This is a genomic window from Xylanivirga thermophila (assembly GCF_004138105.1).
GTDB lineage: Bacteria > Bacillota > Clostridia > Caldicoprobacterales > Xylanivirgaceae > Xylanivirga > Xylanivirga thermophila.
The window spans coordinates 1-115,343 of sequence record NZ_RXHQ01000001.1 but is presented as its reverse complement, the minus strand read 5'-3'; the positions used below and the strand labels follow the sequence as shown (position 1 = coordinate 115,343).

The window sequence follows — 115,343 nt, the reverse complement described above, 5'->3', positions numbered from 1 at the left end:
CCCATTCTTTGACAGGCGGAGGAGCAAGCTTCTTCCCCCTGCCCTTTGGCCTATCAGGCTGCGTAACTACACCTAATAATTCATGACCATCATCATAAATAGCATCTAGAGCACATATGGCAAAATCAGGTGTCCCCATAAATATTATTCTAAGCAACTACATCACTCCTCATGGCTTTTTGACATAGCCTTATCTATAAACAATATACCATCAAGATGATCAGTCTCATGACACATAGCCCTGGCCAGAAGACCAGTGCCTACCATTTCTATCTCTTCACCCTTACGATTTAATGCCCGCAATTTAACCTCATTAGGCCTCTTTACCCTGCCTGTTATCCCTGGTAAGCTTAGACAACCTTCATCCCCAATTTGGCTGCCTTTTGCATCTATGATTTCAGGATTTATAAGCTCTATTAAACCATCTCCCACATCGATTACAACTATACGCTTTAATATACCTACCTGCGGCGCTGCAAGTCCTACCCCATCGGCTTTGTACATGGTCTCAGCCATATCATCTAAAAGTGTAATTATCCTTTGATCTATTTTATCCACTTTTCTGGACTTTTTTCGTAATATCTCATCCCGCGGATGTTTTTTTATCTCTCTAAGAGCCATAATTAACATCTTCCTTCCTATAATATCCTTATCTATATATCAAATATTAAACTCTATTTCTACAAAAGACTGACAGGATAAAAATCTATAATTACATTTTGTTCTTTATTCCCAAACTCTTCAATACATCTGTCTACTAGACAATGATACACCCCATCAAACATGGCATCTGGCCTTATTTTAATGAGTACCTGCCATCTATATCTATTATCTATCTTATCAATAGGTGCTGGATTAGCACCTATTGATATAAGTCCATTTTTTAAAATTATATCATTATCTATATTTTTCACAAGCCATTCTGATATTCTATGACTTAACTCAATAGTATCCTTTTCCACATCCCCTATGATCAATATCTTAATTATATTGGAAAATGGGGGATATAGAAACTGCTCCCTTAAATTTATTTCTTTTTTATAAAATGCTTCATAATCGTGATGGGAGGCATACTCTATTGCATAGTGATTAGGTTCATACGACTGAACGATTACCTTACCTCCCCTATCTCCCCTGCCTGTGCGACCTGCTACCTGAGTAACCAATTGAAATGTCTTTTCAGCACTTTTATACTCTGGAAGATTCAAGGAAGTATCTGCCGTTATTACTCCCACTAGGGTAACGTTTGGAAAATCCAATCCCTTTGCAATCATCTGCGTTCCTAACAATATATCATATTCCCCTCGTCTAAATGCAGCTAATATCTTTTCATGGGCATCCTTTGTAGATGTAGTATCCATATCCATACGCACAGTACGGACATCTGGAAACATCTTTGATAGCTGTTCTTCCAATCTTTGGGTACCTACACCAAACTGCTTTATAAAATGGCTGCCACAGTTTGGACATACATATGGATACCTATATCTTCGTCCGCAGTAATGACATTTTAATATCCTACCATCTGCATGATAGGTAAGGGAAACATCACATCTTTTACATTTTGCCACCCATCCACAGGATCTACATGATACAAACTGGGCATACCCACGCCTATTTAAAAGCAATATAGCCTGCTCTCTCCTATCAAGCACCTCTTTTATGGATATATAAAGCGCCTGACTAAACATTGTGCGATTGCCCTTAATAAGCTCATCTCTCATGTCTACGACTTCCACCGGAGGCATCCGCCTCTTATCTACACGATTTTTCATCTCAACCAGGGTATATTCTCCCTTTGTCATATCGTAGTATTGCTCTATGGAAGGAGTGGCAGTTCCTATCACCAATACACTCTCCTCAAGATTACACCGTTCTTTAGCCACATCTACCGCATGGTATCTCGGACGGCCTTCTGATTTATAGCTGTCATCATGGGCCTCATCTATTATTATTATTCCCAAATTTTTAAATGGGGCAAATACCGCTGAGCGAACCCCCACCACCATATCTACTTCTCCATGAAGTATCCTTTTCCATTCAAAGGCACGTTCCCCATCGGAGAGACGGCTATGCAGCACTGCAACCCGATTTCCAAATCTCATCTTAAACCTACTTATGGTCTGGGGAGTAAGGGATATTTCAGGTACCAGTATTATGGCCTGTTTGCCTTTAGCAACTATATCCCCAACTGCCCTCATATATACCTCTGTTTTGCCGCTACCTGTAACACCATGTAGGAGTATATTAGATTTCCCCTTTGCTATGGTATTACGAATAATGTCCAATGCTTCTTTTTGCTCTACCGTTAATTCGGGCAATTCGCATTTTTGACCATGCATATCACTAAAATTTGCAATATCTGGCTGACCTTCATATATGTCTATAAGACCCCTCTTTACAAGTCCATTAAAACTAGATGCAGGTGCACCCGTATCACCTGATATTATATTCAATGGCAAATCCCCATCGTTTTTATATAGCACATCCAAAATATCTGCCATATATCTTGACCTTTTCCCCACTTGCTCCATATATGCATCCAGCCCATCTAGTATTTTAAGATGCACCATTTTGGGTCTATTAGGCCTTGTATTCTTTCGTATGCCCGGTGGTACAAATGCATTTATTGCATCTATAAGCATACAATGACATTTTTCCTTCATCCAGTAAATAAGAGGAATAGCCCGTTCAGATAGAACAGGCTCTTTGTCCAGTACCTTTATTATGGATTTTAGTCGATTATGAGGCAGTTGTGTGTAGTTTGATACTTTCAATACGTATGCCTTTATAGCTTTATTACTAATGCCAAAAGGCACTAAGACCCGTTTGCCTACCAAATAATCCCCCATCAGCTCTTCTGGCACTATATAATCAAAATGTCTATCAATGGAAGGATGAGCCTGATCCACTACTACCGATGCATATATATCTTTATCCACAACCGCCTTCCTCCCCATTATCATATAACCTAAATAAAAGGGTACTATGTACCCTTTTCTATTTGTCCAGCTTTCTATCTATTATTACATCCAATATACGTTGAGCTATAATCTCCTTTTTAGTTATAGACATTTCTAGTCTATCTCCATCGGCACAAAGGAGTATCCCTCCATTTGTATCTCCTGCAAATCCTGCTCCCGTCTTGGATACATCATTTACAAATATAAAATCGAGATTTTTCTCCTTAAGTTTCTTGTTTGCATATGCCTCTATATTTTCTGTCTCTGCTGCAAAGCCCACCAGTATCTGATTTTTTTTGCGTCTGCCCAATTCCTTCAATATATCGGGATTTTTAACAAACCTTATTACAAGGTCATCTGCATCCTTTTTTATCTTTTGACTGCTCACCATATCCGGTCTATAATCACCTACAGCAGCTGTCTTAAACACTATTTGACATTGGCCAAATAGCGACATAACCGCATCGTACATCTCATAGGCAGTCTCCACCCGGTATACATGCACACCAACTGGCGTTTTTATATTTGTAGGCCCTGTTATTAAATGTACCTCTGCACCGCGTTTTCTGCATGCATCTGCTATCGCATAGCCCATCCTACCAGATGAAGGATTACTTATAAATCTCACAGGATCAATATACTCCCTAGTAGGACCAGCTGTTACCAATACCTTTGTGCCTTTTAGATCATCCCTTTGGCGTAATAGTCCAACTACTTCAGCTACTATATCATCTACCTCCGCCAATCTACCTTCCCCTACATCACCACAAGCAAGTAGTCCCTTTGCAGGTGGTATAAACATATACCCACGTTTTTTTAAAGCCTCTATATTATCCTGTAGTATGGGATTTTTGTACATATTGGTATTCATGGCTGGTGCAAATACCACCTGCCCCCTTGTAGCCATAATAGTAGTAGATAAAAGGTCATCAGCTATGCCATGGCATACCTTGGAGATAATATTGGCTGTGGCGGGAGCTATCAGCATTATATCTGCCCATTTCGCCAGAGATATATGATCTATCTCATAGTTTTCAGTAGCATGCTTAAATGTATCATAATAGACGGGATAGCCGGATAGGGTCTGCAATGTAAGAGGCGATATAAATTGCTTGGCATTTTCAGTCATTATAACTTTTACATCTATTCCCTTTTTCTTAAGCCTGCTGATTATCTCTGCTCCCTTATAGGCTGCAATACCTCCGGTTATACCCAGTACTACATTCATTTTATTCCCTCTTTTGCACTTCTGTACTTTATCTTTTCCAAGTTTACTTCATGTACCGCAATAGTAACAGGTTTTGCAGATTCATCTTCCACATCAATTAGAGGTTTTTCTCCTGCAACCAGCTGCCTAGCCCTCTTTGCCACCTCTACTACTAAGGTATATCTGCTGTCCACCTTTTCCATTATCTCATTGAGCGGTGGATCTATCATCATATGACATCCCTCCACTAAAATTTTTATATATATCCTTATTCCTCTTTACTTTACATTTTTCCGCCGTAACTATGGATTCTATATATGATACGGCATTTCCCACCTCGTCATTTATTACCACATAATCATATTTATCGAGGAAACCAATCTCCTTGCTGGCATTTTCTAGACGTTTTTCTATTACATCAAGCGTCTCAGTACCTCTGCCTATTATACGCCTTTTCAGCTCTTCCATAGAAGGAGGTAGTATAAAAATAAATACTCCATCCCCAAAACTTTCCTTTACCTGAAGGGCGCCTTGAATATCTATCTCCAATATCACATCTCTGCCCATGTTCAGCTGCTCATAGACAAAATGTTTAGGTGTCCCATAATAATTATCTACAAATTTGGCATATTCTAAAAGCTCTCCATTTTTTATCATGTTCTCGAAGGTATCGTGGTCTTTAAAAAAGTAGTTTACGCCTTCCTTTTCACCCTTGCGTGGCAATCTGGTAGTAGCGGAAATGGACAGCATAACCTCATGATGTCTCTCTAAAAAAGCCTTACACACCGTTCCCTTGCCTGCACCAGATGGGCCTGAAATAACTATTAATAGTCCCTGCTGCTTCATTCCTTCCTCCTTATGGTAACTACTCCTCATCAAAACCCAGATGAGAATCCTTAGAATCTAGTCTATTAGCCACCGTCTCAGGCTGTACAGCCGATAATACCACATGATCACTGTCTGTTATTATAACTGCCCTAGTCCTTCTACCATAGGTGGCATCTATAAGCATACCCCTATCCCTTGCATCTTGTATAATTCGCTTTATCGGTGCTGATTCAGGACTAACTATTGCCACTAACCTGTTCGCTGAAACGATATTCCCAAAACCTATGTTTATCAATTTTATCCCCATAATCATCCTACCTTTCATGTAAAATTTAAATAGCCTATACTATTCGATATTCTGAATTTGCTCTCTTATTTTTTCCAACTCACTTTTCATCTCTACTACGTAATTTGTTATAACGAGGTCATTGGCCTTTGATCCTATCGTGTTAGTCTCCCTATTCATCTCTTGGACTAAAAAATCCAGTTTGCGACCTATGGGCGTATCTAAAACGAGCGTTTCCTTTAGCTGATTTATATGACTATCTAAACGTACCAACTCTTCTGTAATATTTGATCTGTCTGCAAAATACGCCACTTCAGTATTAAATCTTGCCTCGTCCAAATCAGGAGTTGCCTTTAATATCTCCGATAGACGTTGGCCTAATTTCTCTTTGTATTCCTCCACCACTAATGGCGCACGCTTTTCTATCTCCATTGTCATATCCAAAATCATATCAGCTCTCATGGATATATCCTGCTGAAGTCTATGCCCTTCATCCTTCCGCATAGTTTTTAATAATTCCAAGGCCTTCATAGTAGCCTGCTTTGCCATATCACCTATTAGCTCTTCATCTTCCGGTGCCTGATTAACGACTATTATATCATCTATGCCTAGTATATGAGACATCGCCATATCATTTCTTATATTATATTCCTGTTCCAATCGTTCAAATGATGCAAGGTAGCTTTTTAAAAGTGAATCATTTATATCCACTTGATAACCATCTTCTGAGGTATTTACATAATCAACAAACACCTCAACCCTGCCGCGGGATAGATTGGATTGTATCAAACTACGTACATTTTCTTCAACAAAAGATATATTCCTAGGTATACGCAAGTTTATATCTAAAAATCGATGATTAAGTGTTTTTATCTCCACACTAATCTCGCGCCCTTGCTCATTGATAATCCCTCTGCCAAATCCCGTCATACTTACAGCCATAAAATACCTTCCTCCATAATATATATCAAAATCACATAGATAAACAAAGCTTTCATTAGTATTATAGCACAAGCACTAAATTTTTAAAGCATTTTGTTAATTTTTTTCTGTATTTGACCTTTTTATGATAGCACTTTATATAGTTCATCGGATTTAGGAGGAGTTATTATGTATCTATCATTACCTATTATCATCCACTTTGTATCATCATCTATTACCTTGCCGATAACCGTACATAGTATACCTTTCTTTGACAATGCATCTATTATTAGCTCTGGATTATTAGAAACCATCAACATTGATCCACTCGATATAAGTCTTAGAGGATCTATATTCAGTATTTTGCATACCTCTCTGGTTTCATGAGCTACTGGTATATCATCTATATATACCTCTATTCCCTTGCCCATTGTCTCAGATAGTTCCCATAGCGCTCCTAATACACCACCTTCAGTCACATCATGCATACTTCGTGCCCCAAGACGGGCGGCAATGCGGGCTTCAGGAACTACACTTATACTTTCAAGACATCGCTTGGCCCTATGCAAAAACCCATCATCGAAACATTTTTTCAACATATCCTCCCGATCATGGGCTAAAATAGCAGTCCCCTCCAAACCTGCCATCTTGGTCATCAATATATAATCTCCAATCTTGGCATCGGACGGCTGCACAAATAAGTCCTTTGATACCCTGCCAATGGCTGTAACGGATATAAGTATGCGATTAACACTATCTGTTATTTCCGTATGACCACCTAATACATCTATATCCAATTCAATACAAGTTTCACTTATTTCATGAATTATATCCTCTATATCATCTATACTGCCTTCGGGAGGTGCTAATATGGTAATGGTAACACCTACCGTTTGTGCTCCAGTAGTAGCTATATCGTTACAAGATATATGCACTGCCAATTTACCTGCATTTGCATCAGCCGCTGTTATTGGATCTGTAGAAACCACACAATACTCATCACCCATATCTATTATTCCACAATCCCTGCCTATTCTAGGTCCTGCTACAACATCCTCCCTAATATTTTTAAATTGGGAAATTACATACTTTTCCAATTCCTCATTAGATAATTTTCCTATCTCCACAGTATGCCTCCATTAAATAAACAAAATAATCTTTAAATGTTATTTTAACATCATTTAGCGTAAATTTAAACCTTTATGCATAAAGATGATAATAGATAATAAAGGGAGGTAGAACCTAGATGATTCTGGATTTTGTATTATCCCATGTGATATCAATATTATTTCTGTCAGGTAATGGCATACCTATCAATCAAAGATACACATGTGAGTTTGCACACTCAAATGAAAATGGCAAACCTTTGGCAGCATTATACCCAAAGGCTATACCAATAGCCGATAACAACTTTGAATGGAAAAAACAAAAAGGGCTCCATGCACCCTGTATATATACTACCGGCCGTAGTATTACCCTGCTATCAAAAACATATTCTATACTATCGAATAATATATTGGATCAACTGCCCATAGAACAGGGCACAATCAATGATTTTAATAAACTGTCCAAGATACAACTGGCATATTGCATGGAGGTCATATACAAAGATCCTATTCCAGCCCATATAATTGCCTCAGTACTAGAAGGGTGTTTAAACGTAATAAAAACAAACCCCCATAGTACAGAATTAAATGAATGGGCAGAATATCTTTATGATAGGCTAAAAGTAGCATATCAGCCCGATAAGTATGACATTCCAATACTCTGTCAGATAGCCAAGACATTAACAATGTATAACAGTCAAAAAAATATGATATCACAGGATGAATTGGTAAGCAAAATAGCACTTGAGATAATAAGCTGCAAAAACAAATTTGGCCTGCTTGGGAAACACCCATATATTGATAGCACAGCACCTATCAGCGATCAATTTTTGGCCATAGACGCCCTCCTTAGCTGCTATCCCATTGTACAGCTAGATACTTTATATGAAGAGGCTTTTTATATCTTCAACAACCTATATAACATGGCATATAATCCGTTTATTGGATATTTCACTTTTGGAAGGGATAGGAGAATTCGATATACTGCCTTAGACCTTGAATCTATAATAAGGGGACTCAATACTGTATACACATGGACTGAAGGAGAGGAAGAAAGGCGGGAGATTGGAGAAATACTGGACAAAAATTATATTACTTTAATACTTGATACCTTTTTTGATCGTTTTAAAAATAAATATGATACGATGATATCGTATTATAAAAATGAAGATCATTTTGAGCAAATAGCTTTTTCAGGATCTGCTCCAGTATTTCCCTCTACTATCTTTTTAGAGTTTCCAGGTCCTGTGGTCAAATGGCCCATTGCAAAATACATTTGCATAGGTGATATATTGTCACTGTGCTCTACCATGCTTGACAATCTAGAAAATACTAATAATACATTAACCTCTGAATATCAATTTTTACTAGACCTAGTGATGCGCATACTTCACGCATAATTGAACAAATAAAAAAGGCTAATATTAGCCTTTTTTATTTGTTCAATTCTTCCTTGAGTATTTTATTTACCATTTGCGGGTTTGCCTTACCCTTTGTAGCCTTCATAGTCTGTCCTACCAAATAGCCCATAGCCTTTTTCTTACCTGCTTTATAATCCTCTATGGACTTTGGATTGTTTGATAATACATCTTTTACTATTTCCCTCAATGCACCTTCATCTGATATCTGTTTAAGACCTTTTTCATCAACTATGGTCTCTGCATCCTTTCCAGTATCAAACATCTCTTCAAATACCGTCTTACCGATGGATATGCTTATAACTCCCTTGTCCACCAATTTTATAAGATCTATAAGGCCCTCTGGGGTAATCTTTACTTCCGCCATCTCTATACCCCTGTCCTTTAATAGTCTCAATAGATCACCCATTACCCAGTTACTCACTGTCTTTGGGTTGTCATACAGTTTTACTGTTTCTTCAAAGAATCTTGCAACTTCCTTTGAGGATGTAAGTACCCCTGCATCATACTCTGGCAGGCCGTACTCATCTACATAACGCATCTTTTTATCATCTGGAAGTTCGGGCAATTCTCCTTTCAATTTTTCCACCCATGCCCTATCCATTATTATGGGAGGCAGATCTGCATCTGGGAAATATCTATAGTCATCCGCCTCTTCCTTTGATCGCATGGAAAAGCTCTTACCTAGAATATCATCCCATCTTCTAGTTTCTCTAATCACCTGACCGCCTTCCTCTAGTATGCTTATCTGTCTATCTATCTCATACTGTATAGCCCTATATGTGGCCCTAAATGAGTTTATATTCTTCATCTCGGTACGCACACCAAACTCAGTTGAACCTTCTGGCATTATGGACACGTTAACATCGCATCTTAGAGAACCTTCCTCCATTTTACAATCCGATACTTCTATATATTCAAGTATGGACTTTATCTTTTCAAGGAATATCCTCGCCTCTTCTGCTGAGCGCAAGTCAGGTTGTGATACTATCTCTATTAGGGGTACACCTGCCCTATTATAATCCACCATAGTACCCATATCCCATTGGTCATGAATAAGCTTTCCCGCATCCTCTTCAAGATGGATTTGCCTTATGCGTATCCTGCGAATTTCCCCATCCACATCTATATCCAAATATCCATCTTTACATAGGGCAAAATCATATTGGGAATCCTGATATGCCTTGGCTAAATCAGGGTAAAAATAGTGTTTCCTATCTATTTTACTATACTCTGAAATATTACAGTTTAATGCAAGTCCAGCCTTTACAGTATACTCCACCGCATTTTTATTGATCACAGGAAGTGTACCTGGCATCGCTATACAACCAGGACAACAATGGCTGTTCGAATCCCTTGTAAAATTTGCAGCACATCCACAAAATAACTTTGTATTGGTACTAAGCTCTGCATGCACTTCCAATCCTATTACCGATTCATAATTCATTATATATTACCCCCAGTTCACAGCAGGTTTCTTTATGTGATAATCAGTATTTTGTTCAAATGTATATGCCGCTTGAAGTAATTTATCCTCTTCAAATGCCTTTCCAATAAGTTGCATCCCTATAGGAAGACCCCTGCTGTCAAATCCACAGGGCATGGACATACCTGGTAATCCTGCTATATTTACAGGTATAGTATATACATCTGACAAATACATCTGTAGTGGATCAGTCTTTGCACCAAATGTAAATGCTGTAGTAGGACTTGTTGGTGAAAGTATAATATCATATTTCTTAAAAGCCTTGTCAAAATCCTCTTTTATAAGTGTCCTAACCTTTAGGGCCTTTAGATAATATGCATCATAATATCCAGAGCTAAGGGCATAGTTGCCAAGCATTATCCTGCGTTTTACTTCAGGGCCAAAGCCTTGCGTCCTAGTGTTTTTATACAAACTATCCAGGTCATCATACTCTGAAGCACGATATCCATATTTTACACCATCGTATCTGGCTAGGTTGGAACTTGCCTCAGCACAAGCAAGTATATAATAGACTGATAGTGCGTATTCAGTATGGGGAAGGGATATCTCCTCTATCTCTGCACCTAGACTTTCAAATGTAGCTATAGCCTTTTCAATTGCTTTTTTTATCTCGGGATCTAGGCCTTCACCAAAATACTCTTTAGGAACACCTATTTTCCATCCCTTTACATCATCCTTTAACGCCTTAGTGTAATCCGGATAATCAATATTTGCCGATGTAGCATCCATATGATCATGTCCAGTTATGGCGTTTAAGACTAATGCACAGTCTGTCACATCCTTTGTAAACGGTCCTATTTGATCTAGAGACGAAGCAAATGCTATCAATCCATATCTGGACACAGCACCATATGTAGGCTTAAACCCTACCAATCCACAGAAAGAAGCAGGCTGTCTAATAGAACCACCAGTATCCGAACCTAGGGAAAAGAAGGCCTGATCTGCTATGACCGATGCAGCAGAGCCACCACTTGATCCACCAGGAACCCTGGTTATATCCCATGGGTTACATGTCTTTTTAAATGCAGAATTTTCTGTAGATGAGCCCATGGCAAATTCATCCATATTAAGTTTCCCAAGCAGTATGCTCTTCTGTTCTTTTAAACGCTTTGCTACTGTAGCATCATAAGGAGGTACAAAATTCTCCAGCATTTTAGATGCACAGGTGGTCTTTATCCCCAATGTACACATGTTATCCTTCAATGCCATGGGAATACCGGCAAGTGGCGGGAGTTCACTTCCTTCATGTATAGCCTTGTCCACCTCTTTAGCCTGATTCAATGCTTCATCGAAGTTTAATGTTATAAATGCATTTATCTTGTTCTCTACCGCTTGTATACGATCAATTGTTGATTTAGTAAGTTCACTAGCACTTATTTCTTTTTTAGCAAGTAGATCTTTTGCTTCATGAATAGTCAATTTATAAAGTTCCATGCATATCCCTCCATTTCGTTCTCATTATTCTACTACCTTCGGTACTTTGAAACACCCATCCTGTGCATCAGGTGCATTTTCAAGCAATACATCCCTATCCATGCTGGGCTTTACCACATCTTCTCTAAATACATTTTGCATATGCAGCACATGGATGGTAGGTTGTATCCCATCTGTATCCAATTCAGAAAGTTTATCGGCATATTCAAGAATCTCACTGAGATCATGGGCTACCTTTTCTTTTTCATCATCATTTAGTATAAGCTGGGATAAGTTAGCCACGTGTTCGACTTCTTTTATAGAAACCTTCATATTATATATCTCATCCTTTCATAAACATATTCATTTATAAACTGGTTATAGCCAGCTGATATTCTACCACATTTTGTATAGCCATTCAAACAGTTGTCAAGCCCTATCCAATTCTTCCTTGAGTATTTTATTTACCATTTGCGGGTTTGCCTTACCCTTTGTAGCCTTCATAGTCTGTCCTACCAAATAGCCCATAGCCTTTTTCTTACCTGCTTTATAATCCTCTATGGACTTTGGATTGTTTGATAATACATCTTTTACTATTTCCCTCAATGCACCTTCATCTGATATCTGTTTAAGACCTTTTTCATCAACTATGGTCTCTGCATCCTTTCCAGTATCAAACATCTCTTCAAATACCGTCTTACCGATGGATATGCTTATAACTCCCTTGTCCACCAATTTTATAAGATCTATAAGGCCCTCTGGGGTAATCTTTACTTCCGCCATCTCTATACCCCTGTCCTTTAATAGTCTCAATAGATCACCCATTACCCAGTTACTCACTGTCTTTGGGTTGTCATACAGTTTTACTGTTTCTTCAAAGAATCTTGCAACTTCCTTTGAGGATGTAAGTACCCCTGCATCATACTCTGGCAGGCCGTACTCATCTACATAACGCATCTTTTTATCATCTGGAAGTTCGGGCAATTCTCCTTTCAATTTTTCCACCCATGCCCTATCTACCACTATAGGCACCAGATCAGGCTCAGGAAAATACCTATAGTCCTGGGCTTCTTCCTTTGTACGCATTGTATAACTTTTGCCTAAGGCATCATCCCATCTCCTAGTTTCTTGGCCTATGGTACCTCCTTCCCCTAACACCTGTATATGTCTTCGAGATTCATACTCCATAGCTCTATATGCCGCCCTAAATGAATTTAGATTTTTCATCTCGGTACGTATACCAAACTCCTTTTGTCCTCTGGGTCGTACTGATACATTAACATCGCATCTTAGAGAACCTTCCTCCATTTTACAATCCGATACTTCTATATATTCAAGTATGGATTTTACCTTTTCAAGAAATATCCTACCTTCTTCAGGTGAACGCATATCAGGTTCTGTTACTATCTCTATTAATGGTACTCCACATCGATTATAGTCTACAAATGATTCAGTTTCAGACTGATCATGAACAAGTTTTCCGGCATCTTCCTCTAAATGAATGCGATTTATTCCTATTCGCTTTACCTGACCATCCACTTCTATATTCAAATACCCCCCATAGCATAAGGGCAAATCAAACTGGGATATTTGGTAAGCCTTTGGTAAGTCTGGGTAACAATAGTTTTTTCTATCCATCTTGCTATATTCTGCAATATTACAATTAAGCGCCAGACCTGCCTTTATGGCATATTCTACCGCCCTTTTGTTTACAGATGGGAGCACCCCAGGCATCCCTGTACATATCGGACAACAATGTGTATTGGGTTGCCCGCCAAATTCAGTAGTACATCCACAAAATACTTTTGAATGGGTACTAAGCTCAGCATGAATTTCAAGACCTATTACTGTCTCATAATTACTCATACAACTACCTCGCTCTATTTTTTAATTTTACATCGTAATATTTTATACCATGTTAGATATTTTACTACTTTTTGCTCATTTATACAACGTTTCATTCTTTTTGGCCTCTAATAAAAAAGGAAATGGCCATAAGGTCATTCCCCTTTTCATCAATTAAAATAAGATACTATACCTTTATACAACCCCTGTGCTACATCTTCCCTAGTCTGAGCTTTATTTAAAAGGTCGAGATCATTGGGATTATTAATAAATCCTACCTCTACAAGGGCAGAAGGTAAATTTTGTTCCCTAAGTACTGCGAAATCAGCAGTGTATAAATACCCTGATTTTTTTGCAAAATTAGTTGTCTCATTTATCGATTCAATCAATCTTTGAGAAAAATATCTTCGCTTTTGATCATTATAATTTTTATAATAGTTGGACTGGGCATTAGGACGATGATATACCCTTACGCCCGATGCACCGGTTTGAACAGCATCTCCAGTAGAATTACAGTGTATTGACAAAAATACTATATTGCTCTGATATTTTTCAGCTGTCAAATCAAATATCTCCGCTAAATCCTTATTGGCTGTAGTGTTTATACTACTCCCAGTATAGATGCCCGATCTTCCTTTGTATGAAGGTTTTGCAAGGGTTTCCTTAACTCTAGCCTGTTTAGCCTTCAAGTCTGCTAATCTAGCAATATCATCCCCTGAGATATTGTTTTCCAATCTAGATATTTGATTCTTTAAATCATCTATCTCGTTTGAGAGGGATAACACCAAGGGAAGTTTTAAATCTATCTCTTTATCAAAAGCGGAAATTTCTTGTTTTAATTGATCTTTTTGTTCATTCTCAACCCCATCTAACTGTTCTAACTTGAACTTGCTTTCCTTTATCTGGTCATCCAAGTAGATAATTCGATCACGAATATTATCTATTTCGATTTCCTTTTGTTCTTTTAGCTGCTTTAGCTCATTCAGCTGAGCCTGTGAATTTTGGGCATTTTGGTTGTTTTGTATCTTTTTCTCTAAGTAAGCTATTTCCTGCTCTAAAATATAATTGTTGACAAAGGCACCACGATAATATAATTCTGCAGTCACATCACTATTGCGTGTCATAAGTACTGTAGCGCCCGCCTCTTTCAGCATTCTCTCCAATCTCAGGGCCATATCCAAGGTAAAATCCTTTTCCTTAAATCCATTGGATGTCGCTCCTGAATCTCTACCACCATGCCCTGGATCAAGTATTACTACCTTACCTTTTAATGCCCCTGGCACACCACGGAAAGGCGTAAACCCATCATCAGGCTGTGTTGGCTGTGGGTTTGGAGCTGGTTCCGGACTTGGGTTTGGATTTGGTATTTCATCGCCCCTTGAAGGTATGCTAGAGCTTGAAAACAGTTTTTCTGCAGTATTTTTACCGACTATACCATCCGCACTAAGCCCATTAGTACGCTGAAATGCCATTACTGCATTGTGAGTACCTTGTCCAAATATACCATCTGCTTTGCCACAATCGTAACCTAACTGATTTAATCGGTTTTGAAGAATCACTACCTCCGTTCCTCTACTGCCCATTCGAAGTAGAGATGTTATGGGTACATTGCTTGTAGATGAATCTGGATTATTGTTTCCTCCAGATTGTGACGGTACATTGGCTTGTCCATCAAATAGCCTATCTAGAGTATTCCTCCCAACTATGCCGTCCGCACCAAGCCTGTTTGCTCGCTGAAATGCCACTACTGCATTATATGTAGACCGTCCAAATATTCCATCAGCCTTCCCGCAATTATACCCTAACTGATTGAGCCTATTTTGCACCATCGCTACATCTGCCCCACGACTACCCAGTCTAAGTAGCCTACTGATATTTACCGGAGCAGCAAGTGCACTAGATGCATAAGATAGTACAACAACTGTTAAGATTAGTATAAGACTTATTTTGCGTTTGTTCACTTTCTCATCTCCCTATAAAATATTAAATCATTTTTAAAAAGATAAATCAACCTTTTTATTCCTTATATATTAAATAGTACTTATGACCTATTTAACAGGGCATTAAATTCTTCCTCATCTATTATTTTGACACCTAAATCTTTTGCCTTTTGAAGTTTACTTCCGGCCTTTTCTCCCGCCAATACACAATCTACCTTTTTGCTAACGGAAGATACTACCCGTCCTCCCCTCTCTTCTATTGCCTGTTTTGCCTCTTCGCGAGTATAATTTTCTAAAGTTCCGGTTAATACAAAAGCCATACCCTCTAAAGCATTACCTATTTCTCGTCTTTTGTATTCCAAACTTACTCCCGCCTTCCGAAGCTTTTCCACTAGAGCAATATTCTGAGGCTGTCTAAAAAAGGTAACTATGCTATTTGCAATCTTATCTCCTATTTCATCAATCTGTAAAAAGTCATCTGCTTCTGCGGTTATGATATTATCAATATGTCCAAAATAGCCGGCAATGAGAGATGCCGCTCTAGTGCCTACAAGAGGTATCCCCAGGGCAAATAACAATCTATCAAGCCCGCGACCCTTGCTCTCATCTATAGCACGTATAATATTAGTAGCCGATTTTTCTCCCATGCGTTCCAAACTTTTTAGCTGATCATGGGTTATATAATAAAGATCACCAGCATCATGTATAAGACCATTATCTAAAAGCTGATTTATTATGGCAGGGCCCAATCCATCTATATCCATAGCATCCCTAGATGCAAAATGAATAATCAGCCTGCTTATCTGTGCAGGGCAAGCATCCCCTATACACCTTGAAGCCGCTTCCCCTTCCAATCGTACCACTTTTGCACCACATATGGGACATACATTTGGCATAGTAAACGGCTTTTCATCCCCAGTCCTCTTTTCCTTTCTAACCTCATATACCTCCGGAATGACATCTCCTGCCTTTTGAATTATGGCGATATCTCCTATTCTTATATCTTTTTGCTTTATATAATCCTTATTATGTAAAGTAGCCCGTGATATGGTAGAACCAGCTACTACTACCGGTTCAAATACAGCCGTAGGTGTAAGTACTCCTGTCCTTCCAACCTGCACTATTATATCAAGAATCTTTGTCTCCTGCCTCTCTGGAGGAAATTTGTATGCAATGGCCCAACGAGGATTTTTTGCAGTAAAACCCAGCACTTCCCTTTGAGATAGATCATCCACCTTTAGTACCAATCCATCTATATCAAATGAAAGGGCATGCCTCTTGTCCTGCCAATCATTGCATACCTTTGCCATATCCTCTATAGAAGCTGTGTTTAGTATGGCAGGTATTATTTTAAAGCCCAGTTCTTTTAAATACTCAAGGCTCTCCATATGACTCTTTAAGTGTACATCCCGTGTCTGCTGAATATTAAATACGAATATATCAAGATCACGTGTAGCAGTAATCTTAGGATCTAGCTGTCTTAAGGAACCTGCCGCAGCATTTCTTGGGTTAGCAAATAAATTTTGCCCAGCCAATGCCCGTTCAGTATTGAGCTTTTCAAACGCCTTCTTCGGCATGAATACTTCTCCCCGAACTATTATGTCAACAGGCTTGTTAAGCTTCAATGGAATGGATTTTATAGTCCTTATATTTTGGGTAATATCTTCACCTACAAATCCATCTCCCCTAGTAGCACCCCTTACGAATACACCTTTTTCATATTCAAGTGCCACTGATAATCCATCTATCTTTGGCTCTATAATATATCTTACATCTCTTCCAACAGTATTTTTAACACGCCTATCAAAATCCTTGAGTTCGCCGTCGTTAAATGCATTCGCAAGGCTGAGAAGAGGCACCACATGCTGTACTGTCCCAAATTCCTTTATTGGTTGCCCACCTACCCTTTGTGTAGGCGAATCAGGAGTTATAAGTTCTGGAAATTTATTCTCCAGCTCTATTAGCCTATTTAGCATCTTGTCATATTCATAATCCCCAATCTCCGGATCATCCAATACATAATATCTGTAATTATGGTATCTTATCTTTTCTCTTAATTTTTGTACTTCTTCTTTAACTTTTTGTATATCCAACTTCTAATACCCCTTCTAATCTATTTTTTTAAGAGGTGCCAAACTGGCTAGAAACTTGCGTATACCTCCCTGTTCAAAGGCGATTGCAAGCTCAGTATCATCATCATTCCTTTTTTGTACAGAGACCACCGTTCCCTGTCCAAACCTCTTGTGCATCACCCTATCTCCTAGACTAAATCTTTGTTTAATATGATTTTGTTGTGGAATCTCTGGGGCTACTGCCTTTTTGCTAATTTGTTTACTAACTACTCTTTCTTCTTTTTTTTCATTCTTCGAGCCAGGCAATGTAAACATAATACAATCATCTGGAAGCTCATCTATAAATCTAGACGGTATACATGACTGAAAAGTTCCATATAAAGTTCTATTCAGTGCATAAGAAATATATAAAAGTTTCTGTGCCCTAGTAATACCTACATAACAAAGTCTCCGCTCTTCTTCCAGTCTCCCGTCTTCATAAATGGCTCTAGAACTTGGAAATATACCATCTTCCAAACCCGTCATAAATACTACAGGAAATTCAAGGCCCTTGGCGCTATGGAGTGTCATAAGGGTAATTGCAGCATCATCTTCACCAAGATTATCAAGATCCGATACCAAGGCAATATTCTCAAGAAAATCTATCAATTGGGCATCTGGATTTTCCTTTTCAAACTCACTAGCAGCCGACACAAACTCTTTTATGTTTTCTATGCGGCTCTCGCCTTTTTCATCTTTGCTTTTTTGAATATAATCCATATATCCAATCTGTTCTATAAGATTCTCTATAAATTCTGTAACTGGCATAACCTGACTCATGGCTATTAGATTGGACATAAGGGATCCAAATTCTTTTAGCTTCCCAGTCGCCCTCGAGAGATCGTCCCTATATTTTTCAGCATCTAAAATAATGCCAAACATACTGTCCCCATGCCTTATTGCAGTCTGTTCAAGATTAGCTACTGTAGTCTGACCTATGCCGCGTTTTGGTTCATTTATTGCCCGTTTCAAACTCACATCATCATTCGGGTTTACGATAAGACGTAAATATGATACTATATCCTTTATTTCTTTTCTGTCATAAAAACGCAAACCTCCATATATGCGGTAGGGGATTGCATATTGCATCAATGCCTCTTCCAGTACCCTTGATTGGGCATTCATCCTGTAGAGTATTGCAAAATCCGAATTTTTATATCCGTTTTCCCTTAGCTGTGCTATGGTTCTACATATAAACTGAGCTTCATCCCGTTCATCTACAGCTTTGTATATCCGTATTTTATTACCAGATTCTTTGCTAGTCCATAAATTTTTTGGCTTTCTTGAATGATTATTGCCTATTACTTTGTTTGCTGCATCCAGTATGACCTGAGTCGATCTATAGTTTTGTTCCAGTTTTATAGTAAGGGCATTTTCAAAATCCTTTTCAAAATCCAGTATATTTCGTATATCAGCCCCTCTCCATCCATATATCGACTGGTCATCATCCCCCACAACACAGATATTTCTGTGCTTTTTAGATAGCAATTTTACGAACATATATTGGGCATAGTTCGTATCCTGATATTCATCCACCATTATATATTTAAATTTTCTTTGATAATAGTCAAGTATATCTGGTCTAAGGGTAAACAGCTCTACTGTCATGTTTATTATATCATCAAAATCCAGGGCATTATTCTGTTTAAGCTTTTGCTGATATAATTTATAGAGTTTTGCCATCTGTTCATCCCTATATTTGCCCCTTACCTCTTTTTCATATTCTTCAGGTTTTTTAAGTTTGTCCTTCAAGTTGCCTATATGTGATTTTACACTTTTTACATCAAAATATTTCTCGTTATACTCTAGTTCCTTTATACAATCTTTTATGATACTTTTCTGATCACTATCATCATATATTACAAAATTTCTAGAATAGCCTATCTTCTCAATATCTCGCCTAAGTATTCTTACGCAGGCAGAATGAAATGTGCTTATCCATATATCCGATGCCCTTTCTCCTATAAGGGACATTACTCTCTCTTTCATCTCTTTTGCTGCCTTGTTTGTAAAGGTTATAGCCAATATACTACCAGGATATACACCCTTCTCTTCCAATAGATATTTTATCCTATCATCAAGTGGGTCATTTTGAGAATTTTGCACCATGTCCTCCATGACCCTAATATCCTCCAAAGTTAGATCTTCTGGCGTATAATCACTATTATAAACATTACCAAATTGTATCAATCTCGATATGCGATTTACCATTACGGTGGTTTTCCCCGATCCTGCTCCCGCCAAAATAAGTATAGGGCCATCCCCTGCCAGTACAGCCCTCCGCTGCATACTGTTCAAATTAACATACTTATTCTCTATTATCTTATCCCTTAACAGACAATACTTTTCCTTCAATTCGTTATTTAACATACATAATCACCCATTTAACTTTTATTTGTCCGTTCCCCCATATCCAAGCCTGTCCAATATTGTATTATATCCATCAGCACCATACATAAGACATCTGTTAACCCTACTTATGGTGGCAGTACTAGCTCCTGTTTGTTCTGCGATTTCGGTATATGTATTCCTTTGACGAAGCATTATAGCTACCTGTAACCTTTGAGCTAAAGATTTTATTTCGTTTATTGTACATATATCTTCAAAGAATCTATAGCATTCCTCTGTATTTTCAAGGGCTAAAATAGCCTCAAATAATTGATCCACAGATGCATCCTGAATTTTTGACTCATAACTCATATCCATACACCTCCTTGTATGATATTTTTATACCACTTAGCATATTTAGTAACCATCCTATTCCATAGTGCATACACTGTATTATGCACACAACAAGAAAGGAGTGTTATTATGTCCTATGTGGTACAGCCAGGCGATACACTATATAGCATCGCAAAACGTTTTAATACTACCGTTGAAGCAATAATGGCTGCTAACAACATACAAAATCCCAGCCTCATATACCCAGGACAGCTAATTATAATACCGGGGGCATCTGATGGTACCCCACCAACTGGATTTTACTATATAGTACAGCCTGGTGATTCTTTATACAAAATAGCACAAAAATATAATGTACCTTTAAGGGATCTTATAGCAGCCAATGCTATACAGCCACCTTATACAATATATCCTGGTCAAAGAATTCTAATACCAAAGGCTCAACCCCCTTCTCCGCCACCTGGAGGCCAAGTGTATATAGTTAAAGAAGGAGACACATTATACTCTATAGCTAAAAAGTTTGATGTTCCAATAGATAGTATAATAAAACTCAATAATATACCACGTCCCGATCTCATATATCCGGGACAAAGACTTTTGATTCCTACTAAACCTACCTAATAGTAGAATTAAAACCAGGAATCCATCCTGCGATGGATTCCTTTTTTATTCTAACACATTAATATAATAAAAAAAATGCCCAAGGCATTTTTTATGATGATTCTTGTTTGACTGCTTCCATCTTAGTTATGGATACTTCATATGCAGTCTTTTCTACTACGTTATCCTCAGACAATTTTTTTTGGTATTGACGACTTTGTATCCTCCCCCATAACACTATATTATCACCTACCGATAGGGTACTGCAAAATCTTGCATTTCTTCCCCATGCAATCGCCGGAATATAGTCAGATTTGTTATATGGACGATTGACGGCCAAAAGAAGATCTGCTATTTCCCTTTTAAATGGTGTTACCCTATATATGGGAGGTTTACATATAAATCCATTCAAATATATCTGATTAGGATTTTTCAGCTCTTCCTGTTGCATTGATATGTCCCTTGCGAAAACGGTCAATATAAGCCTGCTCGCACCGTTTAAAAACTTATTATAAGACCTTAATTGACCCTCTACAACCACCTTTGCACCGGGTGAGAGCGTTGTATCGCCGGTAAGCAATCTCTCTGATACGGTAACAGGCAATAAGTCTACATAACCACTAAGCCTTGGAATAGATAAATTAAAATCATAGAATCCCTCACCATATATCTGATGACTAAATTGTAAAGGCGAATCTACAGTACCCGATAAGAGTACTTTGTTACTTTCACTTTTATTATCACCCATTTTGTACCTCTCCCTTCCCCTATTCATCTGCAGCAGATATATCTAACACCATATATATTCCTGTAGATAATATTTATACCTAATTATCTATTTTTCTTTGCCTACCAGTGTGATCAATAGAGTAACTGTCCTTGTAAATTAACTCCGATATGGGTACTATCTCATACCCTTGCTCGATAAGATTATCCAATATCACAGGCAAAGCCTGAGGAGTATATTTGGCGTTATTATGGAAGAGAACTATAGACCCATTTTGTACTTTTTTAAGCACTTGATTTACAGTATGATCTGCACCATACTCTTTCCAATCCAAGGAATCCACATCCCATTGTATGGGGTAATACCCCAATTCTCGGCAGGTAGTAACGAGTACATCATTATAATCTCCATATGGAGGTCTAAAAAGCTTGACTGCCCTATCTCCCGCCAACTGTTCGTTCTTTTTCTGAGTAGTTTCAAGTTCATTTATTATCTGCTGCCGCGATAGCTTTGACATATGGGGATGGGTGGTTGAATGATTCCCTATTTCATGCCCTTGACCTGCAATCTCCCTTACCTTATCGGGATATTTGTCCACCCATATACCTACTAGAAAAAAAGTGGCCTTTATATCTCGCTCATCCAATATCTTAAGAATCTCTCCGGTGTATTCTGCACCCCAGGCAGCATCAAATGAAATGGCAATCTTTTTTTGGTCCGTTTCTACACAATATATAGGTAACTGTCTAGTATTATCAAAAAATACGTTTACTCCTTTGGGGTTTAAAGTCTGTGAATATGCAACAGATACTAGGACCAACAAAAACACTACCAATATCCTTAAAGCTCTTGTCTTTGATATATATACTACATTCATATTTTAACACCTCACTAATAATCTATTTATACTAAGTGAGGTATATGACATAAAAATTAATAATAATTACGGTATGCAAATGATATCACATTTGCTATGGGACTTAATAAATGTCCCCTACCACCCCTATCTCCATCCTTTATATCCTCAGTACTCACACGGATGCTATCCCCATCTACTGGCTGAAGTATTATCTCATAGGGCTGGTTATCATAAAATACAGATATAACTTCCGTTCCATTCCTGCCGTTCTTATTAAGACTAATACCTTTAAATCCTATACCACCTCTACCCTGTCTTTCAAATTTTTCCGCCTTGACTTTATGTCCAAAGGCCATATCGGTAATCATACTAACTTTTCCATCATCCTTTACTTCATTCCCCCATATTACTTCGTCATTATCCTTTAACTGGATCCCCCTAACTCCACAGGCTGTCCGCCCCATGCTACTTACTTCCTGACCGCTAAATCTTATGCTCATGCCATTTTTAGTAATTAAGAGTATATCTGCCTCACCATGGGTCAATTGGGCGCCTATTATCCTGTCATCCTTTTTTAAACCACAAGCCTGTATTTTGGTTCTTTTTGCCTCATATTCTGATAAAATAGTACGTTTTACCATACCGCCTGATGTATAGAACTGTATATATCTGTCTTCTGAAAACTCCTTTATCGACAAAACAGATATTATATGTTCATTCGTATCCAAACCATTTATCAAGCTAGATAACTTTACTCCCCTATCCTTCCACTTGCCTTCAGGTATATTAATACAATCTATACTATAGCAATTGCCTATATCGGTAAAGAACAATAATCTATGATCTGTAGATGAATCGACTAAATATTCCATATAGTCGCCTGCTCTAATATCTACAGTTTCAACATCCTTACTTGAACGGTTGAATGATTTTAAAGATACCCTCTTTATTTCCTGGTTATGGGTAAGGGTAATCACCATATCTTCCACATAGATAAGATCTTCTATCTTTATCTCAGCCTCCGAGCTATCCCTTATTATCTGAGTACGGCGGGGACATGCGTATTTTTTCTTTATATTCCCTAGTTCTTTCTTTATAATAGCTAAAAGTTGTTTTTCTGATGATAATATGGCCGACAGTTTTTCTATAGTCTTTAAAAGACCATTGTACTCCTTTTCAAGTTCTATACTCTCTAGATTGGTAAGCTTTTGAAGCCGCATATCCAAAATAGCCTGAGCCTGAATCTCCGTCAGATCAAACTCAGACATGAGCTTTCCCCTTGCTTCCTTTGGATTTTTAGATGAACGAATAAGTGCTATAACCTTGTCTATATCCTCTATAGCCTTTATGAGTCCTTCAAGTATATGGGCCCTAGATTTGGCTTTTTCAAGGTCATGTATGGTGCGCTTTGTAACTATATCCTTCTGGTGTGCTATATAGTAATCAATCATTGACTGAAGACCAAGTTGCCTGGGTTTACCATCTGCTATTGCCACCATATTTATACCGAATGTAACTTGAAGATCGGAATATTTATAGAGATAGTTTAATATCTTTTCCGCATCGGCATCCTTCTTAATCTCTATAACAGCCCTTATTCCTTTACGATCTGACTCATCCCTTATATCCGATATACCACTTAATATGCCTTTACGTTCCTCACTAAGTTTCAATATCTTCTCCAATAGATTGGCCTTATTAACCTGATAGGGCAATTCACTTATAACCAATGCTTTTTTGCCATTGCCGATATCTTCTATATCCACCTTAGCTCGTATAATTACCTTGCCCCGACCAGAATTATATGCATCATATATACCTTCCTGTCCTACCAGTATACCTCCCGTGGGAAAATCAGGACCTGGTATTATCTTTAATAACTCTTCAAGAGAAATATCCGGGTCATGCATCCTAGCTATTACGCCGTCTATCACCTCTCCAAGATTGTGAGGCGGTATATTTGTGGCAAGGCCTACAGCAATACCTGAGGCACCATTTACTAACAGATTGGGAAAACGCGCCGGCAGTACCTCCGGTTCCTTAAGGGTATCGTCAAAATTTAATCCAAATGGCACTGTATCCTTTTCTATATCCCTAAGCATCTCCATGGCAAGGGGTGTCATCTTTGCCTCAGTATAGCGCATTGCAGCTGCAGAATCACCATCTATTGATCCAAAGTTACCATGTCCGTCTACAAGCATTTCACCCATATTAAACGGCTGAGCCATACGGACCATTGCATCATACACCGATGTATCCCCATGTGGATGATATTTACCAAGTGTATCACCCACAATTCTCGCAGATTTTCTATATGGCTTATCAGGTGATAGATCTAGTTCATACATGGTATAGAGTATCCTACGCTGTACTGGTTTTAATCCATCCTCTACCCTAGGAAGGGCACGTTCCATTATTACATACTCTGCATAGGGCATTATGGAATCATGCATTACCTCTTCCAATGGTCTTTGTATTACTATATTTCCTTTAATATTATTCAAATCTTTTTTTCTCTTTCTTGCCATATCCTATACCCCCATCTCCTGAAAAGTATCTACCTTGTTAAAATTTGCATGTCGGCTTATATACTCCCGCCTTGGCTCTACCCTATCTCCCATCAGCACTGTAACCAGCTTGTCCGCCTCTGCCGCATCTTCTATCGTAACCTGAAGTATTGCCCGTCTTTCTGGATCCATGGTGGTCTCCCATAATTGCTCAGGATTCATCTCACCTAAACCTTTGTATCGCTGTATCGTGTATCCCTTGCCTACCTTTTTAATCTTATCCTTAAGCTCCCCGTCATCATATGCATACTCTATCTTTTTGCCCTTTTGTACCTTGTAAAGAGGCGGGAGTCCAATATATACATGTCCTCTGGCTATCAATTCCCTCATATATCTGAAGAAAAAAGTAAGAAGTATTGCCCTTATATGAGCACCATCCTGGTCAGCATCTGACAATATTATAACCTTATCATATTTTAAATTATCTATATTAAAATCCTCATCTATACCCGTACCTAAAGCGGATATTATGGTCCTAAATTCTTCATTTGCAAGTACCTGATCTAGCCTTTTCTTTTCCGCATTTAAAGGCTTGCCCCTAAGTGGCAGTATAGCCTGAAAATGCCTTTCCCTACCCTGCTTTGCAGAACCGCCAGCAGAATCACCCTCTACTATAAAAAGCTCATTTATCCTAGGATCACGACTGGTGCAGCTAGCTAATTTACCTACAAGTGGTGCACTATCCAGTCCACTTTTCTTCCTTGCAACATCTTTGGCCCGTCTAGCTGCCTCCCTTACTTTAGCAGCCTTTATGGCCTTATCTATTATAAGTTTTAACGTGTTATCATATGTTGTATCCTCCATCAAGTGCACAAGCCCATCTGTTACCATACCTTCCACTGCCGATCTGGCTTCGGAATTTCCCAGCTTGGTCTTGGTTTGGCCATCAAACTGTACATTATGCATCTTAACGGATAATATGGCATTTATACCTTCTCGCACGTCCTCACCTGTTAAATTATTATCCCGTTCCTTTAGTAATCCCAATTTCCTTGCATAATCGTTGAATACCTTAGTAAGGGCCGATTTAAATCCCGTCTCATGGGTACCACCTTCAGTGGTGGGAATATTGTTTACATATGAAAATATATTCTCAGTATAGGAATCGGTATATTGAAATGCAACCTCCAAATATATACCATCTCTTTGATCTTCAAAATATATTATATCGTTATGAATAACGTTCTTGTCCTCGTTTAAATAGTGGACAAAATCAGCAATTCCACCATCATATATAAACTTTTGTTCCAAAATATCGTCATCATTGCGCTTATCCTTTAGCACTATAAATATGCCCTTGTTTAAAAATGACAATTCTCTAAGACGCTTAGATATTATATCCACATTAAATTTTACATCATCAAAGACCCTGTCATCGGGTAGAAAAGTAATCTTAGTCCCTGTGCCACTAGTCCCCCCCACTTCTTCCAAAGGGGTAACCGGCATACCAGATATTATTTTATTCAACTTTTTATCATATACACTTTCATATCTTTGTCGATAAAGCTTTCCGTCCCTTTTTATCTCTACTTCCAACCACCTTGACAGGGCATTTACTACCGATGCCCCAACACCATGCAAACCACCGGAAAAATTGTAAGAATCTATATCAAACTTGCCCCCTGCATGAAGCTGGGTAAATACCACTTGAACGCCTGGTATTTTTAGCTTTGGATGATTGTCAACGGGTATACCCCTACCATCATCTATAACTGAAACACTGCCATCTTTATTCAATACTACCTCTATACCTTTAGCAAAGCCGTTTACTGCCTCATCTACGGCATTATCTATTATCTCCCATAAAAGATGATGAAGCCCGCGAATACCGGTAGAACCTATGTACATCCCCGGACGCATACGGACTGCTTCTAATCCTTCCAATACATGAATATGATTTGCGTCGTACGCCCTGTCCATTAAAAAACCTCCCATTTATAGAACGTGTGTTCCTTCTTTTCTTCCTTTTTTCATTATATGATTATCTTTTATTTAAGTCAACCATATATAAAGTAAGCCTCAATCCGTAATTTCAAAATAGATAGTATGATATAATCATATTATAGTATAGTTGTAACAAAGTTACGTGATTTTATCAAATCAAAAGTTAAAAACAAACATTCCATCAATAAAAAACGCCCGACCTATCACCAGTAAGCGGTTAAAGCCGAGCGTTTCCTCTAAGTTACATCTTTCAATATTTCTTTCTCTCTACATAATGGGTATGCAATAATCCATGAGCCTTATGACTATTAGGCTCACCTAGAAAATCATCATACAATTTTTTTATGGATGGATTTTCATGGGATTTACGTATAGGTAAATTTCTATCCTCTTCATATATGGCAGCTGCCCTTAGTTCTTTAGGATCTACTTCAGCCAACGTCCTAGAATCTACAATAGGCTGACCTCCTCCAGTTACACACCCACCAGGACAACCCATGACCTCTATAAAATCATAGGTCTTATCCCCTGATTTTACCTTTTCAAGCAATGCCTTTGCATTGGCAGTACCATGTGCAACAGCCGCTCTAAGCTTCATATCTCCCAAGTCTATTTCCGTCTCTTTTACCCCTTCTATTCCACGCACATCTTTTATCTCTATATCATCAAGAGGTTTCCCAGTTACCAGCTCGGCTACCGTCCTTATAGCTGCTTCCATAACACCACCAGTAGCACCAAATATAACTGCAGCACCCGTAGAATCGCCTAGCATATCATCAAACTTGTCATCAGGCAGTTTCACAAAATCTATACCAGCCTGCTTTATCATCCTGCCCAGTTCACGGGTAGTTAGCACTACGTCTACATCTGGATATCCACTTGCACTAAGCTCGGGACGCTGTGCCTCGAACTTTTTGGCAGTACATGGCATTACTGATACCACGAATATCTTTTCTGGATCAATATTGTTTTTCTCTGCATAATAGGATTTTATCACTGCACCCATCATTTCATGGGGGGACTTGCAGGTTGATAGATTATCCAAAAATTCAGGATAATAATGCTCACAATATTTTATCCATCCAGGACTACAGGAGGTAATCATAGGCAAGGTACCTCCATTTTTTATCCGCCCTAAAAGCTCAGTGCCCTCTTCCATTATGGTAAGATCCGCTGCAAAATCCGTATCATATACCTTATCAAAGCCCAAACGCTTTAATGCCGATACCATCTTACCCTTTACATTGGTTCCAATAGGCATACCAAACTCTTCGCCTAGGGCTACCCTAACGGCGGGAGCAGTCTGCACTACCACATGAAGATCAGGATCATTTAGTGCATCCCATACCTTTTCCGTTTCATCCTTTTCATGTAGTGCACCTACCGGACAAGCCTCTATACACTGACCACAGTTTATACAAGGCACTTCCGACAAGCTCATATCAAATACCGGGCCTATAGATGTATTAAAACCTCTATCGTTAGCACCTATCACGCCTATACCTTGAACATTGCGACATACTGCTACACAGCGTCTACATAATATGCACTTTTTAGGATCCCTCACAATGGAAGGCGAAAGGTCATCTACTGGTGCCTTTGTCATCTCCCCTTCGTATCTTATATCCTCTATTCCTAATTTTTCAGCTAATTCTTGCAATTCGCAATTTTGATTGCGTACGCAGGTAAGACATTTTTTTTCATGATTTGAGAGTATAAGCTCCAAATTTACACGTCTAGCCTCTCTTACAGCTTTAGAATTAGTCTTTATCTCCATACCGTCAGCTACTGGATATACACAGGAAGCCTGCAAAGATCTTGCGCCCTTTACTTCAACCAAACACATACGGCAAGCACCTATCTCGTTTATATCCTTCAGATAACATAAGGTAGGTATATCTATATTGGCTGCCCTGGCAGCTTCCAAAGCAGTAGATCCCTTAGGAACTTCTACTTGGACTCCGTCTATAGTAACTTTTATCATTTCCATGCTATTTTCACTCCCTTAAATACATTATTTCTTTTCAATTGCGTGGAAAGGACATTTTGTCATACAAGCTCCACATTTTATACACTTTTCCGTATCTATCTTAAATGGACTCTTTCTCTCTCCGCTTATCGCACCTACAGGACAGTTTTTAGCACATAAGCTACAGCCTTTACATTTTTCGGGATCTATTACATATTGAAGAAGTGCCTGACATACACCTGCAGGACATTTTTTATCTCGAATATGCGCTTCATACTCATCTCTAAAATATTTTATGGTACTTAAAACAGGGTTCGGCGCCGTTTGGCCAAGACCGCATAGTGCAGAGGCCTTTATACTCTCTCCAAGAGCCTCTAACTTTTCTATATCCCCTTCTTCGCCTTTTCCACTGGTTATCCTCTCTAGTATCTCAAGCATCCGTTTGGTTCCTATACGACACGGAGGGCACTTACCACATGATTCATCTACCGTAAACTGCAGGAAGAACTTTGCTATATCGACCATGCAGTTATCCTCGTCCATAACAATAAGACCACCTGAGCCCATCATAGAACCTATCTGCATAAGTGAGTCATAGTCTATGGGCGTATCCAAATGTTGTACAGGTATACATCCACCTGAGGGTCCCCCTGTCTGGGCTGCTTTGAACTTCTTCCCATTAGGTATTCCTTCACCAATATCATATATAATCTCCCTCAGTGTAGTACCCATAGGTACCTCTACAAGACCGGTATTATTGATCTTACCACCTAGTGCAAATACCTTGGTCCCCTTACTTTTTTCCGTTCCAATACTTCTAAACCACTCAGGGCCATTTAATATTATCTGAGTAATATTTGCATATGTTTCAACATTATTTAAAAGGGTTGGTTTACCAAATACACCCTTTACCGCTGGAAATGGGGGACGTGGTCTAGGCTCTCCCCTTTTTCCTTCTATTGATCCCATAAGGGCTGTTTCCTCACCACATACAAAAGCACCTGCACCCAATCTTAATTCTATATCAAAACTAAAATCGGTCCCGAATATGTTTTTACCTAAAAGACCATACTCATGGGCCTGATCTATGGCTATGGACAATCTCTTGACTGCAATAGGATACTCAGCCCTTACATATATATATCCCTGATCTGCCCCCACTGCATAACCTGCTATGGTCATAGCTTCTAACACTGCATTAGGATCACCTTCTAGAATACTCCTATCCATAAATGCACCTGGATCCCCTTCGTCTGCATTGCAGCATACATACTTTTTATCGCCTTCGGCCTTTGCAGTAAACTCCCATTTAAGCCCTGTAGGGAAACCTGCTCCACCACGACCCCTTAAACCCGATGCCTTTATAGTCTCTATAACTTCTTCAGGAGTCATCTCAGTCAGTGCCTTGGCTAATGCTTTATACCCATTAAAAGCTATATATTCATCTATATTTTCCGGATCTATAACGCCACAATTATGAAGGGCAATGCGATGTTGCTTTTTATAAAATTGGGCTTCGTTTAATGATTTTATAGCTTCATCATCATGCACAACATCATGATACAAAAGTTTTGTAACGATACGGCCCTTCAATAGATGTTCCGATACTATCTCTGGTACATCCTCTGCCTTTATCCTGCTATAAAATGCCCCTTCAGGATATACTATAACAACAGGTCCTACCTCACATAGGCCAAAACAACCTGTCCTTATTACCTTTACTTCATTTTGTAGACCGTTCTTTTCTAGTTCTTCATTAAAGGCTTCTATAATATGGTCTGAACCTGAAGAATGGCACCCCGTTCCTCCGCAGACCAATACATGCGAACGATATAGTTGCATTTTTTTACCTCCTCACATCCATTGATTATTTCTCACCATAAGCTCCTATTGTATATTCCGAAACTACATTGCCATTTACTATATGCTCCGATACTATTCTGGCAACTTTTTCCGGTGTCATCTTTACATAGGTCACCTTCTCTTCACCAGGTTTATATATTTCTACCATAGGCTCTAATCTGCATACACCTATACATCCTGTCTGTGTGACTGTCACATCTGAAAGATCACGTTTTTTTACCTCTTCAACAAAAGCCATGAGTACTGGCCTTGCCCCTGCTGCAATACCACAAGTACCCATCCCTACGACTACACGAGTCCCTTTACGTTCTTTTCTTAAATTAACAGACTCTAAAGTCTTTTTCCTTATCTCTTCTAATTCCTGTAAGGTTTTCATACTATTGCACCTCCACCGATTTGATTAATTCCCTCTTTTATATATTCTCTTATCCAATCGATCACCTGAGAATTGCATATAGGAACTTCTCCCAACTGTTGTTTAACAGCCCTCGTATCCAGCTCAAACTGTCCACCAGGAGTACTATGGCGATATATAAAGTCTATATATGGATTGCATAATATAAGCGTAGCTACAGTATCCTCCATATCACCAAGGGGTGGACGATCTATGTTTGACAAGCCAAAAACCGCCATTATGGCAGTGCCTTTGCCCTTTTCTGAATAGATATTAAGACACCCGCCAGATAATTCAGCAGCCGCCTTTAAAAGTGGTATTCCCAAGCCTACACGTCTGGTAGTCCTGGTAGTATAGAAAGGATCTATTACCCTATTTATTGTTTCTTTATCCATTCCCATTCCATTGTCCTCAACGCTTACTATAAGTTTATCTGTTTTAATATCCTCTTTTATAGTTATAATTATCAAAGTAGCATTGGCAACAATAGAGTTTTGCACAATATCCAATATGTGAAGCGATATGTCCTGCATGATTATTTATATTTTTGTATTATACCGGCGATGTCCTCAGGTACTAGCCTACCATATACATCGTCATTTACCATCATGACAGGAGCTAAACCACATGCGCCTAAGCACCTTGTAGCATCCAACGTAAATTTTCCATCACTAGTGGTATCTCCCACAGTAATACCCAATACGTTTGTAAGTTCATCTAGTATCTTTTGAGCACCTTTGACATAACAAGCTGTGCCTAGACATACTGCTACACGATATTTACCGCTTGGTTTTAATGTGAATTGGGAGTAAAAGGTAACAACACCGTATATATCAGTGATCGGTATATCAAGACTTTCTGCTATATAGTTTTGCACTTCTAGTGGTATACAGCCAAAAATCTCTTGTGCCTTATGGAGTATCGGCATAAGAGGTCCTTCGCTACCTTTGTACTCTTCGACTACTTTTTGTAGTTCTTCAAATTTTTCCTTGTTTTCAGCTAAAAATGAAGCTGACATGATACATTCCCTCCCTCACACCAAATAGATTTGGTTATCATATAAGAGTGATTTTTGATAAAAAAATCACAAACTATTACCCATATATTTTATCATAAACAATATATTTTGTCATTGTTTTATATAATTAAATTTCTCAACAATATGAATACCTACTTGAATTTATCCTTTGAAGTTTTATATGATTAAAAGATTATTTTAATTTTATAAATATATTTGTGTTATAAACTAGATAAAAGGTCCAATACCGATTTTATAGATTTATCCTGTACCTCTATAAAACTTTGCCTTTCCAATATATGTTCCAAAAAGTGAGCATCTGAAGAGCTAATATGGCGAAAGCCATACAAATTGGAAATATTCTCCGTATTTAAATGGGAAATTTCTAATGTAGTAAAATTTAAATGATCTGGAATAAACCCTAATTGGGAAATAATACTATATGCAGGCCTATCCACATGGGCAGGTACCACTACTCCTCCATATTGTCTAGCAGAGCATACCACATCATCTATCGATAAATTTAATGATGAAAGAAGCATCTCCCGCCTCTCGCCAATTATATTATCATATTTATCCATAATGTACTGGTGTCCAAATATATCAGACTTATTTAATATATTGGAGAAATACCCTTTTATATAACTATCAAATTTCTTAATCCCATCCAACGAATAAAAATAACAGAGAAGATGCACTTCCTCTCTGCTCTGTACCTCCATGCCGGGAATCACCACTATGCTGTCCCCTGCCACCTCCATAACCGCATCCAAATTATCACAGCTATTATGGTCGGTCACTGATATGACGTCCAACCCCTTCAATATAGCCATATTCACTATGTTGTTAGGTGTCATATCATCGTCACCACAAGGAGACAAGGCTGAATGTATATGTAAATCCACCGCTATCTTCATAACATTCACCCCTCTTGTTTAGAACCAACACCAATTGCGTATAATTCCCCAGCCAATTCAAATCCAGTTTTATAAGACGATAGCATTACCACTCCTTCTTCTTCCGCCTTTTCTATTACCTTGCTATTGACATCTATGCCTTCCGGTACAATTATGCACGAGATATCTAGCAGAGTTGCAATAGCCACTATATTCACATGGGTTTGTACGGTAATCCATGCACTACCTTTCTCTGCATGGGCCATTACCCAGCTTAAAAGATCACAGCAGTATCCAGAAGATACATTTCTATGGAGATATTCCCTTCCACATAAAACACTTAACCCAAGTTTATCTACTATAAAATCCACCGTTATATTATTCATTTTGACTTTTTTCCCCCTTAGCATCGTCCCTTTTTCCGGTAGGTATCTTCTCAGCAAGTTCTATCATCTGTCCAGCTAAAACCTTTACCTTTTCCCTTAACTTAAATATACAATCAAGCTCTGAAGCCTCTCCCTGTACTATATCTTCAGCTAGAGTTCTGCAATTTGGTGAACCACATGAACCACAATCAAGCCCTGGAAGTTTATCATATAATCGCTCTATAGCATCCATCTTTCGAATAGCTAGTGCAATATCATCATCCAGTTTCATTATGGATTTAGGAACTATACGTTTTTCCATATGCCATTTTATCGAGTCCCTTATATCCTCCAAATTGTCCGGCGGAAAATACTCATGTTGTAGACCCTTTGATAGCGCCTTTATTCGACTCTTTGCCACAAAACTATTTTCAAATGTGAGAGGGCCGCCTACACACCCGCCTGTACATGCAAGTCCTTCAAAAAAATCTAAATCGGGAAACTTATTGTTTTCGATCTCTTCTAGTACATGTATGACGTTTTGTATACCGTCTACTGCCAAATAGGATTCAATATTAAGTGCAACACTCTCACCAGAAGAATTTGCCCATCCTACTCCAAATGATGATGCAGCCTGAAGTTTTATATCATTATCTGGCTTTTTTATCTGGTTGGATAGAAGTCCATACACCTCAAGTATGGATATGGCACCATCTACAGATGATTTTTCCAAACCTATAGGGCTTTTTATACTAGTCATCTTGGCAGCACATGGAGTTATAAAAAAAGCCCCCACCTCATCATAAGGCACACCATTCTTTTCACAAAATTCTTTTTTTGCAATTTGAGCAGCCACCTCCATGGGAGACTCAATAGGTATTATATTATCTATCAGATCTGGAAACCTTACCTGTATAAGACGCACTATGGCAGGGCAAGCCGATGATATAAGCGGTCTTACAGTAGATGATTTTAGATACTCCTTTACAAAACAAGTTACATAATCAGCACCGCGAGCTACCTCAAACACATCATCAAATCCCATCATTTTAAGGCCATGTAAAACCCTGTTTATATCAGTAAGATTTTTAAACTGACCATATAGAGAAGGAGCAGGAAGGGCAATTTTGTATGGAAATCTGTTTATAGACGATAATGGATCTGTAACCGCTATCTTGGCATGATATGGACATACCCTTATACATTCACCACAGTCAATACAGCGTTCAGGTATGATCCGTGCTTTGCCATCACGTACTCTAATAGCCTCAGTAGGACATCTTTTTATGCAGTTAGTGCATCCCCTGCATTTATCCTTGTCCAATGTAACAGAATGATAATACAATGAAATCACCTTCATAAATTTATCCTAATTTCAACCCTGGTACCTTGACCCGTCTTTGATTTTATACAAAAACTGTCTGCACATCTTTTAATATTTGAAAGTCCCATACCTGCACCAAATCCCAATTCTCTAGCCGACTCAGGTGCAGTAGAATATCCCTCCTGCATTGCCAAATCTATATTTGGTATACCGGGACCTAAGTCGTTAGATAGCAAATGGATTTTATCAGGTGTAACCTGTAAGATGAGCTCGCCACCTATAGAATGTATTACTAGGTTCATTTCCATTTCATATGCAGCTATAGCCATTCGTCTTACTATATCAGATGGCACTCCCAGCTGTCTAAGCAGTTTTTTTATAGCACTGGATGCCTCTCCCGCCAAAGTAAAATTATTCGCTTCAATAGAGTATATTTGCTCTATAACAGGTCTCCCTTCCATATCTGGACACCCTTTCTCCTATCCTCTAAGCCCTGCTTCATATAGCTTCCCACAGGCATCAAATAATGTATATCGAGTACTAAGCAAGGTAATATCACGTTCAATCGCCATATCCAAAATATCCTGGGAAGGTCTTTTACCCCTTACAAAAACTATAGCAGACACATCTAAAACTTCAGCCGTCCTTATCACATGGGGGTTTGTAAGCCCCGTCAAAAGAAGTGTTCCATCCTTTACAAAAGCTAGCACATCACTCATAAGATCTGAGCCACAAGCTGATATAATTTCCTTATCCAAGGTAGTGCCTTCAACTAATATATCTGCATCCAATATTACCTTTATATCTCTGACTTTCAAGGAAGTTCCCCCTTATTACTTGGTTATACCTTGCATATAGCCTTTAAATCTATATACCATATCAATATAAGTATACTTTATTTTAGCACTTATTGCTAGTTTATTTTCAGGTTTCTCAGATAATACATCATCAAAACTTTTAAGACTTTCCTTATATACGTTGGCAAGCCCTGCTAATATGTCATTGTCTGGCTGCATAGAAATATAACTATCTAGTGCCTCCATTTTTTCTGTCATTCCATTCTTCATAGCCTTTATTTTGCTATATGCACTTTCAGATCCTAGCTTATCGCTATCTAGCTGTTTTATTATATCTTCGAGCTCTGTGAGTTTAGGTTGCCACGTGGAAAAAGCAGATTTTAATATATCTACCTTGTCAGCCGATGCTGTTATCTCAATTTTGGCACCTGGATAGGATATAAAATATATCTCACTCTCTACATTTTGCTCCTTCAATTGCATCTTTACCTTTTGAGCATCGGCTTCACTCATAAAGCATACTCCCATAAGCCTGAAATACTTGTCTTCAATAATATAACCTGCACCACCACGCTCTCTTAACTCTTTTGCCCACATCTCGGCATTTTCACGACTGCTAAATGCACCTATCTGTATTGCACTCACAGTTAGGGGTTGTACTTCTATCTGCTCTGTTTTCTGCTCCATCTTTTCTTCCCTTTCCTCAGAATTAGCTGGTCCATCTTTTTTACTCTCATCGTCTATATGTGGGTCTACAACAAGGCTTTGTTCCTTCTCTTTCTTTACATCTATCCCCTTATGCCCATCCCTATTTTCTATTATTGGACTTATGAGTTTACTTAGAAAATTTCCTGCGGCTCCCGCCCCATAGATATAAAATCCTGCACAAACAATTATTATTACTATAAATATGGCATACCCTTTTTTACGTTTTCGCCTTTTTATCCTTGAATACCTCATGTCCACCTCCATATCCACATATATAAAATAAGACTTACCTTTATATATATATGGATATGAATATAAAAATATGTTAAAATCAGATATGCGATTAGCTATTTTAAGGAGGAAGCTATGAAATATCATATAGATACCATTCCCGTATGGGATGCATATAGAGCTGACACAGAATGTCCCTTATGCATACTTAGGCAAAAGGCAGAAAAATCCTATGTAGATTCATTCTTAGGTGGATCTGTAATGGAACCTGATACCCGTATAGAGGTAAATAAAAAGGGTTTTTGTGATAAGCATTTTGAACTTCTATACAATGCACAAAATCGTCTGGGACTTGCCCTTATGACCCATACATACCTAAAGGAGACTATCGATGATTTTGTAAAGCTGTCCAGATCTGCTATGGAGAATAGTCCGGCTAAAAAATCCGGATTAAAGCATCTCCTTAAAAATGCTGGAACTAAATCCCCTAATTCAAATTTATCCAACTGGATTGATAAAAAAAGTGAGAGTTGTATAATATGTGAGCGTCTTGAGCTAACTATGAAGAGGTATGCATATACTATAATATATCTTTGGCAAAATGACGAAAAGTTTAAAGAGACATTCCTAAATTCCAAGGGATTTTGTATGCCACATCTATCTCAAATGATCAATATGGCAAATGAAATACTAAACAATAAAAAGCAAGCCCAATTTATACAGGAAATACTGGAGATACAACAAAAATCCCTATCAAGAATAGAAAAGGAATTAGAATGGTTTACATTAAAATTTGATTTTAGAAACCAGGATAAACCATGGGGCATGTCAAAAGATGCCCTTCCAAGATGTATTCTGAAATTATCCGGTAAATATATTGACGAGTAGAGCACTCTACTCGTCAAACCTTTCTAGTTTTATGCCAACTTCTTTGAATATTTCAATAGCTAATTGATCCGGATATGGCTCTTTATATACTACCCTTTCTATACCGCTATTTATTATAAGCTTAGCGCATATAACACATGGCTGATGGGTACAGTATAAGGTAGCCCCATCAATGGATATGCCCAATTTAGCAGCCTGTACTATGGCATTTTGTTCTGCATGTATAGCATAGCAAAATTCTTGTTTTGTACCAGAGGGAATATTTATTTGACGCCTTAGACATTCCTTCCGTTCTGCACAACTAGGAAATCCTGAAGGCGCCCCATTGTATCCTGTAGTTATTATGCGCTTGTTTTTTACAATAACCGCTCCTATTTTCCTATTTGGCTGATAACAGCTAGACCATCCTGCAATTACATGGGCTAGTTCCATAAAACGCTTGTCCCATTTATCCATAAGCTCTTGCCTCCCTAAAATATTTCCAACATTATTATAGCATACTAAAAAAAATGCTTTCAATAAAATATTGTATAAATTATCCCGATCTATTTTTGCTAGATACATAGAGTAATAAAGAGATAATACGGTATATCCCCCATTATTTGGCCTTTTTGCTTTTATAAGAGGAATTTTAGCATTTGCCATTCGAGTTGGTTTTTTATAAACTATATTTGTAATTAGCACTCAGCGTTGACGAGTGCTAACAAGGCCTATAATATAAAATTTACATAAAGAGGAGGGTTATTATGAATATAAAACCATTAGGTGACAGAGTTGTTATTAAAGCTATTGAAAGCGAGGCAACTACTAAAAGTGGTATAGTATTGCCCGATTCTGCTAAGGAGAAGCCTCAAATGGCTGAAGTATTAGCAGTGGGTCCTGGTGGCAATGTAGATGGCAAAGAAATCAAAATGGAAGTTAAAATCGGAGATAAGGTTATCTATTCTAAATATGCAGGAACAGAAGTTAAATTTGATAATGAAGAATATATTATCGTTCGTCAAAATGACATATTAGCCGTAGTTGAATAAAAAATAGAATACTTTAAGGAGGTATGTAGAAATGGCAAAACAGATGTTATATGATGAAGAAGCCAGAAAAGCGCTAGAACGTGGTATAAATTCTCTAGCTGATACTGTAAAGATAACATTAGGACCTAAAGGTCGTAATGTCGTACTGGATAAAAAATTCGGTTCTCCTCAAATCGTAAACGATGGTGTTACCATCGCAAAGGAAATAGAGCTAGAAGACCCATTTGAGAACATGGGTGCGCAAATAGTTAAGGAAGTAGCTACAAAGACCAATGATGTTGCTGGTGATGGTACTACCACAGCTACACTACTTGCACAAGCTATCGTACGTGAAGGCTTAAAGAACGTAGCTGCAGGTGCAAATCCAATGATGATCAAAAGAGGCATAAAGAATGCTGTGGATGCTGCTGTAGAATCATTAAAAGATCTAAGTAAACCAGTTGAAAATAAATCTGCAATAGCACAGGTTGCATCCGTATCTGCAGACGATACTACCATTGGCCAGCTAATTTCCGATGCCATGGAAAAGGTTGGCAAAGATGGGGTTATCACTGTTGAAGAGTCAAAATCCACCTTGACAGAATTAGAAGTAGTGGAAGGTATGCAGTTTGACAGAGGATATATCTCCCCCTACATGGTAACAGATACTGAAAAAATGGAAGCTATCCTAGATGAACCATATATTCTTATCACCGATAAGAAAGTAAGCAATATTCAGGAACTACTGCCTCTACTTGAGCAGATAGTACAACAGGGTAGAAAACTTCTCATAATTGCAGAAGATGTTGAAGGTGAAGCTCTGGCTACATTGGTTGTAAACAAATTACGTGGTACATTCACCTGTGTTGCTGTAAAGGCTCCAGGATTTGGTGATAGAAGGAAAGAAATGCTACAGGATATCGCCATACTAACAGGTGGCACCGTAATATCCGACGATTTAGGTCTGGATCTAAAAGAGGTTACAATAGATCAGCTAGGTCGTGCTCGTCAAGTTAAAATAGATAAAGAAAATACCACCATCGTACAAGGTGCTGGTGATAATACAGAGATCAAAAATAGAATTGCTTCTATAAAGGCTCAAATAGAAAACACCACTTCCGATTATGACAGAGAGAAACTACAAGAGCGTCTCGCTAAATTAGCAGGTGGTGTTGCAGTAATCAAAGTAGGTGCTGCTACTGAAACCGAGATGAGAGATAGAAAACTCAGAATTGAGGACGCATTAAATGCTACCCGTGCTGCTGTAGAAGAAGGTATCGTACCTGGTGGTGGTGTAGCACTTATAAAAGCTATAGATGCTGTTGCTGCCCTTAAAGCTACAGGCGATGAAATGACCGGTATTAATATCATAAAACGTGCTTTAGAGGAACCACTAAGACAGATTGCTACTAATGCTGGATTAGAAGGCTCCATAATAGTTGAAAAGGTTAAAGCCAATGATGATAAATACTTCGGTTTTGATGCTGCTGCAAGCGAGTTTGGTAACATGGTAGAAAAGGGTATCATCGATCCTACAAAGGTTACCCGTACTGCCCTTGAAAATGCAGCAAGCATAGCTGCCATGATACTTACAACCGAAAGCCTTGTTACAGATATTCCTGAGCCCGAACCGGCTGCGCCAGCAGGTGCTCCAGGAGCAGATATGATGTATTAAACCAGTTAAAAAAAACGGCTGTTTCTCAGCCGTTTTTTTATTATTCACACCCTCACGATACATTCTTTACACGCTTTATATCTCCTTCCACATCAACTTCCTCACCTAATATGGTCTGACTTAACTCCTGAGATATTATATAATTGATCTCCGATTGAAAATTCTCCAATATTATGCATACATTCTGCTCAATTTCAAGCAATTGTTTCCTAATCTCTTTATATCTATCCTGCCATTTTATCCGTTCAAGCTCTAATTTTCGTTCTTCTTCTTCAGCATTTTTGCGGGCATTCATTACAATCTCCCGCCCCTTCTCCTCTGCATTTAACATGGTCTTGGAAATACAACTTTCTTGACGTACGTATTCGTCTAATCTTTCTTCTAAAGTATCCATTTTTTCCTTAAGCATTCTATTCTCTTCATTAAGTTCCATCATCCTATCCAATTTTTTAGATAGTTCTCCCTCATAATCCTCTTTCATATCCTGTATATACTTATCCACATTGGCCTTACTATAGCCAAAAAGTGCGTTTTTAAATAATTTCTTCATTGGAATAACCCCCTTTAACTATATAATGTAGCATAAGAGGGCATAATATTTTGTAGAACAGTGGCGTCGAACTTCAACTTTTTAACGCCCTTTTTATCAAAAATATATTTTCCTTGATACTTTCATATCCAGATTGTATACCCTGCCATATATCATCAATATCATATAATGCTATACTGGGTACATTTGGTGTTATTATGCAACTGGCATCAGTAGTTTTAAGGCTTGTAATATTATAAGCCATTATATCGATCGTCTGAGATGCGATTTCAAATATATTATCCACTTCTGGCCGGGGTTGCCCAGCATATCCTAAATTGATACCCAATATATTTTTAACACCCATTTTCTTTAGAACATCAACCGGAAGATTGTCTGCCACTCCTCCATCAACTAAACACATTCCACTCAGCTTTTTTGGTTTGAATATAACAGGAATGGCTATACTGGCCCTTACTGCCTCTGATAAATTGATATCGGCTATATACCTTGTATTTTTTGTATCTTCAAAACCTTGTTTATTACTTACAAATATAATAGTATTTCCATTATTTATATCAACGGCTGAAATCCCCAATGGGATATTTACCTCACTTATTAGTCTGCCCTCAAACAGCCTATCAAATAATGCTTCTAGATCATTACCTTTGATAATACCGTCCAAATCATTTTCCTTTTTTCTAACAAATTGCCACAGTGCCTTTAATATGCCAATACAATCGGGATCTATAAAATCGCTTCCATCTGTCATGAGGGCTAATAGTTCCATCTCCTCTGGCGAATAGCCACAAGCATACAAAGCCGCAACCACAGCACCGGCACTAGCCCCAGATATGAAAGAAGGATACATATTATAATCATGCAAAGCCTTTAATACTCCTACATGGGCTACTCCTTTCAGCCCTCCCCCTGATAAAGCTAAACCAAATGACATAATAATCCCCCCTTAACAATATATTAACGCAAAAAAAAAGAGTGATAAAATCACCCTTTTATGATTATTTTTCTTTATATGCATGTTCTTTTAATAATCTTTGCTTAAGGTCATATAGTTTCTGAGATAAATCAACTTTGTAGGAGTGTGGATTTCTTAACCTCTTATATTCTTCCCAAAGGGTATCCATCTCTCCCTTAGCATATGCTTGTATATCCATAATCTTTGGACATTCATATACCCTTTTACCATCTACAAAAACCGGTACAAGGAGCTCCCGCACTTTAAAATTTCTAAGGGTCATGCGCTTCCATGTTTCAACCGGATCAAATATGGTAATAGGCTTGTTTTCATCTATGTTCTCCTCGCCAAGCATAATAAGATCTGCTATGGCCTTGCCATTTGTCTTGTTATAAAACCTTACCACTTTTTTGTAACCTGGGTTGGTTATCTTCCAGGAATTTTCCGATATCTTAATCTTAGGTATAAGTTTACCATCTTCCTCTTTAGCAGACAGCTTGTAAACACCGCCTAGAGCAGGGTTATCCTTACTGGTAATAAGGGCTGTACCTACACCCCATGAGTCCACTTGGACACCCTGTGCCTTTAAATCCCATATGATCTCTTCATCTAGATCTCCGGAGGCTACAATATTAGCATTTGGAAATCCTGCTTCATCCAGCATCTCCCTGGCCTTTTTACTAAGATATGCTATATCACCCGAATCTAAACGTATACCTAAAGGTTCATAACCCTTTTCCCTTAGTTCCTTAAACACCTCTATGGCATTGGGTACTCCACTCTCTAGTGTATTATATGTATCCACTAACAGTAGACAACTATCAGGAAATGCATCTGCATAGGCTCTAAAAGCCGACAATTCATCTGGAAAACTCATTATCCAACTATGTGCATGGGTGCCGCTTACCGGCACATCAAACATCTGCCCTGCTAGTACATTAGAGGTAGATGCACATCCACCTATCATGGCAGCTCTAGCCCCGTAAAGACCTGCATCCGGTCCCTGAGCCCTTCTTAAACCGAATTCCATTATAGCGCCTCCTTGGGCTGCATGAACTACTCTACTGGCCTTAGTTGCAATAAGAGTTTGATGATTTATTATATTTAACATAGGAGTTTCAATAAGCTGAGCCTGGAATATGGGGGCCTTTACCCTTATAATAGGCTCATATGGGAATACCACAGTTCCCTCAGGTACAGCATATATCTCACCTGTAAATTTAAATTCTCTTAACATTTCCAAAAAACCTTCATCAAACAGATTAAGACTTCTTAGATATGCTATATCCTCTTCAGAAAAATGCAAATCATCAATAAGCTCTATGACCTGCTCCAAACCTGCTGCTATGGCATAGCTGTTTTCCCAGGCCGTTTTTCTGAAAAATAGATCAAACACTACTGTGTCATTAGCCTTACCGGTTTTATAGTATCCATACATCATAGTCAGCTGATACAAATCGGTAAGCATAGTTAAATTTCTCATTTTCTTCTCGTCTCCCTGTAAAACATGTTTTAGTATATTATACTACCACATCCATTTTTAATCCAGCCTATAGTTTTATATCTTTAATTCATAATATTCGATTATATTGGTATAAAACTTACGTCCGCTTAAATGATAATAGCAAGACACTTAGCAAATCAACGAAAGAATATGCATATAAAATAGGGGGCATTTTAAAATGCCCCCTATTTTATAATAACAGCTTTATACCACATCCACCGGAAGTATGGCATCTATTATCCCTATTATAAGCGCTGCTACTATGGCACCAAATATATTGATACTCATTCCTGGAACTATAAACTGTGAAATATAGATAATAACAGCTGAAATAATAAACCCTGATAATCCCCTGCCAAATGGCGCTGCATCAATCTTAAACAGTTTTTGAACTATATAGTCTAGTGCAGCTATTACCAAAGCGGCAAGAAGTGCAGTACCAAATCCCATATTTTTAAATCCAGGTGTCAGAAATGCAGTAACCATAAGTACTATGGCAGATACTACAAATCTTATTATAAACCCTATCCAGCCTGTCTTCTTTCCTTGACCTTCATCATCTCTTTGAATATTATCAGCCACTTTATACACCCCTTTCAAAACTCAAATATATAGCAGTGTTATTTTACCCTTGTCATCGATTTTTAATGCTGTTATTTTATACAGTGACTGATAATATTTTCTAATTTTGATTAATTTTTTTTCTACGAATAAATGCAAACCATATCAGACCAAATATTATAAGCAGGCCGCTTAAAACTTGGGATACCCTAAATGGACCCCAATATAGACTATCAGTTCTAAGTCCCTCTATAACCACCCTGCCACATGAATATAGTATAAGATATAGTACAAATATCTCTCCAGATGCCTTGCGTTTTTTCCTATATAGCATAAGTATTATAAACACTATGAGATCCCACATAGATTCATAAAAAAACGTAGCCATATGCCATTGCTGATTGGCTTCAATAAATACAGCAGCAGGAAACCACTGCCATTTAGGATTGGTAATGGCGTATCCATAGGCCTCCTGGTTGAAGAAATTCCCCCAGCGACCTATACACTGGCCTAATATAAGACTGGGTGTACACATATCCAATATATCCTGAAAAGGCACTTTACGCCATTTTGAGAAGATGATAGCGGCTATAACGCCTCCTATTACTGCCCCATATATGGCAATACCACCTTCCCATATCTTAAATACATCAACTGGATGATCTTTGTAGACATCCCATTCAAATGCCACATAATATATCCTAGCACATACTATAGAAACTGGTATGGCAAGGAGGCAAAAATCTATTATGAGCTCTGGATCATAATCCAATTTCTTTGCATAGTCCATCGCAAGATACATGCCTATCAGGACTGCAGAGGCTATTAATATACCATACCAGTAAATAGGACGTCCAAACAGATTAAAAGCAACAGGGTTTATGGAAGCTATAAAATTCATACTATTCATCTCCAATTTATGGTTTAATTATGGATACGGTGCTTCTATTAATATCAAAAAGATTGTTAAAGGCATCTATCACTTGATCATAGCTTACATCATTTAATTTTTGCAAATAGTCAAATATCATTATATCCTTGAATATAAGGGAACTAAAAATATATCCTATCACCTCTATATAGTTGAAATTCCTTATAAACTCACCTAATTTCTTCTTCTTTATTCGTTCAAAATATGCCCTTTCAAAAGGTTTTTCCCTTATACTCCTTATCCCATCAAATATAGTATCTACTACTTTGTCAGGATTTGAGGTTTCACCAGTCATCATGGCATAGCAATAATCCCTCTCAGCAGTATAATCTGCGCCAAAGGAACCATCTATAAGCCCCTCTTCATATAATCTTGTATACAGATCCGAACTAGGACCTGCCAACATATCAATAACTAATTCGCTAAGCACTATTCTTTCGAGCAGCTTATCACCTTCTCCCACAGGCTTGTCTTTAAAGCCCAATGCAAACAAAGGTCTAGACACAGCCAACTTCTCTTCTATTCTATTTCGCGTTACATTCTCCGGTTCATCCGGATATATGCGATCTATCTTGCCTTGTTTTGATCTATTATCTTTATTAAATTTACTCTCTAATTGATTCCAAACCCTATCGGGGTCTATATCCCCTATTATAAAGAGCACCATATTTGAAGGATGATAGAATGTGTTATAGCATTTATATAGAAGTTCCTTATCTATTTGCATTATTGAATCTACAGTCCCTGCAATATCATTGCGTACGGGATGATTTTGGTACATTCCTCCCAGAAGGTTGAAAAATACTCTCCAATTTGGATCATCTTCATACATCTTTATCTCTTGAGCTATTATGCCCTTCTCTTTTTCTACATTTTGGTCAGTAAAATATGGGCGCCCTACAAAACCCGTAAGTATATCCAGGCATTCATAAAAATTATCCGTTGAAGTAAAGTGGTAAGCCGTCATATTAAAATTAGTAAAGGCATTAGGTTGTGCACCTAATTTTGCATAGCTTTCAAATACATTGCCATCTTCTTCTTCAAATAGTTTGTGCTCTAAAAAATGGGCTATACCGTCGGGTACAGTAGTAGCCTGTGCCTCACCAGGAACTACAAACTTAGTATCATTAGAGCCATAATTAGTGGCATACATGGCAAACTGTTTATTATACCCTGGTTTTGGAAATATATATACATCCAGTCCATTATCCATCTGTCTGTATAATATTTTTTCCTTAAGCAATGTACTTTTTATCTCTCTAGTCATTATTTTAGCACCCCTTTTCCTTTTCCAGTTAGAAAATATACAGTATCTAGTTTTACCCGCTTTGAGACATCTACCACGTTTTCAATGGTTACCTCTTGTATATTTTCTATATATTCATCCAATAAGATATCACGCTCACCTACTATATTACGTAGATAATAGTCAATAAGTTGTCCTGGCTGATCTTGAATACCTTTTATGGATGTTATTATGGCATTCTTGGCACTATCAAGCTCCATTTGAGATATGTTACCATTTTTCATCTCCTCAACCTGCTTTAATATTATATCAAGGGTAGCATTATACTTATCCATCTCTATACCTGAACCTACCAGCATAAGGCCCTTTAAAGACTCCAACCGTGCAAATGCATAATATGCTAAGCTAGCCTTCTCCCTTACATTCAAAAACAGTTTTGAATGTGGGCCTCCTCCTAATATACTGGTATATACCACAAGTGGAAAATGCTCCTTTTCAGCAAAAGAAGTATTTACTCTAAATCCCATATTAAGCTTGCCCTGGGAGACATCCAATTCCTCAGTCATATAATTAGGTGTTATACCTATTTTCTTTATGCTAGTCTTTGGAATATTCTTTATTGAACGTCTCTCAATATTTAGGCTGTTTTTTATAAGGGCTATTATCTTTTCCCTATCAACATTGCCTACCACAAATATATCTAGTGGACTCCGAGAAATTATATCCTTATACACATCATACAAATTTGAACTATCTATATCTTTAAGATCGTTTACACTGCCGAAGGTATAGCGACTATACTTTTCGTCCTTACACATAATCTGTACACAACGTTCCATGCTGTATAGCATCTTATCATTTATAATAGCTTGTATCCTGTTTTTCAAATTTTCCTTTTCTTGCTCCACATAACTCTTCTTAAATGCACCATTCTCCAATACAGGTTTTGTAATGACCCTGTTTAAAAAATGAAATGCCTGTGCAAGTACTGCAGTTTGCTCATCTGGCAGATAGTTGTCATTAATTACTTCCATGGAAAATCTTAATATTTGTCTTTCACCCTTTTTTTGTACACCTACATTAAAAATCGCACCATATTGTCCTTCAAGGTAACTCTCAATATCCTTCATGGTCTCCAAACCCTCACAGCCCCTCTTTAAAACTGCAGGTATCAATGCGTTATAGGTATACATATTATCTAAATCACAGTGGAAACAATAGCTTATATCCACTGTTTTAAACTTCTCGGATGGTATTATATATACATCTATACCATCACCCAAGCCTATTTTTTCAATCTGGATCATTTATTCTACCTCCTCATTCCTAATTGGCAAACTTTAGTCTGGATAATAATATTATTCTATATATACACCAAAAATCCTTTAAAAAAACCTTAAAATATAGGGCCCATGAAAGGGCCCTATATTATTTAGGTTGTATCCTGTTTAAAAGTTCATTCATTTCCTTTGCAAACCCGGAGATGGGCTTACCTTTACCTATATCAGTCAACATATCCTCCAGCCTTTTTACTACATCTGGATCTGCACTTACTACTACCCTATCTATTTTCTTATCCGTATTCTTAACAACCTTATCTACCTGATCTTTTATATCATCCGTCGTCTTACCTTTATACTGCTTATTAAATTGTACACCTACCATGGCAGTATTACCGGTTATTACACAGGTTGAACTCTCTATTTCCTTTAAAGAAGCTACCTTATCCGCTATCTTGTTTGCTCTATCCATGTAACTTTTATTATCCGTAGTAGCCTTTGGCGTTGTTTTAGGTGTTGTTGTTTTAGGGGTAGTTACCCTTGGAGTAGTAGGCGGCGTAACTCTGGTTTGCTTAGGCGTTTGATTTGGTGTCGTTTGGGGGCTAGGTCTTCTATTGGCTTTACACCCTGACACAACAAATATGACAATTAACAAAAAAACAATGGCCAGGTTACATTTTCTACGTTTCACGATTATCACCTCCCTATAATATTATCCCTCTTATATTATCCTTCATGCAAAAAAAATAATGCTTATTGCTAAGCATTATTTTTTACCAACTTTTTGTAAATTTTTATTATATGGAGGATATATTACACCTTCCTCAGTTATTATACCTGTTATATACTTGTTTGGCGTAACATCAAAAGCAGGGTTCATTACCTTTACACCTTCCGGAGCTATTGGCACTCCACATATATGGGTTACCTCCATGCTAGATCTCTCCTCTATAGGGATATCATCTCCCGCCTTTATATCAAGATCCAATGTAGATATGGGTGCTGCCACATAAAACGGAATATTATTTTCTTTAGCAAGTACAGCTACGCTGTATGTGCCTATCTTATTAGCCACATCTCCATTTGCGGCTATCCTGTCTGCCCCAACTATAACCGCATTTATGAGTCCTTTTTTCATTACATATCCAGCCATATTATCAGTAATAAGGGTAACAGGGATATTATCTTCCATAAGCTCCCATGCAGTAAGCCTTGCACCCTGCAGATATGGCCTTGTCTCGTCTGCAAATACCGATATATTTTTGCCTTCTTCTACTGCTGCCCTTATAACTCCCAATGCAGTACCATAGTCTACAGTAGCTAGTGCGCCTGCATTGCAATGGGTAAGTACTGTATCCCCATCCTTAAGCAGCTGAGCTCCATAATGCCCCATACACCTATTGGTATCTATATCTTCCCTTGCCATCCTGTTAGCCTCTTCCTCTAATACGATTTTTATAGAGGTTATATCCTTATCCCTTACCTCATCTGCCCTGTTTAATATACGGTCTACAGCCCAAAAAAGGTTTACGGCAGTCGGACGGGTGCCCTTTATCACATCACCCACATCGTTAAGATAATCAAAAAACGCTTCCTTATCATCACCATCATATTCAAAAGCTCCTAACACCATACCATATGCTGCAGTAACACCTATGGCAGGTGCCCCCCGAACATTCATTTCCTTTATTGCCTTTGCCACATCCTTGTATGTTTTACATTCAATTATGACCTTCTGCCTAGGCAATAAGGTCTGATCTATAAGAAAAAGTGCATTTTCACGCCATTTTAATGTATCCATCTATCTCCTCCTCAACTAAGACTAAGCATTTTTACATAAAAATTCATCATTGCGGTCTCTTCAGTAAGTTCGGCTAAATTATATGCCTTGTATATATCCTGCCCTACCGTAACAAGACCATGATTCTCCAGCATTATCGCATCATGATCTTTTATATATGGCGATACCGCTTCTGCCAATTCCTTACTTCCTGAAGGATAGTATGGAACTATAGGTACTTCCTTTAAATATGTTCTACTTTCTCTAGTAAGCATCTTTATTGGAGTATTCCTATAGGCAAAGGAGGTAACCATCTGGGGATGGGTATGGATTATTGCATGTACATCAGGACGATTTTTATATATATTAAGATGTAAAAGCACTTCCGATGATGGCTCATGGGTACTAAAAAGTACATCCCCATCAATGTCAATAACCACCAAATCGTCTTCAGTCAGTTCGCTAAGGGAAGAACCCTTAGGTGTTATTATTATTTTATTCGGCATACGAATGCTTACATTGCCCCCATAGGCAGACACTAGACTACGCTCGTGTAATTCCTGACATATGTGTATAATAGCGCTATTCGGCGTAGATAGCTTTTTCAAACACCATTCCTCCTCGATTGATTATACGTGATGACATGGACAATCTACGTCCTTATCCATCCTTTTTATCATTTCCAATATTAATGCCTTTACCTTTTCATTGTTCTCCTCAAAGACCTTAACAACCTCTTCCTCATTTACTGGAGGTATATCATCTCTGCCTTCCAATCCTGCATCATAATCGGTTATAAGTGCTATATTTACATAGCATATCCCCAATTCTTTAGCAAGTATACACTCAGGATATTGGGTCATATTTATAACATCCCAGCCCATCGAACTATACCAACGGCTCTCCGATTTTGTGGAAAAGCGCGGTCCTTGTATCACTACCACAGTACCTTTATCATGTATTGTGATACCCTGGTCTTTTCCTGTTTTAATCGCCAGTTCCCTAAGCCTTTCACAATAGGGATATGCAGCGCTTATATGCTTTACAATAGGTCCTTCAAAAAACGTATCCTCCCTGCCACAGGTTCTATCAACGAATTGGTCACATACTACAAAGTCTCCTGGTTTTATCTCTGGTTTTAAACTTCCTGATGCAGTAGGCGCAATGATCTGCCTTACTCCCAGTTCCTTCATTGCATAAAGATTTGCCCTATATGGTACAAGGTGGGGTGGATATTGATGGTCCTTTCCGTGTCTTGGTAAAAATGCCACCCTTTTATCCCCTACCTTGGCCAAAGCTATCTTATCACTTGGTGCACCATATGGAGTAGATATTTTTACCTCTTCCACATCATCCAAAAAAGAATAAAAGCCTGACCCACCAAATACCCCAATATCGGCTTGGTATCTCATAACTTTTTCCTCCCATTCCTTTAAAAATATTATACTTTTCATCACTTATTGTGTCACAATTTACGGCGTTTTGCAATACCTGGATAGCCTTATCCTAATTAATATAAACTTTAATCCTTAATTTTCATGTATCTATTTAAGTCTCTATATAAATACTATATGTAAATATATTTTTATAAAACTGAAAGAAGGGAGATATGATATGAAGCCTACCCCGAAGACACCAAAATCAAAGGATAATGTGGAAAAGGATATTTTAGGCGATCAAAGCGCCTATGGAGAATTTGTATCTACGTTTCATTATTGGACCGGCTTGGAAGGCAACTATAACAGGGGGCGGGAGATAGCCCAAAAACCCATGCAACCACTAGAAGATAAACATATTGAAAACCAAACCATACATTCTAAAGATGAATAAGATTTATTCTATTTCAAAGAAATACTGGCTGCCGTATATATCTATAAAATGGGCAGCAATTTTTTTGATATCACAATCATCTATGGATAGTGCGGTATCTATGCTAGGATGGTCAAATGTCCGCATACTATATGCCTTTTCAATAAATCTATCGCCCTCAATATATCCTATCGCCCAATACTCCACCATATTCAGTCCCATTTCATCCATCAAAGGTATATCGCCCATTTTGTCAATTTTGTATTCCTTTAATGAGATCTTAATATGATTGCCATTCTTATATTTACCCAGCTTTATAACAGGCTTATGTTGTTTCTTAATATCCTCTGTATAAAATATATTAAAACTCCCGCCAATTCCGCTATTTAAAATTCGCCTTCTACAGGTATGTAGAGAAAATATGCCACTGTCCGCCCCTATCCACCTTCTACCTAGTTTTTGTGCAGTAGAAATGGTAGTGCCTGAGCCTGAAAAAAAATCAGCTACTAATCCATCAGATGGTGATGATGAAAGTATTATCCTCTTTAACAAGGCTTCCGGCTTTTGCGTACCATAGCCCGTCCGTTCAGGATCCCTCTGCTGAAGATGGGATATATCATCCCATACATCACTGGGATATATAAGGGCATCCTCGTAATACCTATACTCTTTCCCGCCGGATTTTATGGACCAAAACGTCTTACCATTCTCATCTACCCCTTGTTTCATATGATTACGTCTATCCTTACCCCTGGGAATTCCTACTGCCTTTATATCAAAATAGTAGTTCGGCGTTTTAGAATAAAACAATATAGTATCGTGTTTTCTACTAAAATGATTTTTGGCCCTGCCCCCACTTTTATAATGCCATATTATTTCATTCAAGAAGCGATCCTCTCCAAATATCTCATCCAGCATAACCCGCATATAAGCGCTAGTGCGATAATCTATATGCAAATAAAGGCTACCAGAGGGGGATAGCAGCTCATATGAATAGGAAATCACACTACGCATCATCTCTAAAAATAAATTTCTGCTTTTAAAATCCATATCCTCATAAGCAGTATGTGAGATCATATATGCCTTATTACCACTCCACCCTTCTTCACCTATACGCTGCACAAACCTGAAATTTTTCCCCGTAACAAAGGGAGGATCCATATATATAAGATCAATTTTATTTTTATATTCGTCTAATAATTTCGGCAGGATATTAAGCGCATCACCGAAATAATATACACCATTGCATTTCCCATCACCATGGATTTCACCATTGCACTCAATTGGTATTAGTTCCATTTAGGTGTTTCCCTCCATTTTAATATCATAAAAGACTCATATTTTGTCTCTTATTCTATATTAGATAGGGGATTCATGCAAATGGTAAAATATTTGCATAAATCCCCTATCTAATGCTACTTCCTTAAAAACCATATGGGACTTGCCCATGCCATATGGCCATTTCTAAGCTTTACCCGTACATAATAATACGTATTTTCATCTAATACATCTTTATCCTTAAATTCCTTCTCCGCTATCATTCCATTAATGGATTTTGAATATATTACCTCTCCATTCCTTATTATCTCTATAGTTTCAATATCTTGGGGGGATACCACAGTAACCTCAACGCATCTAAACACACTATAATTTTCATCAAAGGTTACTATATCACCCATCATATGGTCATTTATAAAATAGCATATAATGATACGGGGATTGGTAGATGCTATGCACCTACGATTGTATAGTCCTGAAAATATATCCTCCCTTGTAAGCGCCTTTGCATATACACCGGTAACGCCACCATATCCCGGTCTTCCATCATGATCATCACTGCTAGATGTAAAGCCCCATAGCCTCCCCCTATTTAAAAAAGCAGTGGTGGTATTTCCCTCTACATTGGATCTTGCCTTTAAAAGCATGGGATGCTCATTATCTTCAAATCTTCCCCACTGGGATGAAAATATCTCTACTAGTCGTTCAGTATATTCATTTTTCCTATCCCAGTTTTCAAATCTAAAACCGCCAAATTTCATCTCCTGCTGATCTTTTTTCATCCTCCCGCCACAATATCTATGGAGATGGGGTATTGTCATATAGCCACTATTACCATAAAAATCCCAAACCTGTGAAACATCACCCACCCATTTCTCAGGGTATGGGACATTCAAAAGAGATGAAGAAAAAAGTACTACCGTATCACCACGCTTGCTATGGAGCTCAAATCCCGGAAATGTAACAAATTTTCCGGGATTATAGTTTTGGTCTGCAAATCTGCCAATGGAATGCCATGTTTCCCGTGTTATATTTAAGGCAGGATCATCATCAAATCTAAAGGTTTGCTCTGGAATACACACAAAATCAATACAGGATACCTCTTTTGCATATTCATAACAAGAATTGGTATCTGTTCCTCCATCATTATCCCTTATATTCGGCGATAGATTGGAGTGGGAATGTAGATCACCCCAAAAAATCTTATATGCTATATTTTTACATAGAACTGCTGCCTTCTCCTTATGAAGATCCATATCTTTATCTATAGTTATCTCATAAGGACCCTCTTCACCTATACATGCCCTATATGTTAAATTATCGCTAATATGTGCCATCCCTGCAATCTTGCCGTTTTTCATATTCCGTATTACAAGCTTTGGATCATCCAAATGGTAATCAAATATGGGATTATTAAACCTATCCTTTACCACCAGCCTTATTTTAAACTCTTCTCCTACGTTTACTATCCCAGGGGCTACAATAGATATACTTTCCGCCCGCCCAGGTGTAATCTCTACAGGCGGAAAACCATTTAGTTCTATAAATCGTCCGCTTCCATCTACGTCCACTTTCACTTTGTATTTTAGAAATGTGCCATCTGTTTTATGAGACATGGTTCCTACCCTGGTGGCGGGAGCTGCACCTTTTATCCATGGCCTATCTATACCTCCATAGTTTATATATATACGCTCTCCCTTTTTTAAATCAGCCTTTGCCGTTATCCTTAATATGCGATTGCTATCCGGCCAGTTTTTTACATGCAAAAAGGCAGTATCTATCTTTTCGATCGTTACTTCTACTGCCTTTTTTTCCCCATCGCATACAGCCCAAGCAAAACATGGGCTCCAATAATCATATATCTGCACATATTCCCGCTTTGTTTCATGTTGATATGGCGGAAATACAATCTTTAGGCTCCCGCTTTTTTTGAAACCACCTTCACCTACCACATATACTGCCTTCCAGTAAAAAGGCCCATCTACCTCTACCTTACTTGGCATATCTACATTAAAGCTGCCGTAATAATCTATATGATTGTTACTCATTTCACCAGCCCTTTCAATATCAAGACTTCACTACATCCCTATATTTCCCGGGAGTAATGCCTTCATATTTCTTAAATGTCCTTATAAATGTACTGCTGTTATAAAATCCTACCATCTGCGCTACAGATTCTATAGTCATGTCCCCTTCCCTCAAAATAGCCTTTGCCTTCCCTATCCGTACTTTGTTTATATAGTCTAAAAGACCTTCTCCCGTTTCATCTTTAAAGAGTTTTGATATATAGGCGGGAGTCATACCAAAGACCTCTCCTACTTTGGATACATTTAAATCCGTATCATTGTAATATTTTTCAACATAGTCTACTATATCATCCTTAAATCTATACTTTATATCGTTATTTTTTTCGCCATTGTACTCACAAATTTCTTTCAGTATATAATTCATCTGATATTTCATCTCAACGGCAGTATTGCATTCCATAATCCGTTCAATCGGATTTAGTCTTTGCAAAAATTCATAATCTTCCTGACACTCCAGCGTTTTTATCATGGTACTTATAAGATCAAATTCTAAGCATTTTACCATATCAACAGTGACACAATGGCTTTCAGGTGTCATATCTAAAAATTTCCCAAACACCTCATTTAAAACTTCTCTAGATTCCCCAAAATTACCGCTTTTTATATAATTCATAAGCTTTTGTTCATCCTGAAGGGGATAATAATATACCGGTTTTGAGGTTTTTATATCACTATAGTTTATTATTTCCCCTTCTCCTAATATAAGCTTGTACTCCATAGTATCCAATGCCTGTTGATAAGCTATCGGCAGATTATCTACAGAATCCACCATATCACTTAAAGCAGCGGTATAATATATTTTGAAATTATTCTGTATAAATTCCTTGCTTTCAGATATAATATCAAGCACCGTATCAGATTCTATTTTTTCATCCATTCCATCTATATTGACAATACAAGCCATAAGATCATCTATTTCCGCTACATATGAACTATATCGCTTATCCAGCTGTTCCTTTATGACATTTTTGATTATAAATTTCACTAATTTTAGGCTGTCCATATCATTCATATCCTTATCGCTGAACAGTTCATCAAAATGATCTATATATATTAATACAACCATAAAATTATCAAAAGGGAAATATATATCAAGGGATGAGGACATATCTTCCACTTGACCTTTTAGCAATTTTACCAAAAAATTGTTTTTTATTATGTCCTGCTGATTTTCCAGCCTTTCACTCATCAGCTGATTTTCATTAAGTGTATCTGATATTGCCTGGTTTATAAAATTATACTCATTATATTCAGTATCCAACGTCAAGCCCAATTTGCTTCCTAATACCCCTATAATCTGGGCCAAAGGATCGTAGTTTTTTTTGGATAAAAAATAAGCTACTATGCCTCCTATCATCACAGATAGAATAAGGCTAATTATGGTTAACCTTTTGATATATTTTGCCTTCTCCATAAATATACTTACAGGAGTTATTGAGATATATTTCCAATCAGTAGCATTGGATGAGATATAGGATATTACCACCTTTTCATTTGCCATGGTGCTATATATAAGCCCTTCCTCCCCTTCCAGGGCATCATACGAAATTGTAAGGGGTGTTTCAGGATAATTTACAGACGATATCATCTCATTTTGATTGTCTATTACACATACCGCACTTTTGTCCAGCCACTTTATATTTCTAACGATACCCTCAAATCGGCTACTGTCTAGATCTATAATGATATTAGCCAACATATCCCCCATCTTGCCCATAGGAAGAGATTTTACATACGTTATTTGCTTAGAAGATGGTGATTTAATAAAAAGATTTGGTATAAAGTTACCATCATATTTATCGTTTAAGATTTTATGCCATTCTTGATACGTAATATCATCATTGTCATAATGTACCTCATAGAATAAACCCGGCTCATATATGGACACATCCGCTATTATAAAATCTGAATACTTAAAATATATATACATATTTTTTACCATACTATTTGCAGGCTTATATGAATTTAAATCCTTAAAAATTTGATTGGCTGTATAGCGGTTTGATGTTTTTAAAGGCGGTCTAGTATACATAAAACCCTGTACTCTAGGATTAAATGCTATCTGCAGTGCTAATTTTTGTACATCTTGTAAATGCCCATCAATAGCCTGCTGTGTTTGCCTCAAAATTGCCTTATTGGCCCGATTTATCTCATTTTCTATTATGTGGGTAGACTGGACATAGACAATACTACTTATCACCAAAGGTATAAGTAGTATTGAAATATAGGATAAAACCCATGAAAAAAACACACTATTTCTATTAAAATGCTTAATCTTTAATCTCCCCAATGCACTTTGCCCCTTATATAATAATCACTCTTTACAGTAAATATTATATCAAAAGTATATAGCCTATTCAATCACAAATACTCAACCTTTCACCGCACCAACCATGATGCCCTTTACAAAATATTTCTGGAGGAATGGATATATAAATAATATGGGCAAAGTAGTTATTATTATAGTTGCATATTTTATAGTCTCGCCTACAGGTTCCTTATCTACACCACTAACATTAAACATCATGCTGCTAGTATCGTTGGATATGAGTATCTCTCTCAATATAAGCTGAACAGGATATAATTCTCTTTTTCTTAAGAATACCATAGCATCAAACCATCCATTCCAATGTGCAACTGCGTAAAACAAAACCATTACTGCTATGGTTGGCATAACTAGTGGCAATATTATTTTAAACAATATTGAGAAATCCTCTGCACCATCTATTCTTGCTGATTCTTCCAAGCTATCTGGTACACTTGCAAATGCAGTTCTCATAACTATCAAATTCCAGGTATTTATAGCCCTTGGAATTATAAGTGCCCATCTTGTATTAGTGAGTCCGAGTTTTTTAACCAATAAATAAAATGGTATGAGTCCACCACCAAAATACATGGTAAATATTATAAACACGGTAAGGAATTTCTTGATATATAATCCTTTACGAGACAGTATATATGCACCTAGACAACTAAGCAATATATTAAAGGCAGTACCAACTACTACATAAAACAGCGTATTTTGATACCCTATAGATATCATTGGATTTTTAAATACCATCTTATATGCCTCTATACTAAAACCCAATGGTTTCCATAATATACCTTGATGCTGAATAAGCTCCGACGGTTTACTTAAAGATGCAAATGCTACATACAATATGGGATACAATGTAATTATAATGAGTATGACCATCAGTATCGCATTCACCACTTGAAAAATCTTTTCGCCCTTTGTCTTTTTTATAGCCATATAAATCCTCCTCCCTACCACAAACTAACATCACTGAATTTTTTACTTATCCAGTTAGCCAATATAACTAATGTAAAGTTTATAACTGAATTAAAAAGTCCTACTGCTGCACTATAACTATAGCTAAAATCCAACAAACCTTTTCTATATACAAACGACGATATAACATCTGCCGTTTCCATTGTTGCAGGGTTATACAACAGTATAATCTTTTCAAATCCTACATTCATTATCTGTCCTATTCTCAGTATAAACAAAATTATAATGGTTGGAGCAATGCCAGGTAGAGTAATATGCAGTGTCTGTTTCCATTTACTCGCGCCATCCATCCATGCAGCTTCATATAATTCTTGATCTATTCCAGTTAGTGCAGCCAGGTATATTATTGAATCCCATCCAATATGCTGCCAAATTCCACTGGATATATATATGGTTCTAAATAATTCTGGCTTCATCAATAGGTTATCCCGTTCTCCTCCAAGCATCACTACCAAATCTGTTATAAGACCATCTCGAGCAACAAACTCTTTGAGCATACCACATACAACTACCAAGGAAATAAAATGTGGCAGATAGCTAATAGTTTGTACAGTCTTTTTAAATTTCATATTAGAGATCTCGTTTATCAGCAATGCCAAAATTATAGGAGCCGGAAATCCAAATACCAATGAATACAAACTTATAAGCAAAGTATTTGATACCACCCTGCCAAAGTATACACTTTCAAAGAAATTCTTAAAGTGTTTAACTCCCGCCCAGGGACTGCCCATTATACCCTTACCGGGGGAAAAATCCTTAAATGCTATTATAGCACCATACATGGGGAAATAGTGAAATATAAGATAATAGAGAAACACCGGTATAGCCATTATATATAGGTATTTATGACTTATTATTTCCTTTTTCCATCTTTGCCAAAATGATTCCTGTTTTAAACTTCCCCTTATATGCACTGTAGTAGTATCTATATTATTAACTGCCATTATAATAGGGCCTCCTTTCCTTACCATTAAATAAGATTTTTAGTATAGGAGATAACAGGGGGGTATATACCCCCCACAAATTATCTATTATTGAATCTTTCAAGGGCATCCTTTTCAATTTTTATAGCATCCTCTATGCCCATTTTCTTTACATCTTCTACATATTTATCAAAATCATTCAATGAAACCTGGCCCATTATAAACTTAAGTTCCATCTCGCTTACATACGTACTTACCTCGTTCATTATGGAAGCCAACTTTTCACTTTCTTCAGAAGTAGGAGTAATAGGAGGTATTCTCATCTTGTCATCTGCTTCAGACCATGTCTTTACTGCCTCTAGCTGTGACTCAAATGGTGTATATTGCTCAAAATATCTCTTATCCTGAACAAATGGTCCATTATAGCAGGCACGGGCATATTTAGCCATTGCTTCTGCAAACGATAGTCCATCAGGATTTTTGGTTATATTCTCTGTATATTTTGGATAATTATCCACCATCTCATAGCTTTCGCCTTCTATACCAAAGTTGAATAGCATATGTCCTTCTTCACTATAACCATAATCAAGCCATTTAGCTGCAATTTCCTTTTCTTTACAAGCGGGTGTTATTGCTACCAAGCCTTGAGGTGTCAATGGGAAATCCTTTTGTCCAAATATGGGCTTATCACCCTTTTTCAATGTAGGATAAGGAACACCTACTAAATCAAATTTAGGATCCTGATCCTTTGCCATAGTGAGATACCGTCCCATACCGCCGCCTACAGGAGCTATAAAAGCGCCCGTCTTTCCACCTGTAATCTTAGCATCATAAGACTTGCCGTCCTGTGCTGAATAATCTGGATCCAATAGGCCTTCTCCATACCACTTGCTCATCTCGGCTAGATAATCCTTATATTCAGGTTGTATTGGTCCATATTTTATTTCTCCATTTTCTTGATAGAATCCAGGTAATGTACCAAATGCACTCATTATATTTCCTGTAGTAGTTAAATGCCATGGAAGGAATGAATAGGGAGCAGTTGCGCCCTTTTTCTCTTTAAATGCTGTAAGGGTTGTATGCCATTCATCTATAGTAGTAGGCACTTCAAGCCCAAGTTCGTCCAACCAGTCCTTTCTCATTATAGGTCCACACCACACCATCAAACTCTCATCCCCACGAAGGAATGGGAACATGTAGTATTTACCACTGTCTGTCTTTATTGATTTATCAATAGTTTCATCAGAATCTAATATTTTTTTTAGATTTGGGGCATTTTTATCTATCAAATCGTTTAATTCAACGATAACTCCATCTTCCAGCGCCTTTTCAGGACCACCAGGATACTCTAACCACGTATATTCTATAAGATCCGGTAATTCATCTGAAGCTATCATGAGATTGAACTGCTCTTTGTCCTGACCCACTGGAGGATGTAAGAACTCGATCTCTACACCTGTTCGATTTTTTAATTCCTTATATAGCTCCGTCTCTGCTAATGTTGCTGCACTAGCTGTTACATACTCACTCATAACTGACCAATAGGTAAGTTTTACAGGTTTATCTGTAATTTTACCATCTACACTTGCATTATCTTTAGAATCAGTTACATCCTTATTGGAACCATCTGTTGTTGCATCTGAACTTGAATCCTTACCCTGCTTGCCGCATCCTACGGATAATGATGCTACTAACATACAGATAAGTAAGATAGATAATACCTTTTTAAACTTTTTCATAAGATGTTTCCCCTCCTAAAAATCATTTTTATTAAAACTATTTTTAAATGAATTATAATTTGTTTGGCGCGCCTTGTAACTTTATGATATTATTAAATGCGTATAAAGTAAATGATTAAAATAAAGGATAGATATCCAAAATATAAAAACTAGCATTTGCATTTTGTCAATTTTGATACTATATATTAAATTGTCAATATACAAAATATAAAATATATGCTCAATAAGCTAAAAAAGGCGGTAAACAAATACCTGTTTACCGCCTTTTTTAGCTTATTGAGCTTCACTTTTAATATATATAGCCTTTGTTGGACATTTTTCAGCACACTTGCCGCAATTTATACATTTACTATAATCTATGGAAGCTAAATTATTATTTACCTTTATTGCCTCTGTAGGACATACTTTGGTACACATCCTACACCCTATACATCCCACATCACAATTAGTTCGTACAATCTTTCCAGCATCCTTTGACATACATAGTACATGCACCTTGTTGGATTTAGGCACTATTCGTATTATGCCCTTAGGACACGCCACTACGCATTTGCCACATGAGGTACATTTTTCTTCATCTACTACTGCTATACCATCTATCACGTGTATAGCATCAAATGGACATGCCTTTACACAACTGCCCAGCCCCATACAGCCAAATCGACATGACTTTGGACCATCGGACAACATAGAAGCAGCTACACAATCCTGTATACCATCATATTCATATTTATTTTTTGCACTTTGGCAATCGCCATTGCACATTACTCTAGCTACAGTAGGCTCTTTTTCTTCTACTTCCATGCCTAATATTGCTGCCACCTTTTGACCAACCGGCCCTCCACCAACGGTACAACCATCAGGAGGTGCCTCACCCTTTACCGCTGCACTTGCAAAGCCGTCACATCCTGGATATCCGCATGCACCACAGTTGGCTCCAGGCAATACTTCTCTTACAGCATCTACCTTAGGATCCGAAGCCACTCCAAACTTTTTATTTGCAATGGCCAATCCAGCACCGAATAAAAATCCCAATCCCCCTAAACTGACTATAGGCCATAATATTTCCTTTACCATCCGCTCTCCTCCTCTATTTTATGAGTCCTTGGAATCCCATAAAAGCTATGGACATAAGGCCTGCAGTTATAAGTGCAATAGGAAATCCCTGTAAATGCTCCGGAATATCTGCTAACTCCTGACGCTCTCTTATCCCTGCAAATAATACTATTGCCAAGGTAAATCCTAGCCCTATGCCTACACCATTCACAAGGGTTTGCAATAGATCATATTCTTCTTGTATATTTATAATTGCAGTCCCCAGCACGGCACAATTTGTAGTAATAAGGGGCAGATAAACTCCCAATGCCTTGTAAAGGGTTGGACTGCTCTTTTGAATAACCATCTCTATAAATTGCACAAGTGCCGCTATTACCAATATAAAAGCTACAATCTGCATGTACTCAATACCCAACGGAACCAATATGGCATAATATACAATATATGTGATAACCGATGCAAGGGCTATTACAAATGTAACTGCCGTACCCATTCCAAGTGCCGTATTAACTCGCTTTGATACACCTAAGAATGGACATATTGCTAAAGAACGGGCTAGTACCACATTATTTATTAGTATAGAGCTTATAAATAGCAACATAAGCTTGCCGAAATAACCCATATTATGCATCCCCCTTCTTACTGGGCTTTGCCATCATTTTGTTAAAGAGTCCTAGAAGCAGCCCAAGTGTAATAAAAGCACCAGCAGGCAATATCATTATGAGCACTGGCTGAAAATTTTGAGGCATAACCTTCATGCCAAACCATGTGCCAGCACCAAATATTTCCCTTATTGAACCGAGCAAAGTAAGGGATAATGTAAATCCCATGCCGACTCCCAACCCATCCATAATAGAAGGAAGGGGTGTATTTTTTGAAGCAAAAGTCTCTGCTCGAGCCAGTATTATACAGTTAACTACTATAAGGGGTATAAATATACCAAGGCTATCATAAAGTGCAGGTACATACGCCTCCATAACCATGCCTATTATAGTAACAAAAGTAGCAATTATAACTATATATGAAGGAATACGAATTTTTGAAGGAATAAAATCCTTCAAAAGGGATATTACAAGGTTTGAACCTACCAATACAAACGTAGTAGCCAATCCCATGCCAATGCCGTTTACCGCTGCCGTAGTTACCGCCAGCGTAGGACACATACCCAGTACCAATCTAAAGGTAGGGTTTTCATTTATCATACCATTTGTAAATACCTTAGATAACTTCATTTTTGTCCACCCCCATCTTTGAGCTCATTTGTAAAATACTCACTAGACAGATTAACAGCACTAGTTACAGCCTTGGATGTTATGGTAGCACCAGTTATTGCCTGTATTTCATTATCCTTTGGAGATGCTTTTATTACATCTATTGCACTATCCGATGATTTACCCTTAAACTGATCTTGAAATGCCGGTTCTACAGCCTTGGCACCGAGCCCGGGGGTTTCGCCATGGTTACCTATTCTTATACCCTGTACTATGCCATCTTTATCTATACCTACTATAACTTCAACTTCCCCGCCAAAGCCCTTTGTAGTTAATTTAAACGCATACCCCATCAGATTAGCATTGCTGTCCTTGCCCTCGTTTATCTCCTGTATTGTCGCTTTTTCATTGCTAATACTATCTTTTTTTATATCTATATTCTCAAATTCTTGAGCCCCTGGCAAAACATCCATCATATTTTCTAGCTCTGCCTGTGCCCTTTGATTTAAAATTGGGTCCTTGGTAGCCATATTAGTAAGTCCAAGGGCCAATGCTGCTACAGCAGTTATAGCAAGTAACTTAAGTCCTAGTTTTAATGCATCATTCATCAGGCCCTCACCTCCACTTTACCAAATATAGATGGAACAGTATATTTATCTATAAGTGGGGTAACAATATTCATTACAAGGATAGAATAACTTACACCTTCAGGATATCCGCCATAAAGCCTTATAATAGACGTAATTATTCCACAACCTATGCCCATTATAATCTGACCTTTAGGAGTAACTGGTGAGGTTACATAATCATTTGCCATGTAAAAAGCCCCCAGAATAAGTCCACCTGCAAAGATATTATATATTCCATTACCCTGAAATAACCCCGGGCCTCCTAGCATCCAGGTCATAAAAGCTACCGTACCTATATAGGTAAATGGAATCCGCCAGTTTATTACACCTCTATAAAATAGATATGCAGCCCCCAAAAGGAGTGCTAGTGCTGAAGTTTCACCAATACATCCCCCTATATTACCTATAAGCACCTGATCAAATTGTGGTAGCGTTCCTTTGATTCCTTCTGCCCCCTTCAATATGGCAAGGGGCGTAGCAGTCGTCATAGCATCAGCTCCTGGAATTACCCATGAGGTCATCTGTACTGGCCATGCAGACAGTAATATTGCCCTAGCAGCCAATGCAGGATTCATAAAATTTTGACCCAATCCTCCAAATAGCTGTTTGACAAGGGCAATCGCTATAAAAGATCCTATAACTGGAATCCACCACGGCACGGATGGAGGCAGATTATATGCTAATAGTAATCCTGTAACAATTGCACTTAAATCTCCAATAGTAACTGGCTTTTTTAAAAGCCTTTGCATTGCCCATTCGGCAACTACCGCTGTGCCAACCGATAATAAAATAATCCATAAAGCCCTAATTCCAAAAAAGTATATCCCCATCACACCAGCTGGTAAAAGTGATATTATAACATCAAGCATTATTCGCTCTACCGACTGATTTGACCGTATGTGCGGGGATGATGACACCACAAAATCGCTCATTAAATTACCCCCTAAACAAGTTATTTATTCGCTCCCTTTTTGCGTTCAATTATAATTTCACGTTTCGCCATGCGTATAGATGGGAGCAGTGGCCGTTTGGCAGGACATATATATGAGCAGCTTCCACATTCTATACAATCAAGGGCATGAAGATCCTCACATTCTTCAAACCTATCATGCAATGCATATGATGATATGGTAAGAGGCAAAAGATTTATAGGACATACCTCAACACATTTTCCACACCTTATGCAAGCCTGCATAGGCGGAACCTGGGCCTCTTCCTCTGTAAATACCAGTATACCCGAAGTCCCTTTTGTAACTGGCACATCCAAAGTATATTGGGCCAATCCCATCATCGGACCTCCTGAAATTACTTTGGCCGCTCCTTCTTTTATGCCGCCACATCGATCCACTAGATATGAGAATAAAGTGCCAATACGCACCAATAAATTCTTTGGCTCATCTACACCCCTACCAGATACCGTCACTACCCTTTCAACAAGTGGCATGCCGGTCTTTATGGCTCTTGCTATTGCATGGGCCGTCCCTACATTGTTAACAACTACACCCACATCCATTGGTAATCCTGCTGAAGGTACCTGTCGTTTTGTAATGGCATATATAAGTTGTTTTTCAGCCCCTTGTGGATACTTGGTCTTAAGGATTGATACCTCGATACCGTCAATTCCTTCTACCGCCTTTTGCATAGATGCTATTGCATCTGGTTTGTTATCCTCTATACCTATATATCCTTTTGATACTCCCAATGCCTTCATTATAGCCCTCAAGCCATATACTATATCCTCCGGCTGCTCTAACATCAATCTATGGTCTGCAGTCAAATACGGTTCACATTCAGCACCGTTTAAAATGACCATATCTATCTCTTTTTCTGGAGGCGGAGATAATTTTACATGGGTAGGAAATGTAGCACCACCCATGCCCACAATACCAGAATTCAATATGAACTTCTTTATCTCATCGGATGACATTGATTCTATATCAGCCGGTTTTAATCCTTCCCATACAGTATCCTGCCCATCGTTTTCTATAATAACAGCCATGGCCTGACCTGATACCGGATGGGGAGCCAGACTGATACTCTTTACTGTTCCCGATACACTTGAATGGATCGGCGCACTTACAAATCCCTTTGCCTCTCCTATTACTTGACCCATTTTGACCTTATCGCCTACTTTTACCACTGCCTCACAAGGTGTACCTATATGCTGCTGTAATGGTATTGTGAGTAATTCCGGTACTCCCGCCTTCTCTATAGCTTTAGCTGCAGTATAGGCTTTCCCATCTGGAGGATGGGTTCCACCTTTAAATGAAAGCCTACTAGTGCTCAATCCAAACACCTTCCTTCCTTGATACTAATACTCCCATATTTATCCTAACATACTTTAACTCCAGCCCTAATAGGGTGGAGTTAAAGTATATAAAGATGCGTATATAATTATAACATATATATACAAGATTTTACGAAATTTTTTTAATTTTAGTTCTTACGAAAAAATTCATATATACCCATAGCAAGTAAAAATATCCCAAAAAAGCGTCTAAGTCTCTGTGCAGAAATAGATACGGCAATGTTTGAACCTATTATTGCCCCAGCAATACCACCTAATACTATATAAAAAGCCGTTTTATATCTTACATACTTATTTTTAGTATGAATGATAATAGCTATAATAGCCGTTGGAAAAAAAGCCATTAAATTCACACTCTGGGCCATATGCTGTTCTAAACCGACTAAGAAAATCAAAGTAGGAATTAAAATAGTGCCTCCACCTATCCCCATGCCACTTATTACACCCGAAGCAAGTCCTATAAAAAACAAAAGCATCTATATTATCATCCTTACAGCTGCTGCAATCATAAATATGGCAAATATCTTTCTTAGTATGTTGGCAGGAATCTTTTTAAGCAGTTTTGCCCCAATAAAACCGCCTATTGTACTTCCTAAAGCTACCTTCCATGTTATATCCCATGCAACCAATCGGCTCTTAAAGTATATAATAGTACTTATAATGGAGAGGGGAAATATAACTGCCAAAGCAGTAGCATGGGCTTCATGCTCATCCATATCCAAAATATGTATCATAGCAGGTACTGCCACCATACCTCCCCCAGCGCCAAAGAGTCCATTGCATAATCCAGTTACAAGTCCTGATATTAAAATAAACAATGCACGTTTCATATATAATCAACCACCAAGGGTTATATCCTGCTTCTGATACCATCTAAGGGCATCTAAAAAATGGACATCCTTAAAATCAGGCCAAAGGGCCTCTAATACATAAAAATCAGAGTATATGCTCTGTACTGGTAAAAAACCACTAAGGCGCCGTCTTCCACCCCATCTTACCATTAGATCCACCCTGGATATTTGTGATGACCCTATAAGATCAGTTATATTTCTACCCGTCTTTAGTACTTGCCCATTGTTTATTGCAGAGATGGCTTGATGTAAATCCCATTGCCAACTATAATTCACAAGAAAATTTACCTTTATAAGCCCCTTCCCGAATCTTACCCGTTCTTTTGTATATGGCAACAGTTCCTTTGGAAACATCGGAGACTTAGTATTACCTACCACCAATAGATCTGCATCTCTGTTGGCCAAAGTACCTACCGCATCTACACACGCTTTTTGAAAAGCCTTGCGCTGAATAACAGGGCGCTTTGTATTATCCTGCGTAAATCCATATAATGTAAGTTCTTGTATGCCCTGTTCTATACACATTTCATAAAGTCTAAATCCCGGAGCTATACCATAATCATATCCCTTTTCCTTTGACATGCCGTTGCGCTCTGCCCATCTCCTGTTGCCGTCTGGAATTACACCTACATGGGTGGGTATTCTTTGAAATATATACTTACTCAAGTTGATATCCCTCCATAAAGTAAAACTTAATTTAATACTTATATACTTCCCCATAGACTACAACATATATGCACCGGCATAAAATTTTTTCCAGGTACAAAAAAAGTCAGAGAATAAAATTCCCTGACTTTTTAGTGGTGCGGAAGAGGGGACTTGAACCCCTATGAACTATCGTTCACTACCCCCTCAAAGTAGCGTGTCTGCCGATTCCACCACTTCCGCATTTTTTGGTCACAAATCATATTATACATAGCAGATATTCTATTGTCAAGCCTTTTTCAAAAAAACTTTTATCTCTTAATATACCATTCTTCGATGCCCCCATATATATCTAATTCCCTTGGAATTCCTATTCCACCTATCTTGTCCTTAGTAACTAAACAAGCTGTACGAAAATATAGACTCATAATGGGCATTTCAATGCTTATAAGCTTTTGCATTTGCCTATATGCATCCTTTAGCTCTTCTTCATTATATATTGTCTTTGATTGGAATATAAGACCATCGAGTTCAGGATGGGTATACTTTATAAAATTTTGCTCACCACTTGAATGGAGTATAAACTCCAAATCTGGAAATACCGATAGATAATATCCCATAAGTATGGCGTCAAAAGATCCTTTAGGTATATGATCTCCCTGTATCTCCTGCCAAGGAACAGGCTCTACATCCACCTGTATACCAATCTCTCCTAGTTGTCTCTTTATAAGAAGGGCAGTTTCTCTCCGCTCATCATTATCTTCGTTTGTTTTTATGGTAAATTTAAAATTTACCTTTTCCCCTCCAATATCCTTATCCAGTATCCCATCGCCATCACTATCACTCCAGCCAGCTTCTTTCAGCATAAAAACTGCCTTCTCCGGATCATAGTCATAGATCCTATAGCTACTATCGTATAACCATGAACTAGGATTAATAGGCACGTCTACCGCCTGACCATTATTCAAAAAAACCATGGACATTATTTCCTTGCGATCTATGGCATATGCAAGAGCCTTTCTCACCTTTGCATCGCTGAATAAAGGACTTCTTAAGTTAAATGCTAAAAAATCATACTTAGATGTAAGATATCTATAAAGTCTTACATCTGGTTCTTGTTCATATATATTTGTGAAAACCACCTCTGTATCCACCAAATCTATGCTTCCTGTCTGAAAAGCCGCCCTAGCCTTGTCATTATCCTCATAAATCCTTACCAGGATAGTATCTATAAATGGCGATTTGCCCCACCAGTCATTGTTCCTTACAAGTCGTATCTCCCCATCTTCAATTGAAATGGTCGATTCCATCTTATATTTTCCCGTACCTATTGGAACTATATTCTCTATACCTGCGCCTGGCAATACAGATTCATATACTGCTTTTGGAATTACTGGGAAAGTCATTATATCAAGTGCATTGCTAATAGGAAAATTCAAATTCAAACATATAGTGTAGTCATCTTTAGGTACAAGATCCTGTATATAAGTATTTGCATATATTCCATTTTGATAAAAGCTATTTAATGTACCCGATCTCAAAATATCAAATGTAAACTTTACATCCTGACTTGTAAAGGGCGTGCCATCATGCCATTTTACACCCTTACGAAGATGAAATGTCCATATGGTGCCATCTTCAGATACCTCATAGCTTTCTGCAAGGCATGGCTGCGGCTTTTGATTCTGGTCATACCTCATTACCCCTTCGAATATAAGTCCAAGGAAGTTTACCATATCCTTTGATTTTGTCATAAGGGGGTTAAATACATCTGGCTGGACTAGTGGTATAGTAAGCGTTCCACCTTTTTTAGGTACAGTTTCTTCCGCTTGTTCACTTTTATTCTTATTGGACTGCTCCAAAAGAGGCTGCTGTTCTTCTACGCTTATAGTTTTTGCTACACAACCGGGCAATACTGCCATATATATAGCCATAAAAAGCATTAAAAGCCTTTTTCCCATATCCTTCTCTCCTAAATCCTGTACAATTTTTTATATCTATTATACACATTCAATACCTTTGACACATAATTTTTAGTCTCTTCAAAGGGTATATTATCCAATTTTTGTCCATCAGCACTAAATTGTTTGTTGCCAAGCCATTTTCTTACATTCCCGCTCCCGCCATTATATGCCGCCAGCATCAACTCTACATTGCCATCAAATTGTCTAGAGAGGTTATTTAAATACCAGCATCCTAGACGTATATTAACTTCAGGCTGATAGATAATTTCATCACTATAATCTTTCATCCCCATTTTTTTTGCTGCCCATTTTGCCGTATCCGGCATAAGCTGCATAAGACCCGCTGCCCCTTTGTGGGAAGTAGCAGAAGGCTCAAACCGACTTTCAGCCCATATTACGGACATAACTAGATAGGGATCTAATTCATACTCCTCTGAATATTTTACTATATAATCCTTATAATTTAAAGGATATATTTTTCTCTGAAACCAGGAAGAATTATACACGGCATAGATGCATATCAATGCCAGCGTAGTAAAAAGTAATATATATTTAATCATCCTCAATACCTTCTGCATGTCTCATTTATTCCCCCCAAACCTATAAGATACTCTCATGCCATAATTTTAATACCTGTTCCCTTGTATCTTCCATACTTTTGGAATTATCTATTATCTTATCTGTATACTTAAGCCTCTCACTATCAGCCATCTGACTTTCAATTCTATCTCTAGCCTCTTTGAATGTTAAATTATTCCTCTTTTTAAGCCTTGAAAGTTGTATGTCATATGGTACAGAAACTACCCATACCTCATCTACTAGCTCAGTTAATCCAGTTTCTATCAAAAGGGCTGCGTCCACCACTATAGCCTTGTATTTAGTGCATCCTTTTAGTCTTATGATAGTATTTTTTATCTCTTCTACTATAGCCGGATGTACTATTGAGTTTAAAAGCTTAAGAGCTTCAGGCTGACTAAAAACTAGATCTCCTAATTTTTTTCTATCAAGCCCTCCATCTATCCTTAGGTACTCATCCCCAAAGGTATCTATAATACTCCCAAGTGCCGGTCTACCAGGCTTTATTATCTGCCTGGCTATCTCATCAGCATCTATTATAGCAGCACCTAATTCTTTAAGAATGCAAGACACTGTGCTCTTGCCACAGGCAATGCCCCCGGTAAGACCTATTACCTTCATATTATATGCCCCCCTATTTTGCATCATACCAGCTATATCCTACCCCTATATCAACTACTAGAGGTACCCTCAGTTCCATTGCATTTTGCATCTCCGTCTTCACAATATCCCTAACTTCATCCAATTCAGACTTGTGGGTATCTACTATAAGCTCATCATGTACCTGAAGTATGAGTTTAGATTTCAACTGTCTTTTTTTTAACTCATAGAATACCCGGTTCATAGCCACCTTTATTATATCGGCAGCAGTCCCTTGTATAGGTGTATTCATGGCTACCCGCTCACCAAATGACCGAATATTGAAATTTCTTGAATTTAGCTCAGGAAGATTCCTTCTCCTTCCCATAAGCGTGGTAACATATCCTTTTAACTTGGCTTCATGAACTACATTATCCATGTATTCCTTTACCATTGGATACCTAGCAAAATAACTTTCTATATAAGTCTTTGCCTGATTTCTGCTTATATTTAGATTTCTAGCCAGGCCAAAATCGCTTATACCATATACTATTCCAAAGTTTACTGCTTTAGCGCTACCCCTTTGCTCAGGTGTTACTTCGTCAATAGATACATTGAATATCTCAGAAGCGGTTCTGGCATGTATATCCTGATTGTTTTTAAATGCCTCAATAAAAGTAGGATCTTCTGATATATGGGCAAGCACCCTAAGTTCTATCTGAGAATAATCCGCATCTAAAAGCACATGATCATCACTGCTCGCTACAAATACCCGCCGTATTTGCCTTCCAAGCTCTACCTTGACCGGAATATTTTGAAGATTTGGTTCGGTACTGCTTATCCTGCCTGTAGCCGTTACTGTCTGGTTAAAGCTGGAATGTATCCTGCCATCTTCAGGATCTATTACAGCCAATAGTCCGTCCACATAGGTAGATTTTAACTTCATTATCTGCCTATAGTCCATTACCTTATCTATAATGGGATGCTGTCCCTGCAATTGCTCTAAAACTTCTATGTTGGTAGAATATCCCGTCTTGGTACGTTTTATAACAGGCAGATCTAATTTTTCAAACAGTATTACGCCTAGCTGTTTTGGTGAATTTATATTAAACTCTTCTCCCGCCAGATCATATATTTCCGACGTCAAAGTATTTAAACTTTCTGTAAACTCCTTATCAAGTTCCCTTAATATATTTTTATCCACCTTAAAGCCCTCTATTTCCATTTGTGCAAGCACGGTAATCAGTGGGTGTTCCACCTGTTCATAGAGCGTGAACATATCATGTTCCTTTAGGATATGCTTCATAGCGGTATATAGAATAAGTATATCCGAGGCATCAACCCTATCTATATTCAATCCTGTATAGTCATACATAAGCTGGGCCATATCATATTTCTCCTTGGTAGATTCTATTAGATATGCCGCTATAAATGTATCAAAATATACTCCATCAAGACAAATACCTTCCTTAGAAAGTTTTACCATTAATTTTTTTGCATCATGGGTTATCTTCTTTACATCCCTATCTTCTAAAATTGATTTTAAAATATCCATTACCTCATTATAGTTAAGCCCCATGTCTATGAGATTATGCGTTATAGGTACCATATATACCCTATCTTTATTACTTGCGATGCTCAACCCATCATCCTCAACAAGGAGTGCTATCGTATCTCCCGCCTTAATAGAAGACAATACATCTTTAAGTGAGCTAGCATCTTCTATATTTATAACAGTTTTAGGGCGCTTTATATCCGGCTTTTCACTTTCCGATTTCATATCAAAATCCAACCTACTTAATATACTGCTAAATTCTAATTCCATTAGCAGTTCCTTTAACTCTAAAGAGTTTGGAATATCATAGCAGCAATCAGCAATACTTATATCAACCGGTGCATCCTTGATTATGGTAGCAAGTCTTTTACTCAAAAATGCCTGAGCCTTGTATTTTTCTAAATTCTCTTTGAGCTTTTTCCCAGATATCTCGTCTATATGCGCGTATACATTCTCTAAAGTACCGTACTTATTTATAAGTTTAAATGCAGTCTTTTTCCCCACCCCAGGTACACCGGGGATATTGTCAGAGCTATCCCCCATAAGGGATTTCATCTCTATTACCTGTGCAGGGGTAATGCCATAGTCCTCATGTAAAGCCTTTTCATCATATATCCTTATATCCGTTATCCCTTTCTTAGTCATAAGCACATTTACATTTTCATCTATAAGCTGCAAAGCATCACGATCCCCAGTAACTAAATATGCCTTCATGCCCTTTTCCCCAGCTATGCGGGCAAACGTACCTAGAATATCATCCGCTTCATAGCCGTCCCGTTCATATATGGCTATATTCATAGCTGATAGGAGCTTTTTTAATGTATCAAATTGGGGTACTAGTATTTCAGGCGTTTTTTGTCTAGTGCCTTTGTATTCCTTGTACTCCTTATGTCTAAATGTAGGCGCCTTCCTATCAAAGGCCACCCCGATGTATTCAGGATGATATTCTTCTATAAGCTTAAATAGCATATTCATAAATCCATATACCGCATTTGTATATATACCCTTTTTTGTACTAAGGGGAGGGATTGCATAAAAAGCCCTATGCATAAGGCTGTTTCCGTCTATTACCATTAATATTTTATTATCTCGCATCAGTAACTCTCCAATTCGTTTACTTATTATTTATACTTTTGACTTTACCATATCTCTTGACTGATTTCAATTATATTATAACCTAACTTCAATTCGTAATTTCAAAACAATAAAGTAACTTAAATTCCATAAATTATATAATGAAAAGATGTTACAGATATGTTAAAATGACATTACAAAATGAAATAAATTTTATATCATTTTGTAATAATATTAATATTTTGGAGGTCGCATATGAAAAAGAAAATTGTAGCTATATTATCAGTATTGTTAATAGGTGTATTATTTGTAGGCAATGGACTCCCAGGAATTAACGAAAGTGCACTCGCTGCTTGTAATTATCAAACGTCCCAAACGATAATAAGATCATGTCCTACTTTAAATATTAAATCATATACAGGTACTTATTTGCCTATTATAACTATTACTAGGCAAGGAAATATATGGGACATAGTTTATAAAAATAATAATTGGTATACTGTAAACAGCAATAAAAACGCTGCACAAACTGATGGAGAAAAAACTGAGACTAAACAAGAAACTACCACACAGCCAAAGACAGAAACCAAACCAGAAACTACTACTCAACCAAAGCAAGAGACTCCATCTCAACCTGTTACACAAGGATTAAGTACAGAGCAAACAAGAATGCTGGAGCTTATAAACGAAGAGAGAACCAAGGCGGGAGTAAAACCCCTTACATGGGATATAGAACTTGCAAACGTTGCAAATGTAAAGGCTAAAGATATGGTAGACAACAACTACTTTGCCCATGAATCCCCTAACTATGGCAGTCCCTTTGATATGATGAAAAAATTTGGTATAAAATATTATGCAGCCGGTGAAAACATTGCAGGATACAATAATGTGGATAAGGCCCATGTAGGGCTTATGAATTCCGATGGCCATAGAAAAAATATTCTAAACCCCAATTTTACACATGTAGGTATAGGGGTACAAAAGAGTTCTAAATATGGATATGTGTTTGTTCAAATGTTTATAGGAAAGTAATATATTAGATATAAACGTCCCACCGTTCCTTCGGTGGGGCATTTTTTATGATTACTTATCGAACGTATGTTTGATAAGTACCTGTTCTATCCTTTTTTATATAAATAACACATTTTTATCTGCAAATGCTATTCCCTTGATCTTCAGTAACATCTCTGCGTGTTTTTTCATTTACCCTACCATATAATATGCTGTATTTGGCTGTACAGTACTATATCAAAGGGCCGGCCCTTTGCCATAGGAGAATACACATGGAATATATGTATAAGGATTTGGTAAAAATGGCCAAAAAAGGTGATACCAACGCATCTAAATATATTATAGGAAAGCTTAATCCCCTTATATGTTCTGCTATAAATCGCTATGCCTATAAGATGGAACGGGATGATGCATACCAAGAAGCAGTTATCATAATAATGGATTGTATTAAAAGCTACGACGAAAAACTTCAAGTACCATTTTTGTCATATGTAAAATCAAAACTTTATTATGGCATGCTCAATATATCAAAAAAATATCGTCCCCTGATTTCATTGGATAAATCCATAGGTGATGAAGATGCTTTGACTTATATAGATATTTTAGAAGACGAAAATGCTGACATATGGAATATTTATGTAAAGACAGAGGATTTTAAAATGCTTTATAAGGCCATAGATAGGCTGTCACAAAAACAAAAGGAGGTAATTTTACTATACTTTTTTAATGAATTAAGTTTGAAAGAGATAGCCAGTATAAGGGGGGTACACTATAAAACGGTACTGGGACTAAAAAATAGGGCAATACAAGCACTAAGGCGGGAGCTTTATTAAACTCCCGCCCCTTTAAATTGCAAAAGCGCCTTGGAAAACTGATCTGGACAAGATGTAGACTTACTTCCGCATCTTATACCTGAAAGCCTCTTTATCGCCTCTTCAACCTCCATACCTTCAACTAGTTTGGAAATACCCTGTAGATTTCCATTACAGCCCCCTGTAAATTGCACCTTCGTTATCCTGCCATCTACTATATCGAATTTTATATCCCTTGAGCAAACCCCTTTTGGTGAAAACTGATACATCTATAATACCTCCTATTGACAGTAAATGTTTATTATATATTTTATATCGACGATTTCAATGTATCTATAATATATAACCTGAATATCATATGTCAAACTAAAAATTCAGTCTAAAAATTTTTCTAAAAAATCTTCAAAAACTTATTATAACCGATAAAAAATAGTTTAGCTATATAATAGGATAAAAAAATAATAACAAATTCCATATATATTTGATAATAAAGAGGAGGATTACACAATGGAAGATGTAAAAAGAATGGCGCTATTAGGAGAAAAATTTCCATCCATGGAAGTAGTAACTACACATGGAGTAAAAAAACTGCCTGATGATTATGCCGGAAAATGGTTTGTGCTATTTAGCCACCCCGGAGATTTTACCCCGGTATGTACTACTGAATTTGTAAGCTTTTCAAAAAAGGCAGACGAGTTTAAGAAATTAAATACTGAACTTATTGGTCTATCAGTAGATCAAGTGTTTTCACATATAAAATGGATTGAATGGATTAAGGATAAAACCGATGTAGAAGTTCCTTTTCCAGTCATCGCCGATGAATTGGGAAGAACAGCTTCCGCACTTGGCATGATACATCCTAGTAAAGGTACTAATACCGTAAGAGCTGTATTCATAGTAGATGATAAAGGTGTAGTAAGACTAATAATGTATTACCCGCAGGAGGTGGGACGTAATGTGGATGAAGTCTTAAGATCCGTAAAGGCATTACAGACTGCTGATAAAAATAAAGTAGCCGTTCCTGAAAACTGGCCAAATAACCCCCTAATCGGTGATAAGGTCATAATTCCCCCGGTAGCTACTGAAAAGCTAGCAAAAGAACGCCTTGAGCAGGCTCAAAATGGAGAAATAGAATGTTTCGACTGGTGGTTCTGCTACAAAAAACTATGACAAGAAAAGACCTCTGCATATGCAGAGGTCTTTTCTTGTCATTCATTCCACTTATCTTCAAAACCAAATGTATAATCATCTAACTTAAGCTCTTCTTTAACCTTTAGAATCTCCTTTGCAATGGACTTATTAATAGGCACACCTTTGTCTTTTCTGTCTAACCACGTCAAATACTCCTTTTCCCATGCAGTATAGATTCTATCACAGCCTGGTGCTTTTTTAGAATTACGTAGAGCCCTTAATATTTCACCTGTTGTTTTTTTGAAACTCTCCAACGAAGTAAATGCACTTACATCTATTGCTATAAAGAAATGTCCCAATCTATAGGGCGCCCTATTGCCCTCTTCATCAAAACCTGTCAAATCTTTTAGAAACTTTCCACCCTGCAATGCAGCTGATAATATTTCCACTACAGTCGCATATCCATATCCCTTATAGCCCGATGTCTCTTCACCTATACCACCTAATGGTACCAACGCAGCAGTACCTGCCACAAGATCCTTAAGTACCTGATTGGGGTCAGTTTTACTCTTCCCGTCCTGTCCAATTACCCAACCCTCTGGCAATTCTTTATTGGCCCTTGCATATAATTCTACTTTCCCCCTTTGGGCTACTGCTGTGGAACAATCCAAAACAAATGGAAATTCTTCATCCGAGGGCATGCCAAATGTCAGTGGATTGGTGCCTAGCATATTTTCCACTCCAAAGGTAGGAGCAATGGAAGGGCGGGCGTTGGTCCCTGTTATACCTATCATTCCCTCTTTTACTGCCATGAGAGAATAATATCCTGCTATCCCATAGTGTGTAGAATTTCTTACTGCAACCATTCCCATACCATATTTTTTAGCCTTTTCTATGGCAAGCTCCATAGATTTTTTGCCTATTACATGACCCATGCCATTATGTCCGTCTACCACAGCTGTTGTAGGACCCTCCCGTACTACTTCAAACTCGGTAACTGGATTTTGTATGCCTAGCTTTATCCTATCATAGTATATGGGTTTTAATCTGCTCACACCATGTGAGTCTATACCATGTTTATCTGCCGTAATTAAAATGTCAGCACATATTTTTGCATCTTCCTCAGGCACACCTATTCCCTTAAAAACATCCACCATAAACTTTTCCATTTTATCAAAATTCACCCATACTATGTCCTTATCCAATACCATTTTAACATTACCCCTTTCTAATTTATTTTAAAAAAGAAAGAGACAGCCTGCACAAGTATCCAACTTATTGCATAACTGTCTCCTAATCTCTCATTAAATATATTATATTAACTTGTCTATATTATATACCTAAAGTATATTTTTAGCAACCCTAAACAATCAACCAAAGATGGTCTTACCGGTTGACCTCAATACATTACAAGCTTCCTTGATCCGTTCTGCCATACCAATCTCTCCAGCCTTCAAATATGATCTAGGATCATATACTTTCTTGTTACCTACTTCTCCTTCTATCTTCAAAACCCCATCATAGTTTTTAAACATATGATCTACTATAGGCCTTGTAAATGCATACTGGGTATCCGTATCTATGTTCATCTTGATTACACCATACTCAAGGGTCTCTTCTATTTCTTCCTTGCTAGAACCGGAACCGCCATGGAATACCAAATAATAGTGGGCATCATCCCCATATTCTGCCTTTAGAGCATCCTGGCCTTCCTTTAGTATTATTGGTTTTAATTTTACATTACCAGGCTTGTACACGCCATGAACATTACCAAAGGTAGCAGCCAGCATAAATCTTCCACTTTCGATTTTACTAAGTGCCCTATAAAACTCAAGCATATCTTCCGGAGTGGTGTACAGCTTGTCTTTTGACACGCCTTCATTATTCATACCATCTTCTTCTCCACCTACTACCCCTGCTTCTACCTCTAATATAATTTGATTCTTTGCACAAAGCTCTAATAATTTTGTAGATACTTCTACATTTTTGCTTACAGATAGTTCAGAACCATCAAACATATGACTATTAAATAGGTTCTTTTCACCTTTAGCCCTTCTCTTTTCGGTTTCTGCTATCAATGGATATACAAATGAATCCAATTTTTCAGGTTTGCAATGGTCAGTATGTAATGCAATACCTACATTATATTGTTCTGCCATTCTATGGATATGTTCAGCCAATGAAATGGCCCCTAAAGCGCTATCCTTTACACAAGAACCGGAAGCATGTGCGCCTCCTCCAACGGATACTTGGATAATACCATCGGATTTTGCCTCTGCAAATCCCCTCAAAGCAGCATTTGCTGTCTCCAATGATGATACATTAATTGCCGGATAAGCATAGTGATTTTTATATGCATTATCTAACATCTTACAATATTTTTCATAATCTACAACTGGCATCTTAAATTACTCCTTCCTTAAACTTATATATCTTAGTTTAGGCAATATAGCGTATTAAGTCAATATCATTTCGCAATATATTACTTTTTATTACCCCAATCGACATATAACCTTTCAATACCATGCGTTTCAAATTCCTTTTGATATTTTTCTTCATACTGCATTTTATTATCCCATGTTACGGTTTCATGATTATTTTCTGCATCTCTTTGAGCTATTCTACTTAATAGCTCCTCCCAAAAAGAATAATCGTCATAATCATCTACAAAGCCAAATATCTTATCTTCTAATTTTGTAGTAGGCAAATATAAATCATCTTTTTCATCATACAGAATCAAATCATCAGCCTCAAAATCCTTATAAAATGAATACAAATGCCTAACTATTTCATCATATTCTAAAAGTTGGTCGTCCCCTACTCTCCATGAATTAATCATCCATGAGCCTGCAAATGCCAATTCTACTAATCTTTTGTACTGTTCTTTGGTTAACTCTATCTTCATTATGTCGCCCCTTTCATACAAACTCCCGTACTTTTTTATTTTCTATCTTCTATTATATTATTATACACCTTTTGAGCCATATACATAAAGACCTATCTTTATACCATAGATGCAATGGTATAAAGATAGGTCTCTCTTCTAATAAAATTTTGCAAGCTTCTCCTCAAGACATCCTGCAATAAGACCGGAAACTATCTCAGCTACAGTCCAACCGGATTCTATAGACCATGGACCCCAGCCTACATCATAAGGACTTGCAAAAACCTCCATAAGCTCTACATCCAATCCCCTTGCCCAACCTCCATTTAGCTTATTATCACTACTGCTTATTTGAGCATCCATCATAAATTTTGAAATATTCTTCCAAAGATCCTTGAAATAACTATCGCCTGTTATAAAATAAGCCTGCATAAATGCCATGGGCAGCCAGTTTATAGAATAAAGCATATCCACAACAGGATCACCATTTTCTATAAGGAGCGAACATTCGCCTCCCTCGTTTTTACTTAATGTAGCCTTATAACCTTCATCCCATTCTAGATAGCTACCGGAACTATGTCTGTATTGTTCTAGATCATTAACAACCCTATATAAAAATTCCCTATGGGCATCTTCCCCTGTAATCCAATACAAAAATGCCGACGGCAAAACTAATCTACATAATTCCTGAGTTTGACTATGCTCCCTTACTGTATTAGGATATACCTTTATAATGCTTTCCATCCCTCTTATGCCTACATCCCTAAATCTTTGAATCCCGGTTAATCTATATGTAAGCAACAACGAAGCAAGATAATATCCGTTATAATGGGCAGAGGGGAAATTACCAGGAACATCCTCTAGCTTTTCCATATCTGCCACTGTTAAATTTATGTTATCTGTCCTTTGTATCCTTAATCCATCAATACCAGTAGTATTTACAAGAAAATCAAGGGCTTCTATGCAATTATTTATATATGTCTTATCTCCTAGATATAAACATTTAAATAGGTATGGCATTATTGCCCTGGCAACGTCATCCTGATAGCATACACTCCAACCTTCATTTGACCACCTAATCATTCCTTTGTATTGACCGTCCTTTATCTGAAAAAAGTCAAAACAAGCCTTTGTAAGATGATTTGATATCTCCATATATTTATAATCATCCTTTAATAATGAATATAACATAAATGCCATGGAAGTCTCACCTATACAGTCTGCCCTTATATTAGAAAGCATCGTTTGGGTACCATCAGGATATATTTCAGATCCAATGCCTTCTAGTACCCCCATTCTACCTTCATCTAATAATATACCTGCATTATAAAACCATTTTATCCCGTCATCTATACATTTCCCCAATTTTCCATCTTTCCCATTCAAACTATAGTATTTGGGTATATCATTAGGAGACACGATCTCATCACATAACCATCCTACTATGTAACAAATAATATCAATCCATTTATCCCTTGGCGTAAATCTTGCCCTTATAAAATTAGATATTCTAAAACAGCATATAAGAAGGTTTTCTCTGTCAAACCATAGTGCTCTATCCTTTGAATTGCTTATAAAATCATCATCGATTTTCGTATTATGATGGGCCTTTATGTATTTAGCATACTGCAAAACTGATCTCGCATTTTTATGTTCTCTATACGCCACTATCCTCATATTATACTGATCATCCATTATGTCACCCTTTTTCACTTTTCCCATAACAGATGAATCCAGACAAAATACCAAGCGTTCCTGTTTAGTAGATTGGGGTGGTGAAAAATAAAGCTCATGTATGCTGGATACATACTCTGAAAATACCCTTCCCCCTTTATCGATAAAATCATCTACCAATATCCTATCTTTGGGATGAAGCATAAGTGGCTTATCCGAAACTCCTCCTAACAATGCAATAGAATAATATTTTCCCAAGTCAATATTAGATATTTCATTTGGCTTTACAACATCGAGTACTATATCTAGATTCCGTAGTATGTCCAAAAGATCACTTCTACCTTCTGTTACAACTAATAAAGATTTATCCATAATGTTTTATCCCCTCTATCCAAATAAATACTATAAATATTTTTATAGTGTTTTATTACCATTTTATTTATTGTATTATATCAAATTTCTTTTCATGGGGGGTTGTTATTTTTTTTGATTTATATTGTTATTTTATCCTTTTAAGGCACCTACCATAATGCCATGTACAAAATATTTTTGTAGAAGATAATACCTTCCCCTTTGGCAATATAAAACTTATTGCTACAGAAAAATGAGGGTAATTATAAAAATACAATTTTTACACAGCATTTGCATGTATTGCATTGTTAAATTGCATTTTTGTATTAATTTTAGCTAATTTTTTTAATATTATATTAGTTTTTGTATAATATCTTCCTTCATCCTGCATTTAATGGTATAATTTTTTAAATTATCTTTTTTATGTTGCAAACTTCTGAAATGGATTATATATATATTAGATTTGTTAATAAGGAAATGTGCATAATATAAATGGTATGCCGTTTCCATAATAATAAATTACAAAATATATAGAAAGCGGTGAATCTTATGTACACAAACAAAGCAGTACAAGAATGGGTTGAAGAAATGGCTAAACTAACTAAACCTGATGATATTGTATGGATTGATGGATCAGAAGAAGAAAAAAAACGGCTCGAAGAGGAAGCTGTAAGCACTGGCGAGCTTACAGAACTCAATCAAAAGGAACTTCCTGGATGTCTCCTCCATAGAACAGCAGTAAATGATGTTGCCCGTGTTGAGCACAGAACCTTTATATGTACAAAGGATAAAGAGGATGCAGGTCCTACAAATAATTGGATGGATCCAAAAGAAGCTTACGGAAAACTTGGAAAACTTTTTGATGGATCAATGAAAGGACGTACCATGTATGTAATTCCCTATCTCATGGGACCAGTTGGATCGCCCTTCAGCAAAGTAGGTATAGAACTCACTGATAGCATCTATGTTGTACTCAATATGAGAATAATGACCCGTATGGGCAAAGTAGCTATGGATACACTAGGAAATTCAAATGATTTTGTAAAAGGTCTGCATAGTAAGGCACAGCTTGATGAAGAAAACAGATACATCTGCCATTTTCCCGAAGATAATACCATATGGAGCGTAAATTCTGGATATGGTGGCAATGTCCTTCTAGGTAAAAAATGCTTTGCCCTTCGTATAGCAAGTTATATGGGGAAACAAGAAGGTTGGATGGCAGAGCATATGTTGATACTTGGGGTTGAAGATCCTAATGGTAATGTATCATATATAGCAGGTGCTTTCCCCAGTGCATGTGGTAAAACTAACTTAGCAATGCTTATTCCACCAGCGTATGCAAAAGGCTATAAGGTATGGACAGTGGGAGATGATATTGCATGGATGAGAATAGGTGAAGACGGAAGGCTTTGGGCAGTAAATCCAGAAGCAGGTTTTTTTGGAGTTGCACCTGGCACAAGTATGAAAAGTAATCCCAATGCAATGCTTACTACTAGAAAAAACACTATATTCACCAATGTTGTCCAAACCCCTGATAATACAGTATGGTGGGAAGGTATTGGAGTTGATCCACCTCAAGAAGGCATAGATTGGAAAGGGAATCCATGGACCCCCGAAAGTGGAGAAAAAGGTGCTCATCCAAACTCTAGATTTACTGCACCTGCAAACCAGTGTCCATCCATTTCCCCTGAATGGGAAAATCCTGAAGGGGTACCTATATCAGCAATACTATTTGGCGGGAGGCGTGCAAGAGTAGCTCCTTTAGTTTACCAATCCTTTGATTGGGAACATGGTGTATTTGTCGGTGCTACTATGGGCTCTGAAACAACAGCTGCGGCTACAGGAAAACTAGGTGTAGTAAGACGTGATCCAATGGCAATGCTGCCATTCTGTGGATATAATATGGGAGACTACTTTGGGCATTGGTTAGAAATGGGTAAAAAGCTTACCCATCCCCCTCTTATATTCAACGTAAACTGGTTCCGTACAGATGACAACGATAATTTCCTATGGCCTGGATTCGGCGAAAATTTCCGTGTACTTAAATGGATACTAGCCAGATGTAACGGTGAAGTTGATGCACTCGAATCGCCAATAGGCTATCTGCCAAAAGTAGAAGATATTGAGCTTGAAGGCATTGAGGATAAGGTATCTATAGATAGATTATCTCAATTGTTAGAATTAGATGAAGATGCATGGAAGGATGAAATAAAAAGTCAGGAAGAATTTTTTGAAAAATTTGATAGGCTTCCAAAAGAAATTAAGGGTCAATTAGAGAATTTAAAGGATAGGTTCGGATTTTAATATATCATAAAAAATGGATAGACCTAAATAGTCTATCCATTTTTTATGACTTAACAAGGCTTAATGTACCGTTTTCTAACATTGCAACATCATAATTTTTTATGGTTATATGAACTTTTAAGTCTTTAAATGCTTTCATCTCATCCAATTTTCCTTCATCATATGTGGCTCCTACTTTTACTAGTAGTTCCATGATGTATTTTTTAAGCTCATTATCATCTATATTAAATTTACCTTCTCCCACATAGGTGGTAACTATCGACGGCTGCAAATCAATATCTATTACAGCTTCATCGTCAAAAAATAATGATTTATGAACAAAAAATTTATCGGTAACTACACCTTCATCTATTGATTTGCTTAAATTTAATTTAGTAATTTCAGTAGATTGCAACTTCAAAATATTCTTTACTATTTTTTGATTATTTTCAAGCTCTAAAATTCGATTCTCTAGTTTGTTTACCCTTCCATATAGACCAACAGACAAAAATAAACTTAATACCAATAATAATTCTAATATTATGGATAAAAGTTTTGATTTTCTGCCCTTCCTTTTCTTTTCAGATCTTTTTCCTATAGCCTCATCCATATTATTATTATTTGATTCTATATCCATACTATTCTCCTTGCAATATATCCTTTTAATACTTACTTTAAATATTCTACATACTAATATATTATCCTTTATTTTTTATAGATTTTGCAGGATATAAGGCAAAGAGTTTCAATCCCTTATAGGTAGACTAATAACCAGCACGTTCCTTATGACAAAAAATTAGAAGAACGATGTTTCAATTCCTTATAGGTAGACTAATAACTTTTTAATATATTTTTGCCATTCTGCATTACTTTTAGGTTTCAATTCCTTATAGGTAGACTAGTAACTCGTTCTATGCATTGATATTACTACATTTGTCATAGATTGTCAACAACTCCTTTCTTGCTACATTTTATTACAAAAGTTTTGTTATTCGTTGGTATAACTACATTCATCCAAAAAATAAAAAGGTTGTCGATCCCCTGTAGTTTTTACAGCATTGGTAATCGACGACATTTTATTTTAATGCACTCCTTTTCAAATAGGATGTTTATATGATAATTATATAATCTTTATATGATAATTATATAATCTTATATATATAAATGCTAATATATATATAACTATTAATAGTAGCTAGGGGGAGTTTACTTTGAAAATCTATATTCTTACCGATATGGAAGGCGTAAGCGGCATTGTAAGTTTTGATGAATGCGCACCAAGCAGTCCTAATTTTACCCGTTCTAAACGTTTGGCCACATTAGAAGTCAACGCTGCCATAGAAGGTATATTGAGTACTGGAGACCATGAAATAGTAGTATTTGATGGTCATGGGCCAGGTGGTATTGAGTTTGAACTTTTACACAAATCCGCTTGTTTAGTTATGGGGAGACCTGTGGATATGTTATTCTATATGGATAAAGAACAATATGATGCCTGTATGATAATAGGACAGCATGCTATGAGAAATACACCATTCGCCAACTTACATCATACATTTAACAGTAAAACAGTTATATCCTTGACAATAAATAATCACTTGATAGGTGAGGCAGGTGTTGCTGCTTTAAGGGCGGGCATATATGATATACCTACAATATTGCTTAGTGGTGATAGAGCAGCCTGTGATGAAATAGAAACTATAATTCCAAATATACACACTTGTGAAGTAAAAAAAGGGCTTAATACTACAAGTGCCGTTTGTCTAGCACCAGAGATGGCCAGAGAAAAAATAAAGAGTTCTGCTGCCTTTGCTATGAATCATATGTCAGATATAAAGCCATACAAGTTAGAACCGCCTTATATAGCAGAATGGGTCTTCTTCGATTCTAAAGAACTGATTCCCTATATGAATAAGGATTATTGCAAAATAATACAACCTAATAAGGTGCAGATCTATGCCGAAGATATGGAAGATCTAATAAAAAATAAACTCTGGGGATTTTAAACTAAATCATGTAAAATAATAAGGTGAGGATGCGGATATCCTTACCTTATTATTTTAATATCAAATATATTTTTCCTTTATAGTATTATGGAAATATACCTCTAATCTTTTTTGCCTTGACCAATCTGCCAATTGCCACCATATAAGCACCCATCCTCATGGTAGTATTCTTTTCATTGGCTGCTTGCCAAACATCTTCAAAGGCATTCTTCATTATAGTTTCCAATTTTGCATTTACAACGTCTATATCCCATGCCATGCGCTGGAGATTTTGTACCCATTCAAAATAAGATACAACTACGCCCCCTGCATTGGCTAAAATATCCGGCACTACATAAATACCTTTTTCATCTAGTATTTTATCTGCTGCAACCGTGGTAGGACCATTAGCTCCTTCTACTATAATTTTGGTCTTTATCTCCTTTGCCACGTCTTCAGTTATCTGATTTTCTAAAGCAGCAGGTATTAAAATATCTGTATCACATGTTAACAACTCAAAATTATCTATATGTTTTAATCCTGGTTGATCATAATCCTCCAAAAGGTGTCCACTTTGTGTGAAATCCGAAATTTTATCCATATCCAATCCATCGGGATTATATATCCCACCTGATACATCGCTTACACCTATTACCTTGCATCCTGCTTGATATAAAAGTCTTGCAGCAGTTCCACCTACATTACCCATCCCTTGAACAACTACACGGGTATCTTTAGCTGTTATGCCCAATCTTTTAAGAAGTTCTAACGTAATAATCATTACCCCACGTCCGGTAGCCTCTGGTCTTCCTATGGATCCGCCTATCTCCAAAGGTTTTCCAGTAACTACACCAGGCACAGTATAACCTTTAAAAGCACTGTATGTGTCCATTATCCAACCCATTATCTCAGCATTTGTATTTACATCCGGAGCCGGTATGTCCGTTTCTGGACCTATCAAAGGCAAAATCATAGCTGTAAACTTTCTGGTAAGTCTCTCCAATTCATCTTTGGATAAGTTCTTTGGATCAACAGTAATACCGCCTTTAGCACCACCATATGGAATATTAGCAACGGCACATTTAAATGACATCCATGCAGCCAATGCCTTTACCTCATCCATGTCCACATTTTGGTGATATCTAATACCACCCTTATATGGACCCAATGCACTACAGTGCTGAACTCTATAGCCTTCAAAAACTTTTATAGACCCATCATCCATCTTTACAGGCATAGATACTTTTAATTCCCGTTCAGGATATTTTAAGCCTATGTAATCATCCTCTTCCAAACCCAACATGCAAGCAGCACTATCCAATACTTCAAGCATGTTGTCGTATGGATTATATTTTTTGCTCATTTTTCTGTCTACCTCCTTATAAAATTATGCTGTAATCCTATTGTAGCATAATTTTATAAAAAAGCTTATACTAATTTACATATTTATATATTATTTTTACAATTGCAATTTATTTTTCGAAATCAGTCAACTAAAACAAAATCTATATTTCTACTAGACAAATCTACCTTTATTACTTTTATCCTTACTAAATCGCCCAACCTATATATCTTTCTAGTCCTTGTGCCTATAACACAATAGTGTTTCTCATCATATGAGTAATAATCATCCTCCATACTGCTCAATCTAACCAAACCTTCAACTGTATTTTCCAGTTGCACATATATACCGTATTGTGTAACTCCTGAAACTATGCCATCATATTCATTATCTATCTTATCCTGCATAAACTCAGCTTTTTTAAGATCTTCCGTTTCCCTTTCCACATCATCCGCTAACCTCTCAGTCTTTGAACAGTGGTCGGATAGTTCTGGAAGAAATTTATCAAGCTTCGATATCCTTTTTTCATCCATATTACCATGTAATAACCCTTTTATAATACGATGGATCATAAGATCTGGATATCGTCTTATTGGCGAGGTAAAATGGCAATAGTACTTTGCTGCTAGACCAAAATGCCCTAAATTTTTTTCGTTATATTTTGCTTTTTGCAAAGATCTTAGCATTACAGCACTTATTATCCGTTCCTCTCTAGTACCTTTTGCTTGGTTTAATACGGTTTGAAGCACTTTAGGATGGATTTCTCCGCCTCCAATGCCCTTTAAATGGTACCCAAAATTGTGTATAAACTCATTAAAATCCAGCATTTTCTGAAGATCCGGTTCTTCATGTACCCTATATACAAATGGCATATTGCTCCAAAACATGTGTTGCGCAATAGTTTCATTGCATATAATCATAAATTCCTCTATTATCTGATTTGCTATACCCCTATCTTCAGGGCAGACCTCTATTGGCTTCCCATTTTCATCTAATTTGATCATGGTTTCATCCAGATCAAAATCTATACTACCCCGCTTTACCCTATTATTATAGAGTATTTCCCTAAGTTCATTCATCAATTTAAAATCATCTAAAAATTCTCTATATTTATCTTCTAACGCCTTATCTCCGTCTTCCAGTATACTGGTGATATCATCATATACCAAACGCGCCTTTGAGCATATAACCGTCTCTTCTATGGAATGCTTAATAACCTTCCCCTTTTTGTCTATCTCAATAAATACAGACATAGCTAATCTATCTTCATTTGGATTTAGACTACATATGCCATTTGATAGCTCTTTGGGCAACATAGGTATAACCCTATCCACAAGATATATACTATTTCCTCTCTTATATGCCTCTTTATCCAAAGCCGTACCTGTTTTTACATAATGGGTTACATCAGCAATATGCACACCTAATAAATAATTTCCGTTTTCCACAATCTCTATAGATACGGCATCATCAAAGTCCCTAGCATCTGCACCATCTATGGTAAAAAGCTTTAGATCCCTTAAATCCCGCCTACCCTTTATATCTTTTTCAGATATCTTTTGGGGAATATTTCTAGCTTCTGACATTACTTCGCCAGGAAAATCCTCTGGCAGATCATATTGGCGTATAATGGATAGTATATCTGTCCCCGGCTCATCTTTATGCCCTAAAATTTCTACTATCCTTCCTTCAGGATTTCGCCTATCCTCCGGCCATTTTGTAATTTCGGCTACCACCTTATACCCGGATTTTGCACCATTCATTTCATCCTTAGATATAAATATATCCTGTGCTATTTTAGTATCATCTGGTACTACAAATCCAAAATATTTATCATGTTCAAATGTACCTACTACTTGTTTATTTGCCCGTTCCAGTATTCTTATTATTTCCCCTTCCCTTGATGGCCAACTATCGGTTTCACTTGCAGTTAATAATCGCACCATTATACGATCATTATGCATAGCCCCATGCATATTGGGCGGAGAAATAAATACATCCTTTTCATCTTTATCATCCGGAATAAGAAATCCAAAACCCTTTGCATTGCTTTGAAGTCTGCCTGTCAAAAAACCTAAATCCTCAGGAAGGGCATATTTCTTTTTCCTAGTAAGCATTAACATTCCTTCATCTACCATCTCTTCAAGTATGGACATAAAAAGTTGTTGGTCATCTTTTGAAATCTCCAGCATGTCCATGAGTTGATCAGGATACTGAGGTGGGCATTCTTTTTCTTTTAAAATCCGCACAATCCGTTCCTTTATATTCAAATCGTCATCCTCCACATTGAAAAATCTTATCTTTCCATTTCTATATTTATCCTATTTTAGAACATTTATAACTTTTCACACTTCTAAATATTAGTATGCTTTTTTTTTTCAACAATTATTATATATTACAAAAAAACGACCTTTAAAGTCGGTCGTTTTATGCAAGTTTATTTACTAGTACCAATATTATGTTCAATGCTATAAAAGCTCCTGCTGAAATCTTTGTCCAACGCTGAAGTTTACCTTCATAACTCCTGGCTTTATTTTTGCCAAAGAATGTTTCAGCACCCCCGGCTATGCTACCTGATATACCTGCTGTTTTACCAGGCTGCAAAAGTACAATTACTATTAAGAATACCTCTGCAATAACAAGCAGCACTGTAAGTATTATCTTTAAAGCTGCCACCGAAATCCCTCCTTAATAATATGACAAGGATATTTTACCATAGGACTACTATAAAATCAACATTTATATAGATATAACACGAAAATAGCCCTCATACTTAAACGTATAAAGGCTATCTTGTCTATACTTATAGTTTTAGGTTAAACCATGCATTTAATCCTGGAAACTGTGCAGTATACCCAAGCTCCTCCTCTATGCGCAAAAGTTGATTGTACTTTGCTACCCTATCGGTTCTAGAAGGAGCACCAGTCTTTATCTGACCTGCATTAACTGCTACAACCAAATCTGCTATTGTGGTATCCTCCGTCTCTCCAGATCTATGGGATACTACTGCTGTATATCCTGCCCTATTTGCCATCTGTATGGCATCTAGTGTCTCAGTAAGCGTACCAATCTGATTTACCTTTATGAGTATTGAGTTTCCAACACCCATATCTATGCCCTTTTTGAGTCTGTTCGTATTGGTAACAAACAAATCATCTCCTACAAGCTGTATACGCTTACCCAATTTAGTGGTTAGGAGTTTCCAACCTTCCCAATCCTCTTCATCCAGACCATCTTCAAGGGATATTATAGGATACTTGTCTACAAGTGATACATAATAATCTACAAGCTCTTCTGCAGTTCTTACCACACCTTCACCAGGGAAATGATACTTGCCATCTGATTTATCATAAAGTTCGCTAGCAGCCGCATCTATGGCAATCCTTATATCTTCTCCCGCCTTATACCCTGCCAATTCTACTGCTTGAATTATTACCGATATTGCCTCTTCATTCGTCTTTAGATTTGGTGCAAATCCACCTTCATCCCCTACCGCTGTGCTGTATCCTTTATCACTCAACACCTTCTTTAGGTTATGAAATACCTCTGCACACATGCGCAAAGCATTTTTGAAACTATCAGCCCCTACAGGCATTATCATAAATTCCTGTATATCCACAGTATTATCTGCATGTTTTCCACCATTTAATATATTCATCATAGGGACTGGAAGTACTTTTGCATTAACTCCGCCTAAATATTGATAGAGCGGTATTCCAAGCTGATCTGCGGCTGCCTTGGCAACAGCTAATGAAACACCCAATATGGCATTAGCGCCTAACTTGCCCTTATTTGGTGTACCATCAAGCTCTAATAATACGCTGTCTATTGCTACTTGATCTAATGCACTCATGCCTACTATCTCATCTGCTATTATATCATTTACATTGTCTACTGCAGTTTGCACGCCTTTACCCATATATCTTGTCTTATCCCCATCTCGCAGCTCTACAGCCTCAAATGCACCTGTAGATGCTCCAGAAGGCACTGCTGCGCGGCCTACTCCACCGCCTTCAAGATATACTTCCACCTCAACCGTGGGGTTTCCACGGGAATCCAAAATCTCACGAGCTACAACATCCACTATAGTCATCATTTTTTTATTCTCCTTTCACTTACTTGGCTATCAAACTCTCCCCTGTCATCTCTTCCGGTTTCTCTATGTTCATAAGTTCAAGCATGGTAGGAGCTATATCAGCTAATTTACCACCTTCACGAAGTTTTACATCTTTTTTATCAGGGTCCACTAGTATGAAAGGTACTGGATTGGATGTATGGGCTGTATGGGGCTCACCAGTCTCATAATCCACCATTTGATCGGCATTGCCATGGTCAGCAGTTATAAGCGCTCTCCCGCCTACCTTTAAAACTGCATCCACCACCCTACCTACACAGGTATCCACCGTTTCCACGGCCTCTATAGCTGCTGGTATAACACCTGTATGACCAACCATGTCACAGTTTGCAAAGTTTAGTATTATAACATCATATTCTCCTGATGCTATGCGCTTTTCAACTTCTTCAGTAACTTCAAATGCACTCATGGATGGCTTGAGGTCATAGGTAGCCACCTTTGGCGATGGTATAAGTGCCCTGTCTTCGCCTCCATTAGGATATTCTACCCCACCATTAAAGAAAAATGTAACATGGGCATATTTTTCGGTTTCAGCTATCCTAAGTTGGCGTTTCCCAAGTTTACTTATATATTCACCAAATGTATTATCAAGTGTCTGAGGTTTATATGCTATATGAATATTTGTGAATGTTTCATCGTATTGTGTCATGGATACAAAATATATAGGAAAATACCCTTTAGCCCTATCAAATTCTGAAAATTCCGGCTCTATAAAGCTGCGTGTTATCTCTCTTGCCCTATCAGGTCTAAAATTAAAGAATACTATCGAATCATTTGCTCCAATAGTTGCAGTAGGCGCTCCATTTTCCAATATTACAGTAGGCTTTACAAATTCATCGGTTTCACCATTTGCATATGATTTTTTCATAGCTTCTATAGCACCATCTGCAAAAACACCTTTACCCAATGCCATTGCATCATATGCCAGTTTAGTACGCTCCCATCTCTTATCCCTATCCATTGCATAATACCTGCCTGCTACGGTAGCTATTTTACCAAAGTTTATTTCATCGATCTTTTCTTCCAATTTTTCTATATATGACTTTCCGCTAGATGGCGGTACATCCCTACCATCCATAAAACAGTGGATATATACATTTTCCAGGCCATGTTTTTTTGCCAGTTCCATAAGTGCATATAGATGACCTATATGGCTGTGTACTCCCCCATCTGACACCAAACCCATAAGATGAAGTTTAGTACCATTTTTCTTTACATTTTCTATAGCACCTAATAGTTCCTGATTTTCAAAAAAAGAACCATCCTCTATAGCTTTGCTTATCCTTGTATACTCCTGATATACTATACGTCCTGCTCCTATATTAAGATGGCCTACTTCTGAATTTCCCATTTGACCATCAGGTAGTCCTACATAAAGACCACTACCTTGAATAGGCACATGGGGGTATTCTTTCCAGAGTCTATCAAGATTTGGTGTATTTGCTTCATATATTGCATTGTTTTCTTTTCTATCGTTTAGGCCAAATCCATCCATTATTATGAGGGTAGTTAAATCCTTAGACATAGTTTCCTCCTTAATAGTTGACAATGGAAGCAAAGTCCTGAGCTTTAAGGCTGGCACCACCAATTAGACCTCCATCTATCTCGGGCATTGCCATAAGCTCTTTTGCATTTTGAGGCTTCATGCTCCCGCCATACTGTATACGTACCTTTTCAGATACATCTTGTCCAAACATTTCCTTTATGGTGTTTCTTATTATACCTATCACTTCGTTTGCTTCCTGTGCAGAAGCTGTTTTGCCAGTTCCTATAGCCCATATAGGTTCATAGGCAATAACTATCTTTTCTGCCTGTTCCTTTGTCAATCCACCCATGGCAATCTTGGTCTGCATGCTCACTAGATCGGCAGTAATACTCTGCTCTCTCTGCTCTAGTGTTTCACCTACACATACAATAGGTGTTAGTCCATGGGAAAAAGCCTTCAATACCTTTTTATTTACAGTCAAATCGGTCTCAGCAAAATATTGACGTCTTTCAGAGTGCCCTATTATAACGTATTCTACTCCTAATTCTTTTAACATGATTGGAGATACCTCACCAGTATACGCACCCTGTTCTTCAAAATGCATATTCTGAGCACCAAGCTTTATATTGCTACCCTTTATGGCCTCTGCCACTATAGGTAGACAAACAAAAGGAGGACACACAACTACTTCTACCTGTGTATCCTTCACTAATGGTTTTAATTCATCTATAAGTACCGCCGCCTCAGACGGTGTTTTATTCATTTTCCAGTTTCCTGCAATAATAGGTGTTCTCATATTTAATTCTCCTTGCACTATTTTGTTTCACATCCCAGGTTCCCGCCCGGACTCCCGGGCGGTTTTATCTGGGTAATCTATATTAAAAATTTAGGGGGCAAAGTTATTTATCATTAAGGGCTGCAACACCAGGCAATACCTTGCCTTCTAAGAATTCTAGTGAAGCGCCACCCCCGGTGGAGATATGTGTCATCTGATCGGCAAATCCCATCTGCTCTACAGCAGCTGCCGAGTCCCCTCCACCTATTATGGTAGTACCTTTACATTTGCCCATATACTCAGCTATAGCTTTTGTACCTTCTGCAAATGCAGGCATTTCAAATACGCCCATAGGCCCATTCCATACCACAGTCTTTGCATTTATTATCTCTTGACCAAAGATCTCTCTAGTCTTAGGCCCGATATCCAATCCCTGCCAATCAGCTGGAATCTTATCGCTGTCTACTACCTTGTGATCTGCATCAGCTTTGAATTCCTTTGCAACTACTGTATCTATGGGCAATAAAAGCTTTACACCTTTCTTTTCTGCCTTATCTAAGAGTGCCTTTGCCAATTCTACCTTATCGGCTTCCAGTATGGATTCCCCTACTTCATAGCCTTTAGCTTTGAAGAATGTATAAGCCATACCACCGCCTATTATAAGCGTATCTACCTTGTCTATAAGATTTTCAATTACACCGATTTTATCCGATACTTTAGCACCACCTAATATGGCCACAAATGGTCTCTCCGGATTATCAAGTGCTTTACCCATTACATCCAATTCCTTGTTTATGAGATAGCCTGCCACTGCCGGCAAATAATGTGCTACCCCTTCGGTAGATGCATGAGCCCTGTGTGCAGTACCAAAGGCATCATTTACATATATCTCTCCAAAGCTTGACAATTCCTTTGCAAACTCAGGATCGTTGTCTGTTTCTTCCTTATGGAATCGTAAGTTCTCAAGGAGCACTACCTCTCCATCCTTTATATCTGCAACAGCTTTTTTAGCGTCTTCGCCTATAACATCCTTTGCCATTGTAACCTTTTTGCCTAAGAGCTCTTCCAGTCTCTTTGCTGCAGGTGCCAAACTATATTCAGGCTTTACCTGCCCCTTAGGTCTGCCCAAATGGGACATCAAGACTACCTTGGCATTATGATCAACCAGATATTTGATAGTAGGCAATGCTGCACGTATTCTAGTATCATCGGTGATATTTCTATTATCATCAAGGGGTACGTTAAAATCTACCCTTACAAGTACCCTTTTACCATTTACCTCTATATCCTCAATGGTCTTTTTATTCATAAAAGCCACTCCTTAACTCTATACTTACAGTCTAGCTGCGATATAGTTAACTAAATCAACTAATCTGTTTGAATAACCCCACTCGTTGTCATACCATGAAACAACTTTTACCATATTGCCTTCCATAACCATGGTGGATAGTGCATCTACTATGGAAGAACGGGGATCTTGTCTATAGTCTATAGATACCAATGGCTCCTCTTCATATCCAAGTATACCCTTCATAGGACCTTCCGCAGCAGCCTTGAATGCAGCATTTATCTCTTCTGCAGTAGCATCCTTTTCAATCTCTGCTACCAAGTCAACTACAGATACTGTAGGTGTAGGTACTCTCATTGCAAAACCGTTTAATTTGCCCTTAAGCTCAGGAAGTACAAGTGCAACAGCCTTTGCAGCACCAGTAGTTGTAGGAATAATAGACTCAGCAGCTGCTCTAGCCCTTCTTAAATCCTTATGGGGCAAATCCAATATTTTCTGGTCATTTGTATATGAGTGAACAGTGGTCATAAGACCTCTCTTTATACCAAACTCTTCATGCAATACCTTTGCAAAAGGAGCCAAGCAGTTTGTTGTGCAGGAAGCATTTGAAATTATGTTATGATTTGCAGGATCATACTTATCCTCGTTTACACCCATTACAATGGTGATATCCTCGTTCTTGGCGGGAGCAGATATAACAACCTTTTTAGCCCCAGCTTTGATGTGTTTCATAGCCTTTTCCTTGTCTCTGAAAATACCTGTGCATTCCATTACAATGTCAACGCCCATGTCTTTCCATGGCAAATTCTCAGGATCCCTTTCAGCCAATATCTTTATTTCCTTGCCATTTACTACTATAGCACCCTCTTTTGCTTCAACAGTGCCATTGAAACGCCCATAGCAGGAGTCATATTTTAAAAGATGTGCAAGGGTAGCTGCATCTGTTAGATCATTAATAGCTACAAACTCCAATTCGTTTGGATACTTCTCCAAAGCTATTTTAAAAGCATTTCTTCCAATTCTTCCAAAACCATTAATAGCAACTCTTATACTCATTGATAATCGTCCTCCTCATTTATGTATTTTATTTTAACCAGCCTGCATCAAAAGGTACAAGCCAGCACTTAAACATTATATACCCTATCGAAAAAAAATTAAACACCTAATTTTATAACCTCACGGGCCGCACCTTCGTCTGTTATGAGCACACTATTTTCCCAATGCCTCATTACAGCAGCTATAGCAATGGCCTTTTGATGTCCCCCTGCTATACCAACAGAATGGGGGATATGCCTTAATTCATCAATACTAAGGCCTATGGAACTTGAGGCATATACTATATCTCCATGTTCATTAAAATAATATCCGAATGCCTCTGCTACCGCTCCCGCCCTTTCCAAATTATTTATTCTATCGGCAGACAAGTTTCGGCGTCTTGCCATATCCTCAGCCCTACCAATACCATATACAAGTATATCTGTTTTCTTCAGAGCATCTACTATGCTTCTAATATCCGGTTCGTTTAAAAGGGTTTCTACAGCCTGAGCTCCCAGCTGATCAGGCACGTGGAGCAATCTATATTGACCCCCCAACTTTTTGGCAAATATCGAAGATAGAGTGTTGGCCTGATTCTCCACCTCTCTACCCATACCGCCCCTTGCCGGTATCACAACTATATCACTCAATTGACCTACCTTAGGTAAGGCACGTGCAACAGATCCTACCGAAGATCCACCGGTGACTGCCATAACGCTGTCATTTTTTACTATACTTCTTATATACTTAGCCGCAGCCTTGCCCATCTCATTTAATACCAATCCTTCTTGATCCACATCACCGGGTACCACTATAACTTTTTTTAGGTTTAGTATTTCCATCATCTGTGATTCCAACTCATAAGTACCCAATATCTGATTGACAAAATCATTTAATCCTTCAAGCAAAGACTCCCCTTCAACGGTTATCACCATTCCAGAAGCTTTTACATCTATAAAACCAGCTTCCTTTAAAAATGCCGTTTCCCTTCTTACCATGCGTTCAGGCACATTTAGGGATACTGAAAGATTACGTCTGCCTATAGGTTGGAATTCCCTTATATGTTTCAGTATAGTATATCTTTGATTAAACAGTTCTGCCAGTTCAGGCACCAACTGTTCCAACAAGTTATGCTTTTGCGTCATACTCATCCTCAACCTGGACACTTTCTGTCCCGCTATGCGAGATTCGTCCCACATGTTTATTCTATAACAGACATAGAAATTTTTCAATAGTAAAGCTAAAAAATATAACTAAAATTTTGTTAAATGTCCTTCTGTTTCAAGACCTGGATAATCAAGCTGCCTTAGGGCCTCATATAATACTATAGCTACCGAATTCGAGAGATTTAAAGATCTTGCATCATTTATCATAGGTATCCGTATACATCTGTCATAGTTATCATGGAGTAACTCTTCAGAAAGGCCTGCCGTTTCCTTGCCAAAGAATATAAAACTATTATCGTTGTAATGGACATCACTGTGTCTTAAAGCACCTTTGGTGGTAGAAAAATAAAAGTCCCCATCTGGATACTCATTGAATATCTCATCTATGTTATCATGATAGTGGATTTCCACCAAATGCCAATAATCAAGCCCTGCCCTCTTTAAATATTTATCATCCACAGAAAATCCTAAAGGCTTTACAAGATGTAATATAGCACCGGTAGCAGCACAAGATCTTGCTATATTTCCCGTATTTTGTGGTATTTCTGGTTCAACCAGTACTATGTGTATAGGCATAATATAAGTACCTACCCCCTTATCTATTCTATTTTAAAATCCAATTTCTTGTATGGCTTTTTTAAGTACCTCAGCAGAAGACTTAAGCTCCTTGATCTCCCGATCTTTTAGCGGCAACTCCAAAACCTTTTCTACCCCTGAATGGTTCACTATGGTTGGCAGGCTCAGGCATACATCCTCTATTCCATAATATCCATTCATACAAGAAGATATTGGTAATATGGAGTTTTCATCCCTAAGTATAGCTTCTACTATACGCCTTACCGCCAAACCCACTGCATAATAGGTTGCTCCCTTGCCCTCTATTATTTCATAGGCAGAACGCTTTACATTTTCGAATATCTCACCGCGATTTGTATCTTGACAGCCCTTCTCACACCTTAAGCAATATTCCTCCATGGATATACCTGCTATATTTGTTATGCTCCATGCAGCCACTTCGCTATCACCATGTTCTCCTATTATATAGGCGTGCACATTTTGGGGTGCCACATTGCAATGCTCGCTTAAAAGATATCTGAATCTTGCACTATCTAGAACCGTACCTGAGCCTATTACCTGTGTAGGCGGGAGACCGGAAATTTTGAGAGTAACATAGGTAAGTATATCCACCGGATTTGTAACTACCAAAATAACACATTCCTTATTATACTTTACTATCTCTGGCACTATGGATTTAAATATCCCAACATTGCGCTTTAAAAGATCCAGCCTGGTTTCTCCTGGCCTTTGGGCTGCTCCTGCTGTTATTATGACTATATTGGAATCCTTGCAATCCTCATATGTACCAGATTTTATCTTGACAGGCGGCACAAATGCAATGCCATGGTTTAAGTCCATCACCTCTCCCGCCAACCTCTTTTGGTTTAAATCTACCAGTGCTATCTCCGATGTGGTACCAGCATTCATAAGTGCATAGGCTGTAGTTGCACCTACAAAACCTGCACCTATTATGGTAACCTTATCAGTTATAAATTCATTGTTATACATGTTTACCTCCCTCAGTCATTTTATACTATCACAAACTAAAGCATATGTTCAATGGATTTTATGCCGTCCTTATCAAGTGCTATAGGATAACCATATGCCGCCATGCTAAACATCTCTTCCGCATTAGCTAGTGGGATACCCTTTAGATCCACCTTTGTAAGATCCCCTTCCCCTACACCACGCTTTATAAGGGTATAGAGATAGTTTATTGCCTGGGGCAAATATCCTAATAGCCTTGCACCCACCGTATCGGTAGCTACAGGATCTGTCCCAGCTATTACAATGCCACCAGAAACTGGTTTACCTCCCGAAGGGCCTGTCCCTATCATGGCTTTATCTGTACTTACAATTGATAAATCTATTGGGATCTTTTCCGCCATAGCTGCTATAAAACTATGAAGATTGACATGAATCCCTCTATTATACTTTGGAAAACCATGCTCCTCGGCAGGTGGCCAAGATAGGGCAATATTCTTTATGGCCATAGATAGAGTCGCTTCAGCATGAGTCTTTAGCTGGGTAAACGATATAAGTACAGTAAGTTCATCTAGAAGCCTATTTATCTTTGTGGAGGACGGTCGTTCATTATTAATCTCTATATCTATATATGGACCATAGTTTAGGTCTATAAACTCTATATTCTCTTCATTTATAATTTTTTGAAATCCCCCATTCTTTATCACATTGATAGTCTCATCTCCCCCTGAACCGGCGGCCAATACAATTCGCTTTGGACTTTTCTCCTTTATACATCTAATAAGCATCCTTAGCGTCTCTGGTCCTACAACCGTACCTGCCTCTGGAGACTCGCTCTTTACCCAATTTGGAGTTATAACCACCACATCTTCCTCATCTATCATCCTATCCATGGGCAGCATCGATAGGGCAGATCTCAGATGATCCCCTTCATATCCCTCTCCTCCTGTTATGGCTACTATAGGTTCTTTTATCTTGCGTCCATCTCGCATATTATCACCTCAAACTTAATCTTTTCTATATTAATAGACCCAATTATAGAGGTTTTTATTCTAATTTTAATATTTAGCCATAAGGATAATTACATTTTTGTAAGCATAAATAAAGCCCCAGTATCTCTACTAAGGCTTCATTGCTATATGCAAAGATAAGTACCTATTCCCAAGCGCCTACCTTCATATTTATTTTTCTAAACGTCCTTTTGACAAGGAAGATAACTATTACCATTATGATCCATGGCAGACCTATCGCTATAAGCTTATACCACCATTCCCCCATGAGAACTTCTAACAGTCCCCCTTCACTTAACATATTAAATGGGAATATAATGCCAAAGGCTAAGAGCATTGTATTAAACTCAAGCATAAGGGCTTCCTTAAACTTAAATGCTATAGTTTTTCCCGTCATCCCCCTTTGAGGATCATTTAAGAATAGACTCAATCCAAAAAGTGATGAATATAATAGAACAGCAGTCATTGGAATAATGCTTAAAAACATAAGTGGATTCATATTCAGCATAAAATATGAAAACAATAGAACCACACCATATCCCAATGTAAATATCATGGCAGGTATAGCTGCCTTATATTGCAAAGTTCTTCCCATGTCAATTGGCAATAGCTTAGGCATAGGCCAGATCTTTTTTTCCTCCGCTATTAGCTGCAAAGCTAGATTTGCTGCATATATTGCAGCAAATATACCGACAAACATAGCACCACTCATGGCAGATTTATTTACATATGCCATTACAACTGGAAATATGATGGCATATGATATGCTAAAAACGTTTTGGGGATTTCTAAAAATAAGTCGTATCTCTTTTTTTACTATAGGGTAGCGGGAAATCTCCATTCTATAACTCTTTTTTGTCTTGCTCCGGCCACTTGCCATATTGGTAACATTAGATATCTTCATAACTATAAAGATAAGCATTATACAAAGAAAACCTAATATACCAAAAACTCGGATATCCCCCTTTACTGCATATAATCCCCAATTAAATGGCAATAACCATGCATGTTTACCCTCCAGCACACTAAATACGCTTCCAAAGCCTTCTATAATCGCTTCCATATTTTCTGCCTGCCGTGGAAGTACATTCATAATAATAACATATGCTATAACACTCACATATAAAAAAATTTGTGATGCTATACGCGCTGTAGATTTACTAATAAACCGGGTCATAATAGCCCCGATTGTCAATGAAAAGAGAAAAATAAATACCAAAAGCAAGAGCATACCAAATACAGCTAAAAATATATTAAGCTTCAATGCAACAGCATAACATATGCCGCTAATCCCCAGCATAAGCAGTGGTAAAAAACCGCCTGACAATCCCACTGAGGCCTTAAATACGAATACTTCCCATTTTTTTATGGGTAAACTCAGCAAAAAAGTTAAATCATCCGATTCGAATACATTAAATATAATACTCGGCACCAATGTCAAAATGAGCATCAAACCAAATGTAACTGGAAATAGAAACATATATACATCCGCTAAATAGCCTGAATAGGACAGTCCAAATTGTGATACAGGTACTGCCATCATTTTGAACATCTCATAAAACATCAAAGTCATAGGCAATGCAATGGCAGCTAAGATAATTATTGTCAGGATCCAACCTAAAAATCCACCTGAAGTGGCCTTCTTTTTCTTAATCTTATAAGTCTTTGTAGCATATTTGAATAAAAGTCTTAAATTGTTCATTTTAAAGCCTCCACAACTTCTTCCACATCTCCATTTCCGGTAAGTTCTAAGAATAGATCCTCTAAACTGGTATATCCTTCCCTACTTAGATTTCTAATTTCGTCTAAAGTGCCTTCTGCTATCAACCCGCCTTTATTTATTATGCCTATCCTATCACACATCTTTTCTGCAATTTCCAGTACATGGGTAGTTAAAAAAATAGTAGAACCCTCCATGGCATATTTATTTAGGAGCTCTTTTAAAATTCGAGCTGCACGTGCATCTAGACCAACAGTTGGCTCATCCAAAAACATGACCTTAGGATGACGCATAAGCACAGATAAAAGCATAAGTTTTTGACTCATGCCATGGGAGTAATCACCTATATAATCCTCTAAAAAATTTATTCCAAATGCGCTCGATAGTTCTTGTATCCTAGGCAACACTTCTCCCTTATCTAGCTTGTATACACCTATTATAAAGTCCAAGAATTCCTTACCACGAAGTCCTTCATACATCTTGGGTTCATCCGGTACTACCCCCATCATTTTCTTGATTTTAATATCATCTTTTGACATATCCATGTCTAAAATAGATATATCCCCATCAGTAGGGGTTAGGGTGCCAGTTAACATTTTTATAGTTGTAGTCTTGCCTGCACCGTTTGGCCCAAGGAATCCATAAATTTCTCCTCTTTTTACCTCCAGATTTACATGATCCACTGCAGTAAAATCACCGAACTTTTTTGTTAAGTCCTTCGCTGAAATAGAAATCTCACTCATATTTTTCTCCTCCACATCTAATTAAATATCCCTTTGCTATTTTAAGTTAAACAATTGTTTTTATTTTAACATCTAAAGCATCATCTTTGCAAGATTTCTATCATTTTTTATTTGGATTATATAAGTTGCAAATTAAAGTTAGTAAAAATGTCCCCTTGTTATTCCATATCAAAAAATATATACTTATCTTATATATCAAAATGATAACTATTTAGGGGTGAGATTGTGACAGGTATAGCATCGGTTTCGGATATTATGAGACAAAAAGTTTTGGAAGTACAGAGCAGACTTCCAAACAGTGTAAATATACTACATACGTCTAATAGGTCGGAAAAAGATTATTTAAAAAATGATAGGACAGATGATATGGAAGGGACAAAAGATATTGAAACATCTTCTAATAAAACTAATTTCAACACTACTGCTACAAATCCATCCTTTAATAATATGCTAAAAGATGCCCTTACTGCATATACCATGTCCAATATGCTTGGTAATATGCAACTTTCATCCGAATCTGAATCATCCAATCCATATGGTTTGGGAAGCGACAGTAACTTGCTTACCGGGCTGATGGGAGCCGTTGGTTTATCAAACATAACAAACAACATTATGAAAACCGGGCTAGAAAAAAATTATTATATATCACTTGTAGAACAATCTGCAAACAAATATGGAATAGACCCTACCCTTGCAAAGTCGGTGGCCAAAGCAGAGTCGAATTTTAATCCTAACGTTGTCTCAAAGGCGGGAGCAATGGGAATTATGCAGCTTATGCCGGCTACAGCAAAGGGTTTAGGGGTTACAGATCCCTTTGATCCCATGCAAAATATAGATGGAGGTATTAGATATATTTCATATCAACTCCAAAGATACAATGGAGATATGGATATGGCTTTAGCAGCGTACAACTGTGGACCTAACAGGCTAAAAAATCTTGGCATAACTGATCTTAATGATCCTACCCAATTTTCTAAATTGCCAAAGGAAACACAAAATTACATAAATAAAATTCACAAATACATGGATGAATTCTAAAAGGCTGGGACTTTTACAAGATCCCAGCCTTTTTTTAATTGGAGCTAAATTGCTATTGAATATCAATTTTTGTACCTTTTCTCTTAGCTTCCTCAGTTTTCGGGAGTACAATTCTCAATATCCCATTGTCATATTGAGCTGTTACTCCATCGTTTTTTATTCCTTGCAATGAAAAACTCCTAGCCACTTCTCCATAACGTCTCTCACGCCTTAGATAACTTTGTCCTTCTTCATCCCTATCTTCATGCCTTTTAGCCCTAACTGTCAGCCTTTCATCGAAAATCTCTACTTCTATATCTTCTTTGTTGAATCCAGGCATTTCAGCATCTACTATATATTCATTCTCCGTTTCGCGTACATCTGTTCTTATACTGCTGCCAAAACTACCAACCATATCATCTACCCAATCCATATTGACAAAATCCTTGAATAGATCGTATGGGGAAGCACCACTTCTTCGCCTTCTTATAGGAAGCATATCTCGATCTCTCATATATTTTCCCTTCCTTTTTTGTATTATAACCTTAGTTATTCCCCATACAAACAGATTTATGTTAGAAAATTTTTATTGAATATCGATCTTTCTACTTCTACTCTTAGATTCATCTGTTTTGGGGAGCACTACTTTCAATATACCATTTGTATACTCTGCCGTCACTTCTTCATTTTTTATGTCCCTTAACGAAAAGCTCCTGCAAAATTCGCCAAATACCCTCTCCCGCCTTAAGTAATTTTCTCCTTCATCTATTGAATCATCGTCATGTTTTGCTTTTATAACAAGCCTGTCATCTACTAATTCTATCTCTATATCCTTCTTGTCAAAACCCGGTAATTCTGCTTCCATTACATATTCCTTATCGTTTTCCTTTATATCCGTCCTAACGCTATTAGAAAAGCTTGGAAAAAAATCATCGTTAAAAAATTCGTCCATCCAGTTCATATTCATAAAATCATTGAATAGATCATATGGAGCAATCCCTCCCCTTCTCCTTCTGATAGGCATCATATCTCTGTCTCTCATTATAATCTCTCCTTTCTTTATATTCCTTATTTCCTTTTACATATTCATTATAGGACGAAGGTCAAAGTAAGTCAAAGTCAATAAAAACCCTTTAAATGGGGATAGACCTTAAAATAGCCTATCCCCTACAAATATATATATATTCTATACTTTTCCTTATTTTATGATCATATTTCTTAAATTTTTAGTGTTCCATGTGGCCTAATACCTAAAACAGTGACACAATCCTCTCCAAATATCTGTTCCATAAGTGATATGTATGCTTTTATGCCCTCATTTGGCAGGAACGCTTGCATAGTACCTGCGAAACCTCCTCCATGCACCCTGTATGCAGCCTTGTATCCATGCTCCATGACAAACTGTTCAGTCAATGCCAGTGCCAATGTAATCCCCTGTTCTTCAGGATTATGAGTTGCATAACAGTTCTGTAGCCATCTCCATGAACTGCTTCCCGACTGTAAAATCAGATCTAAAAACCGATCAAAATCACCTTGTTCTAGGGCTTCGACCTGTCTATCCACCCTTTCGTTCTCGGAGAAAAAGTGCATTGCCCTAAGTATAGCCCTATCTCCCACTTCAGTACGCAATCTCTTTATATTTCCAATTAACTGGTCCATGGAAAATTCACGGCATACATCCCCACCTAATGCTCTAGCAACTGCCTTCATCTCCTCGGGAACAGCTGCATAATCAGCGGTAAGATCCGAATGATTTCCCCCTGTATCAACTACCAATAGACTATATCCTCTAGATGCAAAATCAAAATCTATCTTATTTACAATAGGACGGTTTGCTTCCTTAAAATCTATATTCACAAATCCCCCTACTGCACAGGCCATCTGATCCATAAGTCCACAGGGCTTACCAAAATGTTTGTTCTCGGCATATTGTCCAATCATGGCAAGTTCCTTAGCGTCTATAGTTCCATCATTATATAGATATCCCATCATAGTGCCTAGCAACACTTCAATGGATGCAGATGAACTAAGGCCAGATCCTGGTAATACTCTACTATCCATATATGCATTAAATCCACCGATAGTATAGCCTCTCTCTTTTATCCCAGCAGCTACACCCCTTATTAGGGCATTGGTTGTCCCCTTTTCTTCTTCTACCACATCTAAATCTGATATATCAACTACAAATGGAGTATCATAACCCTTTGAATAAACCTTTATAATATTATCATCGGTCTTTGCAGCTATGCCTACAGAATCTAAATCTACTCCCGCCGCCAATACCTTGCCATGATTATGATCTGTATGATTTCCTCCTATTTCAGTACGCCCGGGTGTGCTGAAAATTTCTATATCATCATCCTGTGAAAAAAGCTCGCCATATCTTTTAACATCCCCTTTATAACGATCGATTTGCGCATCTATTACATTTGCACAATCCCCATAAAGGGTTTTAAATAGTTTTCTGGTCTTTTCATCATTTAACCTGTTTATATTTTCAACAAATGATGGCATCTACACTACCTCCCTTCATAGCCATTTGGATGATTAGAATGCCACTTCCATGCTGTAGATATTATAGTATCTAGATCATCAAATTGGGGCTGCCATTTAAGTTCATCACGCACCTTTTGAGAACTGGCTATAAGCACTGCCGGATCCCCTGCTCGCCTTTTGGCATACTCTACAGGTATCTCCCGCCCTGTAACACGCTCAACCGTATCCACTACCTGTTTTACGGAAAAACCATTTCCATTTCCAAGGTTATATGCCCTTGAAGGATTACCTGACTTTAGCCAGTCCAAAGCCAGTATATGGGCCTGTGCCAAATCGGTAACATGTATATAATCCCTTATGCATGTGCCATCTTCCGTAGCATAATCTGTGCCAAATATGCTAAGCTTATCCCTTTTACCAAGTAGTACCTCCATTATTATGGGAATAAGATGTGTCTCAGGTGCATGATCCTCCCCTATCTCCCCGCTTATATGTGCCCCAGCTGCATTAAAATATCTAAGGGCTACATATTTCAAACCATATGCCCTGTCATAATCGGATAATATATGCTCTATCATAAGTTTTGTTCTACCATATACATTTGTAGGATTTTTAGGACAGTTTTCAGTTATTGGCACCTCTTCAGGCTCTCCATATGTTGCCGCAGTGGATGAAAACACTATGTTTTTTACATCCTTATCCAGCATAACCTTTAAAAGATTTAACGTACCCGATACATTATTGAGATAATATTTTTGCGGGTTTTGCATGGACTCTCCTACCTGACTTTCAGCGGCAAAATGCACAACTGAGTCTATATTATAATCTTCAATTGTCTTTGCAAGCACTTTTGAATCCATAAGATCCGCCACTATGAGTGGAACCTCCCCCACGGCATCCCTATGTCCCCTACTTAAATTATCATATACCACAACTTCTCTTCCACGATCCTTTAATTCCTTAACTGTATGGCTGCCTATATACCCTGCTCCACCTGTTACCAATATTGCCATAGACCATTCTCCTTTCTTAAGCTTCTTTACATTCCATATAAATTATAAGCCTATACGGATATTTATTCAAACTATATCTTTATCCATTGCATATATATAGTTTAAACTATATAATTAGATTGTATATAAAGGTCATATTATCTGTAATTTTGATAAGGTTAATAGAAGGAGTGTTACATAAATGAATGATATACAAAATAAAGCTGCCCTTTCAGTAGAGCATTTATTAGCATTTGCCCTCCAAAACCATATGATACAGGAATGGGATGTTGTATATACCCGTAATCAATTGCTTGATCTGTTATGCTTAGAACAACCATATGAAGGAGAAATAGATTTAAACAGCATAGAAGTACCTCAAACAGCCACACCGATACTTACACAGCTACTTGACTATGCCTATGAAAAAAAACTTATACCAGAAAACACGAATACATATAGGGATCTTTTTGATACTCGGATAATGGGCATTATAACACCTAAACCATCACAGGTATTTGAAAAGTTTCGAAATGTAAAAAAGGAAAAAGGTATCAAAGCAGCTACCGATGATTTCTATAATCTATGTCAAAAATCCGATTATATAAGGGTAGATAGGATTGCAAAGAATATCAAATGGGAATATGAAAGTGATTATGGCGAGCTTGAAATCACCATAAATCTCACCAAACCTGAAAAGGATCCAAAGGAGATTGCAGCATTAAAATCGGCACCTCAGGTAGGATATCCAAAGTGCCTGTTATGCCCTCAAAATGTAGGCTATGCCGGGAGGGTAAACCATCCTGCCAGACAGACCCTAAGGACATTACCCCTAAGGCTAGAGGATGAAAACTGGTATTTTCAATATTCACCCTATGTATACTATAATCAGCACTGCATAGTCTTCTATGAAAAGCATGTACCCATGAAGATAAGCAAAGGTACATTCGCCAGACTTTTTGATTTTCTAGAATATTTCCCCCACTATTTTATCGGGTCAAACGCAGATCTACCAGTAGTAGGGGGCTCTATATTAAACCATGATCATTTTCAAGGTGGAAATCATATATTTCCCATGGAAAAGGCACCTGTAGAATACACACTAAAGTGTGATGGGTATCCAAATGTAAATATAGGCGTAGTAAAGTGGCCTATGTCGGTATTGCGTATTAGCTGCATACAAAAGGAACCCCTTATAGAACTAGCAGGAGATATACTCGCAAAATGGCGGGAGTATAGCGATAAAGATGCAGAGATCCTCGCATATACCAAAGATAAAGCTGGCAATACCATACCACACAATACCATCACACCCATAGCTAGAATAAATAAAGATGGCTTATTTGAGCTTGATCTGGTATTTAGAAATAACAGAGCCAATGAAGATCACCCAATGGGCATATTCCACCCCCATGAAGAACTCCATCACATCAAAAAGGAAAACATAGGCCTAATCGAAGTAATGGGACTTTTTATACTCCCAGGCAGACTGCAAAATGAACTGTCCGATATAGCCGATATATTAAATGGAAAATCCTCAGCGGAAAAGCAGTTTATAACATCAAAGGATAGCCCGCTCTATAAACATAGTAAATGGATACAAGCCTTGATAGATAAATATGGTACCGCATTGAGTGAAAATGAAGCCTTAGAGGTATTGCATGATGAAGTGGGAGAAAAATGCCTAAGAGTACTCCATCACGCAGGGGTATTCAAAACAGATAGAAAAGGTCGTAATGCATTTAATAGATTCCTACACGAAGTCAATATAGTGGAATAAAAATAATTCAGACTATAAAAGGAGTAGTTAGATTTTAATCTGCTACTCCTTTTAAATTTATCTAAAAATCTTAAATACGGCATTTTGCTTTATGCTAACTGCCTTTTTAGGACATAGTTCCTGACAGCAATAACATCTTATACAGCTTTTAAGATCCACATAGGGACGATTTTCATGCATTGTAATGGCTTTAGGTGGACAATGGTTATAACATTCCCTACACCCTATGCATATATCATGATCAAACAGGGGCCTTGGCCCAAATGTATTATTTAAAAAATTCGTAATACCCCTACTATTCGGAAGCCAACGTTCAAAAAAATTAGTACTACTTGACTTCGGCAATTTAAATTTTTCTATCTTCATAGATGCAAAATCATCCCCTGCAGTTTGCACATCATCCATGGATGCACAAAGCCCGCGCTCTTTTGCCCGCTGTATAGTAAAGACCTTATCAAGGGGAATACCTACCAATGAGCAGGCTGTAACATCCAATGCAAAAGGGTCCTCACTTAAAAGTATGGCACCTATATCACGGGGCGTACCTGCTGAAGGTCCATCCCCTTCCATTCCTACTATGGCATCCATAATAGTTAAAGTAGGCTTTACATATGTACATATGTCCACTAGCATATCGGAAAAGTCCCTGGCCCTTTTCATACGAAGATGATATTCTGCCTTCAATGTACCTGGTATTACGCCAAATAAATTCTTCACAGCACCTGTATATACCATCATACCATGGGTCTTAAGTTTTGGAAGGGATATTACCACATCTACATCTTTAAGTGGCTTTATAACGGTCAAAGATTTTATAATTTTCCCTTCAGGATGGGAGACATCTACACTTCCTGTATCAAAATTTAACTGTGCTCCTGTATTTTTTTGTACATCTAACATGCCACATGCCTTATATATGCCTTTTAATGCCTTTTCATTAAAAAATCCCCCTGGGCTATCTGCTATAATGGGTATACCTCCCGCCTTTTGAACGATCCTTACTACTGCCTCAACCACTGCCGGATGGGTAGTAACAGCCTCTTCGGGATGCTTTTTAGACAAGAGATTGCATTTTAGAAGCACATTCATACCAGGTTTTATATATCTATCCACACCACCTAAGATATCTATACCTTCAATTATACGTTTCTCTATTACATCTACATCGTACTTATTGCATTTAAAAACAGCTACCCTACTCATAAAATTTCTCCCTTTTACTTAAACAACTTCAATTGACAATGGACTAGATAAATCCCTTTTTAGGAGGTATAAATCTTCCATATTTTAGACTTCCATATCTCAATCCTATTATAAAAATAGCTATAATTATAATCCACATTATAACCTGCTTTTTTTTAAAACGCTCCTTATAAAGTCCTATAGCATTTGCAGTAAGTACACCACCTATGAGACCTCCTATATGACCCCAATTGTCAATTCCCGGCTGTATTATTCCATATATGAGGTTTACTGCAATAATGACGAAAAGCGTAGGACCAAATACCCTTTTATATATATCTGGACGCACTTTTTTAAAATAAAGTAGCGCACCCATAAGTCCAAATATGGCACCTGATGCCCCTGCAGCAGGATATAGACTAAACATATAGCTAAATAGGCTCCCCATAAGCCCTGAGATAATATATAGGATTAAAAACTTTGCCTTTCCAAATAGACTCTCTACAACCGGGCCATATATATATAGGGCATAGGAGTTGAAAAATAGATGGGCCAGTCCTATATGAAGAAACATTGCAGTAAATAGTCGCCAGTATTGCCCGGCTGCAATAAGAAGGTCTACCTTAGCACCAAATAGCAACAGCTGCTCCGATTGGCTCATGCCGGTTACAAGTCCTGTTATGGTCATAATAAGCCACATGGCTATATTTATGCCTAAAATAGTATACGTCACATATGGAGGGCGCTTATCTAGCATAAATTGAGGCCCATTCCCATATGCTCCTCTACCACTATCATTTGCCTTATAGTCCCCATCTAATACTTCATATTCACCTTCTATTACATCAGGCCGGTCATCTTGATTATCGTCCCACCTGTGATACATAATAACCTCCTAAATATATTTGCTAACAAAATCTCCTATCCTATCTAATGCAACATTTATATTTTCAACGGAATATGCATATGAACATCTTACAAATCCCTCGCCACTAGGGCCAAATGCAGTACCAGGTACTACTGCAACCTTTTGTTCTTTAAGAAGACGTTCGCAAAACTCTTCGCTTTCCATACCGGTTTCCTTTATGCTTGGAAATACATAAAAGGCACCAAGTGGTTCAAAACACTCTAGCCCCATATCTCTAAATCCCTTTAACATTACACGACGCCTGTGATTATATTCATCTACCATATTTCGTACTGTGGCAAAATCATCTTCAAAGCCACTTCTTAAAGCCTCCAATGCGGCTACCTGACCCATTATAGGAGCACATAACATGGTATATTGATGTATCTTTAGCATTGTCTTTATTACATCCTTATTGCCTGCAACATAACCCATACGCCAACCAGTCATGGCAAATGCCTTTGAAAACCCATTTATTACTATGGTACGCTCTTTCATGCCTGGTATACTGGCAAAACTTACATGTTTCCCTTCATATGTAAGCTCAGCATATATTTCATCCGATATGACTATTATATCAGTACCATTGAGTACCTGTGCTATAGCCTCCAGTTCCTCCCTGTTCATAATACCACCCGTAGGATTATTAGGATAGGGGAGTATTAATGCCTTTGTCCTATGGGTAATGCTATCTTTAAGCTTATCTGGCATCAGTTTAAAGCCGTGCTCTGCACTACACTTAATTGGCACTGCCTTACCACCTGCAAAGGTAACACATGGCATATATGATACATATGACGGATCAGGGATCAATACTTCATCCCCTGGCTCTATTATAGTTCTTAAGGCTAAATCTATACCCTCACTAGCACCTACAGTAACGAAAATCTCATCTTTAGGATTGTATTCTATTTGAAAACGCCCGCTAAGATAGCGGCTAATAGCCTCCCTAAGCTCAAGCAATCCCCAATTTGACGTATAATATGTCATACCCTTTTCTATAGAATATATGCTAGCCTCCCTTATATTCCATGGTGTTACAAAATCCGGTTCTCCAACACCAAGGGATATGGCATCTTCCATCTGGTTTACTATATCAAAAAATTTACGAATACCTGACGGGGGAACGGTTCTTACCCTGCTAGATATTTTGTCATCCCAGTTCATAGCGTAATTGCCTGCCTCCTATCCTTTTCGTCCTTCTCCAGCACTATACCCTCTACCTTGTATTTTTTTAGTATAAAATGGGTCGCAGTGCTAAGTACCGAATCTAATGTAGATAGTTTTTGAGCAACAAAAAGTGCTACTTCACGCATGGTTTTACCTTCCACCGTTACACATAGGTCATAATCCCCGGACATTAGATACACGGAGGTTACTTCATCAAATTTATATATACGCTCTGCTATTGCATCAAACCCTTGATCCCTCTGGGGAGTTACCTTTACCTCTATGAGGGCCTCCACATATTCACGATCTGTTTTATCCCAGTTTATAAGGGTATTGTATTTTACAATAGTTCCGTTGTTTTCAAGCTCTTTTATACAGTTTTTTATATCTTCCACAGGTGCATCTAGCATTATCCCAATCTCTTCTGCTGTAATCTTGGAGTCCTTAACCAATATCTCCAACACATCATGTGCCAGACTATGATCTTTATTTGCCATATCATACCCTCCTGTTCTACCTTTTACTATTTTTAATCATTCTACCATCTAATTCTTATACAAGTCAATAACATATGAAAAAACCCCTTAAAAACAAAAAAAGCCCTATAAAGGGCATTATGATATACGTAAACCTTTTGGATAGTGATTTTTCAGCATCCCATCTACTGCCTTTGCCCATCCTATTGAATATCCATCAACAAGTACAAGCGTCCATCCATTCTTAACATCCATTGAAATAACGTTCCCTTGCATATACTTTAATATATCTTCTCCTTTTGCAGATAGATCCACATACCTCTTTACCTGCTCCCGCCTAAGAGATAATGCCAGAGCATGACTTGGTATGAATCTCTTTTTTCTTATCTCTCCCATATAAAGACCAGGTCTTAGCACCTTTAGCCCCTTTAACAGTGATATATCAACAGGTATAAAATATAATTTACCATCCTTTAGATATATTTTTTTTATATCCCATGTATCGGTTAATACATCCGCCACAAAATCCAAAAAGGGCGTTATTTGCTTTTCATTGCCTATATCATCGGGAATATAGCCATAATCCGGTACAAACTCACCCTTTTTCCCTAGAATAGCCATAAAGTGCCCCTCGCCCTTTTGTCTATGGGGCCATATACGATATGTTCCTTCCATATACCCCTTATCTATAGATACGTCATAAGGATATGTTAAATTTTCCATATAAAAATCCCTATGGTTGTTTAGAAATTTTTTTATATTCCCTTCATTCTCGCCAAACGAAAAAGTACAAGTAGAATATACCATTCGCCCACCTGGTTTTAACATACTAGAGGCATAATCCAATATCTCCTCTTGACGCAACGCACACTTTTCTACATTTGAAATGGACCATTCATCACGTGCATCCCTATCTTTTCTAAACATACCTTCCCCTGAACATGGTGCATCCACCAATATCTTATCAAAGAAGCCATTAAATTTATCAGCTAGTTTTTTAGGAGATTCATTGGTGATTACTACATTCTTTATACCCATACGTTCCAAATTTTGTCCTAATGCCAAAACCCTAGATGGATGTATCTCATTTGATATTAAAACTCCTTCTCCCTTCAACGCCGCTCCTATCTGAGCCGACTTTCCCCCTGGAGCAGCACAAAGATCTAATACCTTATCTCCAGGTTTTACACTTAAAAGCTGAACGGGCGCCATTGCACTAGGTTCCTGTATATAATATAATCCAGCTGCATGATAGGGATGTTTGCCAGGCTGTGACTCAGGCAGATAATAAAATCCATCTGGTGTCCATGGCACATGCTCCATATTGAAGGGAGATATGCTCACAAAATCATCCACAGGTATTTTGAGGGTATTCACCCTCAAACCCTTATGTTCTCCCTTCCCATAGCTCTCAAAAAAGACCTGTGATTCATCTCCCAGTTGTTTTTTCATTCTATCCACAAAATCCCTTGGTAAAGCTTGCAACTCCATCCTCCTACCCTTATTTTAAAGTCCTGCTATGCGCTTTGATAGATCTTTTCTATCAAAACCTATCTGTATAAGGGGCTTTACTATATCATTTTCTATATCGGGGATATATGATTTTATAATGGTACAATTTCCTTCTATCGTATAATCCTTCATACATGCAGGTATCATAATAGATTGACCCGCCTTAAATTCTTGAGTCCCGCCAAAGTATACTATTTTACCTTCACCTTCCACAACGGTTAGGATGAAAAATCTTTCACCGTTTACCTGCTGTTCAAGCTCATGTATTACATCCAGTTTTTCCATAGCAAAATATTTATTAGCTACATAATAGGTTACCTGACTTTCACCTTTTTGACGGCTAAGTCCCATAACCTTTTCTGTGGAATGCTTGCCTTCAAAGTCTATTACATCTAATGCCTGCTTTATATGAAGCTCCCTTGCCTTCCCTGTATCATCTACCCTATTCCAGTCATATACCCTATAAGTAGTATCAGAATTTTGTTGTACTTCACATATGAGTATACCTGCTCCTATTGCATGTACCATACCTGCAGGTATATATACTACATCACCAGGCGCTACATCTATGGTATTTAAATATTCTTCCAGTTTCCCTGCTTTTATAGCCTTTTCAAACTGCTCTTTAGTGGTATCTTCCTTTACCCCATATACCAGTTTAGCACCTGGCTTAGCATCTATTATGTACCACATTTCAGTCTTACCAAGCTCCCCGTCTTCATGCACCTTTGCATATTCATCATCGGGATGTACCTGCACAGATAATACATCTGTGGCATCCAGTATTTTTATAAGCAATGGAAACTTCTTTATATGTTTATCTTGTAAATCTTTTCCTAATAGGTCTTTGCCGTACTCATCAATAACTTCCTTAAGGGTTTTCCCTTTCAATTCACCATTTGATATTTTACTCATACCATTCTTATGGCAAGCAACGTCCCAACTCTCACCAACTTTGTCGGAAGGCAACTCCCTCCCATATTTTGCGTGAAGCGTAGTGCCACCCCATATTCGTTCCTTTAACACCGGTTCAAATATAAGCGGATAAAGCATTAATCAATCATCTCCATATCTCTTTTTCTCTATTATATCATAAAATTGAAAAAGCCGAAGCCTTAAGATATTTAAGCTTCAGCTTTTTCATGCTTTTATTGTTGTGGTTCCCCATTGGTTTGAGGTGCTGGAGAAGTAGCAACCTGCTTTGTACCAACTACCTTTTTACCCTTAATTACAGGATATTGGCTATATGCCTCTTTCACCTTTTTTACAACTTTCCCATTTTTATAATAGATTCTATAACTCTGCACCTTATAACCTGGACGCGACTTGTACTCTACAATTGTTTGACCTTTTGGTAAATTGGGGTCATTTACCACTTTTTCGGCGGGAGCTGCCGTAGAACTCAAGACGGTTGATTGAACATCAATTTTATCATATTCATCTGTTGCCTTCCCATATACCTCTACTACCAATCTATCACCTGATGCATAACTCCTTAAAAATACAGCACTATCCTTGTTGTTTTTTATCTTAAAATCAGCAGTAGGATAATTTACAGTAGCATCTTGACCTATATCTATATAACTCGATGGCCATGAATGGGGATAACGCTCTGCAATCTGCAAATCAGCCCTTATGGCTGCAGCGTATAGTGTACTTGATGTTTGACAATTACCTCCACCTGGCTCCAATACTAACTTTTTCCCCGATTTTATAACTGGAGCATCCTTATAACCATGCTTCGCATCCCTAGGGCCAGTAGTTTCATTAAATGAAAATACTTCCCCCGGCGCTATGCATACGCCGTTAAAGCTCTTAGCTGATAACTTAATATTGTATACCCTCTCTGCACTACCTGTCAATTTAGTAGAAAATTCAGATAGCTTACTGGTCCATGTTTTAACCTCTTGAAGGGTATACTTTGGTTTTAATTCTTCCACTGGGATCTTATATGGCGAATAGTCCCCTGCATCCACTTTGGCCTTTATATCCTCCATAGTCTTGTCGACTAGCATCCCCCTACCTGATGCTTCTTCTGTAAAACTAAATTTCACAGTATTGGGATTGAACTTTATCGTGGCGTCCACAGGTGCCAAATTTATTTCCTTTGAAATGTCCTCTATTCTAGATCGAAGTTTTTCTACATTGTATGTGAGCGCTGTATTGAATTCTACACCGACTTGCCTTACCTCATGTATTTTTTTTATTCTGTCTATAACTTTTCCATTACGACCAGTTTGGTATGCCTCTTTAACTACATCTTCTACATTTATCTTAGCATCTATATCCTCATAATTAAATTGCCATATCCGTTCTCCAAATTGTAAAGATATATTTATGGCATCTAGCTCCGGCTGATGTTTCTTACGTACCTCATCTATTGCTTTTTCAACCGTCATACCTTCCAAATCAATACCATCTACCGATATACCCTCATAAAAGTATGGGTTTTTAAGAAGCTTATCAACATATATAAAAAGTGCTGAAGCTGATAATACAATAACCGCTATTATTATAATGGCTAATATCTTTCCTGCCCTGGATTTTTTCTTTTCGGCAGCCCTTTGTTTTGTTGTTTTACTCATATCCGTCTGCATGGTATTCCTCCTTGTATAATTAGTATTGTATTAATCAGTGAATGAAAGCACTATCAAACCTGCAAATTTAATAGTTAATCACATCAAACAAAACCAATCTAATCTAAATATCAAATACATTTTTGGCTCCATATCTTAGCCAATTTGCCAGCACCTGTTGGCCTGAACCTTGACAACATGTATAATATTAACTGGACTTGGAGGGTTAATGAAATTCCTCCTGGGACGGACCGTAGTGGACCGATTACCCGTAGATTAGAGTATTGATCCATTCCAGTGAGTCTACATGATTTGGCTGGTTGAGGCCAGCTTTTTAGCTGGTTCCTCGTGTCACATGCAAGGTTATTTACTTACATGGAAAGGAATGGATACTTTAAGTCCAAATAATTTTAAAAGGAGATATTTAACATGAATTTC

The 115,343-nt window shown here is 37.7% G+C and carries 106 protein-coding genes, 1 tRNA gene and 1 pseudogene (1 of these 108 running past the window's edge); 13 read left to right on the top strand and 95 right to left on the bottom strand.

The window, feature by feature from the left end; translation table 11 throughout:
• The 9 genes from fmt to EJN67_RS00500 all read right to left on the bottom strand — a co-directional run.
• A protein-coding gene (gene fmt / locus EJN67_RS00540; RefSeq protein ID WP_207207933.1) for a methionyl-tRNA formyltransferase crosses the window boundary here: on the bottom strand, positions 1 to 157 show its 5' end (the start). 812 nt of this gene lie to the left of the window's left edge; only the first 157 of its 969 coding nucleotides appear in the window; the start codon lies at positions 155 to 157; its stop codon lies off the left edge, out of view.
• 5 nt (positions 158 to 162) lie between these two features.
• Entirely contained in the window at positions 163 to 621 is a 459-nt protein-coding gene (gene def, locus EJN67_RS00535) for a peptide deformylase (protein ID WP_129721343.1), read from the bottom strand.
• 59 nt (positions 622 to 680) lie between these two features.
• Positions 681 to 2,942 (bottom strand): replication restart helicase PriA, encoded by a 2,262-nt coding sequence (priA, locus tag EJN67_RS00530; protein WP_165000658.1) that lies wholly within the window; start codon positions 2,940 to 2,942, stop codon positions 681 to 683.
• A 58-nt stretch (positions 2,943 to 3,000) separates the two neighbouring features.
• Positions 3,001 to 4,191 (bottom strand): bifunctional phosphopantothenoylcysteine decarboxylase/phosphopantothenate--cysteine ligase CoaBC, encoded by a 1,191-nt coding sequence (coaBC, locus tag EJN67_RS00525; RefSeq protein WP_129721341.1) that lies wholly within the window; start codon positions 4,189 to 4,191, stop codon positions 3,001 to 3,003.
• Complete coding sequence (gene rpoZ / locus EJN67_RS00520; RefSeq protein WP_129721462.1) at positions 4,188 to 4,400, bottom strand: DNA-directed RNA polymerase subunit omega; 213 nt, start codon at positions 4,398 to 4,400, stop codon at positions 4,188 to 4,190. The genes coaBC and rpoZ overlap by 4 nt, the downstream gene beginning before the upstream one ends.
• Entirely contained in the window at positions 4,378 to 5,016 is a 639-nt protein-coding gene (gmk, locus tag EJN67_RS00515) for a guanylate kinase (protein ID WP_129721340.1), read from the bottom strand. Before gmk ends, rpoZ begins: the two co-directional genes overlap by 23 nt.
• Positions 5,017 to 5,035: 19 nt before the next feature.
• Positions 5,036 to 5,305 carry an extracellular matrix/biofilm regulator RemA gene (remA, locus tag EJN67_RS00510; protein ID WP_129721339.1) on the bottom strand — a complete coding sequence of 90 codons (270 nt, stop codon included), beginning with the start codon at positions 5,303 to 5,305 and terminating at the stop codon, positions 5,036 to 5,038.
• Positions 5,306 to 5,344: 39 nt separating this feature from the next.
• Positions 5,345 to 6,226 carry a YicC/YloC family endoribonuclease gene (locus EJN67_RS00505; RefSeq protein WP_129721338.1) on the bottom strand — a complete coding sequence of 294 codons (882 nt, stop codon included), beginning with the start codon at positions 6,224 to 6,226 and terminating at the stop codon, positions 5,345 to 5,347.
• A 122-nt stretch (positions 6,227 to 6,348) separates the two neighbouring features.
• Positions 6,349 to 7,332 (bottom strand): AIR synthase family protein, encoded by a 984-nt coding sequence (locus EJN67_RS00500; protein ID WP_129721337.1) that lies wholly within the window; start codon positions 7,330 to 7,332, stop codon positions 6,349 to 6,351.
• A gap of 119 nt (positions 7,333 to 7,451) precedes the next feature.
• Between EJN67_RS00500 and EJN67_RS00495 the strand changes: the two genes are divergently transcribed.
• A complete protein-coding gene (locus EJN67_RS00495) occupies positions 7,452 to 8,711 on the top strand; it encodes a hypothetical protein (protein ID WP_129721336.1) in 1,260 nt (419 codons plus the stop codon).
• A 34-nt stretch (positions 8,712 to 8,745) separates the two neighbouring features.
• Here the strand turns inward: EJN67_RS00495 and gatB (EJN67_RS00490) are convergent, their stop codons facing one another.
• The 8 genes from gatB (EJN67_RS00490) to EJN67_RS00455 all read right to left on the bottom strand — a co-directional run bounded on the left by gatB (EJN67_RS00490) (position 8,746) and on the right by EJN67_RS00455 (position 20,224).
• Positions 8,746 to 10,176 (bottom strand): Asp-tRNA(Asn)/Glu-tRNA(Gln) amidotransferase subunit GatB, encoded by a 1,431-nt coding sequence (gatB, locus tag EJN67_RS00490; RefSeq protein WP_129721335.1) that lies wholly within the window; start codon positions 10,174 to 10,176, stop codon positions 8,746 to 8,748.
• 6 nt (positions 10,177 to 10,182) lie between these two features.
• Positions 10,183 to 11,649 carry an Asp-tRNA(Asn)/Glu-tRNA(Gln) amidotransferase subunit GatA gene (gene gatA / locus EJN67_RS00485; protein WP_129721334.1) on the bottom strand — a complete coding sequence of 489 codons (1,467 nt, stop codon included), beginning with the start codon at positions 11,647 to 11,649 and terminating at the stop codon, positions 10,183 to 10,185.
• Between the two features lie 24 nt (positions 11,650 to 11,673).
• Positions 11,674 to 11,961 (bottom strand): Asp-tRNA(Asn)/Glu-tRNA(Gln) amidotransferase subunit GatC, encoded by a 288-nt coding sequence (gatC, locus tag EJN67_RS00480; RefSeq protein WP_129721333.1) that lies wholly within the window; start codon positions 11,959 to 11,961, stop codon positions 11,674 to 11,676.
• A gap of 96 nt (positions 11,962 to 12,057) precedes the next feature.
• A complete protein-coding gene (gene gatB, locus EJN67_RS00475; RefSeq protein WP_129721332.1) occupies positions 12,058 to 13,494 on the bottom strand; it encodes an Asp-tRNA(Asn)/Glu-tRNA(Gln) amidotransferase subunit GatB in 1,437 nt (478 codons plus the stop codon).
• Between the two features lie 149 nt (positions 13,495 to 13,643).
• Positions 13,644 to 15,434, bottom strand: coding sequence for an N-acetylmuramoyl-L-alanine amidase (locus EJN67_RS00470; protein WP_129721331.1), 1,791 nt, complete (start codon positions 15,432 to 15,434; stop codon positions 13,644 to 13,646).
• Positions 15,435 to 15,514: 80 nt separating this feature from the next.
• The gene (gene ligA, locus EJN67_RS00465) at positions 15,515 to 17,506 is read right to left on the bottom strand and encodes an NAD-dependent DNA ligase LigA (RefSeq protein WP_129721330.1); all 1,992 of its coding nucleotides are present in this window, start codon (positions 17,504 to 17,506) and stop codon (positions 15,515 to 15,517) included.
• A gap of 15 nt (positions 17,507 to 17,521) precedes the next feature.
• Complete coding sequence (locus tag EJN67_RS00460) at positions 17,522 to 19,813, bottom strand: ATP-dependent helicase (RefSeq protein WP_394347496.1); 2,292 nt, start codon at positions 19,811 to 19,813, stop codon at positions 17,522 to 17,524.
• Between the two features lie 102 nt (positions 19,814 to 19,915).
• Positions 19,916 to 20,224 (bottom strand): YerC/YecD family TrpR-related protein, encoded by a 309-nt coding sequence (locus EJN67_RS00455; RefSeq protein WP_129721328.1) that lies wholly within the window; start codon positions 20,222 to 20,224, stop codon positions 19,916 to 19,918.
• A 111-nt stretch (positions 20,225 to 20,335) separates the two neighbouring features.
• Here EJN67_RS00455 and EJN67_RS00450 point away from each other — a divergent pair.
• Positions 20,336 to 20,812: pseudogene (locus tag EJN67_RS00450) on the top strand (LysM peptidoglycan-binding domain-containing protein); the annotation flags it as partial.
• Between the two features lie 106 nt (positions 20,813 to 20,918).
• Here the strand turns inward: EJN67_RS00450 and EJN67_RS00445 are convergent.
• From EJN67_RS00445 to EJN67_RS00375, 15 genes are all read right to left on the bottom strand, one after another.
• Positions 20,919 to 21,554: a single-stranded DNA-binding protein gene (locus EJN67_RS00445; protein WP_207207932.1), complete on the bottom strand. Its 636-nt coding sequence runs from the start codon at positions 21,552 to 21,554 to the stop codon at positions 20,919 to 20,921.
• Between the two features lie 79 nt (positions 21,555 to 21,633).
• On the bottom strand, positions 21,634 to 22,410 hold the full coding sequence (locus EJN67_RS00440) for a polysaccharide deacetylase family protein (RefSeq protein WP_129721325.1): 777 nt from the start codon (positions 22,408 to 22,410) through the stop codon (positions 21,634 to 21,636).
• Between the two features lie 56 nt (positions 22,411 to 22,466).
• Complete coding sequence (gene gyrA, locus EJN67_RS00435) at positions 22,467 to 24,920, bottom strand: DNA gyrase subunit A (RefSeq protein WP_129721324.1); 2,454 nt, start codon at positions 24,918 to 24,920, stop codon at positions 22,467 to 22,469.
• A gap of 3 nt (positions 24,921 to 24,923) precedes the next feature.
• Positions 24,924 to 26,879, bottom strand: coding sequence for a DNA topoisomerase (ATP-hydrolyzing) subunit B (gyrB, locus tag EJN67_RS00430; protein WP_129721323.1), 1,956 nt, complete (start codon positions 26,877 to 26,879; stop codon positions 24,924 to 24,926).
• A 274-nt stretch (positions 26,880 to 27,153) separates the two neighbouring features.
• Positions 27,154 to 28,893 carry an NADH-dependent [FeFe] hydrogenase, group A6 gene (locus tag EJN67_RS00425; protein ID WP_129721322.1) on the bottom strand — a complete coding sequence of 580 codons (1,740 nt, stop codon included), beginning with the start codon at positions 28,891 to 28,893 and terminating at the stop codon, positions 27,154 to 27,156.
• Positions 28,894 to 28,917: 24 nt separating this feature from the next.
• Positions 28,918 to 30,714 carry an NADH-quinone oxidoreductase subunit NuoF gene (nuoF, locus tag EJN67_RS00420; protein ID WP_129721321.1) on the bottom strand — a complete coding sequence of 599 codons (1,797 nt, stop codon included), beginning with the start codon at positions 30,712 to 30,714 and terminating at the stop codon, positions 28,918 to 28,920.
• Between the two features lie 25 nt (positions 30,715 to 30,739).
• The gene (locus EJN67_RS00415; RefSeq protein ID WP_129721320.1) at positions 30,740 to 31,111 is read right to left on the bottom strand and encodes a (2Fe-2S) ferredoxin domain-containing protein; all 372 of its coding nucleotides are present in this window, start codon (positions 31,109 to 31,111) and stop codon (positions 30,740 to 30,742) included.
• Complete coding sequence (locus EJN67_RS00410) at positions 31,108 to 31,629, bottom strand: ATP-binding protein (protein WP_243641195.1); 522 nt, start codon at positions 31,627 to 31,629, stop codon at positions 31,108 to 31,110. The genes EJN67_RS00415 and EJN67_RS00410 overlap by 4 nt, the downstream gene beginning before the upstream one ends.
• 35 nt (positions 31,630 to 31,664) lie before the next feature.
• Complete coding sequence (gene nuoE / locus EJN67_RS00405) at positions 31,665 to 32,147, bottom strand: NADH-quinone oxidoreductase subunit NuoE (protein WP_129721318.1); 483 nt, start codon at positions 32,145 to 32,147, stop codon at positions 31,665 to 31,667.
• 221 nt (positions 32,148 to 32,368) lie between these two features.
• A complete protein-coding gene (locus tag EJN67_RS00400) occupies positions 32,369 to 33,064 on the bottom strand; it encodes a PHP domain-containing protein (RefSeq protein WP_129721317.1) in 696 nt (231 codons plus the stop codon).
• Positions 33,065 to 33,069: 5 nt separating this feature from the next.
• A complete protein-coding gene (locus EJN67_RS00395; RefSeq protein WP_129721316.1) occupies positions 33,070 to 33,429 on the bottom strand; it encodes a DRTGG domain-containing protein in 360 nt (119 codons plus the stop codon).
• A complete protein-coding gene (locus EJN67_RS00390) occupies positions 33,422 to 34,768 on the bottom strand; it encodes a [Fe-Fe] hydrogenase large subunit C-terminal domain-containing protein (protein WP_129721315.1) in 1,347 nt (448 codons plus the stop codon). The genes EJN67_RS00395 and EJN67_RS00390 overlap by 8 nt, the downstream gene beginning before the upstream one ends.
• Positions 34,765 to 35,193, bottom strand: coding sequence for an ATP-binding protein (locus EJN67_RS00385; protein ID WP_129721314.1), 429 nt, complete (start codon positions 35,191 to 35,193; stop codon positions 34,765 to 34,767). The genes EJN67_RS00390 and EJN67_RS00385 overlap by 4 nt, the downstream gene beginning before the upstream one ends.
• A gap of 18 nt (positions 35,194 to 35,211) precedes the next feature.
• Positions 35,212 to 35,550, bottom strand: a complete 339-nt coding sequence (locus EJN67_RS00380; protein WP_129721313.1) for a DRTGG domain-containing protein — start codon at positions 35,548 to 35,550, stop codon at positions 35,212 to 35,214.
• A gap of 15 nt (positions 35,551 to 35,565) precedes the next feature.
• Positions 35,566 to 36,489, bottom strand: coding sequence for an SPOR domain-containing protein (locus tag EJN67_RS00375; protein ID WP_165000656.1), 924 nt, complete (start codon positions 36,487 to 36,489; stop codon positions 35,566 to 35,568).
• A gap of 114 nt (positions 36,490 to 36,603) precedes the next feature.
• Between EJN67_RS00375 and EJN67_RS00370 the strand changes: the two genes are divergently transcribed.
• The gene (locus EJN67_RS00370; protein WP_129721311.1) at positions 36,604 to 37,356 is read left to right on the top strand and encodes a DUF6062 family protein; all 753 of its coding nucleotides are present in this window, start codon (positions 36,604 to 36,606) and stop codon (positions 37,354 to 37,356) included.
• A gap of 6 nt (positions 37,357 to 37,362) precedes the next feature.
• Here EJN67_RS00370 and EJN67_RS00365 read toward each other — a convergent pair whose 3' ends face one another.
• Positions 37,363 to 37,812: a deoxycytidylate deaminase gene (locus EJN67_RS00365; protein ID WP_129721310.1), complete on the bottom strand. Its 450-nt coding sequence runs from the start codon at positions 37,810 to 37,812 to the stop codon at positions 37,363 to 37,365.
• A 290-nt stretch (positions 37,813 to 38,102) separates the two neighbouring features.
• Between EJN67_RS00365 and groES the strand changes: the two genes are divergently transcribed.
• Both groES and groL read left to right on the top strand, forming a co-directional pair.
• The gene (gene groES / locus EJN67_RS00360) at positions 38,103 to 38,387 is read left to right on the top strand and encodes a co-chaperone GroES (protein ID WP_129721309.1); all 285 of its coding nucleotides are present in this window, start codon (positions 38,103 to 38,105) and stop codon (positions 38,385 to 38,387) included.
• Positions 38,388 to 38,418: 31 nt separating this feature from the next.
• The gene (gene groL / locus EJN67_RS00355) at positions 38,419 to 40,041 is read left to right on the top strand and encodes a chaperonin GroEL (protein WP_129721308.1); all 1,623 of its coding nucleotides are present in this window, start codon (positions 38,419 to 38,421) and stop codon (positions 40,039 to 40,041) included.
• A 52-nt stretch (positions 40,042 to 40,093) separates the two neighbouring features.
• On the opposite strand, the gene EJN67_RS00350 is transcribed toward groL, so the two are convergent.
• From EJN67_RS00350 to EJN67_RS00300, 11 genes are all read right to left on the bottom strand, one after another.
• Positions 40,094 to 40,591 carry a DivIVA domain-containing protein gene (locus tag EJN67_RS00350; protein ID WP_129721307.1) on the bottom strand — a complete coding sequence of 166 codons (498 nt, stop codon included), beginning with the start codon at positions 40,589 to 40,591 and terminating at the stop codon, positions 40,094 to 40,096.
• A gap of 73 nt (positions 40,592 to 40,664) precedes the next feature.
• The gene (locus tag EJN67_RS00345) at positions 40,665 to 41,525 is read right to left on the bottom strand and encodes a patatin-like phospholipase family protein (protein ID WP_129721306.1); all 861 of its coding nucleotides are present in this window, start codon (positions 41,523 to 41,525) and stop codon (positions 40,665 to 40,667) included.
• A 64-nt stretch (positions 41,526 to 41,589) separates the two neighbouring features.
• Positions 41,590 to 43,029, bottom strand: coding sequence for a nicotinate phosphoribosyltransferase (locus EJN67_RS00340; RefSeq protein ID WP_129721305.1), 1,440 nt, complete (start codon positions 43,027 to 43,029; stop codon positions 41,590 to 41,592).
• Positions 43,030 to 43,254: 225 nt separating this feature from the next.
• A complete protein-coding gene (locus EJN67_RS00335; protein WP_243641185.1) occupies positions 43,255 to 43,632 on the bottom strand; it encodes a phage holin family protein in 378 nt (125 codons plus the stop codon).
• A 100-nt stretch (positions 43,633 to 43,732) separates the two neighbouring features.
• The gene (gene lgt / locus EJN67_RS00330; protein WP_129721304.1) at positions 43,733 to 44,512 is read right to left on the bottom strand and encodes a prolipoprotein diacylglyceryl transferase; all 780 of its coding nucleotides are present in this window, start codon (positions 44,510 to 44,512) and stop codon (positions 43,733 to 43,735) included.
• A 16-nt stretch (positions 44,513 to 44,528) separates the two neighbouring features.
• The gene (gene yfmH, locus EJN67_RS00325; RefSeq protein ID WP_129721303.1) at positions 44,529 to 45,809 is read right to left on the bottom strand and encodes an EF-P 5-aminopentanol modification-associated protein YfmH; all 1,281 of its coding nucleotides are present in this window, start codon (positions 45,807 to 45,809) and stop codon (positions 44,529 to 44,531) included.
• Complete coding sequence (yfmF, locus tag EJN67_RS00320; protein WP_129721302.1) at positions 45,809 to 47,095, bottom strand: EF-P 5-aminopentanol modification-associated protein YfmF; 1,287 nt, start codon at positions 47,093 to 47,095, stop codon at positions 45,809 to 45,811. The genes yfmH and yfmF overlap by 1 nt, the downstream gene beginning before the upstream one ends.
• A gap of 121 nt (positions 47,096 to 47,216) precedes the next feature.
• Entirely contained in the window at positions 47,217 to 47,759 is a 543-nt protein-coding gene (locus tag EJN67_RS00315; protein ID WP_165000655.1) for a YhcN/YlaJ family sporulation lipoprotein, read from the bottom strand.
• A 75-nt stretch (positions 47,760 to 47,834) separates the two neighbouring features.
• Positions 47,835 to 48,869 (bottom strand): S-methyl-5-thioribose-1-phosphate isomerase, encoded by a 1,035-nt coding sequence (gene mtnA, locus EJN67_RS00310; protein ID WP_129721300.1) that lies wholly within the window; start codon positions 48,867 to 48,869, stop codon positions 47,835 to 47,837.
• 11 nt (positions 48,870 to 48,880) lie between these two features.
• Positions 48,881 to 49,456: a class II aldolase/adducin family protein gene (locus EJN67_RS00305; protein WP_165000654.1), complete on the bottom strand. Its 576-nt coding sequence runs from the start codon at positions 49,454 to 49,456 to the stop codon at positions 48,881 to 48,883.
• Between the two features lie 21 nt (positions 49,457 to 49,477).
• A complete protein-coding gene (locus tag EJN67_RS00300; RefSeq protein ID WP_129721298.1) occupies positions 49,478 to 50,260 on the bottom strand; it encodes an S-methyl-5'-thioadenosine phosphorylase in 783 nt (260 codons plus the stop codon).
• Positions 50,261 to 50,462: 202 nt separating this feature from the next.
• On the opposite strand from EJN67_RS00300, the gene EJN67_RS00295 reads away from it, so the two are divergent.
• Positions 50,463 to 50,678 (top strand): hypothetical protein, encoded by a 216-nt coding sequence (locus EJN67_RS00295; protein ID WP_129721297.1) that lies wholly within the window; start codon positions 50,463 to 50,465, stop codon positions 50,676 to 50,678.
• 3 nt (positions 50,679 to 50,681) lie between these two features.
• Here EJN67_RS00295 and EJN67_RS00290 read toward each other — a convergent pair whose 3' ends face one another.
• The 20 genes from EJN67_RS00290 to polA form a co-directional block, all read right to left on the bottom strand.
• Entirely contained in the window at positions 50,682 to 51,956 is a 1,275-nt protein-coding gene (locus EJN67_RS00290; RefSeq protein ID WP_129721296.1) for a DNA methyltransferase, read from the bottom strand.
• A 116-nt stretch (positions 51,957 to 52,072) separates the two neighbouring features.
• On the bottom strand, positions 52,073 to 53,983 hold the full coding sequence (locus EJN67_RS00285; protein ID WP_129721295.1) for a hypothetical protein: 1,911 nt from the start codon (positions 53,981 to 53,983) through the stop codon (positions 52,073 to 52,075).
• A gap of 19 nt (positions 53,984 to 54,002) precedes the next feature.
• Positions 54,003 to 56,312 (bottom strand): AraC family transcriptional regulator, encoded by a 2,310-nt coding sequence (locus EJN67_RS00280; RefSeq protein WP_129721294.1) that lies wholly within the window; start codon positions 56,310 to 56,312, stop codon positions 54,003 to 54,005.
• An 81-nt stretch (positions 56,313 to 56,393) separates the two neighbouring features.
• Complete coding sequence (locus tag EJN67_RS00275) at positions 56,394 to 57,275, bottom strand: carbohydrate ABC transporter permease (protein ID WP_129721293.1); 882 nt, start codon at positions 57,273 to 57,275, stop codon at positions 56,394 to 56,396.
• A 14-nt stretch (positions 57,276 to 57,289) separates the two neighbouring features.
• Entirely contained in the window at positions 57,290 to 58,258 is a 969-nt protein-coding gene (locus EJN67_RS00270; RefSeq protein ID WP_129721292.1) for an ABC transporter permease, read from the bottom strand.
• A gap of 80 nt (positions 58,259 to 58,338) precedes the next feature.
• The gene (locus EJN67_RS00265) at positions 58,339 to 59,976 is read right to left on the bottom strand and encodes an extracellular solute-binding protein (protein WP_129721291.1); all 1,638 of its coding nucleotides are present in this window, start codon (positions 59,974 to 59,976) and stop codon (positions 58,339 to 58,341) included.
• A gap of 273 nt (positions 59,977 to 60,249) precedes the next feature.
• Positions 60,250 to 61,053, bottom strand: coding sequence for an RnfABCDGE type electron transport complex subunit B (gene rnfB, locus EJN67_RS00260; protein WP_129721290.1), 804 nt, complete (start codon positions 61,051 to 61,053; stop codon positions 60,250 to 60,252).
• A gap of 13 nt (positions 61,054 to 61,066) precedes the next feature.
• On the bottom strand, positions 61,067 to 61,654 hold the full coding sequence (rsxA, locus tag EJN67_RS00255) for an electron transport complex subunit RsxA (RefSeq protein ID WP_129721289.1): 588 nt from the start codon (positions 61,652 to 61,654) through the stop codon (positions 61,067 to 61,069).
• A 1-nt stretch (position 61,655) separates the two neighbouring features.
• Entirely contained in the window at positions 61,656 to 62,264 is a 609-nt protein-coding gene (rsxE, locus tag EJN67_RS00250) for an electron transport complex subunit RsxE (protein ID WP_129721288.1), read from the bottom strand.
• Positions 62,261 to 62,851, bottom strand: a complete 591-nt coding sequence (locus EJN67_RS00245) for an RnfABCDGE type electron transport complex subunit G (RefSeq protein WP_129721287.1) — start codon at positions 62,849 to 62,851, stop codon at positions 62,261 to 62,263. The genes rsxE and EJN67_RS00245 overlap by 4 nt, the downstream gene beginning before the upstream one ends.
• The gene (locus EJN67_RS00240; protein WP_129721286.1) at positions 62,851 to 63,804 is read right to left on the bottom strand and encodes an RnfABCDGE type electron transport complex subunit D; all 954 of its coding nucleotides are present in this window, start codon (positions 63,802 to 63,804) and stop codon (positions 62,851 to 62,853) included. Before EJN67_RS00240 ends, EJN67_RS00245 begins: the two co-directional genes overlap by 1 nt.
• A gap of 20 nt (positions 63,805 to 63,824) precedes the next feature.
• Positions 63,825 to 65,159 carry an electron transport complex subunit RsxC gene (gene rsxC, locus EJN67_RS00235; protein ID WP_129721285.1) on the bottom strand — a complete coding sequence of 445 codons (1,335 nt, stop codon included), beginning with the start codon at positions 65,157 to 65,159 and terminating at the stop codon, positions 63,825 to 63,827.
• A 149-nt stretch (positions 65,160 to 65,308) separates the two neighbouring features.
• Complete coding sequence (locus tag EJN67_RS00230) at positions 65,309 to 65,656, bottom strand: sulfite exporter TauE/SafE family protein (protein ID WP_129721284.1); 348 nt, start codon at positions 65,654 to 65,656, stop codon at positions 65,309 to 65,311.
• Positions 65,657 to 66,010, bottom strand: a complete 354-nt coding sequence (locus EJN67_RS00225; protein ID WP_129721283.1) for a sulfite exporter TauE/SafE family protein — start codon at positions 66,008 to 66,010, stop codon at positions 65,657 to 65,659. It lies immediately after the preceding gene.
• Between the two features lie 6 nt (positions 66,011 to 66,016).
• Positions 66,017 to 66,697, bottom strand: coding sequence for an undecaprenyl diphosphate synthase family protein (locus tag EJN67_RS00220; protein WP_243641184.1), 681 nt, complete (start codon positions 66,695 to 66,697; stop codon positions 66,017 to 66,019).
• A 135-nt stretch (positions 66,698 to 66,832) separates the two neighbouring features.
• Positions 66,833 to 66,919 (bottom strand) — tRNA-Leu (locus EJN67_RS00215).
• Between the two features lie 68 nt (positions 66,920 to 66,987).
• Positions 66,988 to 68,637 carry an ABC transporter substrate-binding protein gene (locus tag EJN67_RS00210; protein ID WP_129721281.1) on the bottom strand — a complete coding sequence of 550 codons (1,650 nt, stop codon included), beginning with the start codon at positions 68,635 to 68,637 and terminating at the stop codon, positions 66,988 to 66,990.
• 11 nt (positions 68,638 to 68,648) lie between these two features.
• Positions 68,649 to 69,218, bottom strand: a complete 570-nt coding sequence (locus tag EJN67_RS00205; RefSeq protein ID WP_129721280.1) for a lytic transglycosylase domain-containing protein — start codon at positions 69,216 to 69,218, stop codon at positions 68,649 to 68,651.
• A 22-nt stretch (positions 69,219 to 69,240) separates the two neighbouring features.
• A complete protein-coding gene (coaE, locus tag EJN67_RS00200) occupies positions 69,241 to 69,837 on the bottom strand; it encodes a dephospho-CoA kinase (protein WP_243641183.1) in 597 nt (198 codons plus the stop codon).
• Between the two features lie 13 nt (positions 69,838 to 69,850).
• Positions 69,851 to 72,445 carry a DNA polymerase I gene (polA, locus tag EJN67_RS00195; protein ID WP_129721279.1) on the bottom strand — a complete coding sequence of 865 codons (2,595 nt, stop codon included), beginning with the start codon at positions 72,443 to 72,445 and terminating at the stop codon, positions 69,851 to 69,853.
• A gap of 234 nt (positions 72,446 to 72,679) precedes the next feature.
• Here polA and EJN67_RS00190 point away from each other — a divergent pair, with 234 nt between their 5' ends.
• Together EJN67_RS00190 and EJN67_RS00185 are read left to right on the top strand one after the other, a co-directional pair.
• The gene (locus EJN67_RS00190; protein WP_129721278.1) at positions 72,680 to 73,456 is read left to right on the top strand and encodes a CAP domain-containing protein; all 777 of its coding nucleotides are present in this window, start codon (positions 72,680 to 72,682) and stop codon (positions 73,454 to 73,456) included.
• Between the two features lie 251 nt (positions 73,457 to 73,707).
• Positions 73,708 to 74,268 carry an RNA polymerase sigma factor gene (locus EJN67_RS00185; RefSeq protein WP_165000653.1) on the top strand — a complete coding sequence of 187 codons (561 nt, stop codon included), beginning with the start codon at positions 73,708 to 73,710 and terminating at the stop codon, positions 74,266 to 74,268.
• Here the strand turns inward: EJN67_RS00185 and EJN67_RS00180 are convergent.
• Entirely contained in the window at positions 74,265 to 74,516 is a 252-nt protein-coding gene (locus EJN67_RS00180) for a TIGR03905 family TSCPD domain-containing protein (protein WP_129721276.1), read from the bottom strand. The genes EJN67_RS00185 and EJN67_RS00180 overlap by 4 nt on opposite strands.
• Positions 74,517 to 74,754: 238 nt before the next feature.
• On the opposite strand from EJN67_RS00180, the gene EJN67_RS00175 reads away from it, so the two are divergent.
• The gene (locus tag EJN67_RS00175) at positions 74,755 to 75,417 is read left to right on the top strand and encodes a peroxiredoxin (protein WP_129721275.1); all 663 of its coding nucleotides are present in this window, start codon (positions 74,755 to 74,757) and stop codon (positions 75,415 to 75,417) included.
• A 38-nt stretch (positions 75,418 to 75,455) separates the two neighbouring features.
• Here the strand turns inward: EJN67_RS00175 and EJN67_RS00170 are convergent, their stop codons facing one another.
• The 4 genes from EJN67_RS00170 to EJN67_RS00155 all read right to left on the bottom strand — a co-directional run bounded on the left by EJN67_RS00170 (position 75,456) and on the right by EJN67_RS00155 (position 80,308).
• Positions 75,456 to 76,589, bottom strand: a complete 1,134-nt coding sequence (locus EJN67_RS00170; protein WP_129721274.1) for an Ldh family oxidoreductase — start codon at positions 76,587 to 76,589, stop codon at positions 75,456 to 75,458.
• A 159-nt stretch (positions 76,590 to 76,748) separates the two neighbouring features.
• Complete coding sequence (gene fbaA / locus EJN67_RS00165) at positions 76,749 to 77,780, bottom strand: class II fructose-bisphosphate aldolase (RefSeq protein ID WP_129721273.1); 1,032 nt, start codon at positions 77,778 to 77,780, stop codon at positions 76,749 to 76,751.
• An 80-nt stretch (positions 77,781 to 77,860) separates the two neighbouring features.
• Entirely contained in the window at positions 77,861 to 78,283 is a 423-nt protein-coding gene (locus EJN67_RS00160) for a hypothetical protein (RefSeq protein WP_129721272.1), read from the bottom strand.
• 138 nt (positions 78,284 to 78,421) lie between these two features.
• Entirely contained in the window at positions 78,422 to 80,308 is a 1,887-nt protein-coding gene (locus EJN67_RS00155; protein WP_129721271.1) for a hypothetical protein, read from the bottom strand.
• Between the two features lie 528 nt (positions 80,309 to 80,836).
• On the opposite strand from EJN67_RS00155, the gene EJN67_RS00150 reads away from it, so the two are divergent.
• A complete protein-coding gene (locus EJN67_RS00150) occupies positions 80,837 to 82,591 on the top strand; it encodes a phosphoenolpyruvate carboxykinase (GTP) (RefSeq protein WP_129721270.1) in 1,755 nt (584 codons plus the stop codon).
• 43 nt (positions 82,592 to 82,634) lie between these two features.
• On the opposite strand, the gene EJN67_RS00145 is transcribed toward EJN67_RS00150, so the two are convergent.
• Entirely contained in the window at positions 82,635 to 83,207 is a 573-nt protein-coding gene (locus tag EJN67_RS00145; RefSeq protein ID WP_129721269.1) for a hypothetical protein, read from the bottom strand.
• Positions 83,208 to 83,781: 574 nt separating this feature from the next.
• On the opposite strand from EJN67_RS00145, the gene EJN67_RS00140 reads away from it, so the two are divergent.
• Positions 83,782 to 84,576: a M55 family metallopeptidase gene (locus EJN67_RS00140; protein WP_129721268.1), complete on the top strand. Its 795-nt coding sequence runs from the start codon at positions 83,782 to 83,784 to the stop codon at positions 84,574 to 84,576.
• Positions 84,577 to 84,661: 85 nt separating this feature from the next.
• On the opposite strand, the gene EJN67_RS00135 is transcribed toward EJN67_RS00140, so the two are convergent.
• The 14 genes from EJN67_RS00135 to EJN67_RS00070 all read right to left on the bottom strand — a co-directional run bounded on the left by EJN67_RS00135 (position 84,662) and on the right by EJN67_RS00070 (position 100,797).
• A complete protein-coding gene (locus EJN67_RS00135; RefSeq protein WP_129721267.1) occupies positions 84,662 to 85,918 on the bottom strand; it encodes a Glu/Leu/Phe/Val family dehydrogenase in 1,257 nt (418 codons plus the stop codon).
• A gap of 122 nt (positions 85,919 to 86,040) precedes the next feature.
• Positions 86,041 to 88,167, bottom strand: a complete 2,127-nt coding sequence (gene rnr / locus EJN67_RS00130) for a ribonuclease R (RefSeq protein ID WP_129721266.1) — start codon at positions 88,165 to 88,167, stop codon at positions 86,041 to 86,043.
• A gap of 157 nt (positions 88,168 to 88,324) precedes the next feature.
• Positions 88,325 to 88,573: a preprotein translocase subunit SecG gene (gene secG, locus EJN67_RS00125; RefSeq protein WP_129721265.1), complete on the bottom strand. Its 249-nt coding sequence runs from the start codon at positions 88,571 to 88,573 to the stop codon at positions 88,325 to 88,327.
• A gap of 127 nt (positions 88,574 to 88,700) precedes the next feature.
• Positions 88,701 to 89,993 (bottom strand): phosphopyruvate hydratase, encoded by a 1,293-nt coding sequence (gene eno / locus EJN67_RS00120; protein WP_129721264.1) that lies wholly within the window; start codon positions 89,991 to 89,993, stop codon positions 88,701 to 88,703.
• Between the two features lie 19 nt (positions 89,994 to 90,012).
• Entirely contained in the window at positions 90,013 to 91,557 is a 1,545-nt protein-coding gene (gene gpmI / locus EJN67_RS00115) for a 2,3-bisphosphoglycerate-independent phosphoglycerate mutase (protein WP_129721263.1), read from the bottom strand.
• Positions 91,558 to 91,567: 10 nt separating this feature from the next.
• On the bottom strand, positions 91,568 to 92,314 hold the full coding sequence (gene tpiA, locus EJN67_RS00110; protein WP_129721262.1) for a triose-phosphate isomerase: 747 nt from the start codon (positions 92,312 to 92,314) through the stop codon (positions 91,568 to 91,570).
• A gap of 103 nt (positions 92,315 to 92,417) precedes the next feature.
• Positions 92,418 to 93,602 (bottom strand): phosphoglycerate kinase, encoded by a 1,185-nt coding sequence (locus EJN67_RS00105; protein WP_129721261.1) that lies wholly within the window; start codon positions 93,600 to 93,602, stop codon positions 92,418 to 92,420.
• Positions 93,603 to 93,626: 24 nt separating this feature from the next.
• Positions 93,627 to 94,637 (bottom strand): ArsJ-associated glyceraldehyde-3-phosphate dehydrogenase, encoded by a 1,011-nt coding sequence (locus tag EJN67_RS00100; protein WP_129721260.1) that lies wholly within the window; start codon positions 94,635 to 94,637, stop codon positions 93,627 to 93,629.
• 98 nt (positions 94,638 to 94,735) lie between these two features.
• Entirely contained in the window at positions 94,736 to 95,782 is a 1,047-nt protein-coding gene (locus EJN67_RS00095; RefSeq protein WP_207207931.1) for a sugar-binding transcriptional regulator, read from the bottom strand.
• A gap of 87 nt (positions 95,783 to 95,869) precedes the next feature.
• Positions 95,870 to 96,358, bottom strand: coding sequence for a tRNA (uridine(34)/cytosine(34)/5-carboxymethylaminomethyluridine(34)-2'-O)-methyltransferase TrmL (gene trmL / locus EJN67_RS00090; protein ID WP_129721259.1), 489 nt, complete (start codon positions 96,356 to 96,358; stop codon positions 95,870 to 95,872).
• A 33-nt stretch (positions 96,359 to 96,391) separates the two neighbouring features.
• Positions 96,392 to 97,348 (bottom strand): L-lactate dehydrogenase, encoded by a 957-nt coding sequence (locus EJN67_RS00085; protein ID WP_129721258.1) that lies wholly within the window; start codon positions 97,346 to 97,348, stop codon positions 96,392 to 96,394.
• Between the two features lie 35 nt (positions 97,349 to 97,383).
• Positions 97,384 to 98,316, bottom strand: a complete 933-nt coding sequence (locus tag EJN67_RS00080) for a DUF362 domain-containing protein (RefSeq protein WP_129721257.1) — start codon at positions 98,314 to 98,316, stop codon at positions 97,384 to 97,386.
• Positions 98,317 to 98,479: 163 nt separating this feature from the next.
• The gene (locus EJN67_RS00075) at positions 98,480 to 100,036 is read right to left on the bottom strand and encodes a hypothetical protein (protein ID WP_129721256.1); all 1,557 of its coding nucleotides are present in this window, start codon (positions 100,034 to 100,036) and stop codon (positions 98,480 to 98,482) included.
• The gene (locus EJN67_RS00070; protein WP_129721255.1) at positions 100,033 to 100,797 is read right to left on the bottom strand and encodes an ABC transporter ATP-binding protein; all 765 of its coding nucleotides are present in this window, start codon (positions 100,795 to 100,797) and stop codon (positions 100,033 to 100,035) included. Before EJN67_RS00070 ends, EJN67_RS00075 begins: the two co-directional genes overlap by 4 nt.
• 225 nt (positions 100,798 to 101,022) lie before the next feature.
• Between EJN67_RS00070 and EJN67_RS00065 the strand changes: the two genes are divergently transcribed.
• Positions 101,023 to 101,835, top strand: coding sequence for a lytic transglycosylase domain-containing protein (locus tag EJN67_RS00065; RefSeq protein ID WP_243641182.1), 813 nt, complete (start codon positions 101,023 to 101,025; stop codon positions 101,833 to 101,835).
• A gap of 52 nt (positions 101,836 to 101,887) precedes the next feature.
• Here EJN67_RS00065 and EJN67_RS00060 read toward each other — a convergent pair whose 3' ends face one another.
• The 4 genes from EJN67_RS00060 to galE form a co-directional block, all read right to left on the bottom strand.
• Entirely contained in the window at positions 101,888 to 102,328 is a 441-nt protein-coding gene (locus EJN67_RS00060) for an Hsp20/alpha crystallin family protein (RefSeq protein WP_129721254.1), read from the bottom strand.
• Positions 102,329 to 102,400: 72 nt separating this feature from the next.
• Complete coding sequence (locus tag EJN67_RS00055) at positions 102,401 to 102,856, bottom strand: Hsp20/alpha crystallin family protein (protein WP_129721253.1); 456 nt, start codon at positions 102,854 to 102,856, stop codon at positions 102,401 to 102,403.
• Between the two features lie 176 nt (positions 102,857 to 103,032).
• The gene (locus EJN67_RS00050; RefSeq protein WP_129721252.1) at positions 103,033 to 104,328 is read right to left on the bottom strand and encodes a galactokinase; all 1,296 of its coding nucleotides are present in this window, start codon (positions 104,326 to 104,328) and stop codon (positions 103,033 to 103,035) included.
• Positions 104,329 to 104,333: 5 nt separating this feature from the next.
• A complete protein-coding gene (gene galE / locus EJN67_RS00045) occupies positions 104,334 to 105,323 on the bottom strand; it encodes a UDP-glucose 4-epimerase GalE (protein ID WP_129721251.1) in 990 nt (329 codons plus the stop codon).
• Positions 105,324 to 105,504: 181 nt separating this feature from the next.
• Between galE and EJN67_RS00040 the strand changes: the two genes are divergently transcribed.
• Positions 105,505 to 107,082: a UDP-glucose--hexose-1-phosphate uridylyltransferase gene (locus EJN67_RS00040; RefSeq protein WP_129721250.1), complete on the top strand. Its 1,578-nt coding sequence runs from the start codon at positions 105,505 to 105,507 to the stop codon at positions 107,080 to 107,082.
• A 57-nt stretch (positions 107,083 to 107,139) separates the two neighbouring features.
• Here EJN67_RS00040 and EJN67_RS00035 read toward each other — a convergent pair whose 3' ends face one another.
• The 7 genes from EJN67_RS00035 to EJN67_RS00005 form a co-directional block, all read right to left on the bottom strand.
• Positions 107,140 to 108,285, bottom strand: a complete 1,146-nt coding sequence (locus EJN67_RS00035; protein ID WP_129721249.1) for a DUF362 domain-containing protein — start codon at positions 108,283 to 108,285, stop codon at positions 107,140 to 107,142.
• Between the two features lie 43 nt (positions 108,286 to 108,328).
• On the bottom strand, positions 108,329 to 109,150 hold the full coding sequence (locus tag EJN67_RS00030; RefSeq protein WP_129721248.1) for a rhomboid family intramembrane serine protease: 822 nt from the start codon (positions 109,148 to 109,150) through the stop codon (positions 108,329 to 108,331).
• 9 nt (positions 109,151 to 109,159) lie between these two features.
• The gene (locus EJN67_RS00025; RefSeq protein WP_129721247.1) at positions 109,160 to 110,338 is read right to left on the bottom strand and encodes an aminotransferase class I/II-fold pyridoxal phosphate-dependent enzyme; all 1,179 of its coding nucleotides are present in this window, start codon (positions 110,336 to 110,338) and stop codon (positions 109,160 to 109,162) included.
• Entirely contained in the window at positions 110,335 to 110,838 is a 504-nt protein-coding gene (locus EJN67_RS00020) for an Lrp/AsnC family transcriptional regulator (protein ID WP_129721246.1), read from the bottom strand. Before EJN67_RS00020 ends, EJN67_RS00025 begins: the two co-directional genes overlap by 4 nt.
• Positions 110,839 to 110,955: 117 nt before the next feature.
• Complete coding sequence (locus EJN67_RS00015) at positions 110,956 to 112,308, bottom strand: RsmF rRNA methyltransferase first C-terminal domain-containing protein (protein ID WP_129721245.1); 1,353 nt, start codon at positions 112,306 to 112,308, stop codon at positions 110,956 to 110,958.
• A 15-nt stretch (positions 112,309 to 112,323) separates the two neighbouring features.
• Complete coding sequence (manA, locus tag EJN67_RS00010) at positions 112,324 to 113,382, bottom strand: mannose-6-phosphate isomerase, class I (protein ID WP_129721244.1); 1,059 nt, start codon at positions 113,380 to 113,382, stop codon at positions 112,324 to 112,326.
• A gap of 95 nt (positions 113,383 to 113,477) precedes the next feature.
• Positions 113,478 to 114,926 carry a VanW family protein gene (locus tag EJN67_RS00005; protein WP_129721243.1) on the bottom strand — a complete coding sequence of 483 codons (1,449 nt, stop codon included), beginning with the start codon at positions 114,924 to 114,926 and terminating at the stop codon, positions 113,478 to 113,480.
• Positions 114,927 to 115,343: the final 417 nt, after the last annotated feature.

Excerpts from the sequence above, each read along its gene's own strand:
- def (WP_129721343.1), bottom strand. The coding sequence starts at position 621 with ATGGCTCTTAGAGAGATAAAAAAACATCCGCGGGATGAGATATTACGA.
- coaBC (WP_129721341.1), bottom strand. The coding sequence starts at position 4,191 with ATGAATGTAGTACTGGGTATAACCGGAGGTATTGCAGCCTATAAGGGA.
- rpoZ (WP_129721462.1), bottom strand. The coding sequence starts at position 4,400 with ATGATAGATCCACCGCTCAATGAGATAATGGAAAAGGTGGACAGCAGA.
- gmk (WP_129721340.1), bottom strand. The coding sequence starts at position 5,016 with ATGAAGCAGCAGGGACTATTAATAGTTATTTCAGGCCCATCTGGTGCA.
- remA (WP_129721339.1), bottom strand. The coding sequence starts at position 5,305 with ATGGGGATAAAATTGATAAACATAGGTTTTGGGAATATCGTTTCAGCG.
- EJN67_RS00505 (WP_129721338.1), bottom strand. The coding sequence starts at position 6,226 with ATGGCTGTAAGTATGACGGGATTTGGCAGAGGGATTATCAATGAGCAA.
- EJN67_RS00495 (WP_129721336.1), top strand. The coding sequence starts at position 7,452 with ATGATTCTGGATTTTGTATTATCCCATGTGATATCAATATTATTTCTG.
- gatB (WP_129721335.1), bottom strand. The coding sequence starts at position 10,176 with ATGAATTATGAATCGGTAATAGGATTGGAAGTGCATGCAGAGCTTAGT.
- gatA (WP_129721334.1), bottom strand. The coding sequence starts at position 11,649 with ATGGAACTTTATAAATTGACTATTCATGAAGCAAAAGATCTACTTGCT.
- gatC (WP_129721333.1), bottom strand. The coding sequence starts at position 11,961 with ATGAAGGTTTCTATAAAAGAAGTCGAACACGTGGCTAACTTATCCCAG.
- gatB (WP_129721332.1), bottom strand. The coding sequence starts at position 13,494 with ATGAGTAATTATGAGACAGTAATAGGTCTTGAAATTCATGCTGAGCTT.
- EJN67_RS00460 (WP_394347496.1), bottom strand. The coding sequence starts at position 19,813 with ATGCAGCGGAGGGCTGTACTGGCAGGGGATGGCCCTATACTTATTTTG.
- EJN67_RS00455 (WP_129721328.1), bottom strand. The coding sequence starts at position 20,224 with ATGAGTTATGAGTCAAAAATTCAGGATGCATCTGTGGATCAATTATTT.
- EJN67_RS00445 (WP_207207932.1), bottom strand. The coding sequence starts at position 21,554 with ATGGGTGATAATAAAAGTGAAAGTAACAAAGTACTCTTATCGGGTACT.
- EJN67_RS00440 (WP_129721325.1), bottom strand. The coding sequence starts at position 22,410 with ATGAATGTAGTATATATATCAAAGACAAGAGCTTTAAGGATATTGGTA.
- gyrA (WP_129721324.1), bottom strand. The coding sequence starts at position 24,920 with ATGGCAAGAAAGAGAAAAAAAGATTTGAATAATATTAAAGGAAATATA.
- gyrB (WP_129721323.1), bottom strand. The coding sequence starts at position 26,879 with ATGGACAGGGCGTACGACGCAAATCATATTCATGTATTGGAAGGATTA.
- EJN67_RS00425 (WP_129721322.1), bottom strand. The coding sequence starts at position 28,893 with ATGGAAATGATAAAAGTTACTATAGACGGAGTCCAAGTAGAAGTTCCT.
- nuoF (WP_129721321.1), bottom strand. The coding sequence starts at position 30,714 with ATGCAACTATATCGTTCGCATGTATTGGTCTGCGGAGGAACGGGGTGC.
- EJN67_RS00415 (WP_129721320.1), bottom strand. The coding sequence starts at position 31,111 with ATGAAAACCTTACAGGAATTAGAAGAGATAAGGAAAAAGACTTTAGAG.
- nuoE (WP_129721318.1), bottom strand. The coding sequence starts at position 32,147 with ATGTCAGCTTCATTTTTAGCTGAAAACAAGGAAAAATTTGAAGAACTA.
- EJN67_RS00400 (WP_129721317.1), bottom strand. The coding sequence starts at position 33,064 with ATGAAGATAGCGGTGGATTTACATATACATTCAGCCTTGTCTCCTTGT.
- EJN67_RS00395 (WP_129721316.1), bottom strand. The coding sequence starts at position 33,429 with ATGAATAATATAACGGTGGATTTTATAGTAGATAAACTTGGGTTAAGT.
- EJN67_RS00390 (WP_129721315.1), bottom strand. The coding sequence starts at position 34,768 with ATGAAGGTGATTTCATTGTATTATCATTCTGTTACATTGGACAAGGAT.
- EJN67_RS00385 (WP_129721314.1), bottom strand. The coding sequence starts at position 35,193 with ATGGAAGGGAGACCTGTTATAGAGCAAATATACTCTATTGAAGCGAAT.
- EJN67_RS00375 (WP_165000656.1), bottom strand. The coding sequence starts at position 36,489 with ATGAGGTATTCAAGGATAAAAAGGCGAAAACGTAAAAAAGGGTATGCC.
- EJN67_RS00370 (WP_129721311.1), top strand. The coding sequence starts at position 36,604 with ATGAAATATCATATAGATACCATTCCCGTATGGGATGCATATAGAGCT.
- EJN67_RS00365 (WP_129721310.1), bottom strand. The coding sequence starts at position 37,812 with ATGGATAAATGGGACAAGCGTTTTATGGAACTAGCCCATGTAATTGCA.
- groES (WP_129721309.1), top strand. The coding sequence starts at position 38,103 with ATGAATATAAAACCATTAGGTGACAGAGTTGTTATTAAAGCTATTGAA.
- groL (WP_129721308.1), top strand. The coding sequence starts at position 38,419 with ATGGCAAAACAGATGTTATATGATGAAGAAGCCAGAAAAGCGCTAGAA.
- EJN67_RS00350 (WP_129721307.1), bottom strand. The coding sequence starts at position 40,591 with ATGAAGAAATTATTTAAAAACGCACTTTTTGGCTATAGTAAGGCCAAT.
- EJN67_RS00345 (WP_129721306.1), bottom strand. The coding sequence starts at position 41,525 with ATGTCATTTGGTTTAGCTTTATCAGGGGGAGGGCTGAAAGGAGTAGCC.
- EJN67_RS00340 (WP_129721305.1), bottom strand. The coding sequence starts at position 43,029 with ATGAGAAATTTAACTATGCTTACCGATTTGTATCAGCTGACTATGATG.
- lgt (WP_129721304.1), bottom strand. The coding sequence starts at position 44,512 with ATGAATTTTATAGCTTCCATAAACCCTGTTGCTTTTAATCTGTTTGGA.
- yfmH (WP_129721303.1), bottom strand. The coding sequence starts at position 45,809 with ATGACTAGAGAGATAAAAAGTACATTGCTTAAGGAAAAAATATTATAC.
- yfmF (WP_129721302.1), bottom strand. The coding sequence starts at position 47,095 with ATGATCCAGATTGAAAAAATAGGCTTGGGTGATGGTATAGATGTATAT.
- mtnA (WP_129721300.1), bottom strand. The coding sequence starts at position 48,869 with ATGGATACATTAAAATGGCGTGAAAATGCACTTTTTCTTATAGATCAG.
- EJN67_RS00300 (WP_129721298.1), bottom strand. The coding sequence starts at position 50,260 with ATGAGATACCAAGCCGATATTGGGGTATTTGGTGGGTCAGGCTTTTAT.
- EJN67_RS00295 (WP_129721297.1), top strand. The coding sequence starts at position 50,463 with ATGAAGCCTACCCCGAAGACACCAAAATCAAAGGATAATGTGGAAAAG.
- EJN67_RS00290 (WP_129721296.1), bottom strand. The coding sequence starts at position 51,956 with ATGGAACTAATACCAATTGAGTGCAATGGTGAAATCCATGGTGATGGG.
- EJN67_RS00285 (WP_129721295.1), bottom strand. The coding sequence starts at position 53,983 with ATGAGTAACAATCATATAGATTATTACGGCAGCTTTAATGTAGATATG.
- EJN67_RS00275 (WP_129721293.1), bottom strand. The coding sequence starts at position 57,275 with ATGGCTATAAAAAAGACAAAGGGCGAAAAGATTTTTCAAGTGGTGAAT.
- EJN67_RS00270 (WP_129721292.1), bottom strand. The coding sequence starts at position 58,258 with ATGGCAGTTAATAATATAGATACTACTACAGTGCATATAAGGGGAAGT.
- EJN67_RS00265 (WP_129721291.1), bottom strand. The coding sequence starts at position 59,976 with ATGAAAAAGTTTAAAAAGGTATTATCTATCTTACTTATCTGTATGTTA.
- rnfB (WP_129721290.1), bottom strand. The coding sequence starts at position 61,053 with ATGGTAAAGGAAATATTATGGCCTATAGTCAGTTTAGGGGGATTGGGA.
- rsxA (WP_129721289.1), bottom strand. The coding sequence starts at position 61,654 with ATGGGTTATTTCGGCAAGCTTATGTTGCTATTTATAAGCTCTATACTA.
- rsxE (WP_129721288.1), bottom strand. The coding sequence starts at position 62,264 with ATGAAGTTATCTAAGGTATTTACAAATGGTATGATAAATGAAAACCCT.
- EJN67_RS00245 (WP_129721287.1), bottom strand. The coding sequence starts at position 62,851 with ATGAATGATGCATTAAAACTAGGACTTAAGTTACTTGCTATAACTGCT.
- EJN67_RS00240 (WP_129721286.1), bottom strand. The coding sequence starts at position 63,804 with ATGAGCGATTTTGTGGTGTCATCATCCCCGCACATACGGTCAAATCAG.
- EJN67_RS00230 (WP_129721284.1), bottom strand. The coding sequence starts at position 65,656 with ATGCTTTTGTTTTTTATAGGACTTGCTTCGGGTGTAATAAGTGGCATG.
- EJN67_RS00225 (WP_129721283.1), bottom strand. The coding sequence starts at position 66,010 with ATGAAACGTGCATTGTTTATTTTAATATCAGGACTTGTAACTGGATTA.
- EJN67_RS00210 (WP_129721281.1), bottom strand. The coding sequence starts at position 68,637 with ATGGGAAAAAGGCTTTTAATGCTTTTTATGGCTATATATATGGCAGTA.
- EJN67_RS00205 (WP_129721280.1), bottom strand. The coding sequence starts at position 69,218 with ATGCAGAAGGTATTGAGGATGATTAAATATATATTACTTTTTACTACG.
- coaE (WP_243641183.1), bottom strand. The coding sequence starts at position 69,837 with ATGAAGGTAATAGGTCTTACCGGGGGCATTGCCTGTGGCAAGAGCACA.
- polA (WP_129721279.1), bottom strand. The coding sequence starts at position 72,445 with ATGCGAGATAATAAAATATTAATGGTAATAGACGGAAACAGCCTTATG.
- EJN67_RS00190 (WP_129721278.1), top strand. The coding sequence starts at position 72,680 with ATGAAAAAGAAAATTGTAGCTATATTATCAGTATTGTTAATAGGTGTA.
- EJN67_RS00185 (WP_165000653.1), top strand. The coding sequence starts at position 73,708 with ATGGAATATATGTATAAGGATTTGGTAAAAATGGCCAAAAAAGGTGAT.
- EJN67_RS00180 (WP_129721276.1), bottom strand. The coding sequence starts at position 74,516 with ATGTATCAGTTTTCACCAAAAGGGGTTTGCTCAAGGGATATAAAATTC.
- EJN67_RS00175 (WP_129721275.1), top strand. The coding sequence starts at position 74,755 with ATGGAAGATGTAAAAAGAATGGCGCTATTAGGAGAAAAATTTCCATCC.
- EJN67_RS00170 (WP_129721274.1), bottom strand. The coding sequence starts at position 76,589 with ATGGTATTGGATAAGGACATAGTATGGGTGAATTTTGATAAAATGGAA.
- fbaA (WP_129721273.1), bottom strand. The coding sequence starts at position 77,780 with ATGCCAGTTGTAGATTATGAAAAATATTGTAAGATGTTAGATAATGCA.
- EJN67_RS00160 (WP_129721272.1), bottom strand. The coding sequence starts at position 78,283 with ATGAAGATAGAGTTAACCAAAGAACAGTACAAAAGATTAGTAGAATTG.
- EJN67_RS00155 (WP_129721271.1), bottom strand. The coding sequence starts at position 80,308 with ATGGATAAATCTTTATTAGTTGTAACAGAAGGTAGAAGTGATCTTTTG.
- EJN67_RS00150 (WP_129721270.1), top strand. The coding sequence starts at position 80,837 with ATGTACACAAACAAAGCAGTACAAGAATGGGTTGAAGAAATGGCTAAA.
- EJN67_RS00145 (WP_129721269.1), bottom strand. The coding sequence starts at position 83,207 with ATGGATATAGAATCAAATAATAATAATATGGATGAGGCTATAGGAAAA.
- EJN67_RS00135 (WP_129721267.1), bottom strand. The coding sequence starts at position 85,918 with ATGAGCAAAAAATATAATCCATACGACAACATGCTTGAAGTATTGGAT.
- eno (WP_129721264.1), bottom strand. The coding sequence starts at position 89,993 with ATGATGACTATAGTGGATGTTGTAGCTCGTGAGATTTTGGATTCCCGT.
- gpmI (WP_129721263.1), bottom strand. The coding sequence starts at position 91,557 with ATGTCTAAGGATTTAACTACCCTCATAATAATGGATGGATTTGGCCTA.
- tpiA (WP_129721262.1), bottom strand. The coding sequence starts at position 92,314 with ATGAGAACACCTATTATTGCAGGAAACTGGAAAATGAATAAAACACCG.
- EJN67_RS00105 (WP_129721261.1), bottom strand. The coding sequence starts at position 93,602 with ATGAATAAAAAGACCATTGAGGATATAGAGGTAAATGGTAAAAGGGTA.
- EJN67_RS00100 (WP_129721260.1), bottom strand. The coding sequence starts at position 94,637 with ATGAGTATAAGAGTTGCTATTAATGGTTTTGGAAGAATTGGAAGAAAT.
- trmL (WP_129721259.1), bottom strand. The coding sequence starts at position 96,358 with ATGCCTATACACATAGTACTGGTTGAACCAGAAATACCACAAAATACG.
- EJN67_RS00085 (WP_129721258.1), bottom strand. The coding sequence starts at position 97,348 with ATGTATAACAATGAATTTATAACTGATAAGGTTACCATAATAGGTGCA.
- EJN67_RS00080 (WP_129721257.1), bottom strand. The coding sequence starts at position 98,316 with ATGCGAGATGGACGCAAGATAAAAGAACCTATAGTAGCCATAACAGGA.
- EJN67_RS00075 (WP_129721256.1), bottom strand. The coding sequence starts at position 100,036 with ATGAACAATTTAAGACTTTTATTCAAATATGCTACAAAGACTTATAAG.
- EJN67_RS00070 (WP_129721255.1), bottom strand. The coding sequence starts at position 100,797 with ATGAGTGAGATTTCTATTTCAGCGAAGGACTTAACAAAAAAGTTCGGT.
- EJN67_RS00060 (WP_129721254.1), bottom strand. The coding sequence starts at position 102,328 with ATGAGAGATCGAGATATGCTTCCTATAAGAAGGCGAAGAAGTGGTGCT.
- EJN67_RS00055 (WP_129721253.1), bottom strand. The coding sequence starts at position 102,856 with ATGAGAGACAGAGATATGATGCCTATCAGAAGGAGAAGGGGAGGGATT.
- EJN67_RS00050 (WP_129721252.1), bottom strand. The coding sequence starts at position 104,328 with ATGCCATCATTTGTTGAAAATATAAACAGGTTAAATGATGAAAAGACC.
- galE (WP_129721251.1), bottom strand. The coding sequence starts at position 105,323 with ATGGCAATATTGGTAACAGGTGGAGCAGGGTATATAGGCAGCCATACA.
- EJN67_RS00040 (WP_129721250.1), top strand. The coding sequence starts at position 105,505 with ATGAATGATATACAAAATAAAGCTGCCCTTTCAGTAGAGCATTTATTA.
- EJN67_RS00035 (WP_129721249.1), bottom strand. The coding sequence starts at position 108,285 with ATGAGTAGGGTAGCTGTTTTTAAATGCAATAAGTACGATGTAGATGTA.
- EJN67_RS00030 (WP_129721248.1), bottom strand. The coding sequence starts at position 109,150 with ATGTATCACAGGTGGGACGATAATCAAGATGACCGGCCTGATGTAATA.
- EJN67_RS00025 (WP_129721247.1), bottom strand. The coding sequence starts at position 110,338 with ATGAACTGGGATGACAAAATATCTAGCAGGGTAAGAACCGTTCCCCCG.
- EJN67_RS00020 (WP_129721246.1), bottom strand. The coding sequence starts at position 110,838 with ATGGCAAATAAAGATCATAGTCTGGCACATGATGTGTTGGAGATATTG.
- EJN67_RS00015 (WP_129721245.1), bottom strand. The coding sequence starts at position 112,308 with ATGGAGTTGCAAGCTTTACCAAGGGATTTTGTGGATAGAATGAAAAAA.
- manA (WP_129721244.1), bottom strand. The coding sequence starts at position 113,382 with ATGCTTTATCCGCTTATATTTGAACCGGTGTTAAAGGAACGAATATGG.
- EJN67_RS00005 (WP_129721243.1), bottom strand. The coding sequence starts at position 114,926 with ATGCAGACGGATATGAGTAAAACAACAAAACAAAGGGCTGCCGAAAAG.